The sequence below is a fragment of the Micromonospora sp. ZG13 genome (genome assembly GCF_059359355.1).
In genome coordinates this window covers 1-92,174 of record NZ_JCADBQ010000022.1, presented here as the reverse complement: position 1 = coordinate 92,174, position 92,174 = coordinate 1, and the positions used below count along the sequence as shown (strand labels likewise).

The following is a 92,174-nucleotide window of genomic DNA, read 5'->3' as shown; positions in this document are numbered from 1 at the left end:
AAGACCATGCGCGAGACCGGCGCGGACATGAAGGTCAAGTACAAGGAGACGGCGCGCGGCGGACTGGCCGTCAACGTGATCGAGTGCTGAGGGGGCGTTCGTTCATCGACTGCTAGCCTGTCGTCCGTCCGGTGAGGCGGGAGGCGGCGGTGACCTCTGGCGTCGCGGCGTTGTGGTCGCACCGCACCTCGCTGCGCATCCTCGTCAGGCGCGACCTCGCCGTGAAGTACCAGCAGTCCGTGCTCGGGTACCTCTGGTCGCTGATCGAGCCCCTCGGCCTGGGAGCGATCTACTGGTTCGTCTTCGGCGTCCTCTACTCGCGGGACACCAACCGCCACCTCGGCGACGCGGCCGACTCGTACCCGCTGTTCCTGCTCACCGGGATCTTCGCCTGGATGTGGACCAGCTCGGCGCTGAGCGAGGCCACCAACGCGCTGACCGGTCAGGCCCGGCTGATCACGACGATGAACCTGCCCCGGCAGGTCTTCCCCATCGGCCGGGTCGCCGGCCGTTTCGCCGAGTACGCCGCCGGCCTGCCGATCCTCGTCGCCGTCGCCGTCGGGTACGCCGCGTCCGGGCGGGTCGAGCCGGGCTGGTCGCTGCTGGCCCTGCCGCTGGCGGTGGCGGTGCAGGGCGTCCTGCTGGTCGGGCTGGCCCTGCTGCTCTCGGCGGTCAACGTGCTGATGCGCGACGTCGAGCGCTTCATGCGGCTGGTCGTCCGGGTGCTCTTCTACGCCACCCCGATCATCTATCCGCTGAGCCTCGTACGCGACGCCGACCTGCCCGGCTGGCTGAAGGCCGCGTACGAGTTGAACCCGCTGGTCGGCATCTTCCAGCTGCACCACGCGGTCTGGTACCCCGACGAGTTCCCGGACGCCCGGCTGCTCGCGACCGCCGTCGGCGTCAGCCTGCTGGTGCTGGTCGCCGGCTGGTGGTCGTTCCGTCGGCTCGAACCCGCCCTGCTCAAGGAACTGTAGGGATGGCCGAGGCGATCATCGAGGCGGACCGGCTCGGCATCCGGTTCGTCCGCAACCGGCGGCGGCAGTTGCGGCTGCGGGAGCTGTTCATCCACCGGGGGCGGCACGGTGCCGACGACGGCCGGTTCTGGCCGCTGCGGGACGTGTCGTTCTCGGTGGGCGCCGGGGAGACCGTCGGGGTGGTCGGGCGCAACGGCACGGGCAAGAGCACGCTGCTGCGGCTGATCGCCGGCGTACTCATCCCCGACGAGGGCCGGATCCGGGTACGCGGGGACGTCGCGCCGCTGCTGGAGCTCTCCGCCGGGTTCTCCAGTGACCTGACCGGGCGGGAGAACCTCTACCTGGTCGGCGGCCTGCACGGGCTGCCGTCGGGCTACCTGCGCCGGCACTTCGACGACATCGTCTCGTTCGCCGGTGAGCAGGTGGAGCGGGCCGTCGACACGTCGGTGCGGCACTACTCGTCCGGCATGAAGGTCCGCCTCGGCTTCGCCATCATCTCGCACCTGCCGCACCCGATCCTGCTCATGGACGAGGTGACCGCGGTCGGGGACGAGGAGTTCCGCAAGAAGTGTTATGCGACGATCGACCGTCTGCTCGGGGAGGGGCGCACTCTGGTGCTGGTGTCACACAACGAAAAGGACCTGACCCGGTTCTGCCGTCGGGGGTTGTACCTCGACGGGGGCCGGCTGAGCGTCGACGGCACGATCGCCGAGGCGCTGCACGCGTACCACGCCGCGGTTCCGCGGTGACGCTCGCGATCGTGCTCGCCGCCGACGCCCCGGCCGCGAGCCTGCCGACCCGCTCGGGCGAGCCCCTCGCCGACCGGCTGGCCGACCAGCTCCGGCGCGCCGGGGCGGACGAGGTGCGCCACGTCGCCGACCTGGACGAGTTGGCCGCCCTGGCCGACGCGGCCACCGGACCGGTGCTCGTGACCGGCGCCGACCTGGTCGCGCACACCGCCGTCCTGCGGCACCTGGCCACCAGCCCCGTCGGGCCGACGGTGGCGCTGGTGCTCACCGACCCGCCCGGCGAGGGCGGCACGGCCGTGCGCGAGGAGCGCGGCCAGGTGGTCGGCGCCGGGCCGCCGGAGGCGTTGGACGGCGAGGCCACCGGCGTCTTCGGCGGCGCGCTGCGGGTCGGCGTCGACGACCTGCCGTCGCTCGCCGCCGCCGCGCGCGCGGTCGCCGCCGGGGTGGTCCCCGCCGGCGCACCGTCGGCCGCCGCGCCGGCCGGGCCCGCCGTGGACCGGCTCTTCGCGGGTCTTACCGGGCTCGGCACGCTGACCTTCGCCCAACGCGTACGCCTGCTCGTCGCGCACCGGGTGGCCGACCCGTCGGGGCTGGCCGCCGCGGAGGCGGCCGTGGCCGCCGTCGACGAGGACCGGGCCGAGCTGAAGCTCTCGGTGAAGGAGCGCGACGACTTCTTCACCACGTTCTTCGTCAGCACCTGGTCGCCGTATGTGACGAAGGCGTCGGCGAAGCTCGGGCTCGGCCCCACCGCCGTCACGATGATCTCGGTGGCCTTCGCGGTGGCCGCCGCCGTGCTCTTCGGCACGGGCGGCCGGCTGGCGCTCGTCGCCGGTGCGGTGCTGCTCTACCTCGGCTTCGTGCTCGACTGCGTGGACGGCCAGCTCGCCCGCTACACGCGGCACTTCAGCGCCTGGGGCGGCTGGCTGGACACCATGGCCGACCGGGCCAAGGAGTACGTGGTCTACGCCGGCCTCGGCTACGGGGCCACCCAGGCCGGTTTCCGGTACGGCTGGGCGCTGGCGATCGCCGCGATCACCCTCCAGACCGTCCGGCACATGACCGACACCTGGTACGGCGTGCTGCACGACGAGGCGGCCCGCCGGCCGAAGGCGGTCGGCACCTCCGGCGGTGGCATCGGCGACAAGCTGAACGCCGCCTCCAACCGGGTGCAGGCCGACACGGGCTCGGTGTCGTACTGGCTGAAGCGGACGGTGGTCTTCCCGATCGGGGAGCGGTGGGCGCTGATCGCGATCACCGTGGCGCTGTTCGGCCCGCTGGTCAGCCTGTACGCGGTGCTGGCCTGGGGGGTGCTGGCGTTCGCGTACACCGGGGCGCTGCGCACGCTGCGGGCCCGCTGGATGTGGGTGCCGGTGCTGGACACGGTCGACGCCACCCTGCACCGCGACGACGGGCCGCTGGCCCGGGTCCTGCCGGTGCTCCGCCCGGTGGGCCCGCTGACGCTGGCGGTCGGCGCGGCGCTGGGCCCGGCGGCGCTGCTGGTGGCGGCGCTGCTGGCTCGCGACGGCGCGGGGGCGGAGGGCCTGCGGTGGGCGGTGCCGGCCGCGCTGGTGGTGCTGCTGGCCGCCGGTCTCGGCGCCGGCGCGGCGCACAACGGGCCGCTGGACTGGCTGGTGCCGGCCGCGCTGCGGGCGGGCGAGTACCTGTTCGCCATCGCGGTCGGGGTGGTCGGCGGCGTGCCACCGTGGTTGATCTTCGGGTACGTCTTCGTGCTGACCCTGCACCACTACGACCTGACCGCGCGGCTGGAGAAGCGGCAGTCGGCCCCGCCGCTGCATGGCGTCACGCTGGGCTGGGAGGGCCGTTCGGTGCTGCTGGCCCTGGCGGCGATCGTCGGTTTTGCGGGTATCGGGATGGCTACACTCGGTACGTACCTTCTCGTGGTTTTTGTGGGGAGTGTCGCCCTCGCCTGGGTGGTCCTGCCCGCCCGCGCCGCGCGGGCGTCGGTGGGCCTGGTCGGCGCGGGAGGTCGCTCGCCGGGCTGACGGAGGGGGCCGGCCGATGACACTGATCAGCTTCGTCGTGCCGGCCTACCGGGTGCAGGGCTACCTGCGCGAGTGCCTGGACTCCATCCTCGACCAGCCGGTCGCCGACATCGAGGTGATCGGCGTCGACGACTGCTCACCGGACGACAGCGGCGAACTCCTCGCCGAGTACGCGGCCCGCGACCCGCGGGTGCACGCCGTCCGGCTGACGGAGAACGTCGGGCTCGGTCCGGCCCGCAACGTCGGGCTGGACCGGGCCACCGGCGAGTACGTCTGGTTCGTCGACGGCGACGACTGGCTCGCGCCGGACTGCCTGACCGAGGTGGCCGGGCGCCTGCGCGCGACCCGCCCGGACGTGCTCCTGGTCGACCACGTCCGGACCCACTGGAACAACGCCACCAGCCGCAGCGCGATGGCGGAGGTCTTCCCGGAGCCGCCCGGCGAGCAGACCTTCCGGCTGCGGGACCGGCCCGAGACGCTGCGGCTGCTGCACACCGCCTGGAACCGGCTGGTCCGCCGGCGGTTCCTGCTGGAGCAGGGCCTGCGCTTCGCCCCCGGCTGGTACGAGGACGTCTCGTTCAGCTACCCGGTGCTGCTGGCCGCCGAGCGGATCGGCGTGCTGGACCGGGTCTGCGTGAACTACCGGCAGCGCCGCACCGGGGCGATCACCCGGACCAGGGGCGAGCGGCACTTCGAGGTCTTCGACCAGTGGCACCGGGTGTTCCGGCTGTTGGACGCCGGCGGAGCGGACGTCGACGACCTGCGCCCCGCGCTGTTCGAGCGGATGATCTGGCACTACCTGACCGTGCTCGGCAACGGGGAGCGGATCGCCCCCGCGCTGCGCCCGGCCTTCTTCGCCCAGATCACCGCCGACCACGCGCGCTGGCTGCCGCCGGGCGGCTACCCGACGCCGGCCGGTGCCGAGGGGCTCAAGCACCGGCTGGTGGCCGCCGGCCGCTGGCGTACGTTCAGCGCGCTGCGCGCCGCCTACCGGGCGCGCGACGCCGCCCGGCGTACCGCGCGGGGCACGAAGCGGCGGGTGGCGCCTCCGGCCCGGCGCGCGGCCCGGGTGGCCCGGGACACCCTGCTGCGCGAGTACTACCGGGCCGAGCTGCGTCGGCCGGTCGACCCGACGCTGGCCGTCTACGCGGCCTACTGGTACCGGGGGTACGCGGACAACCCGGCCGCGATCTTCGAGGCGGCCCGCCGGCTGGCGCCGCAGGTGCGCGGGGTGTGGATCGTCCGGCGCGACCGCGTACACACCGTGCCGGAGGGCGTCGCGTACGTGGTCGCCGGGACGCGCGCGTACTACCGGGCGCTGGCGCGGGCGCGCTGGCTCGTCAACAACGTCAACTTCCCGGACTTCGTCCGCAAGCGGCCGGGCACCGTGCACGTGCAGACCCACCACGGCACGCCGGTGAAGGTGATGGGGCTCGACCAGCAGCGGTACCCCGTCGGCGCGGTCGGGATGGACTTCGCCGGGCTGCTGCGCCGGGTGGACCGCTGGGACTACAGCATCAGCGCGAACAGCTTCTCCAGCCAGATGTGGGAGCGCGCGTACCCGGCCGCGTACACCACGCTGGAGGTCGGCTATCCGCGCAACGACCGGCTGGTCACCGCGACCGCCGAGGAGGTGCTGCGGCTGCGGGCCGGGTTCGGCCTCGGGCCCGGCGAGCAGGTCGTCCTGTACGCCCCGACGCACCGGGAGCACCTGCCCGGCTACCGGCCGCCGTTCGACCCCGAGCGGCTGCTCGACGTGCTCGGCCCGGCCGGCCGGCTGCTGATGCGCAGCCACTACTTCCACGACCGGGACCGCCCCACCCGCCGCCCGGCGGAGCGCGACCGGGTACGCGACGTCAGCGGCCATCCGCACGTGGAGGACCTCTACCTCGTGGCGGACGTGCTGATCACGGACTACTCCTCGGCGATGTTCGACTACGCCGTGCTGGACCGGCCGATCGTGGTCTACGCCCCCGACTGGGAGGCGTACCGGCTGGCCCGGGGCGTCTACTTCGACGTGACCGCGGAGCCACCGGGCGCGGTGGTCGCCAGCTTCGACGACCTGCTCGACCTGTTCCGCGCCGGCGGGGTCGACGCGGAGGCGGCGCGCAAGGCCCGGCAGCGGTTCCGGGCCCGGTTCTGCGCGCTCGACGACGGCTACGCCGCCGAGCGGGTCGTCCGCCGGGTCTTCCTCGGCGAGCGGTGAGCGCGGGGCGTCGTCCCGGCGGGTGGGCGTCACGGGGCCGTCACAAGCCGAACATGGCACGTTTACCCGATGGGCGAAACGGATGATCCTCGTCACAGTCAATCGGGGTTCGCCCGACGAGCTGGGGGGAGGGAACGGTGACAACCGTCGCGCTCAAGGACGTCACGAAGGTGTTCAGGGACGGCACGCTGGCTGTCGACAAGGTCAATCTCGACGTCGAGGACGGCGAGTTCATGGTGCTGCTCGGTCCGTCGGGCTGCGGCAAGTCCACCGTGCTGAGGATGGTGGCCGGGCTGGAGGACCCGACGTCGGGCGCGGTCATGCTCGACGGCGAGCTGGCCAACGACCTGCCGCCGCGCGACCGGAAGATCGCGATGGTCTTCCAGGACTTCGCGCTCTACCCGCACATGACCGTCGGCGACAACATCGCCTTCCCGCTCAAGCTGGCCGGGTTGGAGCCCGAGCCGCGCGACGAGCGGGTCACCGACGTGGCCAGCGCGCTCGGCATCGGCGACGTGCTCGGCCGCAAGCCCAGCCAGCTCTCCGGCGGGCAGCGCCAGCGGGTCGCGATGGGCCGGGCGATCGTGCGCCGCCCGGGCCTGTTCCTGATGGACGAGCCGCTGTCCAACCTCGACAGCGGGCTGCGCGCCGAGCTGCGGGCGGAGATCTCGGGCCTGACCCGGGAGCTGGGCGTCACCACCATCTACGTCACCCACGACCAGGCCGAGGCGCTGACCATGGCCGACCGGGTCGCCATCATGCGCAAGGGCGTCCTGCAGGACGTCGGCACCCCCACCCAGGTGTACGGGCGCCCGGCCACCCTCTACGTGGCCGCGTTCCTGGGCAGCCCGCGGATGAACCTGCTGGAGGCCTCGGTCTACGTCCATCTCGACCGCTACGTCACCCTCACCCTCGGCGAGCAGGCGCTGCACCTGCCGTGGGACGACATCCGCAGCCGGGCCGTCGCGCACTACCACGGGGAACGGATCGTCGTCGGGATGCGGGCCGAGGCGCTCACCCCGGTGGCGCCGGACGCCCAGGGCGCCGTGCTGCACGGCCGGATCCGCTACCTGGAGCACCACGGGCACGAGTCGCTCGCCTTCCTCGACGTCGGGGCCACCGCCATCGTGGTGGACGAGATGGGCGCCAGGGCCGACGCACCCGCCACCCAGCGCGGCCGGCGCCGCTTCGGGCAGGCCTTGCAGCGGCTGGCCGGGCGCGCGGCGGAGGAGGCGGCCGCGCCGACCGGTGTGACCCGCACCAGCGTGCTCAACGATCCGGGCCGGCACCACCGGCGCCCGGCCGAGCTGGCGGTCCGGCTCGCGCCGTACCCAGGGGTCTCCGCCGGCCACCCGCTGGCCGTCTCCGTACGCATGGACGCGCTGCACTTCTTCGACGAGCGCGGCGACCGGATCGACGTGGGCTGGCGCTGACGGGGGCGGTCCTTGCCGGAAAAGTTACCGACTAGTAACGTCGGTTCATGACCATCGACTCGCGCCAGGTGGCCGCCGGCTTGCTCGACGCGGTGCCCTTCGCCCGTACGCTCGGTTTCGAATTCGTCGAGGTGGCCCCCGAGGCCGACGGTGGGGTTCGGGCCGTTGTCCGGCTCCCCGATTCGCCGGCCACCCACAACCACGTCGGCGGGCCGCACGCCGGGGCCATGTTCACCCTGGGTGAGACGGCCTCCGGCGCGGTGGTGCTCGTCGCGTTCGGGCACCTGCTCGACCGGGCCACGCCCCTGGCGGTGCGCGCCGACATCGCGTACCGCAAGCTCGCCAAGGGTCCGGTCCGCGCGACCGCCCGGCTGGGGCGCGCGGTGGCCGAGGTGGTTGCGGAGCTGGAGGCCGGGCGGCGGCCGGAATTTCCGGTACGCGTCGAGATCGCCACCGAGGAGGGCAAGCCGACCGGCGAGATGACCGTGGTCTGGACGCTGCGCCCCAACTGAGCCGGGCGGCAAAGGGGAGCGAAAGCGGTTTGCGGGCCCGGAGGTCTGGATAGATTCGTACCGTGTTGGGCCTGCCTGCTCACGTGACCGCCTGTCTCTTCGATCTGGACGGTGTGCTGACGCAGACCGCCCGGGTGCACAACGCCGCCTGGACCGAGACGTTCGACGGCTTCCTGCGCCGCCGCGCCGCCGTCACCGGCGAGGAGTTCCGCCCCTTCGATCCGGGGCCGGACTACAACCGCTACGTCGACGGCCGGCCGCGCGCCGACGGGGTGCGCACCTTCCTCGCCTCCCGGGGCATCGTGCTGCCGGAGGGTTCGCCCGACGACCCGCCGGACGCCGACACCGTCAACGGCGTCGGCAACAGCAAGAACGTGCTGCTGCTGGAGCGGCTGCGTACGCACGGCGTGGACGTCTACCCCGGCTCCGTGACCTACCTGGAGGCGGCGGTCGCCGCCGGCCTGCGCCGGGCGGTCGTCACGGCCAGCGCCAACGGCCGGGAGGTGGTGGCCGCCGCCGGGCTGGAACCGCTGCTGGAGGCCCGGGTCGACGGGCTCGTCGCCCGCGCCGAGGGGCTACGCGGCAAACCGGCCCCGGACACCTTCCTGGCCGGCGCGCGGCTGCTCGGGGTCGACCCGCGTGACGCCGCCGTCTTCGAGGACGCCCTCGCCGGGGTGGCCGCCGGGCGGGCCGGCGGATTCGGGTACGTGGTGGGCGTCGACCGGGTCGGCCAGGCCGCCGAACTGCTGGCCCACGGCGCCGACGTGGTGGTCACCGACCTGGCCGACCTGCTCGACACCGGGCGGCCCGCGTGATCCGGGAACGCGCCTATCCGGTCGAGCCGTGGCACGTCCGGGAGACGCGGCTGGACATGGACGTCCTGGCCCAGTCGGAGTCGGTCTTCGCCCTCTCCAACGGGCACGTCGGGCTGCGCGGCAACCTGGACGAGGGGGAGCCGCACGGCCTGCCCGGCACCTACCTCAACTCCTTCTACGAGCTGCGCCCGCTGCCGTACGCGGAGGCCGGCTTCGGGTTCCCCGAGTCCGGCCAGACGATCGTCAACGTGACCAACGGCAAGCTGATCCGGCTGCTGGTCGACGACGAGCCGCTCGACGTCCGCTACGGCGAACTCCTCGCCCACGAACGGGTCCTCGACCTGCGCGCCGGCACCCTGCACCGGGAACTGCACTGGCGCTCCCCGGCCGGCCGCGAGGTCAAGGTCCGCAGCACCCGGCTGGTCTCGTTCACCCAGCGCGCCGTCGCCGCGATCAACTACGAGGTGGAGGCGGTGGACGGCCCGCTGCGGCTGATCCTCCAGTCGGAACTCGTGGCGAACGAGACGCTGCCCCCGCAGAGCAAGGACCCGCGGGTCGCGGCCGTGCTGGAGTCGCCGTTGCAGGCCGAGGAGGAGCTCACCACCGCCGACGGTGGGCTGCTGATCCACCGGACCAAGGTCTCCGGGCTGCGGGTGGCCGCCGCGATGGAACACGAGGTGTACGCCCCGGCGCGCAAGACCATCCAGTCCGAGGGGTACGAGGACTGGGTGCGTACCACCATCGGGTGCGTGCTCCAGCCCGGCGAGACGCTGCGCGTGGTCAAGTACCTCGCGTACGGCTGGTCGAGCCGGCGGTCGCTGCCGGCGATGCGCGACCAGGTCGAGGCCGCCCTGACCGGGGCGCGGCTCGACGGCTGGGACGGGCTGCGCCGCGAGCAGCGCGAATACCTCGAGGAGTTCTGGGACGCCGCCGACGTGGTGGTGGAGGGCGACCCGGAGATCCAGCAGGCCGTCCGCTTCGGCATGTTCCACGTCCTCCAGGCGGGCTCCCGGGCGGAGCGGCGGCCCATCGCCGCGAAGGGCCTGACCGGCCCGGGGTACGACGGGCACGCGTTCTGGGACACGGAGATGTTCGTCCTGCCGGTGCTCACGTACACCCACCCGGCCGCCGTGCGGGACGCGCTGCACTGGCGGCACGCCACCCTGGCCGCCGCCCACGAGCGGGCCCGGACGCTCAACCTGGAGGGGGCGGCGTTCCCCTGGCGCACCATCGAGGGGCCGGAGTCGTCGGGGTACTGGCCGGCGGGCACCGCCGCCTTCCACATCGCGGCCGGCATCGCCGACGCGCTGCGCCGCTACGTGCAGGTCACCCAGGACACCGAGCTGGAACGCGAGATCGGGCTCGAACTGCTGGTGGAGACCGCCCGGTTGTGGCGCTCCCTGGGCCACCACGACCGGCACGGCCAGTTCCACATCGACGGGGTCACCGGCCCCGACGAGTACACGGCCGTCAAGAACGACAACATCTACACCAACCTGATGGCGCAGCGGAACCTGATCGCCGCCGCCGACGCCGTGACGCGCTACCGGGACGAGGCGTTCCACCTCGGCGTCACCGACGAGGAGGCGGCGGCCTGGCGGGACGCGGCGGCCGCCATGCACATCCCGTACGACGAGGAGATCGACGTCCACGAGCAGGTGGAGGGCTTCACCCGGCTCCAGGAGTGGGACTTCGGGCACACCCCGCCGGAGAAGTACCCGCTGCTGCTGCACTACCCGTACTTCGACCTGTACCGCAAGCAGGTCGTCAAGCAGGCGGACCTGGTCCTGGCCATGCACTGGCGGGGCGACGCGTTCACGCCCGAGCAGAAGCTGCGCAACTTCCTCTACTACGAGCGGCGTACGGTGCGCGACTCCTCGCTGTCGGCGTGCACCCAGGCGGTGCTGGCGGCCGAGGTGGGCCATCCGGAGCTGGCGCACATCTACCTGCGCGAGGCCGCGCTGATGGACCTGCACGACCTCAACGAGAACACCCGCGACGGCGTGCACATGGCTTCGCTCGCCGGCGCCTGGATCGCCCTGGTGGCCGGGTTCGGCGGGCTGCGCGACCACGACGGCAACCTCTCCTTCGCGCCCCGGCTGTCCAGCCGGCTGGAGCGGCTGGAGTTCTCACTCCAGTGGCGCGGGATGCGGCTGCGGGTCGACGTCCGGCCGCACGAGACCACGTACGCGCTGCGGCGCGGCGACCCGGGGGACGTGCTGGAGCTGCGGCACCACGGCGAGCCGGTGCGGGTCACCTGCGGGGAGCCGGTGACGATGCCGATTCCCGCGGCGGAGGTGTCCGGCCCGGTCCCGGAGCAGGCCCCGGGGCGTGCGCCCCTGCTCCGCCTGCCCGAGAACGAGCCGTGACCGGCCGCCGCCGGCCCGCGTACGTCACGGCGGGCCGGCGGCGCCGGTCTGCGTGCCCTCCGACGGCGGCGGGGGTCAGACGGGCCTGCCCTGTGACGGGCGGCCGGCGGCGTCTCGGGGCGCCGTCGCCCGCGGGTCGTCGGCCGTGCGCGCCTGGGCCGCGTCGTCCGCCCAGTCCCGGCCGCGTTCGGTGTCCTGTTCCCGCCGGTCCCGGTCCGTGTCCTGCTGCCGGGTCTCCCGCTGCTGCGCCATGGCGATCCTCGCGATCCGTCGGGGCGCGGTTGCGCCGGTACGGCCTGCGGTCATCCGCCGCCTACCCGGGCCCCCGGGCGACAAACGCGGGCCGCGCCGGGCGGCTTGCCGGCCCGGGGGACGGGTATGCGGCCGGAGACCGAGGACGTACGGAGGCGAGATGGACGTGCGCAGCAGTGCGGTGACGATCCCGGCGGGGAACGCCGAACTCCCGGCCGATCTGCTGATCCCGGCGGAGCCGGCCGGCGTGGTGCTCTTCGCGCACGGCAGCGGCAGCTCCCGGCACAGCCCGCGCAACACCGCCGTGGCGCACGTGCTCAACCGCGCCGCCCTCGGCACCGTGCTGGTCGACCTGCTGACCCCGGCCGAGGACCAGGTGGACGCCCGGACCGCCGAGCTGCGCTTCGACATCACCCTGCTCGCGGACCGGCTCGCCGCGATCGTGGACTGGCTGGCGGCCGAGCGACCCCTCGGCGCGGTGCCGATCGGCCTCTTCGGGGCCAGCACCGGGGCGGCCGCCGCCCTGGTTGCGGCGGCCGCCCGACCGGACCTCGTCGGCGCGGTGGTCTCCCGGGGCGGCCGCCCCGACCTGGCCGGCCCGGCCCTCGGCCAGGTACGCGCGCCCACGCTGCTGCTGGTCGGCGGCCTCGACGAGCAGGTGATCACGCTCAACGAGCAGGCGCAGGACGCGCTGCCGGAGACGGCCGAGCTGACGGTGATCCCGGGGGCCACCCACCTCTTCGAGGAGCCCGGCGCCCTGGAGCAGGTCGCCCACTGCGCCGCCGACTGGTTCACCACCCACCTGCCCGCCTCCCGCTGAGCGCCGTCCCGGGTCAGGCGGGGGTCGGGGGTGCCGGGTGTCGGCGGTGCTGCTGGACGGTGTCGACGATCCGCCAGACGACGGCGGTGATCGGCACCGAGACGAAGGCCCCGGCGATGCCGGCGATCAGGGTGCCGGCGGTCACCGCCACCAGGATCACCGCCGGGTGCAGGCGTACCTGGCGCTTCATGATCAGCGGTTCGAGCAGGTTGCCCTCGATCTGCTGCACGGCGATCACGGCGGCCAGGACGAGCAGCGCGGTCACCGGCCCCTTCGCCGCGAGGGCGACCAGCACCGCCACCGCGCCGGCCACGGTCGCCCCGATGATCGGGATGAAGCCGCCGAAGAAGGTGATGAGCGCGAGCGGGAAGGCCAGCGGCACCCGGAGCAGCACCAGCGCCAGGCCGATGCCGATCGCGTCGATCGCGGCGATCATCATCGTGCCCCGGCTGTACGCGCCGAGCGTCCGCCAACCCGCCCGGCCCGCCTCGGCGGTCACCGTCCGATTCGGCCCGGTCGCCCGGGACAGCGTCCAGTGCCACATGGAGCGGCCGTCCTTGAGCAGGAAGAACAGCAGGACGAGCGCGAGCAGCGCCGAGCCGAGCACCTCCGCGGCCGTCCTGGCGCTGGAGACCGGATCGACCGAGTCCTGCCCCAGGCCCTCGCGGGCCTGGCCGAGCAGCCGGTCGATCTGCTGGTCGGTGACCGGCAGCGTCGAGGTCACGAAGTCCCGGGTGCGTTGCAGGCCCTGCCCCAACTCCTGGCTCAACTCGCTGAACTGGCCCGCGGTGAGGCTCCACACCAGCGCGCCGACGCCGAACAGCAGGCTGAGCAGCAGCAGCACGGTGAGCAGGGCGGCGAGGGCGGCGGGCAGCCGGAGCCGGCGCAGGACGAGCTGCACCGGGTCGAGCAGGGCGGTGAGGAAGATGGTGGCGGCCAGCGCGATGGCCAGCGGCGCGAGCAGCACCGCGATCTTTCCGAGCAGGTACAGCCCGGCGACGACCACCACCAGGCAGGCGCTCCACACCACGGCCGAGCGGACCAGCCAGGGAAGCGCGGCCCAGGTCTGTCGGGGGCCCGCGCCCCGGTCCGTCGTCCCCTCGGGCGTACGCCCGGCACCGTCTGCGACCACGTCGGCCCTCCTCGATCTCCGGCGAGTCGGTACCCGGCCGGCGTCCCTCCGACACCCGCGTCCCCTTTCACGCTAGTTGGGCGGCCGAGGCACCGGGGGAGACCGCCCGTTTCCCGATCGCGCTCCGGGCGCCCGTCCGTCTGTTTGCGCCCCCGACCTCAGGGAACGCAGAGATCGGACCCGGATTCGAGGAGGACCCGATGAGCGACTTCATGGACAAGGCCAAGGACTTCGCCGACAAGCACGACAAGCAGGTCGACCAGGGCATGGAGAAGGGCGGCGACATGGCCGACAAGCGCACCGGCGGCAAGTACGACGAGCAGATCGACAAGGGCGTGGACCAGGCCCAGGCGCGTACCGGCGAGGGCGACCAGGTCCGCTGAGCCCGTCGGGCGTCCCGGGTCGTCGCGGTCGACGACCCGGGACGCCCGCTTTTGCGCCGATCGACGCGTACCGCTAGCCAAGGATCGACCACTCTCGCTACCATCCGCAGTCGGAACATGACTCAACGTGGAGTCGCCCCCGACCGGACCGGTGCCCACCCCTTGGGGCGCCGTGACGAGAGGAAGCCATCCGGTGACCGAGGCCCCCGAGACGACCGCCCCCCAGCGTTATCCGTTCAGCGATCCCGACCGGCTCGACCTCGACCCGCGCTACGCCCGGCTGCGCCGGGACGAACCGCTCACCCGCATCCGCATGCCGTACGGCGAGCCGGCCTGGCTCGCCACCCGTCACGCCGACGTCCGCACCGTGCTCGGCGACGCCCGGTTCAGCCGGGCCGCCTCGGTGGGCCGGGACGAGCCCCGCAACTCGCCGCGGCAGCAGGAGGGCGGGATCCTGTCGATGGATCCGCCGGAGCACACCCGGCTGCGCCGACTGGTGGCGAAGGCGTTCACCGCCCGGCGGGTGGAGGAGCTGCGGCCGCGTACCCGGCAGGTGGCCCACGAACTGGTCGACGGCATGCTCGCCGCCGGTCCGCCGGCCGATCTCGTGGCGCACCTGGCCACCCCGCTGCCGATCCGGGTCATCTGCGACCTGCTCGGCGTCCCGGTGGCCGACCAGGACCGCTTCCACACCTGGTCGGAGGCGATCGTGTCGACCACCTCGCTGAGCCCGGAGCGGGCCCAGGAGTACATCGACAGCCTCTTCGCGTACATGGGCGAGCTGATCGCCCTGCGGCGCGAGCAGCCCACCGACGACCTGCTCGGCGCGATGGTCCGGGCCCGGGACGCCGACGACCGGCTCGCCGAGGAAGAGGTCGTACGCCTGGCCGCCGGGCTGCTCGCCGCCGGGCACGAGACGACCGTCACCCAGATCCCCAACTTCGTGTACGCGCTGCTCAACCACCCCGACGAGTGGGCCCGGCTGCGGGCCCGGCCGGAGCTGGTGCCGGGTGCCGTCGAGGAGCTGATGCGGTTCGTGCCGCTCGGCGCGTCCTCGGCCTTCGCCCGCTACGCCCTGGAGGACGTCGAGCTGGGCGGCGTGCTGGTGCGCGCCGGCGAGCCCGTGGTGGTGTCGATCTCGTCGGCCAACCGGGACGAGACGGTCTTCGCCGAGGCGGACCGGCTCGACCTGACCCGGGAGGTGAACCCCCATCTCGGCTTCGGCCACGGGGTGCACCACTGCGTCGGCGCTCAGCTGGCCCGGATGGAGCTCCAGGTCGTCCTGGAGACCCTGATCGACCGCACGCCCGACCTGAGGCTGGCCGTGCCGGAATCCGAACTGACCTGGAAGAGCGGCCTGCTGGTGCGGGGCCTCGTCGCCATGCCGGTGAGGTGGTGAACCGGTGAGTGCGCCGAACGAGCAGTGGCGGGTGCATGTGGACTCGACCCGGTGCATCGGGTCGGGGATCTGCGCGGGCACCGCGCCGAAGCACTTCGTGCTGGTGGACGGGCTGGCCCGTCCGCTGACCGAGCGGGTGGCGCCGGACGACGCGCTGGTCGACGCCGCGGACTCCTGCCCGATGGAGGCGGTCATCGTCTCCGAAGCGGACGGTCTGCGCCGGATCGCGCCGGAGCCCTGACCCGACCGGCTCCGCGTGACCTCGCGGGGCGGACCCGGCCGCCGCCGCCGGTGCGTACGCCGGTGGCCACGCCCCGGGCCGGGCGTGGCCACCGTGGCGCGGGTCCGTCAGCGCTGCTTCTCGCCCAGCTCCGCCACCGACGTGGCGCGGCCGCTCAACGCGTCGCGCATCCGGTCCACCAGGCCGGCACCCGGGTTGAGCAGCCGGTTCGCCGGCGGCCGGTCGGGCGCGGCCGGGTGCGGCCGGGTCGGGGCGGTCTTCTTGGTCGCCTCCACCTTCTCGGCCAGTTCGACCATCTCCTCGCCGGCCACGGCGGCGCGCAGGCGGGGGAAGAGGTCCGACTCCTCGTCCTTGACGTGGTGCCGGATCGTGCTGGTCAGCTGCGCCAGCAGTTCGTCGAAGCGCGGGTCGGACGGGTCGACCGACTCCAGCTCCTTCATGGTCCGCTCGGCGTCGGCGTGCTCGGAGATCTCGTGCTCGGCGATCTGGTCGCCGTCCGGCAGTGCCTTGCGGGCGGTCGGATAGACGTGCATCTCCTCGGCGACGGCGTGGCGGACCAGCTCGGCGATCATCACGTCGGCCAGCTGCCGGCGGTGCTCGGGGGTGCCCTGCCGGCTCTCCAACTGCACGAAGAGTGCTTCGACCTCACGGTGGTCGGCGGTGAGGACGTCCACCACGTCCTGACCGCTGGTTGCCTGATGGTTGGTCATGTCTGCCCCTTACCGGTTGCGGAACGGTCGGCTGTGAGCCCTGGTACCCGCGAACCGTCGACCGAACCCACGGCGACGCGATCGACGTCCCTCACCGCGACGGCCGCCCGGCGGTCCCGGTCGGGATCGCCGACGAGAGCCGGCCCCCGCGTGGGGACCGGCCCTCGTGGAGGTACGGGTCAGGACGAGTAGCCGCGCTCGGCGATCCAGTTGGCGACCTTCTCCAGCGTCATCCAGTACTCGCCCTCGGGGGCGGCCGGGTCGGCGATGCGGATCAGGTCCCCGCCGTCGCGGTAGCCCACCAGGGTCAGGTAGTGCCCACCCTCGTACGAGTGCGGGTTGCCGACCGTGTCGACGGCGGTGCCCTTGATGTTGGCCACCACCGGCCGGCCCCCGTCGAGGGCCGCGACCACGTCGGAGCGCAGCCGGTCGACCTGCTCCGGCCTGGCCACCGAGTCCCGGATCTCGGTGGTCCGGTATCCCCGGCCGGTCAGCTCGTTGAGCACGCGGGTGGTGTCCAGGGCGGAGTCGGTGCCGGCCTCGGTGGTGCCGAGCCGCTTGGCGACCTCGTCCTGGGAGAGCGCCTTGCCCAGCGCCGACAGGGCGATCCGGGTCGCGGCCGGGCCGCAGTAGTAGAAGTTGGGCTGGGCCTGGTACTCGATGCCCACCGAGCGCTCGGCACGCCGGTCGGCGCGGCCGTTCCTGTCGGTGTGGCCGTCGGTGCGCACCGAACCGACCGGCGCGGTCGCCGCCGGTGCGGCCTGGGCGGTGGCCGCCGGGCCCGCGAGGCAGCCGCCGGCCACCAGCAGACCGGCGACGGAGAGGCCGCTCCTCTGCACGATCGAATTCATGGTCGGGCTCCAATCGGGGGTCGACGCCTCCGGGGGGAGGCGTGCAGCACCGGGAAAGGCGCTCGGCTCTGTGGGGATTCGACGACCCGCAGCGGTCGGCCCACGGGCGTACTCGGGACGCAACGGTCCTGCTGAGGAGGACATTCCTGGCCCGCGCGGCCGGGCGTACGGCCGCACGTCGGGTTCAACCGGCCGGCGGGCAGCAGGATTCCGGCGTACGGATGCCGCACGTCACACCCCCGGCGCCGGGCGGGCGGCGTCCCCGGATCGCGCGGATCCGACGGGAATGGGGCGGCGATACCGGACAGACCGGTCAGGTGGTCACAAGCTGCCCAGCAGGCGGGTCACCGTGATTTCGATGACCACCCGGTCGGGATTCGGGCGGGGGGTCCGGTAACGCTCGGCGTACCGGCGCTCGGCCTCGGCCACGGCCGGCCGGTCGGCACGCACGACGGCCCGGCCCTCGATGGTCAGCCAACGTCGACCGTCGACGTGGCAGACGGCCACCGGGGCACCCCCGGGGCCGGCGGCGGCCACGTGCCGCGCCTTGCGGGACGCGCCGCCGGTGATCACCCGGGCCAGGCCGGCCGCCGCGTCGAAGGTGACCCCCACCGGTACGACGTGCGGGGTGCCGTCCGGGCGCAGGGTGGTCAACGTGGCCAGATGCCGTTCCCGGCAGAACGCCACGACCCGCTCGTCGTGGGGCGCCAACCGATGGTCGCCGGGCATGTCGGTCCCCTGTCTCGGTGCGGCAGCGATCATGGCACGTGGCGTCGGCCCCGGGCGGGGTCGGCCGGCACGTCGGGTGCGCCGGTCAGCGGTCGGTCCGCGGCGCGCCGCTGCCGGACCAGCCGGCCGAGGTAGAGCAGCGCGCCGGTCAGCACCGCCATGTCGTCCAGGTAGATGGGGTCGGGAAGCAGGTCGATCGGCAGGACGGTGTAGAGCAGCGCGCCGTAGAAGGCGACCTTGCCGCTCACCCCGAGCGTGCCGAGCAGCCGCCGGGTGCGGATCACGCGGACGGCCAGCACCACCGCGCCGACCAACGTGACGACCGCCACGACGCCGACGACGACCCACGCTTCCCTGGACACACCGTCACGCTAGCCCAGCGGGACCGGTTGCGCCCCGTCGCCGGTCAGTACGCGGGGACCGCCGCCCGGCCCCGGGCGACCGACGGCACGTCGCGGCCGGTCAGCACCGGGAACTCCCGGGTCTGCTCCGCCGTACCGGCGCCCTCGATCAGTGGCAGCAGCGACGGCGACTCCTCGGTGTGGGGGCTGACCGCCGCGAACGCCTCGTCCCGCAGGCTGCGCGCCGCCTCGGCGGCGGTCTCGGCGGCCCGCCACGCGGCCTGCTCCCGCTCCCGGGCCGCCCGCTGCCGGGCGAGCAGGTTGTCCCGTACCGCCCGGCGCAGGACGAGTTCCTGCTCGACCGGGTGCAGCCGCGGGTCCCAGCCGTCGCGGTGCGCGAAGACGTCGCTGAGCTGCTCCACCGACAGTTCCTTGCGCCAGTACGCGTCGAGGGCGGCCCGGTGCAGGAAGCGCTCGCGCTCCGCGTACTCGGCGGGCGTCCGGACGGTACGCGGCAGGGGCATCGCCTCGGCGACCGCCAGCCGACGGACGTCCGCCTCGGCGGCCTCGTACGCCTGCCAGGCCGCCTCGACCTCCTCCTGCGCGGCCAGCCACTCGGCCCGCAACCGGGCGGCGGTGGTGGCGGCCCGTTCCGCGGCGACCGAGACCTCCCCGGCGTACCGGGAGCGCTCGCGCTCCTCCTCGGCCCGTTCCAACTCGCTCGGCATCGCGGCGCGCCGGATCCGGGAACCGGCGTCGAACGTGAGCCGGCCGGGACGCAGCAGCAGGCCGGCCACGGTGACGGCGACGACGCCGAGCAGGCTCAGCCAGATCACGGCGGCCCGGGGCACGTCGAGCAGGACGGAGGAGAACACGTTTTGCATGGTCAGCACCTCGCGGTCGATCGAGGGGAATCGACAGGGTCTGTGCCCGGCGTACGGGCGGGTGGGTATCGGGCGCGCGTGCGGGGCGTACCGCGGCGGTGGCCGATCCGGCGGCGGACCGTGACGGGGCGGCGGGCGACCGGGTAGGCCGGTGACGTGGCGACCGGAGCAGGGGAGCGGGTCGGAGGGACCCGTTGTCGCGCGGCGACGGTCCGTCGCGGGCGGCGCCCCTGGCTGTTCAGCCGGTGGCCGACGGTCAGGCGGCGGGCGGACCGCGCCGGGCGGGGTCGCCCCGGCCGGGGTCGCGGGCGGGGCCGTCCGGGCGGGCCACCGGGGCGGCGGAGGTGTCGGACGAGCCGGCGACGCTCCGCGGCGCCGGTGCGGCGGCGGCACCGCTGACCTGCTCCGCCAAAGGCTCCCGGCGCGGCAGCGCGAGCCGGGAGTCGGCGGCCGGAACGGCGGCGGTAACAGCGGCCGGGCCGGTGGCGAACGGTGCCGGGGCCGGTGCGGCGGCGGCACCGAGGCCCACGGCGAGCACGAGCGCGGCGACCGCCAGTCGGGTCAGCTCGCGCAGGGAGCGCAGCGTGACCGACCAGAACGGGTCGACGGACGCTGCGGACGGCACGTGTCCAACCTATCGCCCGCGCCCGGCGCGTGCATCACGGCGACGGCCCGGGAGCGGGTGACCGCCGCCACGATGTCCGAAATGGATCGTCCGGCCGGGACAGCCCCGGACGTGCGACGGCCCACCCGGTGGTACGCCCGCCGGGTGGGCCGTCGTCGTGCGGTGGTGGGTCAGCCGTCGGTGCCGAGCACGGGCGGAGCGGCGGCTGCGCCGTCGCCCCAGACCATGTCGTCCTCCGTCAACCAGGTCAGCCGGCCGTCGGTGTCGTCGTCGTGCGCTCCCTGGCTGCCGCCCAGGACGCCGGGGCGCCCCGCGGTGCCGCGTGCGCGTCCCGCCGCGTTGGCCGCCCGGTCGCCCTGCCGTGAACCGTCCCGCGCGCTGTCGAAGCGCCGGCCCATTCCGGTGGCGGACCGGTTGTCGGCCACCGGGCTGCCGCCGGCGGCGCGGACCGCGGAGGTCGGCGCGTTGCCGCTCGCGGCGAGGGCACCGGTGCCGAGCACCCCTCCGGCCGGGCCGCCCTGCGGGCCGAACTGCATGCCGGGCCCGCCGGCCGAGGCCGTCGAGGTGCCGCCCAGCCCGGCGGGACCCGTGGTGGCGGTCGCGCCGGTCAGCAGCGTGGCACCGGCGAGGGAGGTGCCGACCGCGACGCCGCCCGGAGCGCCGGGGACGGCGCTGCCGGAGCCGCCGCCCGGGTGCCCGCCGCCGACGGTGCCCGGCGTGGCCGTCCCGGCGCCGCCGCCACCCGGCCCCGAACTCGGCCCGGCAGGGGCCGCGACGGTGACGCCGCCCGGCTGCCCGGCGAGGCCGGAGGCGGTCGGCGCGGCCGTCGGCGTGGTGGCGCCCGGGCCGCTGCGCGGGGTCGTCGAGGAGTCGCGGCTGGTCAGGCCGGGGGTGTCCGGGTGCGGCGGCGGCGGCGCGACGAGCCGGCCGTAGGCGGAGAGGTCGTAGCCGGCGGCCAACTCGGCCACCACGTTGACCATCCGCTGGTGCGCCTTCTCCTGCTCGGCCTTGTCCTGCTGGTGACCCAGCAGCCCGCCGACCACGATGCCCGGCACGCCGAACACGGCACCCTTGGCCGCGCCGGAGAGCGCCTGGTCGTGGTCGTCGGTCTCGGCCGGGCTCTCCGCCTGCGCGCGGGCGGTGCGCAGCTCGCCGGCCATCAGGGTCAGGCCCCGGCTCACGTCCGCCATGCCCTCGCCGAGCTTGTCGGCGTAGTCGGTGACGAGCGTCAACCGCCGCTGGAACTCCTGCGAGGCCGAACCCGTCCAGGTGTTGGCGAGCTTGTCGAGGTCGCCGCTGAGCTCGCGGGACAGCCCGTCGAGCATGCCCTTGAGCGCCGTCCACTGCGCGGCGACGCCGTCGATCTGGCCCGGCTGACCGGCCATGACGCCGTCGTAGAGCTGCTGGTGGCTGACGTGCTGGTAGCGCTGGGTGTATTCAGACACGCGGTTCCTCCTTCCGCTTCAACGCGTCGTCCACCCCGTTCAGCGCGGCGGCGATGTCGGCGGAGTTGGCCGCGTTGCGCTCCTCGGCGGTGCGGTAGTTGGCCAGGATCGTCGCGGTGGCGCTCTGCGCCGCCTTCACCGCGGCACGCAACCGGTCGACCTGGTCCACGTAGGACTGGTGGATCTCGGAGTAGCGGCGGGAGTTCTCGGTGGCGTCGGCGAACGAGCCCAGCGCCGGGGGCCGGCACTGCATCTCGGTGCTCAGCTTCCGCAACGCCTTCTCCGCCTCGGTCAGCCGGTTGGCCAACTTCTGGTGGAAGTCTTCCAGGGACAGCAGGTCGACTGTCGTGCGCCCGGTCATGGCAGCATCCCCGTACGTCATTCGTCGATAACCGTTGGCGAGGCTCAGGTTAGTCGACCGGCGCGACGCGGGCGACCCGCTACCGGTGTCGATCCGTCACGTGCGGAACCCGGCCCCCCGGTCGCGGCCGGGGCCGACCTCAGCCGTCCGCTCCCGGGCTGGCGGACGACGCGTCCGGCGAGGCCGGCGCCTCCGACTCCGGATTCCCGGAGGGCGTCACCGGCGCGCCGGACCGCTCCGGCGCGGGGCTGTCCGTCGGCTTCGCCGTGCCGCCCGTCGGCTTCGCCGGGGCCGACGGCGCGGGGCCGGGCGCGAAGTGGGAGAGCGCGGCGTCCCGCGAGAGGGTGGGCCCCGTGGGCACGAGGGCCAGCAGCGACGCGGGTACGGCCAACGGGGTGACCCCCTCGTAGCCCAGCGCCGACATCGCGCCGACGCCGAGCGGGTAGCGGACGCCCTGGGCGCTGATCAGATAAACGGTGGCGCCCGGGGCGGCCGTACCGCTCTCGCCGGCGCCGGGGGTGGCCTGCACGAGCACGCCCTTGCCGCCGGGCAGCAGCACACCCTCGGCGGTCCGTACGCCGTCGCGCGCGCTCTGCCGCACCGGAACGCCGCCGGGCTCGGCCAGTTCCGCCGGCACGCGGTCGAAGACCTCCAGGGTGGTGGTGGGCGGCCCACCGTCGGCGCCCGCCCGGTAGGTCGCGCAGACCGCCGTCCGGCCGGCGGTGACCGGGTGCAGCGCGGGCAGGGCCTGCGGCATCCCGGCCTCCTCCGCCCGCTGGTCGGTCAGCAGCTTGCCGGCCTGCGCCGGGGTGATGTCGGTGACCTGGCCGCCGTCGCGCAGCAGCAGCAGCGCGCTGATCTCGCCGATCGCGGAGAGGCCCTCCCGGGTGAGCACGTAGTGCTGGCCCGCCGCCCGGAAGACCTGACCGACCTTGGCCGGGCGCTCGGTCAGGGTGCTGGCATCGTCCTCGCCCGCGATCGCCGGCTTGCGCAGGACGGGCCCGGCCGGCACGGCGTTGAGCAACTGCTGTCCCACGGGCAGGCGGGGCGCGTTGGCCATCCGTAGCGCGGCCAGCGCGGAGTCGCCGCCGGTCACCTGCAACCGGGTGTCGCCGGTGAGCAGGTGCCGCTGGCCGTCGGCCTCCACCAGCACGGCCCGGTCGCCGAGCGGCGCGCCGCCGGGCAGCGGGCGGTCGATCACCACCCGGGTGCCGGAGCGGCGGGGATCGGCCGGGTCCGGGACGTCGCAGACCGACCAGGGCAGGCCCGTCAGGGACTTGCGGTCCGGCAGCGCGTCGGGGGCGCCGACGATGCCGACCGTACGGCCCCGGGGCCGGTCCCGGATCGACGCCTGGGACATCGTGCGCACCTGCGGGGCCGGCTCGTTGATGATCAGCCGGGCCGAGGCGTAGTTGAGGGTCGGATGCAGCTTGCCGTCGACGAAGACGTACGTCGCCCCGGTCTCCCGCTCGATCACCAGGGTGTTCGGCTCCAGCGGGGCCTTGTTGCCGGTGAACTGCCCGTACGCGCCCACGCCGCCGAGCACCACGGCCGCGGCGATCACGCTGCCGAAGACCGCCATGCCGAGCCGCCGCATCGGCAGGTTGCTGGTCTCGGGGTCGCCCGACAGCAGCGCCGAGACGATCCGGCGGGTGACGAAGCGGTACGCCTGCACCTGGTCGCGGCGGGTCCGCATGACTTACCTCCGGCGGGGGTGGGTCCGCGACGAGCAGGTCCGAGTCGGTGTCGCGGGCTTCCCTACGATAAGGGGCCGTCGACGGGTCACCGGGACCAGCGCCCGACCCGATCCGGCGGACGCTCCGCCGTCCAGAAAGGACTGTCAGCGATGACGCAGGTTCAGGCGCCACCCGGTCGTCCGGCACCGCAGCCGTCCGGCGTCGCCGGGCGGCCGGTCGTTGCGGCCGACCGGCGCGACCGTGGTCGGATCGGCCCCGTCGCCGTGGGGCAGCTCGTCGTGCTGGAGCTCTGCGCCCTGGCCGTCTGGGCGGCGCTGGGCGGCCCCGTCTGGCTCGCCGCCACCGTCGGAGTGCTGTCGCTGGCGGTGGCGGTCGCCGTCTTCGCCCGTCGCGGTGGCCGCTGGTGGTACGAGGACCTGCTGCTGCGCCGCCGGCTGCGGCGGCGTCGGGAGGCGGCCAGGAGCACCGTCGCGGCGGGCGGCGGGGCCGACCCGAGGCTGGCCGCCCTTGCCCCCGAGCTGACCGTGACGGAGCTCACCGACCGCGGCACCCGGCTCGGCATCGGGCAGGACGCGCAGGGCTGGTTCGCGGCGGTGGCGTTGCAGGGCCGCGCCGGGGCGCCCGCCGGATCGGTCGAGGCGGCGGTGCTGGACCGGGCGCTGCGCGTACTCGCCGACTTCACCGGCCCGGTCACCCGCGCCCAGGTGGTGTCGCACACCCTGGTCTGGTATCCGGCGCCGGGCGCGCCCCCGGCGGCCCACCGGACGGTCTGGCTGGCGCTGCGGCTCTCCGTACGCGACGCCCGCGTCGAGACCGTCAGCCGGGGCGGCGGCATGCCCGGCGTGCACCGCACGCTGGCCGCCGGGATCGGCCGGCTGGGCAAGGCGCTGACCGCGGCCGGGCTCGACCACCGGCCGCTCAGCCGTGACGAGCTGCGCGCGGCGGTGGTCTCGGCGGCCGGGCTGGACCTGGCGCCGACGCCCCCGGCGGAGACCTGGACCGGGCTGCGCGGCGGCGGCTGGACCCAGCGCTGCCTGGTGCTGCGGCCCCGGGCCGACGCGCCCTTCGGCCCGCTGGTGGACGCGGTGACGGCGACGTCCGCCCCGTCGCACACCCTGGCCGTCGTGGTGCTGCCCGGTGGGCGCGTCGCCCCGCCGATGCTGCGGGTGGCGGCGCTCGACGACCACGTGGAGGCGCTGGTCAAGGCGGTGCGGGAGGTGGCGCGCCGGTCGGGCGCCCCGGCCCGCCCCGTGGACGGCCAGCACGGCCCCGGCGTCTACGCCACCGCCCCGGCGGCCACCACCGTGACGACCCTGCACCCGACCGGCTGAGCGCGCGGGCGGGTCAGGGGCGGAGGTTGACGATCCAGCCGTAGAGGCCGACGACCCAGACGGCCAGCGGGACCAGCGCGATGATCAGCATGATCTCCACGATGTCGAGCAGCCGGCCCCAGACCGGGGAGATCCGCTTGCCGGCCACGGTGAGCCCGTAGATCAGGCTCACCACGGCCGCGAGCACCAGGCCGCCCAGGATCAGGCCGAGGCGTACGGCCGTCGAGCCGTTGCCGAACGTGGCGGCGGCGGTCAGGCCGAGCCCCGCGGTGCCGGCGAACAGGACCGGGGTGCGCTGGGCGCGGCCCAGGAACGGCCGGGCCCGCAGCAGCGACAGCAGGGCCAGCACGAGGCAGAGCAGCACCGCCGGCAGGCTGCCGTGCAGCGCGAGCACCACCTGGGCGCCGAGTACCAGCAGCGACACCGTCCAGAGCAGGCCGGTCAGGAACTCGTCGGCGCGCTCGCTGAGCTGGAGCACCTGCCGGCCGTCCACCGACTCGGTGTCGGTCTTCAGATCGTCGGGCCCGGTCGGGATGGACGGCACCGGCAGCCGGGCCAGCCGGTACGCCGCCATCGGCAACGCCGGCACCGCGCCGAACGCGATCGCGGCGACCACCGCGGCGGCGGCCGGCGCGTCGGTGTCGAAGGCCAGGCTGACCAGCGCGCCGAGGCCGGTGGCGGCGCCGACCGCGACCGCGCCGAAGAAGAGCGGAAGCCGGTCGCCGACGGCCAGCGCGGCCACCGCCGCGCAGACCACCACCGCCGTGGCGGCGAGGAGCACGTGCGGCGCCGCCAGCTCCGTCAGCGGGCGGTCGCCGGCGAGCAGCAGCAGGCCGCCGACCCCCGCGTACGCCAGGCCGACGACGCCCAGCACCGACCCGGTCGCGCTGTCGGCGGCGGCCCGGGACAACACGGCGGCGGTGACCACCAGGGCGACCGCGACCACCAGCGCGGCCAGCGCGCCCGGCAGGTGCGGCGGACCGGTGAACAGCGCCGCCAGCGCGCCGGCGCCGAGCGCCGCGGCGGCGAAGAGCACCGCGAAGGAGCGGGTGGTGCCGACCTGCCAGGCGCCCGGGCGCTGGTTGGTGGCGGTGGCCACGGCGTCGACCACGTCGTCGAAGACGATCTCCGGCGCGGTGGCCGAGCGGGGGTTGAAGTAGAGCACCTCACCGTCGCGGATGCCGAGCTGCGTGGCGGTACGGCCGCCGTCCAGCGGCTGGCCGCCGAGCCGGGCCAGGCTCCAGCCGCCGTGCCGCACCCCCTCGTCGGCCAGGTCCTCACCCGCGTAACGGAGCAGGGTCGGCAGCAGGTCGGCGAGCGGTACGTCCGACGGCAGCGCGAGGTCCATCCGGGTGCGGGGCGCCACGATGGTGATCCGGCTCAGGCCGCCGGTCGCCGTCTTCGTCGCCACAGTGGCCTCCTCGCGCTCTCTACGATCACCCCTGGCCGGCGGCGCCGACGCACGGGTTCCTGACGCCCACGGGAGATTACCTACGATGGCGGGCACGTACGATGCCCACCCGACGACTCCGGTCGCTCGCCGAACTTCATCAGGGCCGCTTCTGGGAGGAGACAGCCGTGAGCACGGTGGTGTTCCGCCGGCTCCCGCGTCAGCCGGGGCCAGCGCTGCCGCGAGGCGAGGTGCTGCTGGAGTCGCCTCCGGAGCTGCCCGAGCCGACCCCGCGCGGGATGGGGCAGCTGCTGATGATCCTGCCGATGGTCTGCGGCGTGGGCGCCATGGCGTTCCTCTACGCCGGCCGGGGCGGCGGCACGATGACCTACATCGCCGGCGGCCTCTTCGGCGTCTCGATGCTGGGCATGGCGATCGGATCGCTCAGCCACGGCAACAACGACAAGGCCGAGCTGAACGCCGACCGGCGCGACTACATGCGCTACCTGGCCCAGATGCGCAAGCGCACCCGGCGCGCCGCCGAGCAGCAGCGGGCGGCCATGGCCTGGCGGCACCCGGAGCCGGACGCGCTCTGGTCGATCGCCGCCTCCCGGCGGCTGTGGGAGCGGCGGATCACCGAGGACGACTTCGGCGAGACCCGGATCGCCACCGGCCCGCAGCGCCTCGCCGTGGAGATCGTCCCGCCGGAGACCAAGCCGGTCGAGGACCTGGAGCCGATGAGCGCCATCGCGCTGCGTCGCTTCGTACGCGCCCACTCGAGCGTGCCGGACCTGCCGACCGCGCTCTCCGTGCGGGCGTTCAGCCGGGTGGTGCTGCGCGGCGACCGGGAGCCGGTGCTCGACCTGACCCGGGCCGCGCTCGGTCAGCTCGCCACCTTCCACGCCCCGGACGACATGGTCGTCGCGATCGTCGCCGCACCGGACCGGCAGCCGTCCTGGGACTGGGTGAAGTGGCTGCCGCACAACCACCACAGCGCCCGGACCGACGCGGCGGGCGCCCGCCGGATGGTCTTCGCGAGCCTCGCCGAGGCGGAGGAGGCGCTCGCCGGTGAGCTGGCCGGCCGGCCCCGCTTCGCCCCCGAGGCGAAGCCGCTGACCACCGCTCCGCACCTGGTCGTGGTTGTCGACGGCGGCGAGGTCTCGGCGGCGTGCCAGCTCATGGGGCCGGGGCTGCTCGGCGCGACCGTGATCGACCTGTCCGGCACCGTGCCCCGCGACGCCGGCCGTTGGCTGCTCTGCCTCGACGTCGGCGACGGCAGCGCCCTCGAACTCGTCCGGGGCACCTCCTCGTCGCGGCTCGGCCGGCCGGACCGGCTCACCGAGGCCGCCGCCGAGGGACTGGCCCGGCAGATCGCCCCCTTCCGGCTGTCACAGCAGCAGACCACGTCGGAGGAGCCGCTGGCCAAGAGCATGGAGCTGCCGGACCTGCTCGGCGTCGGCGACGCCGCCGCCGTCGACGTGCAGCAGACCTGGCGCCCGCGCAGCCACCGCGACCGGCTGCGAATCCCGCTCGGCGTCGGGCCGGACGGCAACGTGGTCGAGCTGGACTTCAAGGAGTCCGCGCACGAGGGCATGGGCCCGCACGGCCTGATCATCGGCGCGACCGGTTCCGGCAAGAGCGAGCTGCTGCGTACGATCGTCGGCGCGCTGGCCGTGACGCACTCCTCCGAGGAACTCAACTTCGTCTTGGTCGACTTCAAGGGCGGCGCCACCTTCGCCTCGCTGGACGCGCTGCCGCACACCAGCGCGGTGATCACCAACCTGGCGGACGAGCTGCCGCTGGTCGACCGCATGAAGGACGCGCTGGCCGGCGAGATGACCCGCCGCCAGGAGGTGCTGCGGGCCGCCGGCAACTACGTCTCGCGCTACGACTACGAGAAGGCCCGGGCCGCCGGCGAGCCGCTGGACCCGATGCCCAGCCTGCTCATCATCTGCGACGAGTTCAGCGAGCTGCTCGCCGCGAAGCCCGACTTCATCGACCTCTTCGTGATGATCGGCCGGCTGGGGCGGTCGCTCGGCGTGCACCTGCTGCTGGCCAGCCAGCGGCTGGAGGAGGGCAAGCTGCGCGGCCTGGACACCCACCTGTCGTACCGGATCGGTCTGCGCACCTTCTCGGCGGTGGAGAGCCGGATCGTGCTCGGCGTGCCGGACGCGTACGAGCTGCCCAACGCCCCCGGCCACGGCTACCTGAAGACCGACACCAGCACCATGCTGCGGTTCCGGGCCGCGTACGTGTCCGGGCCGTACCGCGCCCCGGGGCAGGCCGCCGCCTCGTCGCGGGCGCTGGTGCAGCGCCGGATCGTGCGGTACGGGGTGGACTTCGTACCCGTGCAGAACCCGACCCTGCCGGTGCCGGACGCGCCCGAGCCGGAGCAGCCCGCCGACGGCAAGGTCGTGGCGATGCTGGACGTGCTCATCGACCGGCTCAAGGGGCGGGGCCGCCCGGCGCACCAGGTCTGGCTGCCGCCGCTGGCGGAGCCGCCGGGCCTCGGCGAGCTGCTGCCGCCGCTGAGCGTCGATGCGAGGTTCGGCCTCTGCACCGCCTCCTGGGGTGGTCGCGGGCGGCTGGCCGCCCCGGTGGGCATCGTGGACCGGCCGTACGAGCAGCGCCGTGACCCGATGCTCGTGGACCTGGCCGGCGCCGGCGGCAACGTGGTGATCGTCGGTGCCTCGCTCAGCGGCAAGAGCACGATGCTGCGCTCCATGCTCGCGTCGCTGGCGCTCACCCACACCCCGCGCGAGGTGCAGTTCTTCTGCCTCGACTTCGGCGGCGGCGCGCTGCGCAGCCTGGACGGGCTGCCGCACACGGCCGGCGTGGCCGGGCGGCGGGACACCGAGGCCGTACGCCGCACGGTGGCCGAGGTGGTGGCCGTCCTGGACGAGCGGGAGAACCGGTTCGCCCAGCACGGCATCGACTCGGTGGCCAGCTACCGCCGGCGCCGGGCGGCCGGGGAGTTCGCCGACGACCCGTTCGGCGACGTCTTCCTCGTCGTCGACGGCTGGAACACCCTGCGCCAGGAGTACGAGGAGCTGGAGCAGACCATCACCACCCTGGCCAACCGTGGCCTGGGCTTCGGCGTGCACGTGGTGCTGACCGCCGTACGGTGGGCGGAGATCCGCATCAACATGCGGGACCTGCTCGGCACGAAGCTGGAGCTGCGTCTCGGCGACCCCAACGAGTCGGAGATCGACCGGCGGGCGGCGGCGAACGTGCCGACCGGCTCGCCCGGGCGCGGCCTGACCCGCGACAAGCTGCACTTCCTGACCGCCATCTCCCGGATCGACGGCCGGCGCGACATCGACGACCTGACCGAGGCGTCGATCGCCCTGTCCCGGCACGTCGCCGAGGCGTGGAAGGGCCAGCCGGCGCCTAAGGTGCGGCTGCTGCCGCGCCGGCTGCCCCTCGGCGAGCTGGCCCGGGTCGTCGACCGGTCGGCGCCGGGCCTGCCGATCGGCGTCAACGAGTCGGCGTTGGCGCCGGTCTACCTCGACCTCGTCAACGAGCCGCACCTGACGGTCTTCGGCGACGCCGAATGCGGCAAGACCAACCTGCTGCGGCTGATCGCGCGGGGCATCACGGAGCGGTACAGCCCCGCGCAGGCCCGGCTGGTCATCGCCGACTACCGGCGTGGCCTGCTCGGCGCGGTCGAGGGGGACCACCTGCTCGACTACGCGCCGTCGAACCAGGTGTTCGCGCAGGGGCTCGCCTCGATCCGCAGCGCCCTGTCCAACCGGCTGCCCGGCCCGGACGTGACCACCGCGCAGCTGCGCGACCGCAGCTGGTGGAAGGGGCCGGACCTCTACATCCTGGTCGACGACTACGACCTGGTCGCCTCGGGCGGCAGCAACCCGCTCAGCGCCCTGCACGAGCTGCTGCCCCAGGCCCGCGACATCGGCCTGCACCTGATCATCACCCGGCGGGTGGGTGGCGTGGCCCGGGCGCTCTACGAGCCGGTCCTGCAACGCCTGCGGGAACTGGACCAGCCCGGCCTGCTGATGTCCGGCAACCGGGAGGAGGGCGCGGTCTTCGGCACGTTGCGGCCGAGCCCGCAGCCGCCGGGCCGGGGCACGCTGGTGCGCCGACGCGACGGCCAGCAGCTCATCCAGACCGCCTGGGCGGAGCCGTCCTGACGCCCGACCGCCGGGACGGCGCCGTCGGTGGGGCGGTCCGGTGTGACGGCATCCGGTAACCTGCGGCACGAGCGTCGCAGCCGACGAGAGGACCGTTTTGAGCACATCGTGGACGCCCGGCGGCATGGGCGGGGCCGGCCTCGAGGGCATCCTGCGTCAGGCGCAGGAGCAGCAGCGCCGGCTCGCGGACTTCCAGCGGCAGCGCGCCGAGCTGCGGGTCGTCGGGGAGAGCCCCGACGGCATGGTCCAGGTGACCGTCGACGGTGACATGAAGGTCGGCGACATCGAGATCAACGCCCGGGCGATGCGCCTGGACAGCTTCAGCCTGGCCGAGTCGCTCCAGGCCGCCATCGACGCCGCCTACGAGGCGCACGCCGAACGGCAGCGCGAGCTGCTGGAGGAGATGCTCGGCGGCGCCGACCTGGTCCGACGGGCCGAGGCGGGCAAGGTCACCCCGGAGGAGTGGTTCCAGCAGTTCGGGGTGGACCTCAACGACCCGCTGCGCCGGCTGCGCGGCTGACGAGAGGAGAGGGCCCAGTGGCCAACACCGTCGACGTCGACGCCATCCGCAAGGCCGGGCAGAAGCTCGCGGCCGCCGACGGCCCGATGGCCTACCTGCGCAACGCGCAGCGGGCGCTGGAGGGCGTCAAGCTGTCGGGCATGTCCATGACGCTGCTCGGCCTGTCCGCCGTCAGCGCGCACAACGATGCCGTCGACGGCCACCTCGACAATCTGCGCACCGGCGTCGAGCACCTGGAGCGGGCCGCCGCCAACCTCGAACAGAGCGCGCTCAACTGGGAGAAGTCGGACCAGCCCTGGGTGGTCAAGTGACCTCGCGGGCGCGGGACGCAGGGAGGGCTCGATGCCGGAGATCCTGATCGCGAATTCCTCGGGCTCGGTGGTGGGGACGCACAGCGTCGCCGCGCAGACCGCGCCCGTGCGCTCGCTGGCCGGCGCGGCCCGGGCCAACTGGGTGTGGCTCGTCGGCGCCGCGTTCCTGACGGCCGCCATCATCCACCTCGAGACGTTCGACAACGACGAGGTCAACCAGTCCATCAAGGAGTGGGGCGACGCCGCCCGCTTCCTCGGCGGCGACCAGTTCGGCGCGGCGCTGGAGAGCGTGATCCCCTCCAGCGAGGAGTGGAACTTCGAGGACCGGGACGCGTTCGACGCCTTCGTGCAGAAGCTGAACGCCGAGATCGGGGCGCTCGCGGAGGCGCTCAACGCCAACAAGGACGCGTTGACCGCCGTACGCGACCACTTCAACGCCTCGATCGACGCACTGGTCGGCGCGTTGGTGCCGATCCTCATCGCGGTCATCGCGGCCGTCGCCCTCCAGGCGTTCCCGGCGACCGCGCCACTGGCGCAGGCGATCGGGGTCGCCGGCCTCACCGCCACCGCGGCGATCCTCGGGCTCATCTTCACGGACATCGGGGCGCTGTTCTCCACGGTGGCGTCGGCGTTCCGCGGTAACAGCCAGTACAACTTCGTCTCGGACTCGCGGCCGGGCTGGGCGACCGGGAACGCGGACCCCGACATCCAGGACATCCAGATCGACTGGGTGCAGGACCCGGCCTTCTACCGGGCCTGAGCTTCCGACCGGGAGGTGGGCGGCACCGTGTGGCAGAGCATGTTGTTCGTGTACGCGCTGGCGACCATCCCGGCCTTCATCGTCCTGGGTCTGGTCGCGCAGCTCTCCCGCTCGCGGCTGGCCCGCCGGGCGATGGAGATCGTCCTGCTCAGTGGGGTGGCGGCGTTCGGGCTGGCCCTCGGCACCCTCGCCGACGACGCGGTGCAGTGGGTGCTCGTATCGATCCTCGCCTTCCTCTTCGTGGTCGGATTGGTGCTGCACGTCCGCTCGTACTCCCGTTCCGCATAGGCGGGACGGGCCGCTCCGGCATCAGTTGGGCAACCGCTCAGGGCAGGGCTGCGGGGTATGGACACCGTCCGCTACGGTCTTGACTGAGTGTCCGTCGGTGGGGTGATTGCCTTGCGGCGGGGGAGGGACGCGGCGACTGCGCCGCCACAAGATGACGGAAGGGTGTGAAGCATGGCGTTCGAGGTCGAAGCAGCGACTCTGCATACCGCCGCGGGTGACGTGCGCTCCACGCGCAGCGATGTCGACGGCGAGCTGAAGAAGCTGTGGAACGTGGTCGACGACCTGGCCATCGCCTGGAAGGGGCAGGCGTCCACCGGCTTCCAGTCGCTGATGCAGCGCTGGAACGAGGACACGGCCAAGCTGCTGACGGCGATGGACAACATCGCCGACCTGCTCGACAAGTCGGGTACGACGCACCAGGTCAACGACGAAGAGCAGCAGCAGATGCTGGACAAGTTCCACTCTGCACTCAACCCGTGATCCGCCGACACGAGCAGGGGAGGAACAGATGAGCATCAAGGTCGACTACGCGGTCCTCGAGAGCAGCAACCAGCAGATGATGGCCATCTCGAAGACCATCGACGAGAAGCTGGACACGCTGCGTTCGATGCTGTCCAAGCTCCAGTGGGACGGTGAGGACCGTGCCGCGTACGAGCAGCACCAGGCGCAGTGGGACGCCGCCGTCCGGGACATCAACAAGATCCTGAACGACATCGGTGGCGCCGTGGGCATCGCTCGCGAGAACTACGTCAGCACCGAGATGAGCAACGCCAAGGCGTGGAACTGACACAATCGCCGACGCGGCTCCGGTCCGGTTCGACCGGGCCGGAGCCGCGTCGCGTTGTGCGTCGATAGGTCCTGGGAGAATCATGCGTGCGGGCAAGCCTTCGCGATCCAAGCTCCGGCTGGCCGTCGCGGCGTTGACGGTGGTCGTCGGCGCCGGCACCGGTCCACTGGCCGCACCGGCCCCGGCGCGCGCCGACACGGTACGCGGCCTCCAGTGGTACCTCGACGAGCTGAAGATCCCGCAGGCCCACAAGCTCACCAAGGGCAAGGGCGTCACCGTCGCGGTCATCGACACCGGGGTCAACCCCGACCTGCCGGACCTGCGCGGCCAGGTCCTGCCGGGCAAGGGCGTCACGTCCGGCACGGCGGCCGACGGTCGCCGCGACGACGACACCAGGAAGGCCCACGGCTCGGCGATGGCCGGGATCATCGCGTCCCGGGGCGGTGGCGTGATGCGGCACCTGGGCATCGCCCCGGAGGCGAAGATCCTGCCCGTCGCGATGGGCAACTCCTTCGACTCGGCAGACCTCTCGGCGGGTATCCGTTGGGCGGCCGACGCCGGTGCCGACGTCATCAACATGTCCGTCGGGACGGGCACGACCGCGACCCCCGACGAGATCGCCGCCGTCCGCTACGCCCTGGACAAGAACGTGGTGCTGATCGCGTCGGCCGGCAACCGGCTGCAGAACGACCGCGTCGTCACCAGCCCCGCGAACATCCCCGGTGTCGTCGCCGTGACCGGGCTGGCGAAGAACGGCGAGTTCTTCGCGCAGAGCGCCACCGGTCGGGAGGCCGTGCTCGCCGCGCCGATGCAGGAGATCATCTCGCCCCGGTCCACGTCGGTCTCGTCCAACGGTTACGGCATCGGCAGCGGCACGAGCGACGCCGCCGCCATCACGTCCGGCGTGGCGGCGCTGGTCCGCGCGAAGTACCCGGACCTCGACGCGGCCAACGTGGTCAACCGGCTCATCCGCACCGCCCGGGACAAGGGCCCGGACGGCCGCGACAGCCAGTACGGCTTCGGCGCGATCGATCCGCTCGCCGCGCTGACCCGCACCGTGCCGGCGGTGGACGCGCACCCGCTGCTCGCCGGCGCCCCGGACGCCGCGGCCCCGTCCGCCGGCGCGGCCACGCCGCAGCAGGACGACGGGCCGGCGGTGTCGATCAGCATGAAGAAGGACACGGGCGCGCTGGTCCAGGGGGCCCTCTGCCTGCTCGTGCCCGTCGCGCTGCTGGTCCTCGTGATCGTGCTGGTACGCCGGTCCCGTCGAAAGGCAGCCGTCGCCCGGCCCGGCGCGCCCGGCTATCCGCCGCCCGGCGGCGTGCCCGGCTACCCGCCTGCCGGCGGCGCGCCCGGCTACCCGCCGCCCGGCGGAGCGCCCGGCTACCCGCCGCCTGCCGGGCCGCCCGGCTATCCGCCGCCCGGGGCACCGCAGGCCGGTCCGCCCGGCTACCCGCCGCCGCCCGGTCACCCGCAGTCCGGCGGCGCGCCGGGGGGCCCGCACGGCAACCCGCAGTTCGGCACGCCCGGTCATCCGCCGCCCGGCGGCGTACCCACGGGCATGCCCGCACCACCCCAGGCGGGGCCCCCGCCCGGGTACGGCCCGACGCCCACCGGCGGACACCCGTACGGTGCGCCGCCGGCATCCCAGGCCGGTGCCTGGCCGCCGCCCGGCACCGCGCCGACGGCACCCCCACCCCCGCCGGCTCCCGGCGGGCAGCAGCAGTAAGCCACATTGTCAGTCGGCGACGGGGAGGAACCGATGACGGACGACCGGACGAGCCCACAGGTGGACAGGACGGAGCAGCCGGACGAGATCCGGGTGGACACTCCGTACATGCCCATCACCCCGCTGGCACCCACCGTGCACATCAGCGGCATCACGATGGACAACGTCAACCGGGCGCAGACGCCCTCCGGCCTGGTGCCGGGGGCGAGCGAGAGCGGCGACAACACCGAGTGGGACGCGTCCAGCCTGGACAAGGCCATCGAGTGGTTGGAGTCGCACGCCTCGTTTCTCAACAAGCAGTCGTACACGATGGTCGAGATCCAGGACCGGATGGGCGGCGCGGCGGCGTCGGGCGGCATGAACGGCGTCGGCGGCGGGGCGACGAGCCCGCTCGGCGCCTTCGACCGGGCGGGCGACCTGGCCCGCAAGCACGGCAGCCTCTTCACCACCACTCAGCAGAGCGTCCGCAAGCTCGCCGAGGACCTCTACCAGGCCGCCAACGCGCTGCGCGAGGTCAAGGAGAACTACGAGACGGCGGAGAAGGCGAACGCCATGTCCGCCGCCGAGATGGAGCGCGCCTTCAGCCAAGCCGCCACCAACGGATCCAACGGCTGAACGGGAGGGTGACAGGATGCCGAGCTGGGAAGAGATGTGCCAGCAGATCGTCGTCGCGGGCAGGCCGGGCGACGTCACCAGCGCCGCGCTGGGCTGGGAGCAGCTGCTGAAGAACCTGAACTCCGTCAAGGAGAGCCTGGAGACGAACGTCGCCGATCTCGGTGAGGTGTGGAAGGGCCCGGCGTACGAGTCCTTCAAGACCCACATCAAGCAGATCGCCACGGACACGGGCCGGGTCGTCGACGACGCCGAGAAGCACAACGGCATCGTCCAGTCGCTGAAGACCGCCGCCGATAAGCTGAGCGCCGCGCAGGCCGAGTTCCCCATCCCCGCGAGCTGCGTCAACGACGTGCTGGAGGCGCGCAACGGCCGGCTCGTGATCGACACGGGCCTCTTCGAGATGAAGGTCAAGCCCGACTTCCTGGGCCTGCTCGACCCGCTCACCTCGCTCGCGGACTGGATCAACGACAAGTCCGAGGAAGCCGCCAAGGTCTACAACCAGGTCAGCGGCGACTACGTGACCATCGACTCGGGCACGCCCGGGCAGACCACGCCGGGCACCACCCAGTCGCCGGACGTGCAGACCCCGGACCTCGGCGCCGGCCCCGGCGCCGGCAGCACCGGCGGCGTACCCGGCATGGGCGGGATGCCCTCGACCGGTGGCGTGCCGGGCGGCGGCATGCCGTCACTCAGCGGTGCCGGTGTGCCCGAAACCGGGACCACCGGGATCGGCTCCACCGCCCACCCCGGCCTGACCGGCGGCGGCTACACGCCGGGCACCGGCTACACCCCGAGCACCGGGGGCTACCCGCCGAACACCGGCAGCCTCGGCGAGAACTACGGCAGTGGGCTGGCCGGCGCGGGCACCCCGGCCGTCTCGGGCCTCGGCGGGGCCGGTGGCGGCGGCCTGCCCGGCACCTCCGGGCTCGGCGCCGGTGGCGGGCTTGGTTCCGGTGGCGGCGGCCTGGGCGGCGGGGGCGTGATCCCGGGCGGCGGCTCGCTCGGCCGGCCGGTGAGCCCCAACATGGGTCCGATGATGGGCGGCGGCGCGGCCGGCGCCGGACGCAACGGCGGTCGGGGCGGCGGCAAGCTCGGTGCCGGCGGCAAGCTGGGCGCGGGCGGCATGGCGCCGATGATGGGCGGCGGTGCGGCCGGTGGGGCCGGCCGTGGCGGCGGGCGCGCGGGTGCCGCCGGTGCCGGCGTCAAGGGCGCCGGCGCGGGGGCCCGGGGCGTCGGTGGCATGGCCGGTATGGGCGGCGCCGGCTACGGCGACGAGGAGACCGCACGCAACACCTGGCTGGAGGAGGACGAGGACGTCTGGGGCGCCGACGGCGGCGGTACGCCGGGCATCCTGCGCTGACGCTGACGCTGACGCTGACGCTGACGCTGACGCTGACGCTGACGCGCGGAGCGCCGTCCACCGCACGGTGGGCGGCGCTCCGCTCTGTCCGGGTGCCCGTGCGGCGCCCGCCGACAACCGAGGTGCGCCGGAACCTGGGGCGTGGCAGGCGTACGAGTCACGGTATTCATGCGAGGGGACTACACCGCCGGCCGTCGAGGTCCGGCGCGGCCAGTCACGGTTCATGGAACAGACCCGTAGTCCGGGCCCACCCTCGCAGCGGGGTGGGGAAGGGACGTCAGCCGGTCGTGGCGTCCACTCCGGAGGGGCGACGGCCCGGGCGCCAGCCCCGGCGCCGCCCGCGGATCAGGATCGGCTTGACGGACAGCAGCAACCCGGCGACGAGCGCGCCCACGGCGGCGACCCAGACCGCGACGGTGCCCTGCCAGGCGAGCGGATCCTCGGTGGAGGGCGGCGGCGGCATCGCGCCGGCGGGCGGGTCGGTGCGGCTGCCGAGCAGGCTCGCCACCGCCCGGTACGGATTCACCACCCCGTGGCCGACCTCGGCGTTCTTCCCCTCGGGCGGGCTGTCGGCCGTCCGGACCAGCCGGTCGGCGACCTGCTCCGGGCCGAGGTCGGGATGGGCGGCCCGGACCAGCGCGGCCACCCCGGAGACGTACGCGGCGGCGAAGCTGGTGCCGCCCTGCGGCTCGGCCAGGTAGCCCTCGCCCCCGGGGGCCGGACCGAGGATGTTCAGCCCGGGCGCCGCGAGGTCGACGTAGTCCCCGCTCACCGAGCTGCCGACGTGGCCACCCTCCTCGTCCACGCCGGCGACCGCGATCACGCCCGGGTAGGCGGCCGGGTACGCGGGCATGTCCTGCTGGTTCTCCTGGCGGTTGCCAGCGGCGGCGACCACGACCACCCCCTCGTCGAGGGCGTAGCGGACGGCGTCGGCGAGTTCCTTCCGGTCCAGGGTCACCAGCGACAGGTTGATGACGTCGGCGCCGTTCTGCACGGACCACCGGATCGCCGTGGCGATCTGCCCCGGCAGACCTTCGTCGACGGTGGTCCGGGTGTCGGGTAGGACGCGTACCGGAAGGATCCTGGCCTGCGGCGCGATGCCGCTGAACGACGTGCCGGCGGCCTCCTTCCCGGCGATGATGCCGGCGACGATGGTGCCGTGCCCGGCCAGGTCGCAGCGGCCCTGCTGCTGCGGCAGCCCGTTGAAGTCCCGGCCCACCCTGACCTGGCCCTTGAGCGCGGGATGGGTGGCGGAGACGCCGGAGTCGATGACCGCCACCGTGACGCCGGCGCCCCGGGAGATCCGCCAGGCCGACGAGGGTTCGAGTCGCTTCAGCGGCCACGGCGTCTCGGCGGGGGCGGCGACGCCGGGGGGCCCGCAGCGGGGGAGGGCCGCGGAGGCGGGCGACGGAACGACCACGGCGGTGCCGAGCAGGACCGCGGCCGCTCCACGCAGGACCGCGCGGGCACCGCGCCCGGGTCGGCGGGCCCGCTCGGTCCCGCCCGGTCGGAAACTCTCGCGCACGCGGTGAGATTACCGCCGGGGGCCGCAGGCGCGCGCTGCCGCCTCCGGGCACGGCACTGACGTCGGCCTTGCCGGACCGGAGCGTCCCGCATGGGCGGGGGCGGCGCGGGTCGGGAGGGTGGGCGGTCGGGACGGTCGGTGGCGGTCGGGGTGGGCGCCGCCGTCAGGGGCCCTCGGCGGGCTCGACCGGCTCCTGCTCGTCGGTGAAGAGGGCGAGCAGGGCGCCGACCTGCCGGTCCGCTTCGGCGGGGTGCCGGAACCGGCCGGCGGGGTTGAGCGTGTACTCGTTGCGCCGGCCGACCCGGGTGCGGTTGAGGTAACCGCCGGCCTCCAGGTCGGCGACGATCGCCTGGGCGGCCCGTTCGGTGACGCCCACCTCGTCGGCGACATCGCGGAGCCGGGCGGTGGGGTTGCGGGCGATGGCGAGCAGCACGTGCCCGTGGTTGGTGAGGAACGTCCAGTTACGGGTGCTCCCGTTCTCCCCAGTCGTCGCCATGCCCGCCATCGTATGGCCCCTCCCGCGTGCCCGCCGCGCGCCCTCGCGCGCTGGCCGACGCGCGAGCGCGTGAACCGCCGGCCGGCTGGCGTAATGAGCGCGCCGACGAACATATGAAATGGATATCACGCATACCTTGACGTACCTTGCAGTGCGTGTGACCGTGGTGGCAGCCCGCGTCCAGCGTCGGCCCGGGTGACCAGGCCGTTCACGTCAGGGAGCGAGGTGTGGGATGAGTCGTCCCGGATCGCCAGGCAGTCAACCGGGCCCGGAGCGGACGCTTTCGGTGTCGACCACGGGCACCGCCCCGGCCGACGCCGGCACCGCCCCGGTCGTCCCCGGGAGTCCCGAGCAGGCGCTCGCCGAGCTGCACGCGGGCAACCGGCGGTTCGTGACCGGCGCGCCGCGCCACCCCAACCAGGACGCCGGGCACCGCGCCGCGGTCGCCGACGGGCAGCACCCCTTCGCGGTGATCGTCGGCTGCTCCGACTCCCGCCTCGCGGCCGAGATCATCTTCGACCGTGGCCTGGGTGACCTCTTCGTGGTCCGCACCGCCGGGCACACCATCGGCCCCGAGGTGCTGGGCAGCGTCGAGTACGCCGTCACCGTCCTGGGCACGCCCCTGGTGGTGGTGCTCGGGCACGACTCCTGCGGGGCCGTCCAGGCGGCGCGCGCGGCGGACGCCACCGGCACCTCGCCGGTCGGACATCTCTGCGCCGTGGTGGACGCCGTGGTGCCCAGTCTGCGGCGGGCCGCCGCCGAGGGCGTGGAGGACATCGACGGGATCGTCGACATCCACATCGCGCACACCGTCGAGGCGATGCTGGACCGTTCCGCCGTCCTTGCCGCGGAGGTGGCCGCCGGCCGCTGCGGGGTGGTCGGCATGTCGTACCGGCTGACCGCCGGCGAGGTGCGGACGGTGGCCGCCGTGCCCGCCCGTACGGTCGACGCGCCGGAGCCGGCCGCCAGCGCCGCCTGATCCTCCCGCCGACCCGTCCCGACCGGTCGTCGTCGGGCCGCACGACGACACAGGGCCGCTCCCGCGTCCGGCGGGGGCGGCCCTGTGTCGGTCCCGGCTTCGCCGGCCCGTGGGCGGGCGGCTAGAGCAGTGACACGTGCACGTGGTCGGTGTGGTTCGACGGGCCGCTGTAGGAACTCCAGCCCGTCGCCGGGAACCAGATCTGCCGGTTCCAGATCACGTAGTAGATGCCGAGCCGGTCGGCGTTGCGGACCAGGAACGCGGTCAGGTTGTTGCCGTACATGTAGGTGTCGTCGTTGTGCCAGGGAGAGAAGCCGCTCCTCTGCAACGACCAGTCGCAGGCCCGGCCCTTCGGATGCTCGTACGGCCCGCCGGAGCGGTAACAGCCGACGAACCGGTTGAAGCCGACCCGCTTGACCTCCTTGTACATGTGCAGCGTGCGCGCGGTGATGCAGCCGGAGGTGGTGGGGTCGTCCTCGGTGCACCCCAGGGGCTTCCAGTCGCCGTCGGCCGTACGTCCCGGCGCGATCTTCGCCACCGGCGAGGTGGCGACCACCTTGCCACTGGTCAGACCCCTGCCGCCGACCAGCGCGAGTGCCTTCTCCGCCTCCCGCTTGCCGCGCGCCATCTCGTTCGTCAGCTTCTGCTGCTCGCGGACCTCGGCGTCGAGCGCCAGCTTCGCCTGCTCGGCGCGGTTCTTGACCGCGTTCACCTCGGCGAGCTTCTTGGAGTTGACCAGGTTCAGCTCGTCGAGGGCGGCGGCACGCTTGACGAACGAGTCGGGGCTGGCGGTGTCCAGCAGCATCGACACCGCGCCGATCCGTCCCGTCCGGTAGGACTGGGCGGCGATCTGACTGACCTGCGGCGCCAGCGCGTTCAGCTCGGCCTGTGCCCGGTTGACCTCCAGAGCCAGTTCGAGCTGGCGCTTCTTCGACTTCTCCAGCTTCGCCTTGGCCTGCACATAGGACCGGTTGCGGGCCTCGATCAGGTCGTCGAGCAGCTTGGGCTCGTCGTCGCCGTGGCCGGAGGGCTTGGGTGGGGTGGGCGCGGCCACCGCCGGGAGAGGCCCGGCGAAGACCGCCAGGGCGGCGAGTACGGCCACCACGGGCGTCAACCAGCGGCGTAGGGGTGCCGTCACAGTTTTCCCTTCCGTCGACCGCCGACCGGGTTAGCTGACGGGTTCGGGGCGGAAGTGGCCCCTACCGCTGTCGCGGATTCACCCCACGTGCCTGGGTCCCCGGCTCGCCTGGCGGCGATTGGGCGGCGGCACCGCAGGCGCCGCTGCGCGCCTTCGGCGGTGACCGGCAGCGAGGTTACCCGAGAGCACTCCCGGGGATCTACGTCCCTAAGCCGACTAAATGCGTTATTTCGTAATGGCTGACGGTGACCAGTGACGCGTCTATCAGGGCGGGAACCATGATCCGTCACGCAGAGGAGTGTCACCATGCGGTGTCCGTTCTCCTGTTCTGGTCGGGCCATCCGGCGGGGGCGGCGGACGGCGTGTCTCCGCGCGGTCCGCTGAGCGCCTCCAGCGCCTCGGACCGGTCGGCCGCCGGCCGGGGCGTCGGCGCGGGCGCGGCGGCCTCGCGGTCGGTGGGCTCCCCGGCCCGCCGGCCCGCCGTGGTCACCAGGGCCGCCAGGCCGGTGGTCAGCGGCACGGCGGCGATCAGCCCCAGGGTGGCGACCGCGCTGCGGACGATCTCCTGGGCGAGGAACTCGCTGGTGAGAAGCTGGGTCACCGCCCGCGAGTCGGCGGTGAGCAGGAGCAGCACCGGCAGCGAGGCGCCGGCGTACGCCAGCACGATCGTGTTCACCGTCGAGGCGATGTGCGCCCGCCCGACCCGGGTCGCCGCCCGGTAGAGCTGCCTGCGGGACAGTCCCGGGTTGGCGTGCGCCAGTTCGGTGACGGTGGCGGCCTGGGTGACCGTGACGTCGTCGAGCACCCCGAGGGAGCCGATGATGATGCCGGCCAGCAGCAGCCCGTGCAGGTCGACGTCGGCCTGGTACATCGACAGCGTGGTGGCGTCCTCGGAGCCGAAGCCGGTCAGGTGGGCCGCGGCGGTGGCGATGGTGCCGAGGACGCCGGTCAGCACCAGGCTGCCCAACGTGCCGAGTACGGCGACCGAGGTCTGCGCGGTCACGCCGTGGGTCAGGTAGAGCACCACGAACATGATCAGGGCGGCGCCGACGACCGCGACCAGGAGCGGTGGGCTCCCGGCGCTGATGCCGGGCAGCACGAAGGTCAGCAGGATGGCGAAGCTCGCCGCCAGGCCGGCCAGCGCGGCCAGCCCCCGCCACCGCCCGAAGGCGACGATCGCGGCCGCGAAGAGCGCCACCAGCCAGACCAGCGGCTTGCCGCGCTGGTGCTCCGCGATGTTGTAGGAGCTGGCCGTGGGATCGGCGGGGTCGATGAGCTCGACCAGGATGATCTCGTCGTCCACGGCGACGGTCGGCGCACCGGGGCCGGCCGGGACCGGCGTCTGGACCTGCTGGCCGGCGTCGGGGCCGTCCTCGACCCGTACGGTGACGGTGCCGCAGGGGCCCCGCGGGGCGTCGGGGCTGCCCTCCGGCACCTCCGGGGCCGGCGGGCACGGCTCCGTCACCACCCGGGTCACGGTGCCGTGGTAGCGGGGCGGCTCGGTGCCGGCCGCGGGGTCGGGCGCGTCCCACGGCCACAGCACCAGGGCGGCGATCAGCGTGGCGACGAAGAGGGGCACCACCGTCGCGACGAGGATCCGCCGCACCCTGGGCGGGGCGGACGGAGCGGGACGGGTGTGATCGGCGCCCAACGTGTGTCTCCCAACGAGTCCAGGGCGGGGTACGGGCCGGCGGGCCGGTCGGTTCAGCGTCGCCACGGGGGTGGGGCGGGGAACCGCCTCCACGTGGCGGTGTGGTCACGTGCCGTGGTCGTCGGCTCCCGTCCGGCGACGGGTGGTCGGCGCCGTCGCCCGGTGGGGGGCGCGGGGCGGGTGGTGCGGAGTCCGGAGGGCCACCGGCCGAATGGTAGCCACCCCGGCATCGGGGGCGCAGGTCGTGTGGGTGGTGTCGCGACGCGACCTTCGCCGCACAGGTCCGGCCCGCCCACACGCGTGACCTACGCGCGCCCGGCCCGCACACGTGCGGAGGCCCGCCGCGGGTGCTACCCGTGCGGAACGGGTCGACGCGCTAGCGTGACGGATGTGTGGACGACGGTGACGGCGGCGCGGGGCGCGCGGCTCCTGCTGCTCGTCGGCACGCTGCTCGGGTTGGCCGCGATGCACACGATCGGCCACGACTCGCACCAGACCGGTCATTCCGCGAACCCGTCGGCGCACATCGCCGTCGCGCCCGTCCCGCACGCCGTCCTCGCGCCGGTCCGGCACGCAGCCGTCCCGCCCGTCCCGCATGCCGCTGTCGCGCTCGTCGCGTACGTGCCGCACGCCGCCCTCGCGTCCATCGCCTCCGCCGCGCCCGCCGCGCCCGCGCTCGTGCCGCCTTCGCGGGACGTCGCCGCTCCGCACGCCGTCGGGGCGGCCCTCCAGGCCGTGGTGGGCTGTCCCGGGGGCTGCGCCTCCGAGGAACTGCTGCCTGCGGGCGGCGGCACGGGGGGAGGGCTGCCCGGGTGGGGCGTGTGCCTGGCCGTGCTGGGCGCGTTCGCGGCCACGCTGCTGCTGGCGGCGCTGCTGTCGGTCCGCGTACGCGCCGTCGGCCCGACCGGGGGCGGTTCGGTCGGCGCCTTCCCGCCGCCCCGGGCCCCGCCGCCCCGGCCGGTCGGTCTGCGGCTCGCCACGGTCTCGGTGCTGCGCAGGTAGGACGCGTTCGACGCGGGTGCGGCTGCACGCCGTTCCGCGTCCTCGTCGTGCCGCGTACGTTCCGACACCGAAAGGGTCCACCATGACCACTCGTACCCTCGCGCGCCGTGCCGCCCTGGCCGGCGTCGCCGTCACCACCGCCCTCGCCCTCGCCGCCTGCGGCGGCGACGACCACTCGTCGCCGGGCGCGGGGCACGGCACCCCCGGCACCGGCGGGCCGGCGGCCACCGCCACCGGTGCGGCCGCGTTCGGCGACGCCGACGCGATGTTCGCCCAGATGATGATTCCGCACCACCGGCAGGCGGTGGAGATGGCCGACCTGGCGCCGACGCGGGCGGCGGACCCGGAGGTCAAGCGGCTCGCCGTGGAGATCAAGGCCGCCCAGGCACCCGAGATCGCCACCATGAGCGGTTGGTTGGCGGCCTGGGGGCGGCCGGTGCCGTCGCCGGGCGGGATGCCGCACATGGACCACGGCATGCCCGGCATGATGTCCGACGCCGACATGACGAAGCTGGCGGCCGCCACCGGCCGGGAGTTCGACCGGCAGTTCCTGACCATGATGATCGCCCACCACGAGGGCGCGATCACCATGGCCCGCGACGAGCTGGCCCGGGGCGTGAACGCGGAGGCCAAGGCCCTGGCCCAGCAGATCGTCAGCACCCAGCAGGCGGAGATCGACACGATGCGCAAGATCCTCGGCCGGTTCTGACCCGCACGTCCCGGCGTCCCCGACCCGGGGGCGCCGGGGCACCGCGACCGTCGCCGCGCCGGGGCACCCCCCGGCCGGACCTTGCCGGGAGGAGCCCCGGCGCACGGACCCGGCGCGCCGCCGGATGAAGGACCTGCCGGCGGTCAGCCGCGCTTCATCAGGCGGCCGACGGCGGCCATCATCTCGGTGGCCATCTCGTCGGCCCGGCCCTCGGCCGCGCCCTCGTGCATGCAGTGCCGCGCGTGGCCGTCGAGCAGGCCGAGCGCGACCTTGTCCAGGGCGGCCTGGATCGCGGAGATCTGGGTGAGCACGTCGATGCAGTAGCGGTCGTCGTCGACCATCTTCTCGATGCCACGGACCTGCCCCTCGACGCGGCGCAGCCGCGCGAGCAGCTGGTCCTTGGTGGCGGTGTAGCCCCTGGTCGGGGTGGGCGTCGGTGTGGTCATGAGGTCGAGAATAACGTACCCCTCGGGGGTATGGTACGGTCCTCCGTGTCCGGGATACCCCCACCCGGTACCGGTACGCCGCACGGGCAGCCGAATGCCTCCGGATTACCCCTGGGGGGTATAGGCTGGGGGCGTCGAGAGGAGAGAGTTCCATGATCACCACCACGTACCAGGTGCAGGGCATGACCTGTGGGCACTGCGCCACCGCGGTCAGCAACGAGGTCGGCGCGATCCAGGGCGTCAGCGACGTCCAGGTCGACGTCGCCGCAGGTCGGGTCACCGTCACCAGCGAGGGCCCGTTGGACACCGACACCGTGCGCTCCGCCGTCGACGAGGCCGGCTACGACCTCGTCGGCGCCTGAGAGCGGGCACGGGGAAGACGAGGCACACCATGAACACGGCGACGAAGCTGAGCGGTTTCGCCCTCGGCCTCGCGGTGGTGTTCGGCGCGACGTACGGGGTCGGTCGGGTGGCCGACCCCGTGTCGCCGCCCGCCGAGGCCGCGCACGACGCCGGCGGGGGGCACGGCGACGACGGTGGAGCCGGACATGAGGGCGACAACGGCGCGGCGGCCCACCTGCCCGGCGGGCTGCTGGTCTCCGACCGCGGGTACACCCTGCGTCCGGTGGACGCCCCTGCGGGGCAGTTCGCCTTCCAGGTCACCGGCCCCGACGGCCGGGCGGTGACCGCGTACGACGTGGCGCACGACAAGCGCATGCACCTGATCGTGGCCCGCCGCGACCTCTCCGGCTTCCGGCACGTGCACCCCGAGATGGCGCCGGACGGCACCTGGCGGGTCGACTCGCCGCTCGCCGGGCCGGGCGTCTGGCGGGCGTTCGCCGACTTCACCCCGACCGGGGGCGAGGCGCTGACCCTGGGCGTCGACGTGACCGTTCCCGGCGCGCTGACCGGGCGGCCCCTGCCCGCGCCGGCGACCAGCACCACGGTCGACGGCTACACCGTCACCCTCGCCGGCGCCCCGCAGCCCGGGCGCACCGCCGAGCTGACCCTGAGCGTGAGCCGAGGCGGCGCGCCGGTCACCGACCTGGAGCCCTACCTGGGCGCGTACGGCCACCTGGTGGCGCTGCGCCAGGGCGACCTGGCGTACCTGCACGTGCACCCGCACGGCGAACCGGGCGACGGGCGGACGCGGCCCGGCCCCGAGGTGAGCTTCTCGGCGGAGATGCCGTCGGCCGGGGCCTACCGCCTCTACCTGGACTTCAAGCACGGCGGCGTGGTGCGTACCGCCGAGTTCACCGTCGTCGCCGGCAGTCCGACCGCGCCGGGTGTCCCGGCTGCGACGGGCACCCCGACGGCGGGCACCCCCGCCGCCACGAGCTCCCCGACCGCCGACGCCGGCCACGGCGTCCCCGGTCACGGGCACGACTGACGGGACCGTGATGACCACCAAGCCCTTGCTGACCGCGCCGAACCAGATCGAGCTGGCGATCGGCGGGATGACCTGCGCCTCCTGCGCCGCCCGGATCGAGAAGAAGCTCAACCGGATGGACGGGGTGACCGCCACCGTCAACTACGCCACGGAGAAGGCCACCGTCCGGTACGCCGACGAGGTCACCCCGGACGACCTGATCGCCACGGTGGAGAAGACCGGCTACACGGCGGCCCTGCCGCCCCCGCCCCGTCCCGCCGGAGACGCACCGGCCGCCGAGCCGGTGGACGAGTTGCGCGTCCTGCGTACCCGGCTGTGGGTCTCGGCCGCGCTCACCGTGCCGGTGATCGCGCTGGCGATGGTGCCCGCCTGGCAGTTCGACTTCTGGCAGTGGTTGTCGCTGACCCTGGCCGCCCCGGTCGTGGTCTACGGCGGGCTGCCCTTCCACCGGGCGGCCTGGATCAACCTGCGGCACGGCGCGGCGACCATGGACACCCTGGTCTCGCTCGGCACCCTGGCCGCGTTCGGCTGGTCGGTCTGGGCGCTCTTCCTCGGCACCGCCGGGACGCCGGGGATGACCCACCCGTTCAGCTTCGCCATCAACCGCTCCGACGGCGCCGGCAACATCTACCTGGAGGCGGCGGCCGGGGTGACCGTGTTCATCCTCGCCGGCCGCTACTTCGAGGCGCGGGCGAAGCGGACCGCCGGCGCGGCCCTGCGCGCCCTGCTCGAACTGGGCGCCAAGGACGTCGCGGTGCTGCGCGGCGGCACGGAGACCCGGATCCCGGTGGACCAGCTCGTGGTGGGGGACCGGTTCGTGGTCCGGCCCGGCGAGAAGATCGCCACGGACGGCGTGGTCGACGAGGGCACCTCGGCGGTCGACGCCAGCATGCTCACCGGCGAGTCGGTCCCGGTCGAGGTCGGTCCGGGCGACTCGGTGGTCGGCGCCACCGTCAACGCGGGCGGCCGGCTGGTGGTCACCGCCACCCGGATCGGCGGCGACACCCAACTGGCCCAGATGGCCCGGCTCGTCGAGCAGGCGCAGACCGGCAAGGCGGCGGTGCAGCGGCTGGCCGACCGGATCTCCGGTGTCTTCGTGCCGATCGTGATCGCCCTCGCGGTGGGCACCCTCGGCTGGTGGCTCGGCAGCGGGTCGGGCGCCACCGCCGCGTTCACCGCCGCCGTGGCGGTGCTGATCATCGCCTGCCCGTGCGCCCTCGGGCTGGCCACGCCGACCGCCCTGCTGGTCGGCACCGGCCGGGGCGCGCAGCTCGGCGTCCTGATCAAGGGACCGGAGGTGCTGGAGTCCACGAAGCAGGTGGACACGGTCGTGCTGGACAAGACCGGCACCGTCACCACCGGTCGGATGACCCTGGTGGACGTGGTCCCGGCGACCGGCGAGGACCGCGCGGAGCTGCTGCGGCTCGCCGGGGCGCTGGAGTCCGCCTCCGAGCACCCCATCGCCCGGGCCATCGCCGCCGGCGCGGCCGAGGCGGGCACGCTGCCGCCGGTGGCCGGTTTCGTCAACGCCGAGGGGCTCGGGGTGAGCGGGACCGTCGAGGACCGGGAGGTGCTGATCGGCCGACCCCGGCTGCTGCGCGAGCACGGTCTCGACGTACCGGAGGAGGTCGCGCGGGCGGCGGCCACGGCGGAGGCCGAGGGACGTACGGCGGTGCTGGCCGGCTGGGACGGTCGGGCCCGGGGCGTCCTCGCGGTGGCCGACGTGGTCCGCCCGACGAGCCGGGCGGCGATCGCACAGCTGCGCGCGCTCGGCCTGACGCCGGTGCTGCTGACCGGCGACAACACGACGGTCGCCCGGGCGGTGGCCGCCGAGCTGGGCATCGACGAGGTGGTCGCCGAGGTGCTGCCCGCCGACAAGGTCGACGTCGTACGGCGGCTCCAGGACGAGGGGCGGACGGTGGCGATGGTCGGTGACGGGGTCAACGACGCCGCGGCGCTGGCCCAGGCCGACCTCGGCCTGGCCATGGGCTCCGGCACGGACGTGGCGATCGAGGCGTCCGACCTGACCCTGGTCCGAGGCGACCTGATGGCCGCCGTGGACGCCATCCGGCTCGCCCGCCGCACCCTCGGCATCATCAAGGGCAACCTGTTCTGGGCGTTCGCCTACAACGTGGCCGCCCTGCCGCTGGCCGCCGCCGGCCTGCTGAACCCGATGATCGCCGGCGCCGCGATGGCCTTCTCCTCGGTCTTCGTGGTCGCCAACAGCCTCCGGCTGCGGGGCTTCCGCCCGGTCGCCTGACCCTCCGTCCCGTGCCGCCGGCCCTCGTCGCAGGGCCGGCGGCACGGCGCGTGACGGGAGCCGCCGGCGTGCCGGCACGTGCCCCGGGACGACGGTGGGTGACCGGGACGGTTGGAGGGCGGTGGGACGGGGTACATCAGGGGCGTACCGGCACCGCCATATCGGGAGGTTGACATGGGTTTCGACGATAAGATCAACAACACGACCGAGGATGCGGCCGGCAAGCTGAAGGAAGGCGCCGGCCGGGCCACCGACAACGAGCGGCTCGAGGCCGAGGGGCGCAACGAGCAGGCCGGCGCCAAGCTCAAGCAGGCTGGCGAGAAGATCAAGGACGCCTTCAAGAGCTGACACGCGTACGCGCCCTCCGCCGGATCGGCCTTCGGGCCGACCCGGCGGAGGGCGTACTGGCGCGTCCGGCGGTCGTGTCCCGCGGGCCGTGCCCCTCGTTGCCAGATTGACGCCCCGCCGCCCGACGTCTGCCGAACCCGTGCCGTCACCCGCAGGACGGCCCGAGAGCCCGAACGGGAGGTCCCGTGTCCCGATCCGTCGTCTACGCGCGCCGGGCCGCCGCCACGGTGGCGCTCGGGGTGCTGGCCGTGGGATGCCAGGACAGCGCCCGGGAGGAGGCCGCCCGGAGCGGCGCCACCCCGCCGAGCCCGACGGCCACGGCGAGCGCCACCGCTCCCAGCCCGTCCCCGGTCGCCACGACCGCAGCCAACACCGCCGAGGTCTGCCGCGAGGTCGACCGGGTCATCGTCGCCGGCAGCCGGAGGATCGCCACCGACTCGGCGGCCTCCGTCAGCCGTGACCTGACCGGGGCGCAGGTCGCCGACCAGCTCCGGCGCAACCTGGCGGAGCTGGCCGACGACGTACGCGCGCAGGCCCGCCGGGCCGCCGATCCGCAGATCCGCGCCCTGATCGAGGACACCGCCGAGCGCATCGACGCCGGTTCCCGGGCGTCCCGGCCGGCCGCCTGGATGGACGCCACCTTCACCGGCATCCCGCCGAAGCTGACCCGCGAGTGCCGCGCCTGAGCCGGTGCGCACCGGCGTCGCCGACCCCGACGGCGGACGCCGACCGGCCTGCACCCCGTGCCGCACGCCGGCCGGCGTCCGTCGATGTGACTCCCCGCTGACGCCGGGACCCGTCGGCCCCACGCCGGGGCCCGCCCACGGCGGCGCGCCTCCAGACAGGGGTCGGAACGGACCCGCCGGTTTCGACATCCGGCGGTGAGGAATCTCAGCGCCGCCCGCGTACCTGCCGTTTCGGGGCGGGGCCGGAACCGAGCGAGGCCCGGTCGGCGGCGGAGGTGCCCGACGACCAGCCCTCGGCGTCACGGACGGTGAGCCGCCCCCGTACGACGCCGGGGAAGAGCGTGTCGAGGCGTTCGCGTACCGCCTCCGCGCGGGTGGCGAGCACCGGCAGCAGCCGCTCCGGCCCGGCCTGCGCCGTCGCCTCCCGGTCGGCCGCGTCGGTGGCGGCCCGCAGCCGCTCGCCGATCCGCAGCGCGAACGCGTTGAGGAAGGACTCGTCGTAGTCCCGGGTGCGCCGGCCGGCACCCCGCGCCCGCCGTTCACCCCGGCCGCGCAGCATCGCGGTGGTGGCCTGCACCAGCAGCGAGGTGTAGAGCAGCTCGACCGCCTCCAGGTCGGCGGGCCAGCCCAGCACAGTGGTGAACCCGAGGTCGTCGGACCAGACCGCCTCGCAGCGGTTCGCCGCCGCCACCTCCTGCGCCAGCAGCGCCTTCGCGCCCGCGTACGGGGGCTCGGTGCCGAGGCGCACCCCGCCGGGACGGTCGGCGGGCTCGGCGACGCCGGCCAGCAGCGCCTGGTCGATGCTGTGCCGGGCGATCAACTCCTGGGCCTTGCCGGTCAGCGCCTCCGCCTCGGCCGGGTAGGTGGTCGACTCCGCCTTCGCCAGCAGCGCCCGTACCCGGTCGAGCATCCGGGATCCGCCGCCCGATCCGCCGTTCGTGACGCCCGTCGACGGCGCCCCGGGCGGCGGGCGCAGCACGGCGACCGGCGGGAGCCCCTCGACCATGGCCAGCGCGTCGACCGCCGCCCGCAGCGCGGTGAACCGGTCGCACCCGACACGGGTCGCCCAGGCGGTCAGGTGGCCCTCGTCGGCGTCCCACCACACCCCGGCGCCGAGGTCGCGCAGCTGGTCGTCCCACCACGACGGCACCGGCCCGGCCAGGTCGCGGCGGTGCGCGGCGAGTGCGTCGGTGACCAGTCCCGCTGCCCGGGGGTCGAGGCGGCGGGCGGCGAGCCGGCCGAGATCCACCGGTTGCCAGCCGTGCCGCGCCAGTCGCCCCACGCCGAGGGCGAGGCGGCGCAGCAGGGCGGCGTCCACCGCGCCCGCGCCGTCCGCGGCGCCCGTGCCGATCATCAGCCGGTCCAGCTGCCGCTCCGCGAGGCGTACGTCGGTGCCGCGTACCGCCGCGAGCGCGTCGCTGACCAGTTCCTCGGCGTCCGGCACGGCCGTGTCCTCCCGGAGTCTGCTGTTCCCGCCCCGGGAGACGATCGTCGCCCGCCCGCCGAAGGTACCCGCGGGCCCGCCCGCCGTCCGCCGGTCGTGACCGGAGCCACCGGAACCGTACGGCACGACCGTCCCGTCGCGGGGACTTCCGCATGCTTCGGCCGCCCCCGGGTAGTTCGACACCGACCCGAGCGATGCGAGGTGATGAGATGGCGGGAGTGCCGGTAAGCGGCGCCGCCGCGCCCGATCTCCGCCGATCGGTCCTCGCCGCCGCGGTCATCGGCGCGGCCGTGATGGCGGCCGTCGACGAGATCGTCTTCCACCAGATCCTCGGCTGGCACCACTTCTACGACCGGTCCACCCTCTCCGTCGGGCTGCTCTCCGACGGGCTGCTGCACTCGGCCGAGCTGATCGCCCTGGTCGGCGGCTTCTTCTGGTACGCCGACCTGCGCCGCCGGGGCGCCCTGCTGCCCCGGGCCGCCTGGGGCGGGTTCCTGCTCGGCGCGGGGGCGTTCCAGCTCTTCGACGGCATCGTCGACCACAAGGTGCTGCGGCTGCACCAGATCCGTTACGGGGTGCACCTGCTCCCGTACGACGTGGTGTGGAACGTGGCGGCGGTGGTGCTGTTGCTGCTCGGCGCGTGGGTGACCTGGCGGGTGCGCTCCCGCCACGGCCGCGACGTGCCGTGACGGCGCTCGCGCACACCGGTGCCGCCGCCGGGCCGGACCCGCTGCCGCTCGCGGCCGTCGCGGTGCTCGCCGCCGGCTACCTGCTCGCCGTGTCCCGCGACCGGCGCGGCTGGCGTCGCCGGCGTACGGTCGCCTGGCTGGCCGGCTGCGCGGTGCTCGCGGTCGCCCTCGGCCCGCTGGCGGCCGGCCCCGGCGACCCACGCGTGCACATGGCGCAGCACCTGCTGCTCGGCATGGTCGCGCCGCTCGCGCTGGCCCTCGGCGCGCCGGTGACCCTGCTGCTGCGGGTCGTGCCGCCGCCGGTCGGCCGCCGGGTGGGCCGGCTCCTGCGCGCCAGGCCGGTGCACGTGCTCGCCCATCCGGTGACGGCGGCGCTGCTCAGCACCGGTGGGCTCGCGCTGGTGCTGCTCACGCCGCTCTACGCGGCGGCCGAGCGGAACCCCGTGCTGCACCACGCCCTGCACGTGCACTACGTCGCCGCCGGCTACCTCCTCGCCTGGTCGGTGGCCGGCCCGGACCCGGCGCCGCGCCGGCCGCGCCCGGCGGTGCGGGCCGGCGCGCTGCTCGCCGCGGGGGCAGGGCACGCCGTGCTGGCCAAGTACCTCTACGCGCACGCCGCGACCCTGCCGCCCGGGCTGCCCGACCGGGACGTCGGGGCGCTGCGCGAAGCGGCCCGGTTGATGTACTACGGCGGCGACGTCGCCGAACTGCTGCTCGCCACCGCCCTGTTCGCCGCCTGGTACCACCGGCGCCGGCCGCGCCGGCCGGCGCGCTCCGCCGCAACCCCACCGTCCGGTCCGGCACCGGGTCGCGAGCCCGCCGCGCTCAGCCGGTGTACGCGTTCCCGGCCGTCAACCGCAGCGTGAACCCGTCGTCGTCGCGCTGCCAGGTCACGTGGTTGCAGGACTGGTAGGTGATCCAGAGCCCGAGCCCGCCCGGTGCGCCGTTGGACGCGGGGAGCAGCCCGCAGAACGGGTCGCCCGGCCCGTCGCCGGCATCGCTGACCGTCGCCACGATGCGGTCGTCGCCGGCCCAGACGCGCAGCCGGACCGGCGGCCTGCCGTGGCGCAGCGCGTTGGTGACGATCTCGCTGACCGCGACGACCAGATCCTCCACGTCGTCGACCGGCACCTGACCCTGGTCGACCTTGTGCACGGCGGCCCGCGCCTCGGCCGCCGTCGGGTCGGTCAGCTCGACGGCCGGCGGCCGCGCCTGGAGGGGGTCGGGCACGACCGGGAGGTCCTGCCGTAGGTAGTCCTGCGGCGGCGTCCAGGTCGGGCTCGGCACGTGCCGCCCGTCGGCGGTGGCGAAGCGGGGGTGCGTCCGGGCCACGTCGGCCAGCACCGCTGGCGGCGTGGTCCGGGTGTCGTACGCGCACATGCTCCACAGTGGGAAGTCGTCGTACGCGTGGTTGATCGCCGACTCGTAGCGGGCCCACCAGTCCCAGGTCGCGCCGAACGAGTCGGGCGGCATCTCACCGATTATCCGGATCTGCCCGGCGCCGGCGGTCACCTGCTCGGCGAGGAGCTCGCGGTAGGAGCGGATGGCGGCGGCGGGCCGGGAGTAGAGGTCGCCACCGGGCAGGAACTCGACCTTGCACCCGGCCGGCAGCGCCGAGCGGACCAGCCCGCCGGTGCGCTCGCCCAGCGCGACGAAGGTCGGCTCGCCCGCGTCGGCGCCGCCGAGCAGGAACGGCACCACCACCGCGAGCAACTCGTCGTCGGAGCCGTAGCGGACGGCCTCGTGGTAGTAGCCGTGGTGCTGGGCGGCCGCGCCTGTCCTCACGGCGTGACCTCCACCCGGATCGCGGGCAGTTGCAGCAGGCCGACCAGGCGGGCGGTGGCCGGGCGGGGCGTACGCAGCACGGCGGTCGCGCCGCGCCGGTGCGCGTACTCGGCCAGGAGGCTCAGGGCGCGGTGGTCCAGGAAGCGCAGGTTGGTCGCCGACAGCACCAGCTCACCGCCGACGGGGCGCAGGTCGGCGCGGTCCAGGGCGGTGCGGAACAGCTCGTGGTTCGACATGTCCAGCTCGCCGGCCAGCGCTGCGTGCCCGTCCTCGGGCGCCACCGCGTACAACCGGAACAACAGGTCGTCGACGTTGCTCTGCGGATGCATGCAGGCCAGCTCGGTGACCGTCCGGTCGCCCAGCTTCGGCCGGTGGTAGGCGCACACGGCCTTGAACGGCCCGGTGCGCATGTAGCGGTCGATGAGGTGCTCGTAGCGGGTGAAGACGTCGAGCTGGGCCGGGGTGCGGACCAGCTCGGTGGCCTCCGCGACGACCCGCAGCCCGGTGTGCCCGGCGGCCAGCGCCTCGTCCGTCGCGGTCGCGTAGGCCGCGACCTGCGCCACCGGGTCGACGACGTGGTCGGGCGAGTAGGTCGACATCAGGGGGACCACCGCGGCGGCGCCCCGGCGCTCGGCGTCGGTGAAGCCCGGCAGGGCGCGCAGCCGCTCGGCCGCCAGGTCCGAGGGGCGCGGTGTCACATACCAGAAGCGCTCGCCGGCGGCGAGGCTCGCGGCGAAATGCCGCTCCGTCTGGTCGGCGAGGGCCTCCGGATCGTCGTACGACCAGCAGAGATGGCCGCCCGGCGCCCCGCGCGGCGCCCTACTGCTCATGCCCGTTCCCTCACGCACCCAGTGTAGGCCGCCCGGTGACCCACCCCGTCCCCGCGAACGCCCTGACCGCCGATCACGCAGTCGTGGTGGGGTGCAGAACACCCGGAAGGGCCCCGAACGGGCACCACGACTGCGTGCTCGCCCGGGGGTGGGTGGGGGTCAGGTGGGGGCCAGGTGTTCGGAGCGGGGGAAGGACGCCCAGATGTTCTTGGTGGTGCTGGTGGCGTACCAGCCGACGTCCAGGGAGAGGGCGCGGGCCAGCTCCAGGCCGCGCCCGCCGTCGCCGGTGGGTCGCGCCTCGGCGAGCTGCGGCAGGGAACCCAGGTCGTGGTCGGCGACGTCGAGGATGAGGTAGTCGTCGGTGGCGAGCAGCCGGACGATGGTCGGCGGGATCCCGTGGCGCAGGGCGTTCGTGGCGAGCTCCGTCGCGATCAACGCCACCAGTTCGGGGACCTCCGCCAGGGCTTCGCCCTCACCGAGCACGTCGCCGGTCAGTTCCTCGTGCAGGGACGCCCGGAGGGCACGCAGGTCCGCCGCCTCCGACAGGGTCCACCGGCGCAGCTCAACGGCCTGCGGTGGGGGTGGGGAACTGCTCAGCTGGCCCATGGTCTGGTTCTACCCGATCTCCGGCCGGCTCACGCCAGGGCGCGTCGGCATGCCGCGCGACGGTCGCGGGTAGTGCACAGGCAACGACCGAGAGGAGAACGCCGTGCCCAGCACCACGATGCCGATGCTCGAGACGTACCCGAAGTCGATCAACCTGGACCGGGCGAAGCTGGCCGCCGTCATCGACGCGCTGAACACCTGCGCCCAGGCCTGCACGGCCTGCGCCGACGCCTGTCTCAGCGAGGACATGGTCGCCGAGCTGACGAAGTGCGTACGGACGAACCTGGACTGTGCGGACATCTGCACGACGACCGCCCGGGTGCTGTCCCGGCACACCGGTTACGACGCCAACATCAGCCGCAGCCTGCTGGAGGCCTGCGCCACGGCCTGCAAGTCCTGCGGCGACGAGTGTGCCGGCCACGCGGGCATGCACGAGCACTGCCGGGTCTGCGCCGACGCCTGCCGGGCGTGCGAGCGGGCCTGCCGCGAGCTGCTGGCCACCATGAGCTGACCCGCCCCGGGTCGGCCGACGTGGGCCGGCCGCGCATCGGTGCCGGCGTCCCGCCTGGGACGCCGGCACCGCCGCGCCGCCGCCCCACCGGCGGGGGTACGCGCACGATCATGAAGTCGTTGCACTGGAAAACGCTTACCCAGGGCGACAGCTTCATGATCACAGTGCTGCGATGGAGTCGGTGGGCCGAGGTGGGGCGTCCTCGGAGGACGTGGCCCGGCTTTTCTTGGGTCTCCGGGATTGGCGATCGGATACCCGAGGGGGGTATATGGTGGTCGGGAGGAGGCGACCATGTCCCACGACCCGCGCCACGCGCACCATGACCCTCGGCCGCTTGATCCGGCACCGGGCGGGCCACCCGCCGCGAGGCACACGGACGGGCCCCCCGGCCATGGGGAGCGCGCCGCCGACGCGGACGGGTCCGCCGGGCGCGCCCAGGGATACGTCGGGCGCGACGAGCAGGTCGGGCGTGGCCAGGGCTCCGTCGGGCACGGCGAGCACGGTTCCGGCGGGCATGGCGAGCGCGCCGGGCATGGCGGTGGTGGGCACGACAAGCACGCCGGGCACGACCCGGAGATGTTCCGCCGCAAGTTCTGGTTGAGCCTGGCGCTCACCGTGCCGATCGTGCTGACCAGCGAGATGGTGATGGACTGGTTCGGCTACCGGCTGGAGTTCCCGGGCGTGGCCTGGGTCGGCCCGGTTCTCGGCACCGTCGTCTTCCTCTACGGCGGCTGGCCGTTCCTCCTCGGCGCGGTACGGGAGGTGCGCGACCGGGCGCCCGGCATGATGCTGCTCATCGCGATGGCCATCACGGTGGCGTACGTGGCTTCGGCGGCGACCGCGCTGGGCGTCTTCGACCTGGACTTCTGGTGGGAGCTCGCGGCCCTGGTCACGATCATGCTCCTGGGGCACTGGCAGGAGATGAAGGCGATCGGGCAGGCGCAGGGCGCGCTGTCCGCCCTGGCGGCGCTGCTGCCGGACGACGCGGAGCGGGTGACGGCGGACGGCGGCGTCGATCGGGTGTCCGTCGGGGACCTGCGGGTCGACGACCTGGTGCTGGTCCGCCCCGGCGCGCGGGTGCCGGCCGACGGGCGGATCACCGAGGGCGGCGCCGAGCTGGACGAGTCCATGGTCACCGGCGAGTCGCGGCCGGTCTCGCGGGACGTCGGGGACCGGGTCGTCGCCGGCACGGTGGCCACCGACGCGGCGATCCGGGTCCGCGTCGAGGCGGTCGGCGAGGACACCGCGCTGGCCGGCATCCAGCGCCTGGTCTCCCAGGCCCAGCAGTCCAGCGGCCGCGCGCAGGTGCTCGCCGACCGCTTCGCCGCCTGGCTGTTCTACGTGGCGACCGTGGTGGCCCTGGCGACCCTGGTGACCTGGGCCGTGCTCGGCGACCCCGGCGACGCCGTGGTGCGTACCGTCACCGTGCTCGTGATCGCCTGCCCGCACGCGCTCGGCCTGGCCATCCCGCTGGTGATCGCGCTGTCGACCGCCGTGGCGGCCAAGGGCGGGATCCTGGTCAAGGACCGGCTGGCGTTGGAGCGGATGCGCACGGTCGACGCGGTGCTGTTCGACAAGACGGGCACCCTGACCCGGGGTGAGCACGTGGTGTCGGGAGTGGCGGCCACGGGGGGCGGCGACGAGGACGAGGTGCTCGCCCTGGCCGCGGCCGTGGAGGCGGACAGCGAGCATCCGCTGGCCCGGGCCATCGTGGCCGCCGGGGCCGAGCGCGGCGGGGCGCGGCGGGCGACGGGGTTCCGCTCGCTCACCGGGCGCGGCGTCCGCGCCGAGGTCGATGGCGTGGCGTACGCGGTGGGCGGGCCCGCCCTGCTCCGCGAGCTGCGCGCGCAGGTGCCCGACGACCTGGCCGGGCGGCAGGCCGACTGGTCGCGGCGGGGCGCGGCGGTGCTGCACCTGCTGCGCCTCGACGGCGACGCGGCCAGCGTGCTCGGCGCCCTCGCGCTGGAGGACCAGGTCCGCCCCGAGGCCCGGGCGGCGATCGCCGAGCTGCGGCAGCAGGGCGTCGGCAAGATCGTGATGATCACGGGGGACGCCCGGCCGGTCGCCGAGGCGGTGGCCGCCGACCTCGGCTTCCGACCCGGCGTGGACGAGGTCTTCGCCGAGGTGCTGCCCGCCGACAAGGACGACGCCGTCGCCGACCTGCAACGGCGGGGGCTGCGGGTGGCGATGGTCGGCGACGGGGTGAACGACGCCCCCGCCCTGGCCAGGGCCGACGTGGGCATCGCCATCGGCGCCGGCACCGACGTGGCGATCGAGTCCGCCGGGGTGGTGCTCGCCTCCTCCGACCCGCGCGGCGTCACCGGCGTGATCCGGCTGTCCCGGGCCTCGTACCGGAAGATGATCCAGAACCTGGCCTGGGCGGCCGGCTACAACGTCGTCGCCCTCCCGCTGGCGGCTGGCGTGCTGGCGTGGGCCGGGGTGACGCTCAGCCCGGCGGTCGGGGCGATCCTGATGTCCGCCTCGACGATCGTGGTGGCGCTCAACGCCCAGCTCCTGCGCGGCGTACGCCTGCGTCCCGTGGACGAGTGAGGGAGCGCGCCGAACAACTGGATTGTCTTGACAAGAAAATCTGTCGGTGCGACGCTGTGGTCATGTTCGACATCGCAGTGATCGAGGACCCGGCGGCGGCCGAGGCGTCGCTGGACCCGATGCGGGCCCGACTGCTGGCCGCGCTCGCCGAGCCGGCCTCGGCGACGATGCTCGCCGCCCGCGTCGGCCTGCCCCGGCAGAAGGTCAACTACCACCTCCGGGCGCTGGAGCAGCACGGCTTGGTCGAGCTGGTGGAGGAGCGCCGGAAGGGCAACGTGACCGAGCGGGTCATGCGGGCGACGGCGGCGTCGTACGTGATCTCCCCCGCGGCCCTCGCGGCCGTGCGGCCCGACCCGGCGCAGTCGCCGGACCGGCTGTCGGCGCGGTGGCTGCTCGCGCTGGCCGCCCGCCTGGTGCAGGACGTCGGCGCGCTCATCACCGGCGCCGAGCGGGCGAAGCAGCGGGTGGCCACGTTCGCCGTCGACGGCACCGTCCGGTTCGCCTCCGCGCGCGACCGGGCAGCGTTCGCCGAGGAACTGGCGGCCACCGTCACCGCCCTGGTCGGCAGGTACCACGACGAGAACGCCCCCGGCGGCCGCGAGCACCGGGTGGTGGTCGCCCTGCACCCCAGCGCCGACTCCGAAGACACGACCGCGAACGAGGAGCACTGACATGGGACACCACTTCGAGCTGCGCAAGGACGTCGAGTTGGCCGCCACGCCCGAGCAGGTGTGGGAGGCCATCGCCACCGGGCCGGGCATCGACTCCTGGTTCATGGGCCGCAGCGAGGTCGAGCCGGGCGAGGGTGGCCGTACCCGCCTGACGCTGGCCGGGCACACCGAGGAGGCGACGATCACCGCGTGGGAGCCCGGCAAGCGGCTCGCCGACCGCACCGAGCCGGCCCCGGACGGCACGTTCATGGCCTCGGAATACCTCATCGAGGGCCGCGAGCGGGGCAGTACGACCCTGCGGCTCGTGCAGAGCGGCGTCCTCGGGGACAACTGGGAGACCGAGTACGAGGCGATGGCGGTCGGCTGGGACATGTACCTCGGGACGCTGGCCGCGTACCTCGCCCACTTCTCCGGCCGGACCGCGACCCCGGTCTCGGCGTTCCGTCCGGGCGTCGGCGGCGCGGACCGGGCGTGGGCGGCCGTGGCCGACGCCTTCGGCGTCGCCGGTCCGCCGGCCGAGGGCGACCGCGTCCGGTTCACCGTCGCGGGCCTGCCGCCGATCGAGGGCGTCGTCGACCTGGCCGGCCTCCCCACCTACGTCGGTGTCCGCACCCCCGACGCGCTCTACCGCTTCCTCCACTCCGGTGCCGAGCGGGGCGACGCCCTGGTCCTCGGCCACCACGTCTTCGCCGTCGGGCAGGACCCGGTTCAGGCCGAGCGGGCCTGGCAGGACTGGCTGAACGCCCTGCCCCTCGGCTGACCCGCCGACGGGCGGTCCGGCGACCCGTCGCGCCACCGGAAGCGGCCCCGCATGCCGAAGACGTGCGGGGCCGCTTCCGGCGTGGGGCCCGCCCGGGGCGTCCCGCGGCGTCGGGGCCGGGCCGGACCGCGTCGCCGCGCGGCCGGTACGGTCGGCCGCGCGGCGTCGGCGTACCCTGCTTCCGGTCGCCCGCGGCGCCTGGTGCCCGGCGCGGAGCCGTCCGGCAGGCGATCGAAGAGCGGGGCCGGGACCGCGGTTTCTAGGACGCCGGCCGCCCCCTTCGACGCGCACGGGTGTGGCCTGGGCGACATGCCCGGTCGTCGCTTGTTGCATGACTTTGGCAATTGCGGGATGCTGGCGATAGTGGCCGGCTGCCCCCGGCACGCGATGATCCTGACCATCGCCGGGGCGTCCGTCTGCTCGTGACCGTGGACCGCTGCGGGCACGGTCGGTCAGACCAGGACGCCGGCCCGGCACCACACCGGGCGGTCGTGCGACGAACAGACCCGGGAGCATGTCATGCGTACGCGTGTGTCCAGGCGCGTGACGGCGGTGGCCGTCGCCGGCGTCCTCGCCCTGACCGCCTGCTCGTCGCCGACGACCACGTCGACGGGCGCGGGAGGCGGCACCCTCGTCGTGGCGACGGCGGGTGAGCCGGACGCGCTGAACCCGGTGCTGAACTTCGGGGTCGACGGCGGCTCCCTGATCTTCGACGGGCTGGTCGCCCGCGACGCCCGCAACGAGCTGGTGCCGGCCCTGGCCCGCGAGCTGCCGACCGTGTCGGCGGACGGCAGGACGGTCACCGCGAAGCTGCGCGAGGGCGTGCTGTTCCACGACGGCAGCCCGTTCACCGCGCAGGACGTGGTCTTCACCTACCAGGCGGTGCTGGACCCGAAGGTCGACTCCACGCTCCGCTCCGACCTGGACATGCTCGCCTCGGTCGCCGCGCCCGACCCGTCGACCGTGGTCTTCACCCTCAAGTACGCCTACGCGCCGTTCGCACAGCGGCTGGCCCTCGGGATCGTGCCGGCCAAGGCGCTGACCGGGCAGGACATCAACAAGGCCGAGTTCAACCGCAAGCCGGTGGGCACCGGCCCGTACCGGGTGACGTCCTGGACGCCGGGCGACCGCCTCGTGCTCGCCGCCAACGAGAGCTACTGGGGCGGCAGGCCCGCCAACAGCGGCGTGGTGGTGGCGTTCGTCGCCGACGACAACGTACGCGCGCAGCGGATGCGGGCGGGGGAGTTCGACGTTGCGGAGCTGGCGCCGAAGCTGGCCACCGGCTTCGACGGGCAGGCCGGCTACCGGGTGCAGCGGGTGCCCACCGCCGACTACCGGGGCGTGATGCTGCCGATGGGCAACCCGGTCACCGCCGACCTCGCCGTGCGGCGGGCGCTGAACGCCGCGGTGGACCGGGCGGCGATGGTCACCGGCCTGCTCGGCGGGGCGGGCGAGCCCGCCTTCGGGCCGGTCCCGCCGACGTCGGAGTTCGCCGAGCCCTCGATCGTCGGCAAGCCCGCCGCCGACCCGGCCGCCGCGAGCGCCGCCCTCGACGCCGCCGGCTGGAAGCCGGGCCCGGACGGCATCCGCGTCCGCGACGGCCGGCAGGCCGCGTTCTCGCTGATGTACCCGGCCACGGACAGCCTCCGCAAGGAACTCGCGCTCGCGGTGACCGCCGACGCGAAGAAGGTGGGCATCAAGATCACCCCCGAGGGGTTGACCTGGGACGCGATCACCCCCCGGATGAAGAGCGACGCGCTGGTCATGGGCTACGGCACCCCGTACGACCCGGACTTCGTCTCCTACAAGCTGTTCGGTTCCGCCTTCGCCGGCCAGGGCTTCTTCAACCCCGGCTCCTACCGCTCGCCGGTGGTGGACAGGGCGTTGCAGGACGGCCGCGCCAACGCCGACCCGGCCGCCCGCAAGGCCGCGTACGCCACGTTCCAGAAGCAGCTCGCCACCGACATGCCGTGGGTGTTCCTGACCTACCTCCAGCACACCTACGTGGTGAAGGACGGGCTCGCCGGGGTGACCCCACGGGTGGAGCCGCACGAGCACGACGTCGCCAACAGCCTCTGGTGGAACATCCACACCTGGACGAGGAAGTCGTGACGACCTCCGCCCCGACAGCCGCGCCGGCGAAGGCCACCGCCCGACGCCGGACGCGGCGGTTGGCGGGAGCCGGCGCGGTGGTCCGCCGGCGGCTGCTGGTGGCCGTACCCATCCTCGCCGCCACCAGCGTCGGCATGTTCGCCCTCGGCGCGGCCTCGCCGATCGACCCCGCCCAGCAGTACGCGGGCGCGGCGGCGTTCACCACCAGCGAGGAGAACCTGGCGCAGATCCGCGCCAACTGGGGCGTCGACGACCCCCTGCCCGTGCAGTACCTGCGCTGGGTGGGCAACCTGCTCCAGGGCGACCTGGGCTGGTCGACCAGCCGCCACGAACCGGTCACCTCCGTGCTCGCCGCCCGCGCCGGCTGGACCCTGCTGCTCGTCGGCGCCGCGCTCGCCCTCGTCCTCGTGGCGAGCCTGCTGCTGGGCACGCTGGCCGCGTACCGGCGCGGCGGCTGGTTCGACCGGGCGCTGCGCGCCACCGCGTACGCCGTGCAGTCGATGCCCGTGTTCTGGATCGGGCTGGCCGCGATCGCCCTGTTCGCCCTCACCCTCGGGTGGCTGCCGGCGGGCGGGCTCACCGACATCACCGCCACCGGCACCGACCCCGCCGACGTGGCGCGGCACCTGATCCTGCCGGTGGGCGTGCTGGCCGTCGCCCAGACGCCGTGGTTCGTGCTGTTCATCCGGGACGCCGTCGCCGACAGCCTCCGCGACGACCACGTCCTCGCCGCCCGGGCGCGCGGGCTGCCGGGCCGTACGGTCCTGTTCGGCCACGCCCTGCGTACCGCGCTGCTGCCCTTCCTCACCCTCGTCGGCACCCACCTGCCCGAGCTGATCGGCGGGGCCGTCCTGGTGGAGACCGTGTTCTCCCTGCCCGGCCTCGGCGCGGTCACCGTCCAGGGCGCGCTGGGCAGCGACTTCCCGCTGCTGGCCGCCACGACCCTGGCCACCACCGTCGTGGTGCTGGCCGCGAACCTCGGCACCGACCTCGCCTACGCCGCCGCCGATCCACGGGTACGCCTCGATGACTGACCTCGCCCTGCCCGCCCGGACCCGGCGGCCGAAGCTCCGTACGGGCCGTGCCGGTGCCGCCGTCGCCTGGGCCGTGCTCGTCGGCGCGGGCCTGGCCTGCCTCCTCGCCCCCGTCCTCTGGCCGCTCGACGAGAGCGCGGTGGACCTGGCCCGGACCCGGCTCGCGCCCTCCTGGACGCACCCGGCCGGCACCGACGACCTGGGCCGCGACGTGGCCCACCGCAGCCTCTACGGCCTGCGGGTCTCGCTGCTCGTCGGCGCGGTCGCCGCGCTCGTCGCCACCGTGATCGGCGGCCTCGTCGGCGCGGTGGCCGGCACCCTGGGCGGCTGGGTCGACCGGGTGCTGATGCGGGTGGTCGACACCATCGCGGCGCTGCCGCACCTGCTGCTGGGCATCTTCATCGTCGCGATGCTGCGCCCGAGCCTGGGCGCGGTGATCCTGTCGATCGGGCTGACGCACTGGCTCTCCACCGCCCGCATCGTCCGCTCGGAGCTGCTCAGCCTGCGCACCCGGCCGTTCATCGACGCCGCGATCTCCGGCGGCGCCAGCCGCACCCGGGTGATCACCCGACATCTGCTCCCGCACGTGCTGCCCCGGCTGGCGCTGGCCACCACGCTGATGGTGCCGCACGCCGTCTGGCACGAGACCGCGCTGTCCTTCCTCGGTCTCGGCCTGCCCCCGCACCTGGCCTCGATCGGCAACATGATCAATGACGGGCAGCGGTCCCTGCTCACCGGCGCCTGGTGGGCCAGCATCGTGCCCGGCCTGCTCCTCGTCGTCGTCACGCTGGCCCTGGCCGCCCTCACCGGCCGCTGGCGTGACCGCCTCGACCCGCGCGTACGAGCGGAGCTGAACCTGTGACCACCACCCGCGAACCCGCGCCCACCACCCCCGGCACCGTCGACCCGGCCGGCACCGTCACCCCCGGCGGCACCGGCGACCCGGCCGACTCCGGCGGCGCGGGTGGTGTCGGCGCCGGCGGTCGGCCCGGCCTGCTGGAGGTCGACGGGCTGACCGTCCGCTTCCAGCTCCGCGACGCCGTGGTGCAGGCCGTCACCGACCTGCACCTGACCGTCCACCCGGGCGAACTGCTGGCGGTGGTCGGCGAGTCGGGCTGCGGCAAGTCGGTGCTCGCGCACGCCCTGCTCGGCCTGCTCCCCGGCAACGCCACCGTGACCGGCCAGGCCCGCCTGCACCGGCCCACCGGGGAGCGGGTCGACCTCACCGGCGCCTCCGAGCGCCAGCTCGCCCGCGTCGTACGCGGACGCGCCGTCGGGCTGGTGCCGCAGAGCCCCGCCACCGCGCTGACGCCCGTACGGACGGGCCGGCGGCTGCTGGAGGAGACCCTGCGCGCCCACGGGCACACCCGGCGCGAGGCACCCGCAGCGGCCGAGCGGGTCGCCGCCGAGGTGGGTCTCGACCCCGCCGACCTCGACCGCTATCCCCACGAACTCTCCGGCGGCATGGCCCAGCGCCTGGCCACCGCCCTCGCCCTCGCCCCCGACCCGCCGCTGCTGCTCGCCGACGAGCCCACCACGGGACTCGACCGGCCCCTGGTCGACCACACCCTCGATCTGCTGCGCCGCCGCTGCGACGCCGGCGGGGCCGTCCTGCTCATCACCCACGACCTGGCCGCCGCCCGCCGGGTCGCGGACACGGTCGCCGTCATGTACGCCAGCCGCATCGTGGAACGGCGGCCGACGGCCGAGTTGTTCGCGGCACCCGCCCACCCGTACACCGCAGGTCTGCTCGACGCCCTGCCCGAACGGGCCTTCCGGCCCGTCCCCGGCCACCCGCCGATGCTCACCGACCTGCCGCCCGGCTGCGCCTTCGCCCCGCGCTGCGGGCGCGCCACCGACGTCTGCCGCACCCCGCCCGCGCCCCCGGCGGGCGGACCGGGCAGAGTCGCCTGCCACCACCCGCTGACCCTCGGAGCGCCGGCATGACCAGCACCGCGCTCGCGGCCCACGGGGTCGCCGTCTCCTACGGCGGCCGGCGCGTCCTCGACGGCGTCGACCTGCGCGTCGCCCCCGGTGAGACGGTCGGGTTACGCGGGCCCTCGGGCAGCGGCAAGTCCACCCTCGCCCGGGTGCTCGCCCTGCTGCACGCCCCCGAGGCCGGGCACGTCACCCTCGACGGCCACCGGGTGGCGGGGGCCCGGCACCGGCTGCCCGCCGCCGTCCGTACGCGCGTCGCGATCCTGTTCCAGAGCCCCCGCGCGGCCACCGACCCCCGGCTGGGCCTCGCCGACATCATCGCCGAGCCGCTGCGGGCCACCGGCACCCCCGACGAGCAGGCGCGGGCCCGGGCGGCGGAGCTGGCCGACCTCGTCGGCCTCACGCCCGACCTGCTCGCCCGCCGCCCGCACGCGGTCAGCGACGGGCAGCTGCAACGCGCCTGCCTCGCCCGCGCGCTCGTGCACCGGCCCGACTACCTGCTCTGCGACGAGGCCACCGCCATGCTCGACGCCTCCACCCAGGCGCACCTCGCGGCCGTCATCACCGACTACCAGCGGCAGCACGCCGCCGGGGTCCTGCTCATCACCCACGACCCGGCGCTGATGGCCCGCTGGGCGACCCGCGTGGTCGACCTGCCGGCCGCTGCGTAGCCCCGTCCGCCCCGCCGACCGCCTTCGGCGCGACCGTCCCTGATGGTGTTCGTCACCGTGACTTCCGGGGCGGCCGGCGGCTAGGGTGACGCTGCCGTGGTGTTCGGGAAGCCGGTGGAAGACCGGTGCGGCCCTCGCCACTGTGATCGGGAAGTTCGCGGCCCTCGTCGTAAGAGGTCACTGGGCGTCACACGCCTGGGAAGGCCGGCCACGGACGCATTTCCCGTCAGCCAGGAGACCGGCCACGGCACTGCGATGACCCGTCCACGAGGTGTTGGAAGGCGGTCCCGATGCGCGTGCGCGCAGTGCGGTCCACCCTGTCCCGGCGCGTTGCCGCGCCCCTGTCCGTCCTCGTCGTCCTGCTCGGCGCCTGCGCCACCGACGACCCGGCCACGGCGCCCCCGCCGGCCGCCGCCCCGGTCACGCTGACCAACTGCGGTACGCCGGTCACCGTCGCCGCCCCGCCCGAGCGGGCGGTCACCCTGAACCAGCCCGCCACCGAGATCATGCTGGCCCTCGGCCTCGCCGACCGCATGGCCGGCACGGCGTACCTGGACGACGCGATCCTGCCCGAGCACGCCGCCGCGTACGCCGCCGTGCCGGTGCTGTCGGACAAATACCCGGCGCAGGAGAAGCTGCTGGAGGCGGCGCCCGACTTCGTCTACGCCTCGTTCCACAGTGCCTTCGGCGACGAGGGCGTCGGCGACCGCGCCGCGCTGGCGGGGCTCGGCATCGGCACGTACCTCTCGCCGGCCGGATGCCCGAAGCAGCACCGGCCGGCGAGGCTGACCGTCGAGGACGTGTTCGCCGAGATCCGGGACGTGGCGGCCGTCTTCGGGGTGCCGGAGCGGGCCGAGAAGCTCATCGCCGACCAGCGCTCCCGGATCGCCACGGCCGCCGCCCGGATCGGCGGCGCGCGGGACGTCTCCGTGCTCTGGTGGGACGCCGGCACCGACGCCCCGAGCGTCGGGGCCTGCTGCGGCGGCCCCAACATGATCATGTCGGCGGTCGGGGTGCGCAACGCGTTCGGCGACCTCACCGGCGGCTGGGCCGACACCAGTTGGGAGGCGGTCGTGGACCGCGATCCCCACGCGATCGTGCTGGTCGACGCGGGCTGGGACACGGCCGCCGCGAAGCGGACCTTCCTGGCCCGGCACCCCACCCTGAAGGACCTGCCCGCCGTGGCCGGGCGACGCTTCGTCGTCATCCCGTTCTCGTCCACCTCCGCCGGTGTACGCGTCGTGCTCGGCGTCGAGGCGCTCGCCGCGGGTGTGGCGCGGCTCCCCGCCGGGGCGGACCGCTGACCGCCGTGGCCCGCCACGCCGCCGACCCGAACAGCCGCACCGACGCCGCCGACCCGACCCGACCCACCGGTCCCGGAACTGCCCGCCGCGCCAGTCCCGCCGGGTTCCGCGCGGCGCACCCGGTCGGCCTGGCGGCGCTGCTGGTGGCCCTGCTGGCGGGCCTGGTCGTGTCGATCGGCGTGGCCGTCACCATCGGGCCGGCCGACATCCCCGTGTCGACCGTCTGGTCGGTCGTGGCCGACCGCCTGGGGCTTCCGCACGCCGAGGTGCCCCTGCTGCGCGAGCACATCGTCTGGCGGCTGCGCCTGCCCCGGGTGCTCGGGGCCGCGGCGGTGGGGGGCGGACTGGCGGCCGTCGGCGCGGTCATGCAGACCGTCACCCGCAACCCGCTGGCCGACCCGTACCTGCTCGGGGTCTCCTCCGGGGCGTCGCTCGGCGCGGTCGCGGTGCTCGTCCTGGGCTTCGGCGGCGGGGCCGTAGCGCTCACCGGGGGCGCCTTCGCCGGGGCGCTGGCCGCGTTCGCGGTGGTGGCCGCGGTGGCCGGCCGCCGGGCCGCGCTGGCCCCCACCCGGGTGGTGCTGGCCGGCGTGGCCGTCGCGCAGCTCTGCGGGGCGGCGACCTCGTTCGTCATCATCTGGGTCGCCGACCCGCACGCCACCCAGAGCATCACCTTCTGGCTCTCCGGCTCGCTGGCCCGCGTCGACTGGGCCGCCCTGGCCTGGGCCGCGCCGGTCCTGGTCGCCGTGCTCGCCCTGATGGCGGCGTACGCGCGCACGCTCAACGCGTTCGCCTTCGGCGAGGACGCCGCGGCGACCCTCGGCGTCCCCGTCGCCCGGGTGCGGTGGCTGCTGCTGGTCGCGACCGCGCTGCTCACCGCGGCGCTGGTCGCCGTCAGCGGCGCGGTGGGCTTCGTCGGGCTGATCCTGCCGCACGCCGCCCGGTTCCTGACCGGGGCGGACCACCGGCGCCTGCTGCCCGTCGCCGTCCTCGCCGGGGCGATCTTCCTGGTCTGGGTGGACACCGCCGCGCGGACCCTGTTCGCGCCCCGGGAACTGCCGGTCGGCGTGCTGACGGCGCTGCTCGGGGTGCCCGCCTTCGTGGTGTTGCTGCACCGCCGGAAGGTGCGTGGCTGATGCTCGCCGTCACCGGCGTGTCCTGGTCCGCCGCGGCCCGGCGGATCCTCGACGACGTCACCTGCGTGGTGCCGGCGGGCAGTCTCGTCGGGCTGCTCGGCCCCAACGGCTGCGGCAAGACCACCCTGCTGCGCATCGTCGCCCGGCTCGCCGCGCCGGACGCCGGGCTGGTCACGGTCGCCGGCGACGACGTCGCCACCCTGCCCCGGGTCACGCTGGCCCGCCGTGCCGCGCTGCTCGCCCAGCACGCCGACACGGACCTGGACCTCACCGTCGGCGAGGTGGTGCTGCTCGGTCGTACGCCCCACCGTGGCTCGCGCTGGTCCGACAGCGCCGCCGACCGCGCCGCCGCGGCGGACGCGCTGGCCCGGGTGGACCTGGCCGGGTACGCCGACCGCCGCTGGCACACCCTCTCCGGCGGGGAGCGGCAGCGGGTGCAGTTGGCCCGTGCCCTGGCCCAGCAACCGCTGCTGCTGTTGCTCGACGAGCCCACCAACCACCTCGACATCGGCCACCAGTTGCACCTGCTGCACCTGGTCCGCCGCTCGGGGGTCACCACGCTGGCGGCACTGCACGACCTGAACCTGGCCGCCATGTTCTGCGACGCGGTGGTCGTCCTGGCCGCCGGGCGGGTCGTCGCCGCCGGTACGCCCGCCGAGGTCCTCACCCCCGGGCTGCTCGCCGACGTCTACGGGGTACGGGCCGACGTCGCGGCGCACCCGGCCACCGGACGGCCCGCCATCACCTTCCACCCGCCCGCGCCCTGACCGGCGCCCGGCTGAGGCGCCCTTAGTCGGGCCCCCGCGCGTCAGCCCGACCGTCGCCGGGGGCGGCGGAACCAGCGGGACCGGCGGAACCGGCGGAACCGGCAGGGGTGGCGGAACCACCAGGGGCGGCGGAATCGGCTCGGCCGGCGGCGGCGAGGAAGGCGTTGTAGCGGGCCAGGTCGTCCGGCTCGCCGCTGGCGTCGGCCCGGTCGGCGGCCCGGTCCAGGCGGTCCTGTTCCCGCCGGTCGGCGCGGACCCACTGGCGGACCAGCACCACCAGCACGACCGCGGCGGGGATCTCCCCGAACGCCCAGGCGATGCCCGCGCCCAGCCGCTGGTCCTCCATGAGCGACGACGCCCAGTCGGGGTGGACGGCGACGTACCAGTCCGGGGCGATGAGGGTGGTGGTCTGCATCAGTACGAGGCCGAAGAAGCCGTGCGCCATCATCGACGCGAGGTGGATGATCACCAGGAGCGGGTGGGCGAGCCTCGGCCGGCCCGGATCGACCCCGATGAGCACCCAGAACAGCAGGTACCCGGCGAGCACGAAATGCGTGAGCATGGCCAGGTGCCCGAGGTGGGAGCGCATCAGCGTGCCGAGCAGGTCGCTGAGGTAGAGGCCGAAGAGGCTGCCCGCGTAGATGCCCAGCGCGACCAGGGGATGGGTGAGCAGCTTCGCGGGCCGGCTGTGCAGCGCCAGCAGCAGCCACTCCCGGGCGCCGCGGACCTGCGGGTCGGTGGGGCGACGCAGGGCGCGCAGCGCGAGGGTGACCGGGGCGCCGCCGACGAGCAGGATCGGCACCAGCATCGACAGCACCATGTGCTGCACCATGTGGGCGCTGAACAGCACGTACGCGTAGCGGGCCACGCCCAGGTTGGTGACGGCGGCCAGCAGCAGCACCCCGGCCAGCCAGCTCGCCGTACGGGCGGGCGGCCAGCGGTGCCCGGCCCGGTGCAGCCGCCACACCCCGGCCAGGTAGCCGCCGACGCCGAGCACGGCGAGGGTCAGGAAGAACAGGTCCGGCAGCGGCTGACCCAGCAGGCGCTCCGGGGTCGGTGCGGCGGGCATCGGGAAGCCCAGCAGCTCGGTGATCGGGTCGGCGTCGAGGGGGTCCTGCGTCACCGGGGTGGGGCTGCGGGACAGCGCCACGGCCAGTCCGACGGTGGCGGCGAACACGACCACCTCGCCGGCGGCCAGCCGGGCGAACGCGCCCCGCCGACCCGCGCGCAGGGCCGGCAGGGTCCGCGACCGGTGCCACGCGCCGAGGGCGCCCAGGACCGCCAGGGCGGCGAGCTTGCCGAGGACCAGCCAGCCGTACCGGGACTGCCAGAGCTGGTCCACGTCGCCGAGGCGTACGGCGGCGTTGGCCGACCCGCTCACCGCGACGGCCACGAAGCAGCCCAGGGCGAGGCGGCCGTACCGGTCGACGGCGTCGGCGAGCTGCCGGCTGCGCCGCACCATCAGCAGCGCCACCAGCCCGCCGACCCAGAGGGCGGCGGCGAGCACGTGCAGGGCGAGGCTGGAGACCGCGATCTGGTGGTTGCCCGCCCCGGCGGCGTGCCCGGTGAACGCGGGCGGCAGCACCCCGACCAGCGCGATCAACGCCGCCCCGGCGGCGAGCCCGCGCGAGACGCCCGCCCGGGCCAGCACCGCCACCGCCAGCGCCAGCCCCGCCTGGAGCAGCAGTGCCTGCCCCTGCGAGATCGAGGTGGCGAAGCTGACCACGGTGGCGACGCCGAGGCGGTCCACGGGGACGCCGAGCAGGTCCGAGACCGTCAGCACGATCAGCGCCGCCGAGGCCACCGACCAGCCCGCGGCCGCCGCGCCCGCGCGGCGCAGCAGCAGCCAGCCGTACGCCGAGACGCTCCGCCCGTCGCCCGGCAGCAGGAAGGCCGCCGTCACCAGCATCCCGACCGTCAGGGTGGCGAGGGCGTCGGCGAGCAGCCGGACCACGGGCAGCGCCCACGCCGTGACGGGCCCCGGATCCGGCAGTCCGGGGATCGCGACCGCGAGCGCGTCGCCGGCCCGCAGCCCGAGCAGGAGTACGGCCACCGCCGCCGCCACGGCCGCGACGGGCACGAGGATCCCGCCACGGCCCCGGACGCGGGTGCCAGGCGGGCGGGCGAGCGCCCCGGCGTCGCCCGCTACGGTTTCGGTGCCCCGGACCCGGGCGGGCCGGGCGGGGCGGGAAGTGGTGTCTGGCACGTCGGTGTCCCTTTGGTGTGCGGAAGAAGGCGGCGTCCGGCGTCACGCGGCGCTGCCCCGGAGCGTCGGGGGCGGGGGAGTGCCGCCGGGTCAGCGGGTCCGGCGGCGCCGCAGCAGCAGCGCGACCCCGCCGAGGACGGCGACCAGGCCACCGGCGGCCACCAGCGCGACGACGCCCGTACCGGAACCGCCGGAGCCGGTCGCGGCAGCGGCGGATTCGGTGGCAGGTGGCGCGGCGGACGGTGTGGCGGTCGCGCCGGTCGGGCCGCCGGAGGTGTCGCCGCCACCGGCGACGGTGAAGGTGTACGACCCCTGCACGGGATGTCCGTCGGCGGAGACGATCCGGTAGGCGACGGTGTAGGTGCCCTCGCCCAGCGTCTCGTCCACCGTCACCGTGCCCTTCGTCCCGTCGACGGCCGGCGCCCCGGTGGGGATCTTCCGCCGGGCGGCGTCGGACAGCGCGATGGTGGTGAAGGTGGGGTCGAGCCGCTGCGCGAACTCCAGCGTGACCCGCGTCGGCGGCGTCGTCAGGCGGTCGCCGTCGGCGGGGCTGGCTGCCCGCAGCGTGTTGTGCGCGGCGGCCGGGGCGGCCGGTACGAGCAGCAGCGCGGCGGCGACCAGCGCGGCGGTGACGAGGGCCGCGAGGGTCGGGCGGCGGGGCCGGGTGTACATGTCTGGTGCTTCTCCTCGTGGGTGGTCAGCCGAGCAGTTGTTGGCCGATCCAGCCGCCCTCGGGGCAGCCGGGCGGTACGGCGAAGACGGCGGAGCCGATCGGGGTGGTCCACTCGTTGAGCAGGTCCCGCTCGGCGAGACGCCGCTGGATGGGAAGGAACTGGCGGGCGACGTCGGCCTGGTACGAGGCGAAGATCAGGCCGCTGTCGGCGTGCCCCTCGGCGGTGGGTACCCCGTCGTAGTTGTAGGGGCGGCGCAGGATCTTCAGCCGGTCGTCGCCGACGTGGGCGCGGGTGAGGTGGGAGAAGTCGGGGATGACGGTCAGGCCGTCGGGGCCGGTGGCGGCGAAGTCGGGCACGTCGTGCTCGGCGGCGCCGGTGAGCGGGGCGCCGGTGTCGAGGCGGCGGCCGACGGCCAGTTCCCGGTCGGTGCGGCCGAGCAGGTCCCAGGTCTCCAGGTTCATGCTGATCCGGCGGACGACCAGGGTGGTGCCGTCGCGCAGCCACGCCGGCCCGTCGGGCACCCACACGGCGGTCTCCAGCGGGCCGCCCGGCCTCGGGTTGGCGGTGCCGTCGAGCTGACCGAACAGGTTGCGCTGGGTACGCCCGCCCGGTTCGACACCGGCGCCGCGCCGGAAGCCCTGCTGCATCCACCGCACGGTCGCGAAGGGCCGGCTGTCCTTGACCAGGACCCGCTGGGCGTGGGCGACGGTGAGCGGGTCGTCGGCGCAGATCTGGAGCAGCAGGTCGCCGCCGGACCAGCGGGGCTGGAGCCGGTCGACGCGGAACGACGGCAGGGCGGCCACGGACGCCGGCCGGCGCTCGTCGAGCCCGGCGGCGGCGTACAGGCCGGGACCGAAGCCGAACGTGACGGTCAGCCGGGCGGGCAGCAACCCGAGTTCGGGCTCGGTGTCGGCGAGGGCGGGGCGGCCCCGGGTGAGGCGGGCGGCGTCGTCGGTGAGCAGGCGCAGCATCCGCCCCAGCGCCGAGCGGTCGGTGCCCGGCCGCAGGGTGAACGCGACGAACGCCGCGTACGCCTGCGGCTCGGTGGCGACGCCGGCCTGCCGGGGACCGTGGAACGGCTCGACCGCGTCGCCGATCCGGGCCGCCGCGACCGGCTCCGCCGTCCGTACCCCCGGCCCGCCGGAACGGGCGGCGGTGAGCGCGGCGGCGACGGCGAGGGACCCGCCGGCGGCCAGGGCCCCGCCGGTGAGCAGGCCGCGTCTGCTCACCGGCCGCGCGGTCGACGGACCCGTCACGACGCCGGGCCCGCGCTCGCCCCCGGGGCGCCGTGACCGGGGGCGTAGCTCTCCTGCGCGCCGGTGAACGGCTTGGCCACCGCCGTGAACGTCTGGGTGCGGCCGTCGGCGAACGTCAGCGTGAAGCTCACCTGGTCGCCGGCGCGCACCGGCTGCCGCAGGTCCATCAGCATCAGGTGGTCGCCGCCGGGCTCCAGCGCGTGCGAGCTCCTCGCCCTGACCACGATGCCGCCCTGCTTGGCCCGCATCACCATCCGCCCGTCCCGCATGGCCATCTCGTGCAGCTCCATCGGCGACACGTCGGTGCTGGCGCCCGTGACGGTCACGTCGGTGTCGCCGTCGTTGACCAGCGTGCCGAACGCGGCGGTCATCCCCGCGTCGGCGGCCTTGACCCACGGGTCCCGGACGCCGAGCACCCCCGCCGGGGCGCTCGCCGACGCCCCGCCGTCGAGCGACACCGACGGGCTCGGCGCGGCGGACGGGGAGCCGTCCGACGACCCGCAGCCGGCCGCCCCGCCGGCCAGCAGGGCGGCGGTGGCGAGGAGCGCGGTCGCGCGGCGGCGCGGGCCAATGGACAGGGTCGGGCGCATCGGGCAGGTCCCTTCGCTTGGTCGTACGACGTCCGGTTGGTCGGCCGGCGGGGCGGGGAAGTTCCGACCCGGACGGGTGCTCCCGTTCCGCGGACCGGTTCAGGCGGCGCGGCGATCGGAGACGCGCGCGGAGCCGGGATGCGGCGACGGGAGCAGCCGCAGCCCCGGCGACTCCGTGAGTTCGTCGGCGGGCAGGCTCCAGCGGGGTTCGTCCGGACGGCCGCGCCGGACCGGGCCGTCGGGGCGCAGCCCAGGGCGGGACAGGGCCACGACGATGAGGTAGCCCGCGAGCACGAAGCCGTGGCTGACCAGCCGGGTGGTGTCCACCCACCCGGCCAGCAGGTCGTTGACCGACAGCAACGCCAGTACGCCGACGAAGGCGCTCAGCATCGGCACCAGCCCCGTCGGCGGGGTGCGCCGGGCCGCGACGAACAGGAAGCCGGCGCCCACGGCGACGTTCCACGCCGCCGACTCGTGCCACAGGTGCCCCGACATCAACCCGCCGGCCGTCGCGTGCGCGTGCGCGTGCGCCGTGCCGCGCCCGATCTGCGCCAGGCCCAGCACGAGCTGCAGCGCCCCGACCAGACCCAGGACCGCCCGCAGGGTGAACACGAACCGCACCCGCCGCCGGCGCGGGGGCGGCGGGGGCAGCGCGGCGAGGATGGCGTCGGTGAGGTCGTCACCGGCGACGGCGACCGAGAGCCGCGCCCGGCGGCTCACCGCCGTGGCCTGGTCGTACCAGCGCCGGCAACCGTCGCAGCCGGCCAGGTGGTCCGCCACCGCCGTCCGCTCGGCGGCGGTCTCCTCCCCGTCCAACTGCGCCGACAGCACCTCACGCCACTGCTCACACCCCATGTACCGGTAGTCGGCCCGCGGGCGCGGTTGGTTCCCGCGCAGTTTCGTGGACCATGCTCTTCCCGCAGGTCAGCGCGGGGAACGCGGCTCAGCCGGTGGCGTCGCCGCCACGGCGCGCGTCCGGCTCGGACCAGCTGCGCACGGCGGCGACCAGATCCTCGCGGGCCCGGGCCACCCGGGAGCGGATGGTGCCCACCGGGCAGCCGCACACCTCCGCCGCCTCGGCGTACGACAGGCCGAGCACCTGGGTCGCGACGAACGCCTCCCGCCGGTCCCTGGGCAGCGCCGCGACGAGGCGTTCGAGCACGACCTGCCGGTCGAAGCCGCTGTGCGCCGGGTCGGGGGCGTCGTAGCCGTCCGGCATCGGCACCGTGCGCGGCCGGGAGGTCAGGGTGCGGACGTGGTCCGCCGCGACCCGGCGGGCGATGGCGAGCAGCCACGTCCGCGTCGAGGAGCGTCCGGCGTACGACGGCAACGACCGCACCGCCCGCAGGAAGGTCTCCTGGGTCAGGTCGTCGGCCTCGCGGGGCGAGACCAGCGCGGCGAGGAAGCGCCGGACCTGCTGCTGCGTCGCCTGGACGAGGCAGGTGGCGGCGCTGCGGTCACCCCGGCCGGCGGCCAGCGCCCACGCGGTCAGTTCCGCGTCGTCAGCCATCCGGCACCTCCGTGTCGGGCCGCCGGAGGGGATGCCCGACGACAACCACGACAGGTCGTAGTAGTGACTGCCCGGCAGCGTACCGCAAGCGGCCCCCGGCGGGCCTGTTCCGGCCACCGCGCGCCCCGGGTGCCCCTGGGCCCGGGGCCGGAGGCTGTCTAGCATGGACGGCCCCGCCCGACCGTCGAAGCAGGCAGCCCATGACCGGTACGGTTTTCGAGAACGCCCGGATCCACACGCTCGACCCCGCCCGTCCGCACGCCGAGGCGATGCTGGTACGCGGTGAGCGCATCGTCGCCGTCGGGGACCTCGACGAGTGCCGCGACCGCGCCGGCGCCGGCGCACGCCGGGTCGACCTCGCCGGCATGACCGTGCTGCCCGGGCTGATCGACAGTCACCTGCACTCGGCGCTCTACGTGCGCGGCCTGGAGCAGGTCGACCTGCGCGGCACGACCAGCCTCGACGAGGCGCTGACGCGCATCGCCCGGCACGCCGCCACCCTGGCGCCCGACGCCTGGCTGCTCGGCGGGCGCTGGGACAGCCACAAGTGGGACCGGCCGGTGCAGCCGACCCGGACCGACCTGGACCGCGTCTGCCCGGACCGGCCCGCCGTGCTGCCCAGCATCGACGGGCACACCACCTGGGTCAACACCGCCGCCCTCCGGCGGCTCGGCATCGACGCCGACACCCCCGATCCCATCGGCGGGCAGATCGTCCGCGACGACCGCGGCGAGCCGACCGGCATCCTGCGGGAGGCGGCCGGGGACGCGGCGTACGACGTCATGCGCTCCGCGCTCGCCGGCGACCTGGTGGCGCAGCTGCGTACCCACCTGCCCCGGCTGCTCGCCGCCGGCCTCACGAGCATCCACGACCTCGACGGGCAGGACTGCCGGGCCGCCTACGAGACCCTGTACGCCCGGGGCGAGCTGCCGCTGCGGGTGCACAAGACGATCCCGTCGACCGCCTTGGACGAGGTGATCGACCGGGGCTGGGCCACCGGCGACGGGGACCGGTGGCTGAGCACCGGCCCGGTCAAGATCTTCACCGACGGGGCGCTCGGCTCGCACACCTGCCTGATGACCGAGCCGTACGAGGGTGAGCCGCACAACCACGGCATCGCGGTCACCCCGGCCGAGGAGTTCGAGCGGCTGGTGGCGAAGGCGGCCGGCGCGGGCATCGCCGTCGCGGCGCACGCCATCGGCGACGCGGCGAACGAGATGGTGCTGCGTGCGTACGCCCGCTGGCAGGAGTCGGCGGGCGCCAACCCGGGCGTCGCCGGGGCGGTACGGCGGCTGCGGCACCGGATCGAACACACCCAGCACCTGCGCCCGGCGGACGTGTCGCTGCTCGCCCGGCTGGGCGTGATCGCCTCGATGCAACCCACCCACTGCACCAGCGACATCCCCCTGACCAGCCGGATGCTCGCCGGCCGGGACCTCGCCTCGTACGCCTGGCGGAGCCTGCTGGACGCCGGCGCGACGGTGGCGTTCGGCTCGGACGCCCCGGTGGAGGACCCGGATCCGTTCTTCGGCATCCACGCCGCGGTGACCCGGCAGCAGCCCGACGGCACCCCGCCCGGCGGCGTGGACCCGCACGAGCGGGTGGATCTCGACACGGCGCTGCGCTGCTTCACCGAGGCCGGCGCGTACGCCTCCTACGAGGAGCACCTGAAGGGGCGGCTCACCCCGGGGATGCTCGCGGACTTCATCGCGCTGCCCACCGCCCCGTACCAGGTGGAGCCGGCGGAGCTGCGCGACCTGACGGTGGCGCTCACCGTGGTCGGCGGCGTGGTGCGCTGGCAGCGCTGATTGCGGCACCGCCGTAACCGGCCGGGGCGGTCAACCGTCGCCCGCTGCCGGCGTCGCCGCCCGGCGGCCTGGGCCGGCGGCCATGGTCAGTCGGGCCGCTCGGGCGGCAGGGGCGCAGCCGTGCGGCTCGCGCGGACCGTGGTCGCGGGCGCCGGACCGCCACGACGGCCGCCGCGACCTCCCGCCAGGCGTCGACGAGCCGCCGTCGTGCCGTCCGCGCGGCGTGGCCAGGCGACCGGACCTGTATCGGCAGTAGGCAGTAACGCCCCTTACCGGTTAGGGTTGGCTAACCGGTTGTCGGGTCCTGGGAGGATATGTGCTGGTTCTGGTGGCGGTCCACGCACTCGCAGCCGTGATCGCCCCGGGACTGATACGTATCTGGGGGCGACGAGCCCTCTACCTGGTGGCCCTGGCCCCCGCAGCGACCCTGGTCTGGGCGCTCACCCGGACCGCGACGGTCCGCTCCGGCACCCCGGTCGTCGAGACGGTCACCTGGGTTCCCCAGCTCGGCCTGGAGGTCGCCCTGCGGATGGGCACCCTGGCGTGGCTGATGGTGGTGCTCGTCGGCGGCGTCGGGGCGCTGGTGCTCGCCTACAGCGCCCGTTACTTCCGCTCCGACGACCCCGGCCTGGGCCGCTTCGCGGCGGTCTTCGTCGCCTTCGCCGGCGCGATGCTCGGCCTGGTGGTCTCCGACGACCTGCTGCTGCTGTACGTGTTCTGGGAACTGACGACCGTCCTGTCCTACCTGCTGATCGGCAGCGACCCCACCAAACGGGCCAGCCGGCGCGCCGCCATGCAGGCGCTGCTGGTGACCACCCTGGGCGGCCTGGCGATGCTCGCCGGGTTCGTCATGCTCGGCCAGCACGCCGGCACGTACCGCTGGTCCGAGATCGCCACCGACCTGCCCGGCGGCGGCTACCTGGCCGTGGCCCTGGTGCTGATCCTGCTCGGCGCGCTGAGCAAGTCGGCGATCTTCCCCTTCAGCTTCTGGCTGCCCGGCGCGATGGCCGCGCCCACCCCGGTCAGCGCGTACCTGCACGCGGCGGCGATGGTCAAGGCCGGCGTGTTCCTCGTCGCGCTGATGGGGCCCGCCGTGGCGGGGGTCTCGCCCTGGCGGCCGGTGCTGCTCGCCGGCGGCCTGATCACCGTGTTCCTCGGCGGCTGGGCGGCGCTGCGGCAGGCCGACCTCAAGCTGCTGCTGGCCTACGGCACGGTCAGCCAGCTCGGCCTGCTGATGGTGATCCTCGGCGCGGGCACCCGCGACACCGCGCTGGCCGGCGTGGCGATGGTGCTGGCCCACGCGCTGTTCAAGTCCACCCTGTTCCTTGTCGTGGGGATCGTCGACCACGTCGCCGGCACCCGCGACCTGCGCGAACTCAGCGGCCTGGGGCGGCGGGCGCCGGCCCTGGCGGCGGTCGCCGGCCTCGCGGCGGCCTCCATGGCCGGCCTCCCGCCGCTGGCCGGGTTCGTGGCGAAGGAGGCGGCAGTCGAGGCGTTCCTGCACGGCGGCACCGCCGACCTGGTGGTGCTCGCCGGCGTGGTGCTCGGCTCGGCGCTGACCGTGGCGTACACCCTGCGCTTCGTCTGGGGCGCGTTCGCCACCAAAGGCGACGTGCCCGTCACCCAGGCGCGGCCCGTCCGGTGGACCTTCCTCGCGCCGGCCGTCGTGCTCGCCGTCGCCGGCCTGGCGGTGGGGCTCCTCGCGCCCGCCGTCGACAAGGTCCTCGCCCCGTACGCGGACCAGTACCCGAGCGCCGAGCCCGGCTACCACCTCGCGCTGTGGCACGGGCCGACCCTGGCGCTGGGCCTGTCGGCGCTGGCGGTCGCCGGCGGCGTGGGGCTGTTCGTCCTGCGGCACCGGGGGCGACTGGGCGCGGCGGTCCGGCTGCCCTTCGACGGGGCGGCGGTCTACCACCGGCTCATCGGCGGCGTGGACCGGCTGGCGGTGGAGCTGACCGGCGCCACCCAGCGCGGCTCCCTGCCGTTCTACCTCGGCGTCATCCTGCTGGTGATGATCACCTTGCCGGGTGGGGCGCTGCTGGCCGGGATGCCCTGGCCGCAGCGGTTCGAGCTGTGGGACACCCCGTTGCAGGCCGTCGCCGCAGCGGTGGTGATCGTGGCCGCCGTGGCCGCCGCCCGCGCCCGGCGCCGACTGACCGCGATGATCCTCGTCGGCGTCGCCGGCTACGGCACCGCGCTGATGTTCATCCTGCACGGCGCCCCGGACCTGGCCCTGACCCAGTTCCTGGTGGAGACCGTCACGATCGTCATGTTCGTGCTGGTCCTGCGCCACCTCCCCGCCAAGTTCTCCGAGCGGCCCATCCGGTCCAGCCGGCGCGGGCGCGTCGCGCTCGGCGTCGCCGTGGGCGTGGTCACCGCCGGCATGGCGTACGTGGCGGCGGGCGCGCGGACCGCCACCCCGATCTCCGTCGACTTCCCCGACGAGGCGGTCTCCTACGGCGGCGGCAAGAACATCGTCAACGTGACGCTGGTGGACATCCGGGCGTGGGACACCATGGGCGAGATCGCCGTGCTCGTGGTGGCCGCCACCGGCGTGGCCAGCCTCATCTTCCGTCACTCCCGCGACCTCGACCTGCGCCGGGGCATCCCCGGCGTCGGCCGCGCCGAGTCGTCGCGGCCCCGCTGGCTGACCACCGGCGCCACCACCCGTCAGCAGTCGGTCATCCTCCAGGTCGTCACCCGACTGCTGTTCCACGCCATCGTGCTCTTCTCGATATACCTGCTCTTCTCCGGGCACAACGCCCCCGGCGGCGGCTTCGCCGCCGGACTGGTCGCCGGGCTCGCGCTGGCCGTGCGCTACCTGGCGGGCGGGCGTACGGAACTCAACGGGGCCGCCCCGGTGGACGCCGGCGCGGTGCTCGGCGCCGGGCTGTTCGTCGCGGTCGGCACGGGCGTCGCCGCGATGCTGCTGGGCGGGGAGTTCCTCCAGAGCGCCCTGCTGGACCTGCACGTGCCGGTCCTCGGCCATGTCCACTTCGTCACGTCGGTCTTCTTCGACGTCGGCGTCTACCTCATCGTGGTCGGCCTGGTCCTGGACATCCTGCGCAGCCTGGGCGCGGAGATGGACCGCCAGCAGGAGACCGACCAACGCGAGACCGAACAGACCGACGACCGGGCGAAGGAGCTGGTGTGAGTCCGAACCTGACCTACGTCCTCGTGGTCGGCGTCCTCTTCGCCGCCGGGGTGACGCTGCTGCTGGAACGCAGCCTCACCCGGGTGCTGATGGGCGTCATCCTGCTCGGCAACGGCGCCAACCTCCTGCTGCTCACCGGCGGCAAGGCCGGCGGGCCGCCGATCGTCGGCACCACCGCCGAGGAGGACATGAGCGACCCGTTGCCGCAGGCCATGGTGCTGACCGCGATCGTCATCACCCTCGGCATGACCGCGTTCCTGCTCGCCCTGGCGTACCGGAGCTGGCACCTCAACGGGCACGACGAGGTGCAGGACGACGTCGAGGACCGCCGCATCATGGAGCTGGCCGACCGGGACGAGGGGCCGGGCACCGCCGACACCGACGGCGCGGACGGGGACGGGGACGGGGACGGCGGCCCGGCCCTGGCCACCGTGCCCGCCGACGACGCCACGGCCAGCCCGGCCGGGGACGCGGGGAGGGGCCGATGACCTGGCTCGTACCCCTGCCGGTGGTGATGCCGCTGCTCGGCGCGGCCCTGACGCTGCTGCTCGTCGGCCGCCCCCGCGCCCAGCGCTGGGTCAGCCTCACCGTGCTCACCGCCACCGTCGCCGTGGCGGCGACGCTGCTGTTCCGTTCGTCCGTCGACGGGCCGCTGGTCGTCGAGGTCGGCGGCTGGGTCGCCCCGCTGGGCATCGTCCTGGTCGCCGACCAGCTCGCCGCGCTGATGCTCGTCGTCTCCGCCGCCGTCACCCTCTGTGTGCTGGTCTACTCGATCGGGCAGGGCACGGCCGACGGCAACGAGGAGACCCCGCTGTCGGTCTACCACCCGACCTACCTCGTGCTGACCGCCGGCGTGTGCAACGCGTTCCTCTCCGGTGACCTGTTCAACCTCTACGTCGGCTTCGAGATCCTGCTGGTGGCCAGCTACGTGCTGCTGACCCTGGGCAGCACGGAGACCCGGATCCGGGCCGGCACCACGTACGTCGTGGTCAGCCTGCTGTCGTCGCTGATCTTCCTGGTCGCGATCGGCCTGGTCTACGCCGCGACCGGCACGCTCAACCTGGCCCAGCTCGTCGACCGGCTGGACGCGCTGCCGGACGACCTGCGGCTGGTGTTGCAGGGGATGCTGCTGCTCGCCTTCGGCATCAAGGCGGCGGTCTTCCCGCTCTCGGCCTGGTTGCCGGACAGCTACCCGACCGCCCCGGCCCCCGTCACGGCGGTCTTCGCCGGCCTGCTCACCAAGGTCGGCGTGTACGCGATCATCCGCACCGAGACGCTGCTGTTCCCCGGCGGCCGCACCGCCGACCTGCTGCTGGTGGTGGCGGCGCTGACGATGGTGGTGGGCATCCTCGGCGCGGTCGCCCAGTCCGACGTCAAACGGCTGCTGTCGTTCACCCTCATCAGCCACATCGGCTACATGCTCTTCGGCGTCGGCCTGAGCACCTCCCTCGGGCTGTCCGCGGCGATCTTCTACGTGGTGCACCACATCACCATCCAGACCACGCTGTTCCTCGCCGCCGGCCTGGTCGAACGGCGGGGCGGGAGCACCGCCCTGGACCGGCTCGGCGGGCTGGCCCGGCTGTCACCGCTGCTGGCCGTGTTGTTCTTCGTGCCCGCGCTCAACCTCGCCGGCATCCCGCCGTTCTCCGGCTTCCTCGGCAAACTCGGCCTCGTGCAGGCCGGCGTGGACGACGGCGGCGCGCTGGCGTGGACGCTCGTCGCCGGCGGGCTGCTCACCAGCCTGCTGACCCTCTACGCCATCGCCCGCGTGTGGAACCTCGCCTTCTGGCGGGCCCCGCACCCGGACATGCCGGACGCCGGCGACGCCGTCCGGGCCGCCCGTACCGACGGCGCCGAGCAGCCGCGCCGGGCACCCGGGCCCGAGGCGTCGGGCGTCGTGCTGCCCCGGCTGATGATCGGGTCGACCGCCGCCCTGGTGGTGCTGGGCCTGGCGCTTACCGCGGTGGCCGGGCCGCTGTTCGACATCAGCACCGACGCCGCCGACGACCTGCTGCGCAGGACCCCGTACGTCGAGGCCGTGTTCCCGGACGGTGCCCCGTGACCAGTGACCGGACGACTCCGACCACTCCGACCACCCCCACCCCACCGGCGAACCCGCCGCTGACCCGCAAGGCCCGCCGGCGCAACCGGATCGTCGCCGTGACGGGGCTGACCAGCGTCTGGGTGCTGCTGTGGGGCACCCTCTCCTGGGCCAACGTGATCAGCGGGCTGGTGCTCTCCGTCGTGCTGCTGGCGGTGTTCCCGCTGCCGCCGGTGACCTTCGCCGGGCGGATCCGCCCCCTTCCGCTCGCGCGGTTCTGGGTGCGTTTCCTGCGGGACCTCGTGGTCGCCTCCGCCCAGATCGCCTGGCTCGCGGTGCGGTTCGGGCAGCCCCCGCTCAGCGCGATCATCGCCGTGCCGCTGCGGGTCAACACCGACCTCAACCTCACGCTGACCGCCGAGGCGCTGTCGCTGGTGCCGGGCAGCCTCATCATCGAGGCCGACCGGGCGACCGGCACCCTCTACGTGCACGTCATCGGCGTACGCAGCCGCGAGGAGGTGGAGCGGTTCCGGCAGGGCGTACTGGACCTCGAAGGACGGATCGTCGCCGCCATCGGCTCGCCCGAGGAGCTGAGCCGCGTCACGCAACCCCACCCCGCCGGCCCGCCGGAGCCGGCCCACCTGGAAGGGGCACCCAGATGACCGTCGTCGCCGTGACCGTCGCCGCGCTGCTCGCCGTGGCCGTCGGCCTGACCCTCGTCCGCATCATCCGCGGACCGTCCATCCTCGACCGCGCCGTCGCCACCGACGTTCTGCTCGCCGTCGTCGTCGCCGCCATCGCCACCGAGGCCGCCTACAGCCGCGACGCCACCGCGCTGCCCGTACTGGTCGTGCTCGCCATCCTCGGGTTCGTCGGCTCGGTCAGCGTCGCCCGCTTCGCCGCCCGGAGGAACGACAAGTGACGCTCGACGCCGTCCTCGACGTCACCGCCTCGGTCTGCCTGATCGCCGGCGCGCTGCTCTGCGTCGCCGCCGGGGCGGCGCTGCTGCGCTTCCCCGACCTGCTGGCCCGGATGCACGCGGCGGCCAAGCCGCAGGTGCTCGGCCTGCTGCTCGTCCTGCTCGGCTGCGCGCTGCGGCTGCGTACCGGCGTGGACATCACCACCCTCGTCCTCGTCGGCGCCTTTCAGCTCGCCACCGCGCCCGTCGCGGCGCACATGGTGGGCCGGGCCGGCTACCCGCACGACGAGATCCGCCGCGACCTGCTGATCACCGACGAGCTCGCGCCCCACCTCGACCGGATCAGCTCCGGCCGGTCCTGACCGGCGGCGGCGTTCCTCCGCCGGGTCCGCCCGTCGTGGGCGGAGGCGTCGTCCCGCCATGTCCAGCATCGTGGGAAGGCATCGACATATTTACATGTCTGCTCCTCCTCGTGTATGAAGACGGGAAGCACGTCCAGTGCTGGTCTCTCGGAGGGAGCGACGATGAAACTTGCCCTACGCCGCCTGCGAACGGCGGCGGTCGCACTCGGCGCCTGCACGCTCGGGCTGAGCGTCATGTCGGTACCCGCCGCGGAGGCGTACGCGGTTCAGCCCGTCGCGCCGCAGTCCCAGCGGGCGCCCGAGTCGGAGCAGTTCCAGGCGGAGGGCGTCACCACGGTCGGTGAGCTCCGTACCGTCGACGGCGCGCTCTCCTCCGCCAGCGACGGGCGAACCCAGGTCATCCGGCACCCCGGCGCGTCGTACGTCAAGGTGCACTTCAGCGCGCTGCGGCTCGCCCACGGCGACTACGTCACGGTGTCGAGCCCCGACGGCCGCGAGAGCTACCGGTACGACCGGTACCTGAACCGGGCGACCGGCTCGGACTACACGACGGACGGGCAGCCGGGCTTCTGGGCGATGTCGGTCGACGGCGACACGGCGGTGGTGACGCTGCACAGCAGCCGCGCCTCCCGCGGCAACGTCGCGACCATCGACCGGTTCTGGCGCGGCTACGACCGCACCGAGATCGCGCAGCACAACTTCTCCACGCAGTCGGTGTGCAGCACCGACGCCCGCCGCGACGTGGTCTGCTACCAGAACAGCCACCCCACGGAGTACGCCCGCGGCAGGGCCGTGGCGCGGCTGCTGATCAGCGGCGGCGGCATGTGCACCACCTGGCGGGTCGGCAACACCAACCGCATGCTGACCAACAAGCACTGCTTCTCCACGCAGTCCGCCGTCAGCGGCAGCGAGATGCAGTTCAACTACCAGTGCGCCACCTGCGGCGGCAACAACCCCGGCGCCGGCACCAAGGTGAGCGGGGCGACGCTCTACAAGGTGAGCAGCGGCGGGTCCAGCGAGCTGGACTACACCCTGTACTCGGTGAACAACTTCACCAGCATCCAGAGCTTCGGCACGCTGTACCTGGCGACGACCGCCACCACCACCGGCACCCGGATGTACATCCCGGGCCACGGCGACGGCAGCCCGAAGCGTCTCTCGATCTTCGAGGACACCCAGAACGGCGCGACGTGCACCGTCAAGAACGCGAACTACAACAGCTGGAACATCAGCTACAGCTGCGACACCTCCGGCGGCAACTCGGGCTCGCCCGTGCTGAACTCCAGCCACCGGGTCATCGCCCTGCACCACCTCGGCGGCTGCCCGTCGAACCAGGGCGCAAAGGCCCACCTGATCTACAACCAGATCGCCAGCCTCATCGACAACAACGGCTGACGATCCGCTGACAAGACAGGCCGCCGGGGCGCTCGTCGCGCCCCGGCGGCCCAGCGTCGTCCCACGCCGCTGCGCCAGCCGGGTCGTCACGCCGGCCGTACCGCACGGCGGCCGCGCCGCCTTGCCCGTATCCTTGCGGCCTCACCGTTGGCGAACCACCACTCGTTCGACGTGATGCACGGGTGAGGGGAAGGCACACATGACGGCGGTACCACGGCACCGGGCCATCGCTGCGGATCCGGCGGTTGCCGGGCAAGCGGCTCAGGAGGATGTGCGAGCCCTGTTCGGGCAGTCCATCGCTGTCTTCGCGGCGCTCGCCGGGCCGGCGCACCTGGTGGAGACGGCGAACCCGGCGTTCTTCGCCGCGATCGGTCAAGAACGGGCGCGTACCGGGGTCGCGATCGCCGAGCTGATGCCCGAACTCGCCGGTCAGGGGTTCATCGCTCTCCTGGACGAGGTCTACCGCACGGGCGAGCCCTACACCGGCCGGGACGCCCGGGTCGTGCTTGGCGTCGGTCCGCACGCGCGAGAGGCGTTCTTCGACTTCACCTACGAGCCGCGCCGGGACGCCGACGGCACCGTGACCGGGATACGCGTGATCGGCGTGGAGACCACGCAGGTCATGCACGCCCAGCGGCTGATGGCCGAACACCGTGCCCTGCTGGAGCAGATCGCCCGCCAGGCGCCCCTGACCGAGGTGCTCGACGGAATGGCCCGCTGCATCGAGAACCTCGCGCCCCGGGAGGTGCTCGTCTCCGTCCTGCTCGCCGATCCTGACGGCCGGCACCTACGCCACGGCGCCGCGCCCAGCCTGCCCGACTTCTACAACCAGGCCATCGACGGGATCGCCACCGGCGAAGGCGTCGGGTCCTGCGGCACCGCCGCCCACCGGCGGGAACCGGTCATCGTCACCGACATCGCCACCGACCCGTTCTGGGTGGAGTTCCGCAGCCTGGCCGAGCGGGCAGGGCTGGCTGCCTGCTGGTCCACGCCGATCCTGGCCCGCGACGGCAGCCTGCTGGGCACCTTCGCCATGTACCACCGCACCCCGCGCGTGCCGCAGGACACCGACCTCGCCCTCACCCGGGTCTTCGCCGGCACCGCCGCCCTGGCCATCGAACGCCACCACATCGAAGAGGCGAAGACGGCCGCCGAGGCGCGCGCCAAGGCCGCCCATGACGAGCTGACCAAAGCGGTACGCGCGGAGCGGGAACTTCGCGCCGAGGCCGAGCAGCGCGCCGCCGCTGCCGCGGAACTCGCCGCCCGGATGCGTGCCGCCGCTGCCGCCCAGGTCACCACGCCGCACCCCGAACGCTGCCAGCTCGGCGGCGCCCAGGGGTGCGCGGAGGTGGCCGAGATCAAGATTGCTGATTCGTGGGGCGACTCGGCGTGGGGCTGTCCCGCCCACGTCGAGGAGGCGATCCTCCACGTACGGTCGGTATTCATCGCCAGTGAGGAGCTCGGCGGCCTGGCCGCCTACCTCAACCGTTAGGCAGTGCCCCGCAGTGCGTGTGGTCACTTCGTCGATGGCGGTGCCCCCGCGCGCCGACAACTGGTCCCGCAGCCCGTGCGGTTCACCGCAGCCGGTCGCTGGGCTGGGAGAAGAGGGGTCCGGGTGACGTGGGTGAACGTGGGCCACTCCCTGCCACCCCAGGCGAACCTCAGGTCGCTAGACTAGGCGCTCGCGCCCTCGTAGCTCAGGGGATAGAGCAACGGTTTCCTAACCCGACGCTCCGTTTGTGTCCGCAGGCTGATGACCTGCGGCTTCTCTCTTTCCAGGCGTCCTGCGCCGGTCGCACGTGCGTGCCGCTGTGATCGCCTGCTGAAGCTCAGCGGACGTGCATAAGAGCTGCTCAGCTCCACTTTCCCATCGACCGTTGTTCGGTCTCTTGTGGCGTCCTGCGCCCGACTCGGCGTCTGGCTTCGTCTTAGAACTCCTAACTCTTTGAGCGTTGGAGTCGGCGCCAGCAGACGATGGCGCAGGCGAGGGTGAGGAACGCTTCGTGGATGTCGTCGCGGATCTCCCAGCGGATCCGGAGGCGGCGGAACCAGTGCAGCAGGGCGATGGTCTGCTCCACGACCCAGCGGCGGGTGCCCAGGCCGGAGCCGTGGCCGACTCCACGTCGGGCGATGACGGGTGCGATGCCGCGCGTGCGTAGCTCCCGGCGGTAGCAGTCGAAGTCGTAGCCCCGGTCGGCGTAGATCCGGTCGGGACGTTGCCGTGGCCTGCCCCGGATGCCCTTGATCCGTGGGACCTTGTCGACCAGGGGCAGCAGTTGGGTGACGTCGTGGCGGTTGCCGCGGGTCAGGCTCGCGGCGAGGGGGATGCCGCCCGCGTCGGTGATGACGTGGTGTTTCGAGCCTGGCTTGCGGCGGTCGACCGGGCTCGGACCGGTTTTGGGCCGCCCTTGAGCGCCCGGACGTGGGAGCCGTCGATCACCGCCCGGGACATGTCCAACTGCCCGGCGGCACGCAGTCTGCCGAGCAGCACCTCATGCAGTCGTTGCCACACGCCGGCGTCGTTCCAGTCCCGCAACCTGCGCCAGCAGGTCATGCCCGAGCCGAACCCGAGCTCTTGGGGCAGGTACTCCCACGGGATCGCGGTGTAGAGCACGAACAGGATCCCGCACAACACCTTGCGATCGTCGAGAGGCTTGCGTCCCGGGTAGCGGTGCCGCCGGGGTGGACGGGGTGGCAGCAGCGGTGCGATCTCGGCCCACAGTTCGTCCGAGACGATCCACGGCGGCTGCTCACCCCTCCTCACGTTCAGACAGAACGATCCTCACGTCCCGAGGACACGCCCAACATCATTTCGTTAGGAGTTCTTACGCCGACCGTCCAGCAGCAGCCCTCGCAGATACGTCTCACCCTTGGCCCGCTGATCCGAGCGCACCATCGGGGTGAACACATCCACGGCGAACGCCTCAAGCCGTTGCCGCACAGCCGAAAACTCGTCAGGGTTCACCGCAACATCGAACTATTCAGACCGCTCCGATGACCCCACGACACGCCGACCTAACAAAGCACTACTAGGCGTTGTTCGTTATGCTCCAACAGTGAGCAATGAACCACGGTAGACAGTGCCTCGTAGCCCCCGACCAAGCGGTAGAACCCTTCTGGCCAGTGCCCGCTGGCGCGGCTCGGCGTGCCCACCGGTCCACCAACGCAACAGCGCCTCCAGCTAAACAGCTTGTCGGGCATGTGATTCTGGTCTGGTGACTCAGAGTTCTGTCTCCGAGTTCTCGTACCAGCAGTTTAGTTCGTTCGTGCGGCGTTTTAATCAAGAGGCCTTGCTGCAGGCACTCGCGCGGCGATCGCTGCGGGTGCCGTTGCGGCTGTCCCCTGAGGATCCCGGTGCGCGGATTTTTATGGAGACACCGCCATGGGCGCTGGCCGCCGTCGCGAAGGCGTCCATCCTGCATGGCAACTCGCACCGGCGGAGCGTGCCGCAGGAGCGGGACATTGTGACGGCATGCTGGATGCATGGGAACCTCGTTCCGGAGGAGCTCGATCACTCCCACCTAAACTCGGCCTTCGCGATCATGGCGCGCACCCTCTACGAACAGTTCCCGTACCAGGAGCACGGTCTGGCCGAGCTCGCGCGTCCGGTGGTGTTCTTTGACGACTACGCCGGCAGCAGGCGGCTGAAGGTGATCCCGCCGGAGGCGATTGCTCAGCTTCTCGGTGCCCCGACGGTCACCGCGACGGAGATCGTGGTCATGCTCGCCACCTCGGCGGAACGCAACAGCGGCTTCTTCGATCCGGCCTGGCTCGATCAGCCGCAGTTCACCGAGCTGCTCGCTGTGCTTGCCGCGGGACGAGATCCTGGGTGTCATCCGTTCGGTCTTCGGGCAGACCATGGAGGAGTTCCGCCAGGAGAACACTTCGGCTGAGCAGCGAACACCGTTGCCGCACCTCGACCGCTACGCCTTCAATCCGCTGACCTCACGGCCGTTCGTGCGGCTCTCGGACGGCCGGCTCATCGCGCCGGTCCGCCACCTCATTCCGCGGCGCCTGACGCCACTGGAGCTCTACTACGTAGGAATCGCCCGATGGGGGATGTCGTTCACGCGTGAGCTGGGTTATCTGCATGAGGACTACGTCGGACGGCAGTTCGCGACCCTCCCGGACGCTCGGGTGTATCCGGAGATCATGTATCGGGAGCGCAGACAGCAGGCAGCGAGTACAGATTGGTTCGTGGTGTTCAACGACCTGGTGCTGCTGGTCGAGACCAAGGCGACGCGCTCCCCGCTGGCAGCCCGCGCCGCCGACGCCACGGTGCAAGAGGCCTACGTCAAGACTTTGGGTGAGGCGTTCGACCAACTCGGCCGGACCCTCGACAAGATCCAGGCTGGTGCGCCCGAGTTCGCGGAGATTCCGACCGACCGGCCGTTCATTGGCATGGTCGCGACGCTCGACCCATGGTACGTCGCCAACAGTCTCGGCCGGACATTCCTGCCCACCCCGGCGCTACCGACCGTAGTGGCGCCGCTGCGCGACATCGAGCAGTTGATCAGCATCGGGCAGCACCAGTCGGCCTCCTCGATCCTGCAGGAGATCGTGCGGGCTGGCGATGAACGCCAGACCTGGGAGCTGGGCACCGCGTTGCAGCAGTTCCGCGGCGCGGCCGATCGCAACCCGCTGCTGCACGCCGCCTTCGACCGCCTCCCAATCGTCGGGAGACGCGACCGTGACCACCGCCGGGTCGCTGTCGAACTGTCGGGCAGTCTGTCTGCGTTGGGCGGAATGATCGGCTCCAGCCTGCCGGATGGGGTCTGCGGACCGATGTGGTCGCCGTTCCGGGTCGGTTCGCCAGCACCACCGGGTGTTCGCCATCGTCAACCACGGTGGCGCAAAATGGTGGAGGCCCTGGCCACCTTCCCCACTGCGATGCGAGCCACATCGTCGCGCCCACCGATTGCTCGACCGCTACGTGCTCAACCAGCACAACAATTTGCGCCAATCCCTCCGATATCGGGTCAGGTCAGTTGACGACTGGCCATTGATGTAGTGAGCATCCCGGAGCCATCAGCCCGACCGTCGGGAGGTATCGCAGCGCTGCCTCAAAAATGATCTAGAAACGATCGGAGTACGCGGATGATCGCGGGGAGCGGGATACCTATCGTCGGATGCAGTGACCGACCACACCGGAGGAACCGCATGATCCTGAGGCTGGCCGAAGTGTTGAGTGAGCCGGAGATTCTGTACTTGACCATGGCTTTCTTCATGGCCGTGGAGGCGTTCGCCGCTTGGGTGATTGTCGATGAGCAGCGGACCCGTCGCCTGGCGCGGCTGATTGGCGCCTGGCGGAACCCCCAGGGCAAGGACGGGCAAGGCCGGTGACGCCTGTCCCGCCAGACACGGTGACCAGGTCGCAGATCGCCGCTGCGGTCTGCGTCACGGAGCAGGCCGTCAGCAACTGGATTAGGCGGTACGCCGACTTTCCCCGCCCGAGCAGCACCGGAAGAACGCACACCTATCCGACGGCCCTCGTAGCGGAGTGGTTCGACCGGCAGCACGGGACGACCTACGGGGACCGGTTCCGCAAGGCGATCCACGGCCATGACACGCGGCATCGGACCAATTCGGCGATTCTGATTGACGCGCAATGGTCGGCGCCACTCGAGGGTCTAATGCTTCGCAGCAGCGATGCGTGGCTGTTCGAGCGGCTGGTCCTCACCCTCGTCCACGCGAAGCACGCCCGGGCCACGACCGCCGCGGCATACTTCACGGCACGCATCCGCACCACGTTCAAGGACCCCTGGTGGAGGAATGCCGTAACCGAGATCGACGCCGTACTGTCCGAGCGGCGGCAACCGCCGCACCTGATCTTCGACCACCTGCTCGACCGGTTCGCCAAAGCGCGACACAAGACGCTCGACCAGTACCTTGTGCCCACCGAGATCGCGCAGCTGATGGTGCGGCTGGTCGATCCCCGGCCCGGGAGCCGCGTACACGACCCGTGCTGCGGCACCGCCGGTCTGCTCGTCGCCGCCGCCGAGCACATGTCGCGTGCCAGCACCGAGTTGGCGGTCGTCAGCGGCCGCGCCGCCACCAAACGAACCCGGCACATCGCCACCATGAACCTCGCCGTGCACGGCTACCGAGCCGCCATCAGCGACGACACCGCGGCCGGGCTATCGACAGTCGTCGCCGAACCCGAACAGTTCGACACCATCCTGCTCAATCCGCCGTTCAGCCGCGAGCAATGGCAGCCGGCGGACGACGCGCAGTCATGGCCGTACGGCAAGCCGAACCACCACAACACCGGCCTTGCCTGGCTGCAAGCCGCCGCCCTGTCGCTCGCCCCTGGCGGCCGGGCCGCTGTCATCATGCCGGCCAGCGCCACCGAGGCAAGCAGCACCAGAGACCAGAACGTCCGAGCGGCGATGGTCGAGGCGGGCGTCATCAGGTGCGTAATCCAGCTCCGGGAGCATATGTTCCGGGAGGCGAAGACAGCAGTCAGCATCTGGATGCTGGGTCATCCAGACGACGCACAAAGTGACGTCCTGCTGATCGACGCCAGCGCCGCCACCCGAAGGACCGAGAAGACCCACTGGGCGCTGACTGGAGACGGTATCGAGACGATCGTCGGCGTCTACCGGAATTGGCAGAACGGCGAAGTGCTCACGCCGGCGCGGGCGGGTGTCGACGCCGTCAGCGTCAGCATCCCCGAACTACGCGACAACGACTACGTCCTACAGGTCGACGCAGGCCGGCCTCGTGCCCGGCCGCTGCCGCGAACCGACGGCACCATGGACACGTTGCTCGGCCTCGTGCCGGACGACTGGCAGAACCGCCCCCTCGGCGACTTTTGCGAGGTGCAACCGGGAGTGAGCGGCGAAACCCTTCCCCCTTCGAAGAAGGCCGCCGGAGGTGTCCCAGTCGTCACCGCCACCAACGTCCGTAACGACGAGATCGCCACCGCTCCGAAATTCACCGTGAGCAGTGCCACCGCCGCCGGACTCGACCGGCGGTATCGCATCCATGCGGGTGACGTGCTGCTGGTACGAGTCGGCAAGACCAGCAGAACCGCAGTCGCAGATGACCAGCACAGCGGCTGGCTGGTCGGCAATACGTGCATCCGAGTCCGCGCGAAGGAAGGAATTCGAGCAGAGTATCTGGCCTGGTACCTCACCCATCCCGGCGTCCGGGAGTGGATCGTGGCGAGAACGCTGCCGGGCGTCAAACCGAGCATCAACGCGAAGATCATCAAGTCGATGCCGCTCGTCGTGCCGCCGACGGAGCAGCAGCGGAACCTAGCCGGAACTGTCCCGAAGTTGTGACGAGATTCTGCCAGAGCTGCGACGCTTCCACCGAGCCCATGGGCGCCGCGGTTCTGCTCACCGACGCTGCCGGGCGGGCTCTGCTGGTTGAGCCCATCTACAACGACTACTGGGAGCTCGTCGGTGGGTGAGTCGATGCCGACGAGTCGCCCTGGCGGGCGGCGGTCCGTGAGGTCAAGGAGGAGTTGGGCAAGTCGATGGTCCCCGGCCGGCTGCTGGTGACCGACTGGGTGCCGCCCCGACCGGAACGCACCGAGGGTGTCATGTTCGTCTACGACGGTGGCGCCCTCGACGAGCTGGGCACCGCTGATATCCAGCTGCCGCCGGACGAGCTGCGCAGCTGGGCGTGGTGCGTTCAGGATCAGATTCGGGAACGGATGTCGGCGCTGCTGGCCCGCCGGGTGATCGCCGCGCTGTGCGCCAAGGCCGAGGGCACGATGTTCGACCTGGAGGACGGCTTTCACACGCACTGACATGCGCCGGCGACGCGCACCCTTCGTCATGAGGGTGCGCGCTGCCTTGCTGTTCTCGCTGCCTCGTCGTAGCGGTCGGCGGCTGCGGTGCCGGGTCGGATCGCTGCCACCTCGGCGACCGGTCCGGTCAGAAGCGTGCAGCCACCGGAGCGGTAGAGGCTGTCGTGGATGCCGTCGGCGTACAGCAGCCCGGTCAGGTCGGCGCGGGCCTTGGCGATCGGGTGGGCCCGCTGGATCCCGGCCGCCCCGATCAGCGGTGCCAGGTCGGCGACCGCGCGGACGGCGGTGTCGACGCCGGCGGCCTCGCCAACCCTGGCGGCGAAGTCAGCGTGCGGATGCGAGTCAGCCGCCAGGCGGCTGCTCGGTGACGGTTTCCGGGCCTGTTCGGGGCTGTGCTGGAACTGTCGGAGGTGCCGTCTAGCCTCCCTGAGCAGAACGACCTGGAGGGAGCTGCTGTGTCGGGCCAGCTGGAAGAGGTGCTCAGGCATCGCTACATCTACGTGCCGCGTGGCACCGAAACGGACACGATCCAGCCTGGCAAGCGGCTCGGCCTTGCTGTAGCGCGCGAGCGCAGCGCCCATCTGACGGTCGTAGCGCCCGACAAGAACTCGGCGACTCACCACCCCGAACTCGCCAAGCTCGACATCGTGACCGAGCGGAGCGGCCACCCACAAGATGGCGGCGTGGTCCTTGCCTGGTGCCCGACCTACAAGGTTATGGAGAAGATCCAGCGCCTGGATCGGAGCGTGGTGGTGCTCGTCGAGTGGATCCCTAGCGAGTTTGACGCTTGGGCGAGGCTTCGTGGCGCGCAAGGGTCTGCTGCACCGATAGGTGACATCTAAGATGGCTTGCCCTGTGGGCGGGCTGGAAGGATGTCGCTGTGCCGAAG

The 92,174-nt window shown here is 73.9% G+C and carries 88 protein-coding genes, 2 pseudogenes and 2 riboswitches; of the genes and pseudogenes, 60 read left to right on the top strand and 30 right to left on the bottom strand.

Going from position 1 to position 92,174, the window contains the following annotated elements; translation table 11 throughout:
- Positions 1–149 precede the first annotated feature (149 nt).
- From AC5L34_RS28095 to AC5L34_RS28060, 8 genes are all read left to right on the top strand, one after another.
- Positions 150–977 (top strand): ABC transporter permease, encoded by an 828-nt coding sequence (locus tag AC5L34_RS28095; RefSeq protein ID WP_441174642.1) that lies wholly within the window; start codon positions 150–152, stop codon positions 975–977.
- A 2-nt stretch (positions 978–979) separates the two neighbouring features.
- The gene (locus AC5L34_RS28090) at positions 980–1,726 is read left to right on the top strand and encodes an ABC transporter ATP-binding protein (RefSeq protein ID WP_441174640.1); all 747 of its coding nucleotides are present in this window, start codon (positions 980–982) and stop codon (positions 1,724–1,726) included.
- Complete coding sequence (locus tag AC5L34_RS28085; protein ID WP_441174638.1) at positions 1,723–3,729, top strand: DUF5941 domain-containing protein; 2,007 nt, start codon at positions 1,723–1,725, stop codon at positions 3,727–3,729. Before AC5L34_RS28090 ends, AC5L34_RS28085 begins: the two co-directional genes overlap by 4 nt.
- A gap of 16 nt (positions 3,730–3,745) precedes the next feature.
- Positions 3,746–5,935, top strand: a complete 2,190-nt coding sequence (locus AC5L34_RS28080; protein ID WP_494827694.1) for a bifunctional glycosyltransferase/CDP-glycerol:glycerophosphate glycerophosphotransferase — start codon at positions 3,746–3,748, stop codon at positions 5,933–5,935.
- Between the two features lie 137 nt (positions 5,936–6,072).
- On the top strand, positions 6,073–7,368 hold the full coding sequence (locus AC5L34_RS28075; RefSeq protein WP_441174635.1) for an ABC transporter ATP-binding protein: 1,296 nt from the start codon (positions 6,073–6,075) through the stop codon (positions 7,366–7,368).
- Between the two features lie 47 nt (positions 7,369–7,415).
- Positions 7,416–7,880 carry a DUF4442 domain-containing protein gene (locus AC5L34_RS28070; RefSeq protein WP_494827693.1) on the top strand — a complete coding sequence of 155 codons (465 nt, stop codon included), beginning with the start codon at positions 7,416–7,418 and terminating at the stop codon, positions 7,878–7,880.
- Between the two features lie 62 nt (positions 7,881–7,942).
- Positions 7,943–8,695, top strand: coding sequence for an HAD-IA family hydrolase (locus AC5L34_RS28065; protein WP_363892920.1), 753 nt, complete (start codon positions 7,943–7,945; stop codon positions 8,693–8,695).
- Positions 8,692–11,064 (top strand): glycoside hydrolase family 65 protein, encoded by a 2,373-nt coding sequence (locus AC5L34_RS28060; RefSeq protein ID WP_441174631.1) that lies wholly within the window; start codon positions 8,692–8,694, stop codon positions 11,062–11,064. The genes AC5L34_RS28065 and AC5L34_RS28060 overlap by 4 nt, the downstream gene beginning before the upstream one ends.
- 75 nt (positions 11,065–11,139) lie before the next feature.
- On the opposite strand, the gene AC5L34_RS28055 is transcribed toward AC5L34_RS28060, so the two are convergent.
- Complete coding sequence (locus AC5L34_RS28055; RefSeq protein ID WP_172896590.1) at positions 11,140–11,316, bottom strand: hypothetical protein; 177 nt, start codon at positions 11,314–11,316, stop codon at positions 11,140–11,142.
- Positions 11,317–11,476: 160 nt separating this feature from the next.
- Here AC5L34_RS28055 and AC5L34_RS28050 point away from each other — a divergent pair, with 160 nt between their 5' ends.
- Positions 11,477–12,136, top strand: coding sequence for a dienelactone hydrolase family protein (locus tag AC5L34_RS28050; protein WP_494827690.1), 660 nt, complete (start codon positions 11,477–11,479; stop codon positions 12,134–12,136).
- 13 nt (positions 12,137–12,149) lie between these two features.
- Here the strand turns inward: AC5L34_RS28050 and AC5L34_RS28045 are convergent, their stop codons facing one another.
- Complete coding sequence (locus AC5L34_RS28045; protein WP_494827689.1) at positions 12,150–13,268, bottom strand: AI-2E family transporter; 1,119 nt, start codon at positions 13,266–13,268, stop codon at positions 12,150–12,152.
- 200 nt (positions 13,269–13,468) lie between these two features.
- Between AC5L34_RS28045 and AC5L34_RS28040 the strand changes: the two genes are divergently transcribed.
- The 3 genes from AC5L34_RS28040 (at position 13,469) to AC5L34_RS28030 (ending at position 15,291) form a co-directional block, all read left to right on the top strand.
- Entirely contained in the window at positions 13,469–13,651 is a 183-nt protein-coding gene (locus tag AC5L34_RS28040) for an antitoxin (protein ID WP_091623794.1), read from the top strand.
- A gap of 193 nt (positions 13,652–13,844) precedes the next feature.
- Positions 13,845–15,050: a cytochrome P450 gene (locus AC5L34_RS28035; RefSeq protein ID WP_494827687.1), complete on the top strand. Its 1,206-nt coding sequence runs from the start codon at positions 13,845–13,847 to the stop codon at positions 15,048–15,050.
- A gap of 4 nt (positions 15,051–15,054) precedes the next feature.
- Positions 15,055–15,291, top strand: coding sequence for a ferredoxin (locus AC5L34_RS28030; protein ID WP_441174624.1), 237 nt, complete (start codon positions 15,055–15,057; stop codon positions 15,289–15,291).
- Between the two features lie 107 nt (positions 15,292–15,398).
- Here AC5L34_RS28030 and AC5L34_RS28025 read toward each other — a convergent pair whose 3' ends face one another.
- The 9 genes from AC5L34_RS28025 to eccB form a co-directional block, all read right to left on the bottom strand.
- Positions 15,399–16,001, bottom strand: a complete 603-nt coding sequence (locus tag AC5L34_RS28025; RefSeq protein WP_494827685.1) for a hemerythrin domain-containing protein — start codon at positions 15,999–16,001, stop codon at positions 15,399–15,401.
- A gap of 179 nt (positions 16,002–16,180) precedes the next feature.
- Positions 16,181–16,852 carry a C39 family peptidase gene (locus tag AC5L34_RS28020; RefSeq protein WP_441174621.1) on the bottom strand — a complete coding sequence of 224 codons (672 nt, stop codon included), beginning with the start codon at positions 16,850–16,852 and terminating at the stop codon, positions 16,181–16,183.
- A 321-nt stretch (positions 16,853–17,173) separates the two neighbouring features.
- Complete coding sequence (locus tag AC5L34_RS28015; protein WP_089002293.1) at positions 17,174–17,581, bottom strand: pyridoxamine 5'-phosphate oxidase family protein; 408 nt, start codon at positions 17,579–17,581, stop codon at positions 17,174–17,176.
- Between the two features lie 29 nt (positions 17,582–17,610).
- A complete protein-coding gene (locus tag AC5L34_RS28010; RefSeq protein ID WP_441174619.1) occupies positions 17,611–17,943 on the bottom strand; it encodes a DUF1232 domain-containing protein in 333 nt (110 codons plus the stop codon).
- Positions 17,944–17,987: 44 nt separating this feature from the next.
- Positions 17,988–18,806, bottom strand: coding sequence for a hypothetical protein (locus AC5L34_RS28005; RefSeq protein WP_441174618.1), 819 nt, complete (start codon positions 18,804–18,806; stop codon positions 17,988–17,990).
- A gap of 256 nt (positions 18,807–19,062) precedes the next feature.
- On the bottom strand, positions 19,063–19,431 hold the full coding sequence (locus tag AC5L34_RS28000) for a hypothetical protein (protein ID WP_441174616.1): 369 nt from the start codon (positions 19,429–19,431) through the stop codon (positions 19,063–19,065).
- A gap of 170 nt (positions 19,432–19,601) precedes the next feature.
- A complete protein-coding gene (locus AC5L34_RS27995) occupies positions 19,602–20,876 on the bottom strand; it encodes a WXG100 family type VII secretion target (RefSeq protein ID WP_441174614.1) in 1,275 nt (424 codons plus the stop codon).
- The gene (locus AC5L34_RS27990; protein ID WP_357716313.1) at positions 20,869–21,237 is read right to left on the bottom strand and encodes a DUF2563 family protein; all 369 of its coding nucleotides are present in this window, start codon (positions 21,235–21,237) and stop codon (positions 20,869–20,871) included. The genes AC5L34_RS27995 and AC5L34_RS27990 overlap by 8 nt, the downstream gene beginning before the upstream one ends.
- A gap of 139 nt (positions 21,238–21,376) precedes the next feature.
- Positions 21,377–22,933, bottom strand: coding sequence for a type VII secretion protein EccB (eccB, locus tag AC5L34_RS27985; RefSeq protein WP_441174612.1), 1,557 nt, complete (start codon positions 22,931–22,933; stop codon positions 21,377–21,379).
- 150 nt (positions 22,934–23,083) lie between these two features.
- Between eccB and AC5L34_RS27980 the strand changes: the two genes are divergently transcribed.
- The gene (locus AC5L34_RS27980; protein ID WP_441174611.1) at positions 23,084–24,265 is read left to right on the top strand and encodes a type VII secretion protein EccE; all 1,182 of its coding nucleotides are present in this window, start codon (positions 23,084–23,086) and stop codon (positions 24,263–24,265) included.
- Between the two features lie 13 nt (positions 24,266–24,278).
- Here AC5L34_RS27980 and eccD read toward each other — a convergent pair whose 3' ends face one another.
- Positions 24,279–25,676, bottom strand: a complete 1,398-nt coding sequence (eccD, locus tag AC5L34_RS27975) for a type VII secretion integral membrane protein EccD (RefSeq protein WP_363620787.1) — start codon at positions 25,674–25,676, stop codon at positions 24,279–24,281.
- Positions 25,677–25,843: 167 nt separating this feature from the next.
- Here eccD and eccCa point away from each other — a divergent pair, with 167 nt between their 5' ends.
- The 10 genes from eccCa (at position 25,844) to AC5L34_RS27925 (ending at position 36,176) form a co-directional block, all read left to right on the top strand.
- Positions 25,844–29,806 carry a type VII secretion protein EccCa gene (eccCa, locus tag AC5L34_RS27970; protein ID WP_441174610.1) on the top strand — a complete coding sequence of 1,321 codons (3,963 nt, stop codon included), beginning with the start codon at positions 25,844–25,846 and terminating at the stop codon, positions 29,804–29,806.
- Positions 29,807–29,903: 97 nt separating this feature from the next.
- The gene (locus AC5L34_RS27965) at positions 29,904–30,326 is read left to right on the top strand and encodes a YbaB/EbfC family nucleoid-associated protein (protein ID WP_250100741.1); all 423 of its coding nucleotides are present in this window, start codon (positions 29,904–29,906) and stop codon (positions 30,324–30,326) included.
- A gap of 17 nt (positions 30,327–30,343) precedes the next feature.
- On the top strand, positions 30,344–30,637 hold the full coding sequence (locus AC5L34_RS27960) for a hypothetical protein (protein ID WP_101413901.1): 294 nt from the start codon (positions 30,344–30,346) through the stop codon (positions 30,635–30,637).
- Between the two features lie 31 nt (positions 30,638–30,668).
- Positions 30,669–31,397, top strand: coding sequence for a hypothetical protein (locus AC5L34_RS27955; protein ID WP_101413902.1), 729 nt, complete (start codon positions 30,669–30,671; stop codon positions 31,395–31,397).
- Between the two features lie 39 nt (positions 31,398–31,436).
- On the top strand, positions 31,437–31,685 hold the full coding sequence (locus AC5L34_RS27950; RefSeq protein WP_441174608.1) for a hypothetical protein: 249 nt from the start codon (positions 31,437–31,439) through the stop codon (positions 31,683–31,685).
- 171 nt (positions 31,686–31,856) lie between these two features.
- On the top strand, positions 31,857–32,165 hold the full coding sequence (locus AC5L34_RS27945; RefSeq protein WP_101413904.1) for a WXG100 family type VII secretion target: 309 nt from the start codon (positions 31,857–31,859) through the stop codon (positions 32,163–32,165).
- A 28-nt stretch (positions 32,166–32,193) separates the two neighbouring features.
- Complete coding sequence (locus AC5L34_RS27940) at positions 32,194–32,472, top strand: WXG100 family type VII secretion target (RefSeq protein WP_101413905.1); 279 nt, start codon at positions 32,194–32,196, stop codon at positions 32,470–32,472.
- A gap of 82 nt (positions 32,473–32,554) precedes the next feature.
- Positions 32,555–34,201, top strand: coding sequence for a S8 family serine peptidase (locus tag AC5L34_RS27935; RefSeq protein WP_441174606.1), 1,647 nt, complete (start codon positions 32,555–32,557; stop codon positions 34,199–34,201).
- A 33-nt stretch (positions 34,202–34,234) separates the two neighbouring features.
- Positions 34,235–34,816 (top strand): hypothetical protein, encoded by a 582-nt coding sequence (locus tag AC5L34_RS27930; protein WP_441174605.1) that lies wholly within the window; start codon positions 34,235–34,237, stop codon positions 34,814–34,816.
- 16 nt (positions 34,817–34,832) lie between these two features.
- Positions 34,833–36,176 carry a WXG100 family type VII secretion target gene (locus AC5L34_RS27925; RefSeq protein ID WP_441174604.1) on the top strand — a complete coding sequence of 448 codons (1,344 nt, stop codon included), beginning with the start codon at positions 34,833–34,835 and terminating at the stop codon, positions 36,174–36,176.
- A 277-nt stretch (positions 36,177–36,453) separates the two neighbouring features.
- Here AC5L34_RS27925 and mycP read toward each other — a convergent pair whose 3' ends face one another.
- The gene (gene mycP, locus AC5L34_RS27920; protein ID WP_441174603.1) at positions 36,454–37,701 is read right to left on the bottom strand and encodes a type VII secretion-associated serine protease mycosin; all 1,248 of its coding nucleotides are present in this window, start codon (positions 37,699–37,701) and stop codon (positions 36,454–36,456) included.
- Between the two features lie 163 nt (positions 37,702–37,864).
- Positions 37,865–38,206, bottom strand: a complete 342-nt coding sequence (locus tag AC5L34_RS27915; protein ID WP_089002277.1) for a helix-turn-helix transcriptional regulator — start codon at positions 38,204–38,206, stop codon at positions 37,865–37,867.
- 223 nt (positions 38,207–38,429) lie between these two features.
- Here AC5L34_RS27915 and AC5L34_RS27910 point away from each other — a divergent pair, with 223 nt between their 5' ends.
- Positions 38,430–39,176, top strand: a complete 747-nt coding sequence (locus tag AC5L34_RS27910) for a carbonic anhydrase (protein ID WP_441174602.1) — start codon at positions 38,430–38,432, stop codon at positions 39,174–39,176.
- Positions 39,177–39,297: 121 nt separating this feature from the next.
- Here AC5L34_RS27910 and AC5L34_RS27905 read toward each other — a convergent pair whose 3' ends face one another.
- A complete protein-coding gene (locus tag AC5L34_RS27905; RefSeq protein WP_441174601.1) occupies positions 39,298–40,314 on the bottom strand; it encodes a coiled-coil domain-containing protein in 1,017 nt (338 codons plus the stop codon).
- A 3-nt stretch (positions 40,315–40,317) separates the two neighbouring features.
- Positions 40,318–40,449: riboswitch (cyclic di-AMP (ydaO/yuaA leader) on the bottom strand.
- A gap of 166 nt (positions 40,450–40,615) precedes the next feature.
- Complete coding sequence (locus AC5L34_RS27900; protein WP_441174600.1) at positions 40,616–41,965, bottom strand: YibE/F family protein; 1,350 nt, start codon at positions 41,963–41,965, stop codon at positions 40,616–40,618.
- Between the two features lie 390 nt (positions 41,966–42,355).
- Between AC5L34_RS27900 and AC5L34_RS27895 the strand changes: the two genes are divergently transcribed.
- The gene (locus tag AC5L34_RS27895) at positions 42,356–42,967 is read left to right on the top strand and encodes a hypothetical protein (RefSeq protein WP_441174599.1); all 612 of its coding nucleotides are present in this window, start codon (positions 42,356–42,358) and stop codon (positions 42,965–42,967) included.
- Positions 42,968–43,049: 82 nt separating this feature from the next.
- Entirely contained in the window at positions 43,050–43,676 is a 627-nt protein-coding gene (locus tag AC5L34_RS27890) for a DUF305 domain-containing protein (protein ID WP_441174598.1), read from the top strand.
- Between the two features lie 143 nt (positions 43,677–43,819).
- Here the strand turns inward: AC5L34_RS27890 and AC5L34_RS27885 are convergent, their stop codons facing one another.
- A complete protein-coding gene (locus AC5L34_RS27885; RefSeq protein WP_089002271.1) occupies positions 43,820–44,122 on the bottom strand; it encodes a metal-sensitive transcriptional regulator in 303 nt (100 codons plus the stop codon).
- A gap of 152 nt (positions 44,123–44,274) precedes the next feature.
- Between AC5L34_RS27885 and AC5L34_RS27880 the strand changes: the two genes are divergently transcribed.
- From AC5L34_RS27880 to AC5L34_RS27860, 5 genes are all read left to right on the top strand, one after another.
- A complete protein-coding gene (locus AC5L34_RS27880; protein WP_089002270.1) occupies positions 44,275–44,484 on the top strand; it encodes a heavy-metal-associated domain-containing protein in 210 nt (69 codons plus the stop codon).
- A gap of 29 nt (positions 44,485–44,513) precedes the next feature.
- Complete coding sequence (locus AC5L34_RS27875; protein ID WP_441174597.1) at positions 44,514–45,512, top strand: DUF8832 domain-containing protein; 999 nt, start codon at positions 44,514–44,516, stop codon at positions 45,510–45,512.
- A 10-nt stretch (positions 45,513–45,522) separates the two neighbouring features.
- Positions 45,523–47,772 carry a heavy metal translocating P-type ATPase gene (locus tag AC5L34_RS27870; RefSeq protein ID WP_441174596.1) on the top strand — a complete coding sequence of 750 codons (2,250 nt, stop codon included), beginning with the start codon at positions 45,523–45,525 and terminating at the stop codon, positions 47,770–47,772.
- A 174-nt stretch (positions 47,773–47,946) separates the two neighbouring features.
- A complete protein-coding gene (locus tag AC5L34_RS27865) occupies positions 47,947–48,120 on the top strand; it encodes a CsbD family protein (RefSeq protein WP_101413916.1) in 174 nt (57 codons plus the stop codon).
- A gap of 185 nt (positions 48,121–48,305) precedes the next feature.
- Entirely contained in the window at positions 48,306–48,806 is a 501-nt protein-coding gene (locus AC5L34_RS27860) for a hypothetical protein (protein ID WP_494827676.1), read from the top strand.
- A gap of 205 nt (positions 48,807–49,011) precedes the next feature.
- Here the strand turns inward: AC5L34_RS27860 and AC5L34_RS27855 are convergent, their stop codons facing one another.
- On the bottom strand, positions 49,012–50,250 hold the full coding sequence (locus AC5L34_RS27855; RefSeq protein ID WP_441174594.1) for a DUF2786 domain-containing protein: 1,239 nt from the start codon (positions 50,248–50,250) through the stop codon (positions 49,012–49,014).
- 209 nt (positions 50,251–50,459) lie between these two features.
- Between AC5L34_RS27855 and AC5L34_RS27850 the strand changes: the two genes are divergently transcribed.
- Positions 50,460–50,939: a DUF2243 domain-containing protein gene (locus AC5L34_RS27850; RefSeq protein ID WP_441174593.1), complete on the top strand. Its 480-nt coding sequence runs from the start codon at positions 50,460–50,462 to the stop codon at positions 50,937–50,939.
- Positions 50,936–51,805 carry a cytochrome c oxidase assembly protein gene (locus tag AC5L34_RS27845; RefSeq protein ID WP_494827675.1) on the top strand — a complete coding sequence of 290 codons (870 nt, stop codon included), beginning with the start codon at positions 50,936–50,938 and terminating at the stop codon, positions 51,803–51,805. The genes AC5L34_RS27850 and AC5L34_RS27845 overlap by 4 nt, the downstream gene beginning before the upstream one ends.
- On the opposite strand, the gene AC5L34_RS27840 is transcribed toward AC5L34_RS27845, so the two are convergent.
- The 3 genes from AC5L34_RS27840 to AC5L34_RS27830 all read right to left on the bottom strand — a co-directional run bounded on the left by AC5L34_RS27840 (position 51,765) and on the right by AC5L34_RS27830 (position 54,160).
- The gene (locus AC5L34_RS27840) at positions 51,765–52,724 is read right to left on the bottom strand and encodes an anti-sigma factor RsbA family regulatory protein (protein ID WP_494827674.1); all 960 of its coding nucleotides are present in this window, start codon (positions 52,722–52,724) and stop codon (positions 51,765–51,767) included. The two genes, AC5L34_RS27845 and AC5L34_RS27840, sit on opposite strands and share 41 nt — an antisense overlap.
- Complete coding sequence (locus tag AC5L34_RS27835; protein ID WP_494827672.1) at positions 52,721–53,554, bottom strand: MEDS domain-containing protein; 834 nt, start codon at positions 53,552–53,554, stop codon at positions 52,721–52,723. The genes AC5L34_RS27840 and AC5L34_RS27835 overlap by 4 nt, the downstream gene beginning before the upstream one ends.
- 159 nt (positions 53,555–53,713) lie before the next feature.
- Complete coding sequence (locus tag AC5L34_RS27830; RefSeq protein WP_441174588.1) at positions 53,714–54,160, bottom strand: ATP-binding protein; 447 nt, start codon at positions 54,158–54,160, stop codon at positions 53,714–53,716.
- A 103-nt stretch (positions 54,161–54,263) separates the two neighbouring features.
- Between AC5L34_RS27830 and AC5L34_RS27825 the strand changes: the two genes are divergently transcribed.
- The 12 genes from AC5L34_RS27825 (at position 54,264) to AC5L34_RS27770 (ending at position 67,611) form a co-directional block, all read left to right on the top strand.
- A complete protein-coding gene (locus tag AC5L34_RS27825) occupies positions 54,264–54,671 on the top strand; it encodes a four-helix bundle copper-binding protein (protein WP_231925801.1) in 408 nt (135 codons plus the stop codon).
- A gap of 291 nt (positions 54,672–54,962) precedes the next feature.
- Positions 54,963–57,221, top strand: a complete 2,259-nt coding sequence (locus tag AC5L34_RS27820; RefSeq protein WP_494827671.1) for a copper-translocating P-type ATPase — start codon at positions 54,963–54,965, stop codon at positions 57,219–57,221.
- Between the two features lie 62 nt (positions 57,222–57,283).
- Positions 57,284–57,892 (top strand): ArsR/SmtB family transcription factor, encoded by a 609-nt coding sequence (locus AC5L34_RS27815; RefSeq protein ID WP_494827670.1) that lies wholly within the window; start codon positions 57,284–57,286, stop codon positions 57,890–57,892.
- Position 57,893: 1 nt separating this feature from the next.
- A complete protein-coding gene (locus AC5L34_RS27810) occupies positions 57,894–58,652 on the top strand; it encodes an SRPBCC family protein (protein WP_441174584.1) in 759 nt (252 codons plus the stop codon).
- A gap of 519 nt (positions 58,653–59,171) precedes the next feature.
- The gene (locus tag AC5L34_RS27805) at positions 59,172–60,764 is read left to right on the top strand and encodes an ABC transporter substrate-binding protein (RefSeq protein WP_441174583.1); all 1,593 of its coding nucleotides are present in this window, start codon (positions 59,172–59,174) and stop codon (positions 60,762–60,764) included.
- Entirely contained in the window at positions 60,761–61,798 is a 1,038-nt protein-coding gene (locus AC5L34_RS27800; protein ID WP_357716239.1) for an ABC transporter permease, read from the top strand. Before AC5L34_RS27805 ends, AC5L34_RS27800 begins: the two co-directional genes overlap by 4 nt.
- Positions 61,791–62,660: an ABC transporter permease gene (locus AC5L34_RS27795; protein WP_101413925.1), complete on the top strand. Its 870-nt coding sequence runs from the start codon at positions 61,791–61,793 to the stop codon at positions 62,658–62,660. Before AC5L34_RS27800 ends, AC5L34_RS27795 begins: the two co-directional genes overlap by 8 nt.
- On the top strand, positions 62,657–63,745 hold the full coding sequence (locus AC5L34_RS27790) for an ABC transporter ATP-binding protein (protein WP_494827667.1): 1,089 nt from the start codon (positions 62,657–62,659) through the stop codon (positions 63,743–63,745). Before AC5L34_RS27795 ends, AC5L34_RS27790 begins: the two co-directional genes overlap by 4 nt.
- Positions 63,742–64,407 carry an ABC transporter ATP-binding protein gene (locus AC5L34_RS27785; RefSeq protein WP_089002254.1) on the top strand — a complete coding sequence of 222 codons (666 nt, stop codon included), beginning with the start codon at positions 63,742–63,744 and terminating at the stop codon, positions 64,405–64,407. Before AC5L34_RS27790 ends, AC5L34_RS27785 begins: the two co-directional genes overlap by 4 nt.
- 80 nt (positions 64,408–64,487) lie before the next feature.
- Positions 64,488–64,668, top strand: a riboswitch (cobalamin riboswitch).
- Positions 64,669–64,697: 29 nt separating this feature from the next.
- Positions 64,698–65,711: an ABC transporter substrate-binding protein gene (locus AC5L34_RS27780; RefSeq protein ID WP_494827665.1), complete on the top strand. Its 1,014-nt coding sequence runs from the start codon at positions 64,698–64,700 to the stop codon at positions 65,709–65,711.
- Positions 65,712–65,716: 5 nt separating this feature from the next.
- Positions 65,717–66,844 carry a FecCD family ABC transporter permease gene (locus AC5L34_RS27775; RefSeq protein WP_441174577.1) on the top strand — a complete coding sequence of 376 codons (1,128 nt, stop codon included), beginning with the start codon at positions 65,717–65,719 and terminating at the stop codon, positions 66,842–66,844.
- A complete protein-coding gene (locus tag AC5L34_RS27770; protein WP_441174576.1) occupies positions 66,844–67,611 on the top strand; it encodes an ABC transporter ATP-binding protein in 768 nt (255 codons plus the stop codon). Before AC5L34_RS27775 ends, AC5L34_RS27770 begins: the two co-directional genes overlap by 1 nt.
- A gap of 22 nt (positions 67,612–67,633) precedes the next feature.
- Here AC5L34_RS27770 and AC5L34_RS27765 read toward each other — a convergent pair whose 3' ends face one another.
- The 6 genes from AC5L34_RS27765 to AC5L34_RS27740 all read right to left on the bottom strand — a co-directional run bounded on the left by AC5L34_RS27765 (position 67,634) and on the right by AC5L34_RS27740 (position 73,847).
- Positions 67,634–69,817, bottom strand: a complete 2,184-nt coding sequence (locus tag AC5L34_RS27765; protein ID WP_494827662.1) for a bifunctional copper resistance protein CopD/cytochrome c oxidase assembly protein — start codon at positions 69,815–69,817, stop codon at positions 67,634–67,636.
- A 90-nt stretch (positions 69,818–69,907) separates the two neighbouring features.
- Positions 69,908–70,489, bottom strand: coding sequence for a copper resistance CopC family protein (locus AC5L34_RS27760; protein WP_441174574.1), 582 nt, complete (start codon positions 70,487–70,489; stop codon positions 69,908–69,910).
- A gap of 25 nt (positions 70,490–70,514) precedes the next feature.
- Positions 70,515–71,720, bottom strand: a complete 1,206-nt coding sequence (locus AC5L34_RS27755; RefSeq protein WP_494827660.1) for a Dyp-type peroxidase — start codon at positions 71,718–71,720, stop codon at positions 70,515–70,517.
- 23 nt (positions 71,721–71,743) lie between these two features.
- Positions 71,744–72,337: a copper chaperone PCu(A)C gene (locus AC5L34_RS27750; protein WP_441174572.1), complete on the bottom strand. Its 594-nt coding sequence runs from the start codon at positions 72,335–72,337 to the stop codon at positions 71,744–71,746.
- A 99-nt stretch (positions 72,338–72,436) separates the two neighbouring features.
- The gene (locus AC5L34_RS27745) at positions 72,437–73,192 is read right to left on the bottom strand and encodes a zf-HC2 domain-containing protein (RefSeq protein ID WP_441174571.1); all 756 of its coding nucleotides are present in this window, start codon (positions 73,190–73,192) and stop codon (positions 72,437–72,439) included.
- 88 nt (positions 73,193–73,280) lie between these two features.
- Positions 73,281–73,847 carry a sigma-70 family RNA polymerase sigma factor gene (locus AC5L34_RS27740; RefSeq protein WP_441174569.1) on the bottom strand — a complete coding sequence of 189 codons (567 nt, stop codon included), beginning with the start codon at positions 73,845–73,847 and terminating at the stop codon, positions 73,281–73,283.
- Positions 73,848–74,047: 200 nt separating this feature from the next.
- Between AC5L34_RS27740 and AC5L34_RS27735 the strand changes: the two genes are divergently transcribed.
- From AC5L34_RS27735 to AC5L34_RS27695, 9 genes are all read left to right on the top strand, one after another.
- On the top strand, positions 74,048–75,655 hold the full coding sequence (locus AC5L34_RS27735; RefSeq protein WP_494827658.1) for an amidohydrolase: 1,608 nt from the start codon (positions 74,048–74,050) through the stop codon (positions 75,653–75,655).
- Positions 75,656–75,971: 316 nt separating this feature from the next.
- Entirely contained in the window at positions 75,972–78,809 is a 2,838-nt protein-coding gene (locus tag AC5L34_RS27730; protein ID WP_494827657.1) for a Na+/H+ antiporter subunit A, read from the top strand.
- Positions 78,806–79,297 carry a Na(+)/H(+) antiporter subunit C gene (locus AC5L34_RS27725; RefSeq protein ID WP_494827655.1) on the top strand — a complete coding sequence of 164 codons (492 nt, stop codon included), beginning with the start codon at positions 78,806–78,808 and terminating at the stop codon, positions 79,295–79,297. The genes AC5L34_RS27730 and AC5L34_RS27725 overlap by 4 nt, the downstream gene beginning before the upstream one ends.
- The gene (locus AC5L34_RS27720) at positions 79,294–80,871 is read left to right on the top strand and encodes a Na+/H+ antiporter subunit D (protein WP_494827653.1); all 1,578 of its coding nucleotides are present in this window, start codon (positions 79,294–79,296) and stop codon (positions 80,869–80,871) included. The genes AC5L34_RS27725 and AC5L34_RS27720 overlap by 4 nt, the downstream gene beginning before the upstream one ends.
- Positions 80,868–81,512, top strand: a complete 645-nt coding sequence (locus AC5L34_RS27715) for a Na+/H+ antiporter subunit E (protein WP_441174564.1) — start codon at positions 80,868–80,870, stop codon at positions 81,510–81,512. Before AC5L34_RS27720 ends, AC5L34_RS27715 begins: the two co-directional genes overlap by 4 nt.
- Complete coding sequence (locus AC5L34_RS27710) at positions 81,509–81,772, top strand: monovalent cation/H+ antiporter complex subunit F (protein ID WP_089002241.1); 264 nt, start codon at positions 81,509–81,511, stop codon at positions 81,770–81,772. Before AC5L34_RS27715 ends, AC5L34_RS27710 begins: the two co-directional genes overlap by 4 nt.
- Entirely contained in the window at positions 81,769–82,131 is a 363-nt protein-coding gene (gene mnhG / locus AC5L34_RS27705; protein WP_441174563.1) for a monovalent cation/H(+) antiporter subunit G, read from the top strand. Before AC5L34_RS27710 ends, mnhG begins: the two co-directional genes overlap by 4 nt.
- Before the next feature lie 162 nt (positions 82,132–82,293).
- Positions 82,294–83,526 carry a trypsin-like serine peptidase gene (locus AC5L34_RS27700; RefSeq protein WP_441174562.1) on the top strand — a complete coding sequence of 411 codons (1,233 nt, stop codon included), beginning with the start codon at positions 82,294–82,296 and terminating at the stop codon, positions 83,524–83,526.
- A gap of 271 nt (positions 83,527–83,797) precedes the next feature.
- Positions 83,798–85,018 (top strand): GAF domain-containing protein, encoded by a 1,221-nt coding sequence (locus AC5L34_RS27695; protein ID WP_494827650.1) that lies wholly within the window; start codon positions 83,798–83,800, stop codon positions 85,016–85,018.
- A 445-nt stretch (positions 85,019–85,463) separates the two neighbouring features.
- Here the strand turns inward: AC5L34_RS27695 and AC5L34_RS27690 are convergent.
- Positions 85,464–86,263, bottom strand: a protein-coding gene (locus AC5L34_RS27690; protein WP_494827697.1) for an IS5 family transposase whose coding sequence is annotated in 2 segments (ribosomal slippage) — positions 85,464–85,927 and positions 85,927–86,263 — 801 coding nt in all. Because the reading frame shifts where the segments join, the coding sequence is not laid out codon by codon here.
- Between the two features lie 84 nt (positions 86,264–86,347).
- A pseudogene (locus AC5L34_RS27685) lies at positions 86,348–86,491 on the bottom strand (IS701 family transposase); the annotation flags it as partial.
- A 250-nt stretch (positions 86,492–86,741) separates the two neighbouring features.
- On the opposite strand from AC5L34_RS27685, the gene AC5L34_RS27680 reads away from it, so the two are divergent.
- The 5 genes and pseudogenes from AC5L34_RS27680 to AC5L34_RS27660 form a co-directional block, all read left to right on the top strand.
- On the top strand, positions 86,742–87,419 hold the full coding sequence (locus AC5L34_RS27680) for a hypothetical protein (protein ID WP_494827648.1): 678 nt from the start codon (positions 86,742–86,744) through the stop codon (positions 87,417–87,419).
- Positions 87,385–88,518: a hypothetical protein gene (locus AC5L34_RS27675; protein ID WP_494827646.1), complete on the top strand. Its 1,134-nt coding sequence runs from the start codon at positions 87,385–87,387 to the stop codon at positions 88,516–88,518. Before AC5L34_RS27680 ends, AC5L34_RS27675 begins: the two co-directional genes overlap by 35 nt.
- 168 nt (positions 88,519–88,686) lie before the next feature.
- Positions 88,687–88,869, top strand: coding sequence for a hypothetical protein (locus AC5L34_RS27670; RefSeq protein ID WP_357186040.1), 183 nt, complete (start codon positions 88,687–88,689; stop codon positions 88,867–88,869).
- Positions 88,866–90,812, top strand: coding sequence for an N-6 DNA methylase (locus AC5L34_RS27665; protein ID WP_494827644.1), 1,947 nt, complete (start codon positions 88,866–88,868; stop codon positions 90,810–90,812). Before AC5L34_RS27670 ends, AC5L34_RS27665 begins: the two co-directional genes overlap by 4 nt.
- 143 nt (positions 90,813–90,955) lie before the next feature.
- Positions 90,956–91,285: pseudogene (locus tag AC5L34_RS27660) on the top strand (NUDIX domain-containing protein); the annotation flags it as partial.
- 26 nt (positions 91,286–91,311) lie between these two features.
- Here the strand turns inward: AC5L34_RS27660 and AC5L34_RS27655 are convergent.
- The gene (locus AC5L34_RS27655; RefSeq protein ID WP_494827642.1) at positions 91,312–91,773 is read right to left on the bottom strand and encodes a hypothetical protein; all 462 of its coding nucleotides are present in this window, start codon (positions 91,771–91,773) and stop codon (positions 91,312–91,314) included.
- On the opposite strand from AC5L34_RS27655, the gene AC5L34_RS27650 reads away from it, so the two are divergent.
- Complete coding sequence (locus tag AC5L34_RS27650; RefSeq protein ID WP_494827641.1) at positions 91,741–92,127, top strand: hypothetical protein; 387 nt, start codon at positions 91,741–91,743, stop codon at positions 92,125–92,127. The two genes, AC5L34_RS27655 and AC5L34_RS27650, sit on opposite strands and share 33 nt — an antisense overlap.
- Positions 92,128–92,174 lie beyond the last annotated feature (47 nt).

Excerpts from the sequence above, each read along its gene's own strand:
- AC5L34_RS28050 (WP_494827690.1), top strand. The coding sequence starts at position 11,477 with ATGGACGTGCGCAGCAGTGCGGTGACGATCCCGGCGGGGAACGCCGAA.
- AC5L34_RS27785 (WP_089002254.1), top strand. The coding sequence starts at position 63,742 with ATGACCAGCACCGCGCTCGCGGCCCACGGGGTCGCCGTCTCCTACGGC.
- AC5L34_RS27890 (WP_441174598.1), top strand. The coding sequence starts at position 43,050 with ATGACCACTCGTACCCTCGCGCGCCGTGCCGCCCTGGCCGGCGTCGCC.
- AC5L34_RS28090 (WP_441174640.1), top strand. The coding sequence starts at position 980 with ATGGCCGAGGCGATCATCGAGGCGGACCGGCTCGGCATCCGGTTCGTC.
- AC5L34_RS27835 (WP_494827672.1), bottom strand. The coding sequence starts at position 53,554 with ATGAGCAGTAGGGCGCCGCGCGGGGCGCCGGGCGGCCATCTCTGCTGG.
- AC5L34_RS27950 (WP_441174608.1), top strand. The coding sequence starts at position 31,437 with ATGTTGTTCGTGTACGCGCTGGCGACCATCCCGGCCTTCATCGTCCTG.
- AC5L34_RS28020 (WP_441174621.1), bottom strand. The coding sequence starts at position 16,852 with ATGAATTCGATCGTGCAGAGGAGCGGCCTCTCCGTCGCCGGTCTGCTG.
- AC5L34_RS27720 (WP_494827653.1), top strand. The coding sequence starts at position 79,294 with ATGACCTGGCTCGTACCCCTGCCGGTGGTGATGCCGCTGCTCGGCGCG.
- AC5L34_RS27955 (WP_101413902.1), top strand. The coding sequence starts at position 30,669 with ATGCCGGAGATCCTGATCGCGAATTCCTCGGGCTCGGTGGTGGGGACG.
- AC5L34_RS27770 (WP_441174576.1), top strand. The coding sequence starts at position 66,844 with ATGCTCGCCGTCACCGGCGTGTCCTGGTCCGCCGCGGCCCGGCGGATC.
- AC5L34_RS27700 (WP_441174562.1), top strand. The coding sequence starts at position 82,294 with ATGAAACTTGCCCTACGCCGCCTGCGAACGGCGGCGGTCGCACTCGGC.
- AC5L34_RS28015 (WP_089002293.1), bottom strand. The coding sequence starts at position 17,581 with ATGCCCGGCGACCATCGGTTGGCGCCCCACGACGAGCGGGTCGTGGCG.
- AC5L34_RS28040 (WP_091623794.1), top strand. The coding sequence starts at position 13,469 with ATGAGCGACTTCATGGACAAGGCCAAGGACTTCGCCGACAAGCACGAC.
- AC5L34_RS27780 (WP_494827665.1), top strand. The coding sequence starts at position 64,698 with ATGCGCGTGCGCGCAGTGCGGTCCACCCTGTCCCGGCGCGTTGCCGCG.
- AC5L34_RS27830 (WP_441174588.1), bottom strand. The coding sequence starts at position 54,160 with ATGGGCCAGCTGAGCAGTTCCCCACCCCCACCGCAGGCCGTTGAGCTG.
- AC5L34_RS27710 (WP_089002241.1), top strand. The coding sequence starts at position 81,509 with ATGACCGTCGTCGCCGTGACCGTCGCCGCGCTGCTCGCCGTGGCCGTC.
- AC5L34_RS28080 (WP_494827694.1), top strand. The coding sequence starts at position 3,746 with ATGACACTGATCAGCTTCGTCGTGCCGGCCTACCGGGTGCAGGGCTAC.
- AC5L34_RS27750 (WP_441174572.1), bottom strand. The coding sequence starts at position 72,337 with ATGCGCCCGACCCTGTCCATTGGCCCGCGCCGCCGCGCGACCGCGCTC.
- AC5L34_RS28055 (WP_172896590.1), bottom strand. The coding sequence starts at position 11,316 with ATGGCGCAGCAGCGGGAGACCCGGCAGCAGGACACGGACCGGGACCGG.
- AC5L34_RS27910 (WP_441174602.1), top strand. The coding sequence starts at position 38,430 with ATGAGTCGTCCCGGATCGCCAGGCAGTCAACCGGGCCCGGAGCGGACG.
- AC5L34_RS27940 (WP_101413905.1), top strand. The coding sequence starts at position 32,194 with ATGAGCATCAAGGTCGACTACGCGGTCCTCGAGAGCAGCAACCAGCAG.
- AC5L34_RS27810 (WP_441174584.1), top strand. The coding sequence starts at position 57,894 with ATGGGACACCACTTCGAGCTGCGCAAGGACGTCGAGTTGGCCGCCACG.
- AC5L34_RS27735 (WP_494827658.1), top strand. The coding sequence starts at position 74,048 with ATGACCGGTACGGTTTTCGAGAACGCCCGGATCCACACGCTCGACCCC.
- AC5L34_RS27930 (WP_441174605.1), top strand. The coding sequence starts at position 34,235 with ATGACGGACGACCGGACGAGCCCACAGGTGGACAGGACGGAGCAGCCG.
- AC5L34_RS27805 (WP_441174583.1), top strand. The coding sequence starts at position 59,172 with ATGCGTACGCGTGTGTCCAGGCGCGTGACGGCGGTGGCCGTCGCCGGC.
- AC5L34_RS27880 (WP_089002270.1), top strand. The coding sequence starts at position 44,275 with ATGATCACCACCACGTACCAGGTGCAGGGCATGACCTGTGGGCACTGC.
- AC5L34_RS27795 (WP_101413925.1), top strand. The coding sequence starts at position 61,791 with ATGACTGACCTCGCCCTGCCCGCCCGGACCCGGCGGCCGAAGCTCCGT.
- AC5L34_RS27670 (WP_357186040.1), top strand. The coding sequence starts at position 88,687 with ATGATCCTGAGGCTGGCCGAAGTGTTGAGTGAGCCGGAGATTCTGTAC.
- eccB (WP_441174612.1), bottom strand. The coding sequence starts at position 22,933 with ATGCGGACCCGCCGCGACCAGGTGCAGGCGTACCGCTTCGTCACCCGC.
- AC5L34_RS28005 (WP_441174618.1), bottom strand. The coding sequence starts at position 18,806 with ATGCAAAACGTGTTCTCCTCCGTCCTGCTCGACGTGCCCCGGGCCGCC.
- AC5L34_RS27745 (WP_441174571.1), bottom strand. The coding sequence starts at position 73,192 with ATGGGGTGTGAGCAGTGGCGTGAGGTGCTGTCGGCGCAGTTGGACGGG.
- AC5L34_RS27925 (WP_441174604.1), top strand. The coding sequence starts at position 34,833 with ATGCCGAGCTGGGAAGAGATGTGCCAGCAGATCGTCGTCGCGGGCAGG.
- AC5L34_RS27740 (WP_441174569.1), bottom strand. The coding sequence starts at position 73,847 with ATGGCTGACGACGCGGAACTGACCGCGTGGGCGCTGGCCGCCGGCCGG.
- AC5L34_RS28025 (WP_494827685.1), bottom strand. The coding sequence starts at position 16,001 with ATGACCAACCATCAGGCAACCAGCGGTCAGGACGTGGTGGACGTCCTC.
- AC5L34_RS27885 (WP_089002271.1), bottom strand. The coding sequence starts at position 44,122 with ATGACCACACCGACGCCCACCCCGACCAGGGGCTACACCGCCACCAAG.
- AC5L34_RS27815 (WP_494827670.1), top strand. The coding sequence starts at position 57,284 with ATGTTCGACATCGCAGTGATCGAGGACCCGGCGGCGGCCGAGGCGTCG.
- AC5L34_RS27850 (WP_441174593.1), top strand. The coding sequence starts at position 50,460 with ATGGCGGGAGTGCCGGTAAGCGGCGCCGCCGCGCCCGATCTCCGCCGA.
- AC5L34_RS27675 (WP_494827646.1), top strand. The coding sequence starts at position 87,385 with ATGGAGGAGTTCCGCCAGGAGAACACTTCGGCTGAGCAGCGAACACCG.
- AC5L34_RS27760 (WP_441174574.1), bottom strand. The coding sequence starts at position 70,489 with ATGTACACCCGGCCCCGCCGCCCGACCCTCGCGGCCCTCGTCACCGCC.
- AC5L34_RS27870 (WP_441174596.1), top strand. The coding sequence starts at position 45,523 with ATGACCACCAAGCCCTTGCTGACCGCGCCGAACCAGATCGAGCTGGCG.
- AC5L34_RS27990 (WP_357716313.1), bottom strand. The coding sequence starts at position 21,237 with ATGACCGGGCGCACGACAGTCGACCTGCTGTCCCTGGAAGACTTCCAC.
- AC5L34_RS28070 (WP_494827693.1), top strand. The coding sequence starts at position 7,416 with ATGACCATCGACTCGCGCCAGGTGGCCGCCGGCTTGCTCGACGCGGTG.
- AC5L34_RS27915 (WP_089002277.1), bottom strand. The coding sequence starts at position 38,206 with ATGGCGGGCATGGCGACGACTGGGGAGAACGGGAGCACCCGTAACTGG.
- AC5L34_RS27865 (WP_101413916.1), top strand. The coding sequence starts at position 47,947 with ATGGGTTTCGACGATAAGATCAACAACACGACCGAGGATGCGGCCGGC.
- AC5L34_RS27945 (WP_101413904.1), top strand. The coding sequence starts at position 31,857 with ATGGCGTTCGAGGTCGAAGCAGCGACTCTGCATACCGCCGCGGGTGAC.
- AC5L34_RS27820 (WP_494827671.1), top strand. The coding sequence starts at position 54,963 with ATGTCCCACGACCCGCGCCACGCGCACCATGACCCTCGGCCGCTTGAT.
- AC5L34_RS27935 (WP_441174606.1), top strand. The coding sequence starts at position 32,555 with ATGCGTGCGGGCAAGCCTTCGCGATCCAAGCTCCGGCTGGCCGTCGCG.
- AC5L34_RS27875 (WP_441174597.1), top strand. The coding sequence starts at position 44,514 with ATGAACACGGCGACGAAGCTGAGCGGTTTCGCCCTCGGCCTCGCGGTG.
- AC5L34_RS27980 (WP_441174611.1), top strand. The coding sequence starts at position 23,084 with ATGACGCAGGTTCAGGCGCCACCCGGTCGTCCGGCACCGCAGCCGTCC.
- AC5L34_RS27655 (WP_494827642.1), bottom strand. The coding sequence starts at position 91,773 with ATGCCTGAGCACCTCTTCCAGCTGGCCCGACACAGCAGCTCCCTCCAG.